Raw genomic sequence first — 114,386 nt, 5'->3', positions numbered from 1 at the left:
CATACAGGAAGGATGTCGATGGAAATGTCATCGTGACCTTCAATTATGAGCAAGGCAACAAGTCTTTTATCATTCTTAACAGCCCATACTATGATTTCAAAGTCGAGCTTGATTTCAGTCAGAAGATAGAGGTCGCTCTGCCATTCATCTCGTACGAGAATCAAACGCTTGGACCGGATTCCTCATACTACTTGACATATGATAAATTCAGCGGCCAGAAAACACTCTTTGCCATAACTTCTATGCAGGGAAGCTTCAAGTTCCAGAGGTATGTGGCGGAGAGCGGTAGAGGTCTTCTCGAATCATTTGCCGGTCCAATGAGGTTGATACACATTAAACAGGCTCTTCCTCAACAATACGATGCAATAGTCAAGGATCTTCAGGATTTTGGGGGAGTGACCTTCTTCTCCTGGATCTATCACGGGATAGTATACTTCCTATTCTGGCTATATCAGTGGTCTGGGAATTTTGGTTGGGCGCTGATTCTCTTCACAATTGTGACGAGATTCATTCTCTATCCTCTCTATCATATCCAGACCAAATCTATGCTTATGATGAGGATGCTCCAGCCGGAAGTGGATAGAATCAAGAAGAAGTACAAGGATCCCAAAAAGCAGCAGGAAGCAATGATGGCTCTCTACAAGGAAAAGGGTTACAATCCTGCCTCGGGATGTCTTCCAATACTTCTTCAATTACCCGTCCTTATCCTTCTGTACAATGCAATAAGGTATTTCAGTGAAGTGATGGCATATACGCCGGGCTTTCTCATATGGAAGGATCTTTCCGTTGGAAACTTCGTGCAGAACATACCGTTCATTATTATCACGGTGGTCGTAGGAATATTCAGTTCGTTACTCACGGCTCAGGATGCCAGATCGGCAAGATCAGGAGTCATTATGCAGGTCATATTCCCGATACTGTTTGCCACATTCCCCTCTGGTCTCCTGCTGTACTGGACCACTCAGAGTGTACTTCAGCTCTTGATAAGCTGGGTAGTCTACAAACGACATGGAATAAAGGGGCTGACTTTGAGGCAGATGCTCGGTTTGCCGGAGAAACCTGCGAAGTAGATGGAGATACGCTCAGGAGGTGTTAGTCGAAATGAAGCCAGTTGAATACAGGGCCGAGACAGTCGAGGAAGCAATCAGATCAGCTCAGGCAGATCTCGGCGCTTATGATGATGAAATTGAAGTTTCGGTCAAAGAGAAAGGCTCTAAAGGCTTTCTCGGTATCTTTGGATCGAAAGAATCGGTTATTGAAGTAACCTTGCTTGATAAACACTGGGAGAGAAAACTTCACGATTTCCTGAAGGGAATCCTGAAAAGCTTCGACGAAGAGACTTTCTCCGAAGTCAAGCTTGTCGGAAGAACTTACAGAGTGAAAATCGAAGGCGAGGAAGTCGCAAGACTCATAGGGAAACATGGAAAAACAGTTGCCGCGCTGCAGCATATACTGAACATCTATGCAAACAGAATGGCTCCGACAAAAGTCAATGTCACCGTGGACATAGGCGATTACAGACTTGAAAGAAAGAGGCTGGTTGAAGAGATAGCCCACAGAACGGCGAAGTCCGCTCTAACTAAGAAGATCAAGATAGTTATGGAACCCATGTTTGCCTTCGAGCGCCGGCTGGTTCACGAGGTAGTCTCTCAGTACGAGGATTTGAAGAGCTATTCCGTTGGTTTTGAGCCTTACAGAAAGGTCGTGGTCGAATATAGCGAGAGAAAGTTCTCTTACGACAGAAGATCAGATTCAAAGAGGAGGCGCTATGACAATGTCAGACAAAATTCTGATAGGCAAAGCGCTTGAAGTCGAACCACAGCTCTTCGACAATGAAAAGGTGAAGAGCGTTGCCAAGCGCGTATTGATAGGAAAGGCACAAGGTGCCTCTAATTTCGTGATGAGGTTGTTTACAGTCGGAGAGGGCGGATACAGCCCTCACCACAGCCATCCATGGGAACACGAGGTATTCATTCTAGCCGGTGAAGCAGGAGTCGTAACTGACCAGGGCGAGGTAGAAGCTCCGGCTGGGAGTTACGTTTTCGTTCCCTCTGGAGTGAAGCATCAGTTCAAGAACAGGGGAAAGGGGAACCTCGAATTTATCTGTGTGATTCCATCTTCGGCAGATGAGGAATAGAATAGATACAGTTGATAAATAGAATTTGATGCGAAGGAGGAACCGACATGCCGTTTTACAGATATAAGTGTGAAGACTGTGGAGAAGAAACCGAAGCCTTCCAGAAAATGTCCGATGAACCCCTAACGGTTTGCCCAGCCTGCGGTGGCCATCTGAAGAAACTGCTGAACAGCGTGGGAGTTGTTTTTAAGGGTGGGGGCTACTACAGCACAGATTCAAAAAAATCTTCGACAGCTGATAGCAGCAAGAAGCCTTCAACTTCTAATAGCAAATCAGAATAATTAAAAGACATCTAAGCCAAGGTAAGGAACTGCGTTTGTTGAGAGAGGGGAAAACAGCCCCCTCTTTGCTTTTTCGTAAGCAACCATGGCAATCATGGCAGCGTTGTCCGTGCAAAGATCGACAGGAGGAAAGTAGGCCCATATTCCCGTCTCTTCAGACAGCTTCTCTGCTCTATCTCGCAAGAGAGAGTTAGATGCGACTCCACCTGCAAAGGCAATCTCTTTAAGACCTGAGTCGCCAGCAGCATCAAAGGCCTTCGTAACAAGTGAATCGACTATCGCTTCCTGAGCCGATGCTGCGACATCGTAGACAGATGCAGAGGGATTCTTCCTCAAGAAATAGAGAACGGAAGTCTTGAGACCGCTGAATGAGAAGTCGAAATTACCCTTTTCTTGAAGTGGCCTGGGAAAGTGATATAACACCTTTCCCTTCTTTGCGGCCTCCTGTATCGCCGGACCTCCTGGATAACCCAGTTCAAGCAACCTTGCAATCTTGTCAAATGCTTCGCCGGCCGCGTCATCTCTGGTCTTGCCTATCAACTCGATTCTGTCCCAGTCCCTCAAGACAAGGATCTCAGTATGCCCGCCCGATACCAGAAGCACCATGAAAGGAGGCCTGAGAAAGGGATACTTCAGGAAGTTCGCGTACACATGTCCATAGAGATGGTTTATCCCGATGAAGGGTCTGTTCGTCGAGAGAGCCAGCGCCTTAGCGAAGGAAAGACCTACAAGCAACGACCCGACAAGTCCGGGGCCCATTGTGGAAGCGAAGACATCGATGTCATCTAGTGTCAGATGGGCTTCTTCAAGAGAACTTCCAACGATTTTGTCGATGATCTCGAGATGATTTCTCGCCGCGATTTCCGGCACTACTCCTCCAAATCTGCTGTGGATATCTATTTGAGAGGAGACTACAGAAGAGAGAAGGTGGCCATCATCAATGATGGCCACCGCTGTTTCATCGCACGAACTCTCGAGAGCCAGAACTTTCATCAGGCAGATTCTCTCGAGATTATCTCCGGAGAAGAGTTATGGACTATGACGTCTTCGTTGATAACGACCTTCTCCACATTGTTCATAGTAGGAATGTCATACATTATATCAAGCATCACCTGCTCCATCACGCTCTTCAGAGCCCTGGCTCCAGTTCCTCTCTTCATAGCTCTTTCGGCGATCGCAGTCAATGCCTCTTCGGAGAATTCGAGCTCGACGCCATCGAGTCCGAGCAACTTCTCGTACTGCTTCAGAATGGCGTTTCTCGGCTCGCTCATTATTCGCTTCAGATCCTCTACGTCGAGATCGTTCAGAGCAGCCAGTACTGGAAATCTACCCACGAATTCTGGAATCAGTCCGTACTGAATGAGGTCATCGGGTACTACCTGCTGAAGAACCTCACCAAGTCTTAGCTGGTTCTTTCCTTTGACCTTCGCGCCAAATCCCATGGAAGAATCAAGAACTCTCTGCTTTATAATGCTGTCCAGTCCGCCAAAAGCTCCACCAACAATGAACAGAATGTTGCTGGTGTCCACTTTGATGAACTCCTGATAAGGATGCTTCCTTCCGCCTTGAGGAGGAACATTCGCGACGGTACCCTCTACAATCTTCAACAGCGCTTGCTGCACTCCCTCTCCAGATACGTCTCTCGTAATGGAGGGATTGGGCGATTTTCTTGCTATCTTATCGATCTCATCGATGTAAATTATCCCTAGCTGGGCCTTTTCGACATCGTAGTTTGAAGACTGAAGAAGCCTTAGAACGATATTCTCGACGTCCTCACCAACGTACCCCGCTTCTGTAAGCGGTGTTGCATCTGCAATAGCGAACGGAACATCGAGAATGCGAGCAAGGATTCTGGCGATAAGCGTCTTTCCTGAACCGGTAGGTCCAACCAGCATAATATTTGATTTCTCAATCTCAACGTCGTCCACATCGTTGAAGACCCTCTTGTAATGGTTATAGACTGAGACAGAGATAGTCTTTTTCGCGTTTTCCTGACCGATTACGTACCGGTCAAGCTCCTTCTTGATATCGGCAGGAGTCGGAAGCTTCTTTCCTGGCTCTTTCCTTGCTTTCTGATCCTGCTGAATAATGTCGTAAAAAAGGTCTACACATTCATTGCAAATGTATCCTTCAGTTCCAGATATTAGCTTTTTAACCTGAGCGGCTGGTCTTCCGCAAAACGAACAGTGTCTTTCAAAAGGCAAAACTTTCCCTCCCATTAATTGCTGTTTTTATTATACACTGGAATAAGATAGCTCGCACGCGGAGGTAATGGATGAATGCTCTTATTATAGACGGATACACCGATGAGCCGGCGGCCTTCGGAGTACCACCGTACATCTCGCCTAGAATACGTGCAATTGCCGGTGCCTTTCTGCTTAAAGGCTGCGAAATCGACTACCTTACTATTGACACAGTCAGGAGAAATGACCTTTGGCAAAAAGGAAACGACTATGACTACCTGATAATCTACGGAGGAGTCACTACTTCAGGAAGATACATAGGCGGAACGCCTATTGCCAGCTCGGAGATCTCGAAGCTTCTACAATCCAATTCCGATACCTTAAGGATAGTTAGCGGTCCCGTAGTATCGGTAGGCTACACTCTTAGAGGAGGAACAACAGCCTTCACTCCCGACTTTCGAGGAGCCGATCATCTTCTGAGAGATGAGTTCGAAGTCGCAGCTTTTCTTGGGATCACATCGAACGAGTCGAGATATTCTCTTCTGAACAGACTATATGTGGAAGGAGCCGAAATTATCGCTTTGCATCCCTCCTACCCGGAAGTGGTAATCGAAATCGACATATCCTCAGGTTGTGAGAGAAGCGACGGCTATTGCTCGTTCTGTACTGAATCCCTTCTCTACGGCTCTTTCGAATGGAGAAGCATCGAAGGAATAGTCCAGGAGTTCGAGAAGCTCAGAAGCATAGGCGTAAAGGCTATTAGATTCGGAAGAAGCTCAAACGTAGTTGCTTATGGATATGACAGGAGCAGAGGCAGACTTGATCCTGCGCTCCCCGAAGAGCTGTTCAAGTCAGCCAGAACGATACTTGAGCCTGAGGTGCTTCACGTAGACAACGGGAATCCGATTTTCATTGCCGCTCACCCCCGCGAATCGAGAGCAGTCATCGAATCGATTGTGAAATACGACACCGCAGGCGATACAATTTCCTTCGGTGTGGAGAGCTTCGACAAAGAAACCCGAAAAAGAAACAACCTTGGTGGCAGTGTCGAAGATATAATATTCTCGATAGAGCTGGTAAATGAAATCGGGAAGAAAAGAGTTGATGGGATACCCAAGCTACTACCGGGAATAAACCTGCTTTATGGTCTTCCCGGACAGAACCGCAACAGCTTCCAGACGGATTATGAACATCTTGCAAGCATTCAGCGGAAGGATCTTCTTCTGAGAAGAATCAACATAAGACAGGTCATGGTCTTTCCCAACGCAAGAATATCGAGAATGGCAAGGCCGAAAGTAGATCACAGGTTGTTCGAAAAACACAAGCGGCGAATAAGAAGGGAAATTGATGCCGAAATGCTAAAGAAAGTCTTTCCGGTAGGAGCGGTTGTCCGGGGAGTAATTCCTGAATTCAGCGAAGGTCTGATTCACTTCGGCAGACCGCTAGGAACATATCCGATTCTCCTCGGTACACCGGTCGCCTTTGAAAGTAAGACTGATTTTGCAGTTATTGATCACGGTATGAGATCGATAACGGGTATACCGGTTGGAACAGAGCTCAATGATCTGGGGGAGAGAGAGCTGAAATTCCTCCCCGGAATCGGAAGAGACAGGGCGAGAACTCTAGTCATCAAGAGACCGAAGGCGGTGGGAGAGCTTTTGCCGATTGTCGGCCCAGAGGTATTAAAGACGTTATCTTTGATCAAGACAAAACTAGGAGGAAAATGGCTGTGAAACAGAGAGTCGTTATAGTTACAACGGGAGGCACAATTGCCATGGTAACCGATCCCGTTACAGGAGCTTCAGTTCCAGCTCAGGGTATGAGCAAACATGTGGCTGACGTTGACGGACTGGAAGAGGTCGCCTGCGCCGAGCACCACGAGTTCTCGAACATCCCCAGTCCATACATCAACCCCGAGACGATGTGGAGACTCTCGAAAACGGTACAGAGGCTTCTAGATAGAGAAGAGGTGTGTGGCGCCGTAATTACACACGGGACGGACACGCTTGAAGAAACGGCCTATTTTCTTGACCTTACTGTCAGAAGCGAGAAGCCGATAATCTGCACCGCTGCAATGAGAAATATCGATGAGATGGGAACCGACGGCCCCAGAAATGTTCTCTCTTCAGTAAGAGTTGCCGTCAACCCTCTTGCAGTCGGAATGGGAACTATGGTCTGTTTGAACGACGAGATTCATGCCGCCAGAGAGGTCACCAAGACCTACACAAGCAACGTTGCCACTTTTGACTCCCCTGGCCATGGACCCCTGGGAATTGTCGATGAAGACTCAGTGATTTTCTTCAGAAAACCATTGCTCAGAGCAGTGTTCAACGTCGACAACATCGAATCGAAAGTAGCCCTTGTCAAGACCTTCACCGGCGATGACGGTTCAATCCTTAGAAGCCTGCCCGAGCTGGGCTTCAAAGGGGTAGTTCTTGAGACTTTCGGAAGGGGTAATGTGCCGGTAGAAGTGTATCACGTAGTAAAATACCTAATAGAAGAGAAAAGCGTTCCTGTAATTATTACTTCAAGGTGCTTTAAAGGCCGTGTCCTTGGAGTTTATGGATATGTTGGAGGAGGAAAGAGTCTGGCCGACTTAGGTGCAATTTTCGCACAGGAGTTGTCCCCGATCAAAGCTAGAATCAAGTTGATGGTCATAATGGGAATCACAAATGATATGGCGGAGATTGAGAGGCTCTTCAAACTCCCTTTGAAGGGGGCATAATGTGAGTCGAGAGATTTTAAAGAAACCTCGTTTTCAAGCTGCGCTGTTCACGCTGTTCTACCTGGCTATCTGTTTCGCTGTGTTCTCCGTTTCACTGAGGACTGCCGTGATTCTCTTTGCGACGTTCACCGTGGTTATGGTACTTGAGCCGTGGGCTAGATTTGCGCAGCGATATTTGAAAATCAAGCGTTCGATCTCGCTTGGCATAGGATTAACGGTAATTTTTGCAGGTTTAGTACTGCTTATCGTCTTTCTTACGACTCCTGTGGCAAAAGAAGCATCCAAATTCTACAATATTGTAAGAGATTTCTTCCCTTCCGTTCAGGAGGCTGAAATTACCTCTTTCGAAGTGAATGCGAACATCGACAGGTTTCTTTCCGATGAAGATCTGCTGGAAAAGCTTTCCGCCGAAGAGATCGAATCTCTTGATCTGGTCTCTAAAGATTTGAAAGACTACTACTCGGATCTGTTGAAACCGCTGCCGTCCAATGCGGGAAACCTGGAAAAGGATCTCTCCTTGCTTGAGGAAAGCCTGAAGGAGAGAAGCGACTATCTTGTGATTATAAGCAGCAGTAATCGAAGACAGCCCCTTTTCGATGAGATAGTCGGGATTGTATCGAAATATCTGAATCCCGAAGCGACGGAATCGCTTTCAACTAACGTCATGGACAATGCAATGCTGGTTCAGTCGCAAGAACTGTGGAAGGATGTAGTTGAATACTTCATGCCGAAGAACATCGATCCGGCAAGGAGGAGGGCAACTTACGAAAGCGTAAGAAATTTCCTCATTCAGGTGCAGAACAGCCTTATGAAATTCCTTCCGGGGATACTGGAAAAGGTGCCCAGTTTCGTAACGAGTACGGGGCTGGTATTATTCTTCACAATAGTGGGTGCAATCTATCTAAGCTACTACTTCCTCTCGGTCAAGGAGTTCACGCCGAAGTTCTACCCGAAAAGAGTACGCGGCACCGCATTGAGTTTCCTGTCCGATACTTACAAGAATCTCGAAAGGTATGTGATTTCGGTAGTCGTGATTGCCCTGATTGTCGGCGTGGTGGTCGGCATAGTGGTCCGGTCAATGGGTCTGAAGTACAGTCTCTTGATGGGCCTGTGGGCCGCCTTTACCAATCTTATACCCATCGTGGGAGTCCCGCTTGAATTCATTCCACTCTTCCTGTTGGCCGTTTCCACTCAGAATCTCGTTCTCGTTCTCGTGCTTCTGATAATCCTGGTGATTGTTCACGCGGCGGCCTTCATCCTTTTCCTTGTATTCATGAAAGGCTACAATAGAATCAACCCGGTAATAATCATCTTGATGATCGTTGTGGCAGGACAGCTGCTGGGACTTTTTGGAGCGATTGTGGCCGTACCGTTTGCAATAATCCTGAAAATGATGTGGATCCACTTTTTCTCACCGATGCTTGAAGAAGAAGATTGATTCAGCGGGTTTCCGGGTAAAGCGATATTCCGTGCCGACGATTTGTTGAAAAGGCCCCTCATTTCAAAGAGTCACCTACAATAGGAGACAGGCATCGCCGAAGGAGAAGAATCTGTATCTCCTTGAAATGGCTTCTCTATATGCCGAGAGAATCAACTCTCTTCCGGCAAATGCCGAAACCAACATCAGTAGAGTCGATTTCGGAAGGTGAAAGTTTGTGACAAGAGAATCGATAATCTTGAAATCATAAGGGGGATAGATAAATATATTTGTCTGGCCGCTATCACTCACTACTGAGCCGTGGCGAGCGAATATGCTTTCCAGAGTCCTTACGGTCGTAGTACCGACGGCAATAATTCTTCTCTTATCGGCCTTGGCCTCGTTGATCGTCGCTGCGGCTTCAGGAGATACCGTGTAGTATTCTCCATGCATTTTGTGTTCTTCTATAAGCTCCGATTTCACCGGTCTGAAAGTTCCGATACCGACATGAAGCGTGATGAACTCAACCGCGACCCCCTTGCCGGCGAGCGTCTCAAGCAGGCTCTCAGTGAAGTGAAGACCTGCGGTAGGGGCCGCTACTGAACCTTCCGGCCGCGAGTAGACCGTCTGGTAAGATTCTGGATTCTCCGGGTAAGTCTGAATATACGGGGGAATCGCAAGCAAGCCAGATTCTTTGATCTCTTCATCGCTGGCCCCATGGAAATCGAGAATCCTGCCTGAATCTTCGCAGCGTTCAACAACTCTGCATGAAATCCCACTGAACAGCAACTCATTTCCAGGCTTAATCTTTGATCCGGGTCTAACTATTGCTTTCCAGAGGCCCCGGCCAACTCTTTCTATCAGCACGGCCTCTACTTTTGCTCCAGTATCCTTCATCCCAAGCAGCCTTGCAGGAATAACGCGGCTGTTGTTTAGCACAACGACATCGCCGGGGCGGAGAAATTCGACGATTTCGGCGAACACTCTGTGTTCCAGAACACCGCTCTTCCTTTCCACAACCATTAGTTTAGAACTGTCTCTCGGAACGGCGGGCTCCTGGGCGATCAGTTCTTCTGGGAGATCGTAATCAAACTCTGAGACTTTCATCTATTTCCTCCGGCCTTATTATCGTTATGTCGGAAACCCCATGATCGAGAAATCTGTCGTAGCTTATCACGGCAGAATTGTTTTCTCTGGCCAGGAAGATAATTCTATCATCGGCTGGCGAGTAAGTCTCCACTTGCGGCAAGGAAAGCAGCCTGTTCAGATTCTCTTGCTGGAAACCGCCCAGAGTAAATCTGATATTTGCATCAAAGATTATCCTGTAAGGAAACAAAGCAATCCTGCACGAAGACATCCTGAGAAAGAGATCGTCTATTCTGTTCAAATCTGCGTGATCACTCATAGAAAAAACTATGTTACTGCCGTCAACAACAACGGTTCTGGAACGACGCGAGAAAATCGCACTCTTCACGTAAGGGTGTGTGAACTTCAGATTGCCAAGTTCTCTTCTCGCCGACTTTGAAAGAGAAGTGACTGCGTTTCGCAGAGTCTCAAGCTCCGAGATATTGGTGTGCAACACTCTACTTATCCTGTCGGCAAGACCGGATCTCCCGGCAACCTCCGGCTTTTCGTAAAGGAGTGCCGCTTCAAGCATTATATAGTCCTGAATTCCGTACTTTCCAATCGATCTTGCATTTGAAAGCCACTTTCTGTAATCGTCTATAGACTTGATCTTCTTTCTGACCCTCCCATTAACAGGCGGATTGTTTCTCGGATCGATCAAGAAGAGCAATTGAGCAATATCGGCAACCGATGCCGCGGAAAGCGAAGATACGTATTGCACTCTCTCTTCCGGTTCTCTGTCTCGCTCTCTCAGTATGTCGATAGAAAACTCGATTTCTTCATAGGATAGGCTTGTGAGGCCGGGGATCATCTTCGTGACCTTCTCGATTATCGCACTGCTAACGGGATTCTTTCGGAGACCACTGGAAAGCCTTCGAAGGCTTTCCTTTCTCTTTCCGTAATAACTGTAGAAGCCCTCCGAAGAAGCAGCTTCTTTCAAATGGTTTTGTATGTCATTAATCATCACTATTCTCCCATCTGTGCTAGCGTTTGCCACAAGTAAGTCTTTGACACGCTTTCCTCTCTATGATATAATGAGTTTTGTGCAAATTACAACAGGAAGAGGTGAAGCCCCGATGAAAAAAGAGATGCACCCAGAGATGAAACTGATTACTGTAAAGTGTACCTGTGGCGCAGAACACAAGTTTTATTCTACCAAGGACACCATAAAGGTTGACCTTTGTTCGAGCTGCCATCCCTACTTCCGTGGAGACGCATCTTCAATGATTCTCGACACTGAAGGAAGAGTTCAGAAGTTCAGAAACAAATACGGAGACAATTACTGAGTTAGCGCTTTGCGCTCCCTCAAGTATATAGTCAATTGGAGGTTAGTCATGTGAGTGTGAAAGTGGGTACCGTTGTTGAGGGTAATGTAACTTCTGTCAAGAAATTCGGAGCGTACGTAAATCTTGAAAGCGGCGAGGAAGGGTTCATTCATATTTCCAAAGTGGCAAGAGAGTACGTGAAGAACATTGAAGACTATCTCAAAGTTGGTCAGAAAGTAGAGGCAAAGGTTCTTGGGACGACAAAGGACGGAAAGTGGGAGCTCTCGATCAAGGATTTGAAGAGCAAAGGCTCTGATGAAGGACCGTCAAGTCAAGACTTCGAAAAGAAACTGGCCAAGTTCATGAGGGATAGCGGCGAAAAGATCTCCGCCTTTAAGAGAAGACTCGACAAGAAAAGAGGTATCCGTAAAAGACCATAAAAATCGAAAGTATCGTGAAATAGAATAGAGGGAGCTGAGCTCCCTTTTTTTGTTAGACGGCGAAAGAGCTAGCAAAGACGAGTGAGAGCATCATAAGAAAGCACAGTAGCGTATGAAAAGGTATAATTGTACATAGATGCCAAAATAGGAGGTTATTCTGATGTACTTCCTCGAAAGAGTCATGGCGGTACCGAGATTGCCAGAGAAGCTGAGCAGACTCGAAGAACTGTCAAAGAACCTATGGTGGAGCTGGAATTACCATGCTCAACAGATGTTCAAATACATAGACCCAGAGATGTGGTATCAGGAAAAGCGAAGCCCCGTAAGGCTTCTCCGCAGGGTACGCCAGACTAGATTGTATGAGCTGGCAGAAGACAAAGAGTTTATCAAGATGTATGAGAACACCGTAAAAGAGTTCGATAAATACATGGGTGGAAAAGACACGTGGATGGAGAGGGAACACCCGGACAGAAAGGAGCAGTGCATTGCTTATTTCTGCGCGGAGTATGGATTTCACGAATCATTTCCAATTTATTCTGGAGGCCTCGGCATTCTGGCCGGAGACCACCTGAAAACGGCCAGCGACATGGGACTTAATTTCGTTGCTGTAGGACTTCTATACAGGAACGGATACTTCGAACAGAGAATCGACGAGTCTGGTTGGCAGCAAAACATTTATCACTCCTACGAGTTTGAGGATTTTCCCGTAGTTCCTGCACTAGATAAGGCCGGAGATGAGGTTTTCGTTAACATAGACTTTCCGGGGAGAAAGGTATGGGCGAAGATCTGGAAGGCCGAAATCGGCAGGACATCTCTTTATCTATTGGACACGGACATTCCTCAAAATGAACCCGAAGACCGAAAGATTACCGGTACGCTCTATGGAGGCGATCGTGAAACCAGGATACAGCAGGAGATTCTTCTCGGCATCGGCGGAGTGAGGGCCCTTAGAATGCTGGGTTACTCGCCAAATGCATGGCATATGAATGAAGGCCATGCGGCTTTCTTGTCCCTCGAGAGAATTAGAGAACTGGTCCAGAAGAATTCGATAGAGTTTTCGACCGCATCGATGATTGTAAAATCCGGCAACGTCTTCACAACACATACGCCGGTGCCTGCCGGTAATGATACGTTTACCCTTGATATGATTGACAAGTACTTCCGCGATTTCTGGAGTAAGATGCACGCCGATAGGGATGAATTCTTGAACCTCGGCATCGAAAAACTCCAGGGCGGCGGGCAGCACTTCAGCATGACGGTCCTTGCGCTCAGGCTTTCTGCTCTTGCTAATGGAGTCAGCCAGCTTCATGGAAGAGTCAGCAGGAATCTTTGGAATCACATCTACCCGGATCTGCCCGCGGTAGAGGTTCCGATAACTCATGTGACAAACGGAGTGCACATCTGGACTTGGCTGAACCCGAACCTGGTCGAGTTGCTGGACAAGTACCTTCCCGAAGGCTGGCATGAGAGAGTCTATGACCCGGAGATCTGGGAAGGGGTCGACAAGATACCGGAGAGCGAGATCTGGGAGCTACACATGTCACTGAAATCCAGAGCAAGAGGCTTTCTGCAGGGAAGGTTAAAGAGACAGAGGATGAGACTGGGCGAGACCATAGAAGACCTTCTGGAGGTCGAGGAAGCCCTGCCTGAAGATGTTCTCACTATTGGATTTGCAAGGAGATTTGCCACATACAAGCGCGCAACGCTGATCTTCAAAGACATTAACAGACTGAAGTCGATAATCGCGAACTCCGAAAGACCGGTTCAATTTGTTTTCGCAGGTAAGGCCCATCCGGCAGACGATCCTGGAAAAGAACTGATAAGGAAATTGTATGAGATCTCCAGAACACCGGAATTCAAAAGCCGGGTGATAATAGTCGAAAATTACGACATGAATATCGCTCGACACTTGGTAAGCGGTGTGGATATCTGGCTAAATACACCTAGAAGACCCCACGAAGCGAGCGGAACGAGCGGTGAAAAAGCCGGAATGAATGGAGTTCTTAACTTCAGCGTCCTCGATGGCTGGTGGGTGGAAGGTTTCAACGGAGAAAACGGCTGGGCTATCGGCGATAACAGAGACTACAGAGACCACGAACTTCAGGACAGGATAGACTCTGTGTCGATCTACAGCACGCTTGAGAAGGAGATAATCCCTCTTTACTACTCGAGAGATGAGGAAGGCGTAGCTAGGGACTGGGCGAAGAAGATGAAGAGCTCCATCAAGGAAATCGGCAGCAGATTCAATACTCACAGGATGATTGCAGAGTATGCCACCGACCTCTATTTCCCCGCCGCCGACCTGTCTGTAGAGGCCGAGAGAGACGGTTACAAACTTGCGAAGAGCGTTGCAGTCTGGAAAGACAAGTTCAGTGCCAGCTGGAATGCTATAAGAATAAAGCCCAATGTGCAGGCCGAGTCTTCTGCAAAATCGATTAAGGTCGGGCAGGAGATCGCACTCTCGGCAAACATCTACCTCGGAACTCTAGACCCATCTGAGGTTCAAGCTGAGATTTTCGTGGCGAAGATGAATGACGAAGGTGAGATGGACAGCTTCAGTCTCTATCCAATGAAGCTGATTAAAGAGGACGTCCACGGCGAATACGTATACGGCGGGAAATTCGTCGTAGCCGAAGAGGGTAATCTGGCGTACACAATCAGAGTGATCCCGAACCCTCAAAAACTGCCTGACAGATACTTCATACCCGTTGCAAAATGGATCGTATAAGAAAAGCCCGCCTTTCAGGCGGGTTTTTTCTAGTTATTGGCTGAGAAATCGGATAGAGTCCTTTCGAAATCCCCAGGAGTGATGTCGCCCCATAGAAGCGATTTGTAAAGACCGGGAACGGTCATGATCGCCTTGAGTTCTTCTTCTAGAAAGACTCTCTTTCTTGGGTTGTAATCGCCATCGAGAATAATCTCCGTCGATTCCGAACCCGATGTGATCATTCCGATCACCGCGTTGTATACTTCAGTAATCTCTACTTCTCTCAATCCAAGCTTCTGCAGCTGCTCGTAAATCTCATGACTCTCGTTTCCCTCGGCTATCATCCTCAGAACCACATTTATGTAATCAGGAAAAGTCATTGTTAATTCAGGCACCTCCTAACAGGTCTTTCAGAAGAAGAGCGTTGTGTACTGCTCTTCCCATGTAGCAATTATTAAAGAAAACAAAGACAGGTAGATCGCGTTTATGAAATTCTAGCACATCGATGGCAAAACTTCTCAAGTCATCTTCCGAGTAATCGTAATTGTATCGTTCACTTCCGTTGCTGTTGAACCAGTCGGGATTTCTTCCGTGAAAGCGGAAGTAAGCACCCCTAAGACCTGCCCTGGGTATATAAGGAAACAAGCCGCCGATAATCGGTTCGTCAACGGTTACAGGTATTCCGCCCGCCTCCTCGACCGCTTCGAAGGCCGCTTCATTTGCCCAGCTATCGTGTCTGAATTCGAAGGCCAGGAGATTACTATCAGGGTCGAAAGATCCGGCGATCTCTTCAATATACTCCCTGTTTCTCTCATTGAATTTGAACGACCACGGGAACTGGAAGAGTACCGGCCCCAGCCTACCCTCCTCCCGCATGGGTTGAAGAGCCTGGTAGAATTCACCGGATACTTTTCTCAACTCTCCGGAATCGCCCTTCCATAGATCATGCGTCGCCTGTCCCGGTGCTTTGACTGCAAATGTCATCTCTCCGGGTATCTTCCTTAGGATGCCAGTGATTGTCTTGATAGATGGCATCCGATAATATGTGAAATTCAGTTCAACAGAGTTGAATCTCCATACTGAATGGTAGTATCTAAGCATCTGGGAAGAGCTGATCCCTGAAGGGTAAGCCGTTCCCACCCAGTCGGGAAATGAGTAGCCGCTCGTCCCAAGATAGACCACTATAACTCCTCAATAATGAATACTGGATCGTTGTTGTTCAGTATTACAGCATTTGCTTCATCCACATCGACATGGAATTCCAGAGCGTAACTCGAGTGCACTCTAACAAGAACGTCGTCGAAGATCACTCTTCGCGTTCCGGCACCCTCGGCGTAAACCATTACTATCTCCTTGTCCTCTACTCCATATACCCTGGCGTCCTCGGGTGTCATGTGAATATGCCTCTTGGCGAGCATCACTCCGGAATCAAGAACGACAGTTCCTTTAGGACCGACAATCGTCAGGCCGGGAGTATCCGTGTGGTCACCGGAATCCTTTATGGGCGGCTTTATTCCCAGGGAAAAAGCGTCGGTTCTCGATACCTCTATCTGAGTGGCCTTTCTCGCGGGACCCAGTACCCTTACTCCCGTGATTGCTCCCTTTGGACCGACAAGAATCACTTTTTCATCACAGGCGTACTGCCCGGGTTGACCGAGATCTTTTATAGGAGTTAGTTTATGACCCTTGCCGAAGAGTCTTTCGATATCTTCCGCACTCAAATGAAGATGGCGGTTTGAAACGCCTGCCTTGATTGCCGGTTGCTTAAGCTTCACAAAATACACCTCCAGTTATCTTCACTTCTTGAATTTTTTCGGACCGACTAGTCCCTTTCTCACTTTCAGGGTTACGCTTTCCGGAGTAGTAAGAACAAGTGTTATCGGACCTTTAGCGACGTTTATCCAGCCAAGGCCGCAAATGTGAAGCTCCTGACCGGTTCTCAGTCTGAATTTCTCACTCTTCCACTTATACTCACTCCTTGCGGAACTAGAAAAAGGAGGTTTCAAAATTCCTCCAAACCATCTATCCCATTCCTCGACCCCGGTATTCGAGTTAGTCTCATGGACTGAAACACTCTCCGGAACAAAGGTATGTAATATCCCCACTGGATCGGTCTCATTCTTCGCATCTATTCGCACAAACCCACTCAGAAAAACGGTTCGGGCTTCGTGGAATTGAAAGGTCGATCTGACCAGCTTCTTGCGGGGAAGAAATCTACTCTGATCTTCAACGCTCAGAAGATCGGTCAATCTGTCTTCCGTGAATATTCCCGGAGTATCGTAAATGGTAACCGAAGAGTTGTACAGTGTCCTCGATGTCACCTCTACCGTTGTTCCGGGAAAACGACTGACTGTTATCTTTTCGGAACGCATCAAACCATTAAGGAGTGAGGACTTCCCAACGTTGGTAACTCCTACCGAAACGTACTCACACGCACTGGATTTTAGATAGGCGAAAAGCGAGTTCAGTCCGTATTGTCCCAAAACCGAGACAGGCCTAACTCTGCTCACCGGCGCCTTGAGAATGCCCGAGGCCCAGTCTCTCATTTCATCCACTTTAACCTCTCTGGGAAGCAGATCGATTTTGTTCAGAATGTAGTGAACGGAATGATCTTTCAGGAGGTCCGTGATGTCCCTCCTGAAGGTCCCGTCAAAGTCTGAGATATCAATTACATAGATTACATCGTGAGCGAGACGGAGATACTCCTTCATATTCTCAAGCGAATGAGCAACCATATTACCCTCTGGCAGCGAACTATAATGCTTCATAAGGAAACATCTTCGACACAGGATCTCCTTTCCTGAATTGAACCTTGATTCCATAACCGACTCGGATATGTATCCCAAACCGGCCGGGTCCTCATGCTGCAGCTCAACACCGCACCCATTACATTTCATTTGTCAAGCGCCTCCACTTCGGGATGCTTCCTCATTTTGCTTAAGAGAATCCGCTCTACTCTCCTGACCAGCTTCGTCCAGAAGAACTCCTTTTCAGAGATCGGTTCGACTTTAACCGTGTATGCTCCGAGAAGGTTTCCCATGATAATATCCGTAAAGAGCTGGTCGCCGACAACTACTGTCTTGTACGGAGGTACTCCATAGTCCTTCAAAACTCGTTTCGATTTGAATGTCAACGGTTTCCTTGCCCGGCTAATAACCTTAATTGTATCGAGTTCCTCGTCTATTTTGCCGAGCCTGTCGGCCTTCCCGTTAGAAATCAGAAGTATGTTCAGACCAAGTCGTTCAACTCTGTTCAGGAGCAACCGCTTCTCTTTTGAGACGGTACTTGCCCCCCAGCTCTCTAGAGTGTTGTCGAAATCGAATATGACGAGTCTGTGACCGGACTCCTTCAGAGAATCGAAATCTATATCCATTACACTATTGGCAAAGAGATGTGGGGTGGCCAGCCTTCCCAATCTGAAGACCCAGCCAATTGTGAAGAAGAATACAAGATATGCGGCAATGGTGATCTTCCCCAACAACCTCTTGTACCACTTCTGGCTTATATCGACCAGCGGCGCCACAAGGATCGAATACATACCCATTCTATTTCCGGCAATAATGTCTGTGAAAAAGAGATCTCCAATTATGACCGTCTTTTCGGGTCTCGATTTCATGTCGCTAAGAACCTTCCTCAGTTCCTTCGTGCCCGGCTTTCTCATCGAGTGGTATACCTTCAGCTCTTCCCCAAAGAGATCCTTGAGATTCTTAACTCTCGATTGGGGCCCGTTGGTTACAACGCCGACCTTCATACCTGAAGAGATTAGGTTATCGATTACGGGTTTGTTCCGCATATCGAAAGGCTCTCTCCAAACTGCAATGGTATTGTCGTAATCAAAGAGAATTGTATTGTACCCGAGCTTCTGGAGTCTTTCATAGTCCACTTCTCTGACATTTTCCGCCTTGTCGTTTGGTACTGCGCTATCAAGTATGTCCAGGATTCGCACGAATCTCCACCACTTCCAGATCGATACGGTTTCTAATGCTCTTCAGAAAGCTCTTCACTTCATCAAGAAGATCTGCGGGAACGATAATTTTGAGAAGGCCCTCATCTGTGACATGCCTGATGTTCATTAGATTGTCTTCGGCTTCGGCAATGTAGCAGAGCACATGAATATCTTCGGGCCTTATTCTGACAAAGAGATCGTACTCCACTGTTTTATTCATATTAGGACCTCACAGCAGTTCGGCCGCTAGGCTGGCAAGTTCTGAACGCTCACCCTTAGTCAGGGTTATATGGCCCGCCAGTGATTTGTCTGTCAACCTCGAAGCAGCATATGTAAGTCCGTTGCTGTATGCATCGAGGTAGGAATTGTCAATCTGATAGGGGTCTCCTATAATGACTATCTTAGTGTTTTCCCCCACTCTGGTAATTATCGTCTTGATCTCATGGGGTGAGAGGTTCTGAGCCTCGTCGATTATGAAATACTGGTTCGGTATGGACCTTCCCCTTATGTAGCTGAGAACTTCCACCTGAAGTTGCTCACCCTTCTTCAGGAATACTTCCAGATCCGTATGGCGGTTGTTGAACAGCATATAGAGGTTGTCGTAAATTGGGGTCATCCAGGGATCAATCTTCTCTTCCATGGAGCCGGGAAGATAACCAATATCCTGTCCCATAGGGATGATCGGCCTGGCAACCATAAGCCTTTCATACTTTTTCTCGTCAACAACCTTTCTCAATCCGCAGGCAAGAGAGATCAGCGTCTTGCCAGTTCCAGCCATACCGGGAATGAAGACTACCCTCACGTCGTCGTCAAGCAACAGCTCCATTGCCATCATCTGTTCGTTGTTCCGGGGCATTATCCCCCAACTACTTGTTTCCATAGTAATTTCAAGCGGGACAACTCTCTCGCCGTCGGGAGAAACCCTTCCAAAGATCTCTCTGCCAAAGTCCACGAATTCATTTGCTCCGACAGGTTCGGGAAGTTCGTCTGCCGATAGTTCGTCCCGGTCGATGAACTTATCCCTGAGGGAGGGATTGTCTACGATGTTTATTCCCGACAGCTTATCGTCGATTTCCACTTTGTCGTGAAGGTAATCATCGGCCTTAAGACCCATAATATCGGCCTTCACACGCATGTTTATGTCTTTGCTGACCAGAATGACGGGCAGTTTGTCCATGTGACTGAGCTCCATCATGTACAGCAGGATTGCATTGTCTTTGTAATTGTTTGCGGCAAACGGAGGAAGCTTGCTCTTGAATTCATCAAATACCGCAATTCGAAGCGTACCTCCAGACTCCAATCTTACGCCTTCTGTCAGCCTGCCTTTCGATCTAAGCGAATCAAGAAATCTATTTACTTTTCTGGCATTCTGGCCAACGGATCCGGAGTTCTTTTTCAGTTTGTCTATTTCCTCAAGAACGGGAAAAGGGATAATTATGTTGTTGTCTTCGAAATTTTCGAAACAATAAGGATCATGAACAAGAACGTTGGTATCGAGTATAAAGTTCTTTATCAAACCTAACCCCTCCACTTCTTCTCGTATTTGATCATCTCGGAAATACCTCCAAGCCGTCTCGCGAGTGCCAGGAAAACCTTTGCAGTCACTCTGGCATCGTCCATCGCCCTGTGAGTGGGTACATCTCTAATCTTCAGCCTGCCGGCTATACTCTTCAGGCTGTACGGTCCCTCTGAAAAAACCTCGTGTGCTATGCTAATAGTATCAATATAGTTGTTGGTCAGCGGAAGCACTCCGGTTTCCTTTGAAGCGATATCGAAGAAGGTCATGTCGTTTACGATATTATGACCCACGATAGTCGCTCCACCAACGTAGTCACGAAATCTCGGAAAAACCTCGGCCATCGTCGGTTCTTCAGAGACATCTTCATTCTTCAGTCCATGTATCCCGGTAATCTGCGCCGGAATCAGGACTAGCGGGTTCACAAGAGATTGGAACGACAAATTTTGCAAGATCTTATTCCCATATATTGGAATCGCCGCTATTTCGAGTATTCTGTCTCCTCCAAGTGGACTCGATCCCGTGGTCTCTGTGTCAATGACTAAGTAGATCTTTTTCATTTCAAACCCTCCGTAAAAATTCTACCATGAGAAGGCCTTGCACTCCTGACTACTTCTTTACTATACAATTGAGTGAGGTGATAGATTTGAAAGAGCTTACGGTGATTGTCAGCCACGGCCTCGGAAGCGATCGCGCCAAAAGTAGGCTGGTGGAAAAAATCGAAGAACTACAAAAGGAGTTCAAAGGGAAGTTCACCCTCGACTCTCTCTGGGAAGACGACTCCCTGAGATTCCAGCTGAAAGCGGCCGGCATGAAGACAGACGGTTGCTTGAAGGTCTCCGACAATAGTGTATCAATCGTCGGAACGCTCCCGTTCACATTGACGGCCTTCAGGGGGAAGATCGAGACTACACTGAAGGCAGAGCTTACGAAGATCCTTGAAGAAGGTGATTGAGGGGTGCCCGTAGATCTTCACAATCACAGCTCTTTTTCACCCGACAGTCGTACACCTATGGAGGAGATTGTTGAGGAAGCTTGCATCAAAGGTCTGAAGGTGGTGGGGATCTCGGATCACGATGATCTAGACACCTCCTTTCCATACAGTTATCGACTTAGAGATCTCGAAGGCTATTTGAAGAATCTCTCCCGGCTGAAGGAGAACTCGAGTGTGAAGATTCTCTCAGGACTTGAAGTAGGTCTGCAGTCGTGTGCCAGGATACCTCCAGAAGGAGATTTCGACTATTTCATATACTCTGTGCACGGAATACCGGGAACAAGAGATCTAGATATCGGAAATGTTTGGACACTGTATCTAGAAGAGTCAATTGAGGCGATTTCCGAGATTAAAGGACCCGGCTTCTTCGGCCACATCGATTTCCTTCGAAGATACATTCCTGAACACAGACCTCTAGACAACGAGACTCTCCTGAACGAGTTATTGAATAGGCTTATAAGGAACGGCATCGGGATTGAGATTAACACTTCCGGCTGGCGCCATCCATATAGAGAGCCGAGTCCTCAGAAATGGATAATCGAGAGATACCTCTCACTTGGAGGCAGACTGATCACGATCGGTTCAGATTCTCATCGAAGAGAAGACGTCGGCAGTTACATAGGAGATGCCGTCTTACTGCTGAGAGAAATCGGAATCAAAGAGATCTTCTACTGTGAAAAGATGAATTATACGCCATTTCGAATTGACAACTGCTAAAGACCTCTCTTGTTCTTGCCAAGCAAATCCTTTAGCTTGAACAGGTTTCCCAGGCCGAGGGCTCTGGCGAGTAGAAAGTACACCCCTATTCCCGATACGAGTGTGATCAGAGTCGAAATATATCCGGTTCCGAAGAAGACTCTGCCCAGGAGCATCAGAGCTGACATCACTAAAGATGCAAGAATCACCTTCACTATTTCAATAAGGTTCTCTTTTTCGTATCCCGTCCATTTTAGAAGTGCAGCAGAGACTATTACGGTCCCCGCTATCCCGGCAGCGCTGGTAGCCAGAGCCACGCCCAGAGGTCCTATTGTGAAGCCCAGCACGATGTCAAGAACAACGTTCACGCTTACCATAATCGCCGAGATTATTGTGGGAGTCTTCGGACTCTTTCTGGCATAATATGCTCTCGAGAGAACACCATAGGATCCATAGAAAGGCAGTCCCACAGTATAACCGTAAAGAAGCGATGTAGTCAGTGCAGTATCGCCTGGGGTGAATGAACCCCTTTCAAAGAGAAGACGCACTATGCCTTCACCCAGAACAAGCAGTCCAAGAGTAGAAGGAATTATCAGGAAGGCGAGCACCGTCAGAGAATCCCACAGAGATTTCCTGAACCTATCCTTCGAATCTGCGGAAGTCAGCTTAGAGAGTTTAGGAAGTGCCACAGTTGCCACAGCAATGGCAAAGACACCAAGCGGAAGCTGATAGAGCCGCTGAGCGTACCCGAGGCTGGAAACTGCTCCTCTTCCCAATTCGGTTGAGACTCGAATATCCACAAAAGAATTGATCTCGTTTATTGCCGGAGATATAGCCGAGAACAGGAAGAGAATAAGGAATTCCTTTACATCGCTCTTGTTATATCCCGGCTTGAAGACGAAGCCTTTTGATCGCGCCGCCAGAACTACAACAAGGAGCTGTAACGCTCCTCCAGCCAGAAAGCCGATAGTGGGGCCAACGATCGGAGGAGAAAACCTTGCTGAAAGCAGAATTCCAGCAATCGTAGAGAGGTTGATGAACATGGGAGTTATCGCCGCGATGAAAAACGCATCGAGACTGTTCAGGACTCCGCAGTAAACTGCCCACAGAGAAACAAGGACAATGAAGGGAAAGGAGATTCTGATAAGTCTTGATGTCAGCTCAAGAGAAGCCTGATCGAAGCCGCCGGCGAAGATTGAGGCAACCCCTTCGGAGAAAACCATCCCACCGGCCGAAATCGATCCGGAGACGATCAAAACGAAGACCATAACAGTTGAGGCAAATATGAAAGCCCTCTTACCGGAGTTCTTCAGCTTTTCGTTGAAAAGAGGAACGAAAGCCATCGTCATGGCACCGTCGGCAAAGATCTTCCTTAGAAAGAAGGGAATCATGATTGCAACAAGATAGGCATCATACTGAGCCGACGTACCGAAGTAGTTTGCAAACAGAGAGTCTCTGGCGAGACCCGTTATCCTTGATAACATGGTTGCTATTGCAAAGAGAGCCGTGCTTCTTGCTGTGCTTGCCGTCATAGAGACCTCCACAAAAGATTATAATACACGGAGGATGCGATAGAAAGGCGATCTTTGTCGAGATCTCTTCAAATAAGTAGAAGAGAGAACTATGATATACTGAAATGGCTCTTACGAATGTTTTAAGGGAGGAAGGCCTGAAGGCTGATGAAGATGAAAAAGGTAGCTTTAATTTTCGGGACCAGACCCGAAGCTGTGAAGATGGCTCCGGTCTACCTCGCCCTCAAGAATTCACCTCTAAAGCCTGTCGTTATTGCTACTGCGCAGCACAGAGAGATGCTTGATCAGATTCTTTCTCTCTTCGGTATTGAACCGGATTTCGATCTGAACATCATGCGTCAGAGACAGTCTCTGGCGAACCTTACTTCCAGGTTGATCGACAAGCTTGATGAGATCTATTCGGAGAATGATTTCCATACGACTCTTGTTCAGGGCGACACAACATCTACATTCGCAGGCGCACTGGTTTCTTTCTACCACAAAGTTCCGGTCGGTCACGTAGAGGCCGGACTCAGAACCGAAAACGTTTATGATCCCTTCCCCGAAGAAATAAACCGAAGGCTGAACGGAGTGATCTCTACCTATCACTATCCTCCGACGGAAACTGCAAAGAGGAATTTGATGAGGGAGGGCATTCGAGAAGACCGATTGGTCGTGACAGGCAACACTGTGATCGACGCATTGCTGTGGGTGACTAATAACAAGTCCAAATTGACTTCCGGCTACCGGGAGACCATAGGCGTAGAGGGAGATGAGTACATTCTCGTAACGATGCACAGAAGGGAGAATTGGGGCGAGCCGATGCGAGAGGTTATGAAAGCCATTAAGGACATCCTTGCCGAATTCCCGAATTTGAAGGTCGTCTTTCCCGTTCATCTCAACCCCGTCGTTAGAGAGATTGTATTTCCAGAGCTGGAGAAACACGACCGGATCGTTTTGACCGACCCGCTCGACTATCTGCCATTCGTATCGCTTATGGAGAAATCAAGGCTGATACTTACCGATTCTGGCGGAATACAAGAAGAGGCCCCCGCTCTTGGAAAGCCTACCCTTGTTCTCAGGCGCACTACTGAAAGGCCCGAAGCAATCCAGGCAGGGACTGCAAAACTCGTAGGAACCGACAGAAAAGCAGTGTTCAGCGAGACAGCCAGACTTCTGAGCGACTTGGAGGAATACTCCCGGATGGCGAGGGCGACAAATCCCTTCGGGGACGGTAAGGCCTCACAGAGAATCGTCAAGCATCTATGTGATAATCTCTAGATCCGATTGTCTAAGGCAAGTCTTCGCTTTTTCTCATCTTCAGCTCCCAGAAGTATTCATATAACTCTGAAAGCGAGGAGAACGCGATCTTCAGATGCTCCGCAAGTGCCGAAGAAAGCAGGACTTCATCGGCCTGGCGATTGGCAGCTATATAGAAATCTCTATACTGGAACCACTCGAGCAACTCTTCGGGAACATCGTCTCTCTTTCTTTTTCTCTTATACTTATCTCCGAACACTGAAAAGTCGCTCTCTCTAAGGATTCTGGTTTTGTCGATGAATCTGTCGGGATTCTTCGAGATCTCTTCATGAAGCTTGGCCATCGTCTCGCGCGAAGGTAGGTAGAAACCCATTCCGTATCTGTACCAGTCGGGAAAGAGTTCAAAGAAGAAGCCAGGAGAGTCCTTCCAGTCCTGAACTGGAACCCTGAAGGTAAACCACATATTGGTTCTGTATGGAGGCTTTCCCTTGTTCCGCCTCGCGTCCCTGCTGATTCTGCTTATAGTTTTCCCAACTTGAGGGCTGATCTCGATAAATGGATCGAGATCCTCCATAAAAGGACCGAAGCTTTTTACGAGGTTCCTGAATGGTTCAAGCAATACCCGGCGATACCGATCCCTGTTCCTTTCCATCCATGCGCGGTTGTTATTCATTCCCAGATCAATCAAGAATGAAAGCGTCTCGCTGGTAAACCCTGAAAACTCTTCTTCAGTCATTCTTCCTCCAGAATTCTGAATGGTACGTAACTGCCGTTCTCGCAATAGAAGACCTCTTTCACTCCAATTCCCCTGAGCAATGAAACGGCCTGAACGCTGTATTTCCCGACCTGCAACGCTCTGTGAGAGTCAGATCCTATTGTCAGTAGATTGCCGCCCAGTTCGAGATACCTCTCGATTACCCACGACTGAGGTGACGGATCTCCAAGTCCATACATCCAGCCCGAAGTGTTCACTTCTAGCCCAACATGATTCGAAACCAACTTCATGAGAAGACGATCTATCAGCGGTCCGGGTTTCGGCGGTCTACCAAATGGTATGTGCCTCCTCAGAAAATCCAGGTGTCCAAAAAAACCGGGCCTATCTATGAGATCGACTGCGAGAATCGCTTCTTTAAGGTAGATCTCCCACGGATCTTCCAGACTCTTCAGATCCGGCCTGCCAGGGACAGTGTGAACAGAGTAGATGTAGTAATCCATCTCCTCTCCGGGCCAGAGAATCCCTTCAGACTGCAGCCCGAGTTCCAGACCGGCAAGGACTTTTATGGGAAGTTCTCCATCGAAACTTCTTATTTCCTTCAGATAACCGTTGATCTCTTCCGGCTGGAGGCAGACTTCCTGACAGACATAAGGATCGAAATGATCTGAAAGACCTATGACCTGAAGCCCTGCTTCTACTGCTGACTGTATTACCTGCTCCACAGTATTCCTTCCGTCTGAAAAAGTTGTGTGATTGTGTATATCAATCATTCAAAATCTCCGCAATTTATACTTGTACATCAATCTGATAACAATTGTACAGCTGCTCGTTTCTCTCTATCAGTTATATGCAAGTAGATACTTGTAGTAGCCAAATTTGCATGTCCCAATAATTCTTGTACAGTCTTTATACTTGCTCCCTTTTGTAAAAGTTGTGTCGCAAAACTATGCCGGAATAAATGCGGATGAATCCGTTTATCCGGATATACTAATTGTACTTGTGTATTTAGTACTTTGGGAATTACGTTTCTTGCCATCGGCTCTCCACGAGTTCCAACGAAGACGTGATCTTCGTACTCATCAATGGGAAAGTCCTTTCTTATGGAGAGATAATCCTTCAGGATAGCAAGAACATGGTTGTTCATGGGGACTTCTCTATCTCTGTTTCCCTTTCCGCTCATAACCCTGACAGCGGGAGAGCTTCCCAGACGCAGATCGCCGAGTCTGAGCTTACAAACTTCACTGACCCTCAATCCGCAGAAATACATCACTGCAACAATGGCCCTGTTCCTCTTACCGAGATTCGTTTCCTTGAATGAGGAGAGAATCTCCATGACCTCATCGTGACTTATATAGTCTGGAATTCTGCGCCGGGTCTTGGGATTCTTTATGAGTTCGGTTGGGACCTTGCCCACCATTCCGCTAATGTACAGGAACGTGTAAAAAGATCTGATTGTTGAAAGATTTCTCGCTACGGTTGTTGCCGAAGGCCTCTTTTTGGAATACTTCCCCTGCGAATACTCTTTCACGAAGAGCTCGATGTCTCTTCTCTTCACTGTAGTGTAGTCGATGTCGTGATCAGTGAGGAAGCATTCGAAATGACGGAGATCGGAAAGATATGCTCCAATAGTGTTGGAAGACATATTCCTGACAAATTCCATGTTCTCCTTGAACCTCTCAACGGATTCGTTGAAATTCATAATCAACCCCCAGATTATTGTAAATATGAGTCATAATAGTCATTATGACTCATATCTCGTATTATAACACAGTCTACTTTTGAACACGAGTTCTGTAAACCCCATTTAATAAGGGTTTCGAAAACAGACTTCGTAAATTGCCCTGTATTGCATTTTTTCTACATGGGATAACTAATTACATTCTCACGGCAAGAAACGACCGCTATGAGCCGTTTATCGAGTTACTGCCTGTCGGGCGCTTTCAAAGCCCATTTTGATTTCCGAGATCAAAGGTCTGTATTTTTCTGCCAGTCTGTACCTCTTTCCCTCTCTCAATACAAGCTCTTCTTTGATCCCAGAGTAGTGTTTTGAGAGAGCACCCATAATTGCCCCAAGTGCCATCGGTCCTTTCACGAGTTCGCTATCATTTTCCTTAAGGAATTCGTTAATATTCTCAACAAGATCTTCTCCTGCCAAGGGAGAATCGAGCAAGGAAAAAAGCATTCCTATGGTGGGAAGCTTCAGCCGCTCCATAATGAACTCCTGCAGTTCCTCTTTGGTCCATTCCTTTTGAAGAGACATCTGAGGTTTTCGAGCGAGTTCCTTCTTGAAGGCAAGAAACATGAGCTCCATGAAAGAAGATATCCTCTTGTCGTAATTATCTTCTGTAACGAGGATCGAGGCTATCGAACTTACCGGAAGCTCTATCTGTTCAATCATTGAGAATAGCATTCCAAGGCGCTCAACAGTGACAAAAGGCCTCCCGAGATCAATTGCCTCAGGCAGAATCAGCAGGGCGTTTCTCGCGACACCCTTGGCCTCCTCGAAACTTGTGCAGATAATCGCCGCGACTCTAATCTGAACGTCGTTTCCAACCTTCCAGATTCCCGTGATCTTTTCTCTTCCAGAGTACTTCACGTAATCAACCGAGAAGCCTGAAATCTCTGCAAGTCTGTTGACTAGATCGGCAAAGGCCCTCGCAAGACTCTCCGAATCGCCTTCAAAAGTGGGATATGCGTCGAGAAGCCCTTCGATGTCATTAATTATTGACTCCGGGGATTTGTACTTCGAGAGGTACTCCTTTATAAACCTGTTTCTGCTCGACTGTTGGCCACCGTCGTCACTGAGCTTTCCCAGTATTCTAACAACATCAACGGATGCAATCTGTGCTGGCATGATATCACCTCTGCAAATATACTATCATATAAGCAGACTCCTTCGCAAGTAATTCATTTTACTATTTGTAATTTGTATAGCCTAGTATATCACTTTAGTCATAGTATGGTGACTGTCACTTGTATAATGGCCCGTATATATACGTAATCGCTCTTTACTGCGCACGAGCGTACTATTGTACTGAGGGCAATTGTACCTTGTATATACTAGCTATACGTTGTACGTCATTGTATAAGAAGACCGGACTTGCTCCCGGTCTCGATACCACGAGAGCTGCGAGCAGATTTCCTATTTGCAGGCAATTGCTCACTTTTCTATCTGCGAGATAGCCGTGCAAGAAGCCTGCGTTGAAGGCGTCTCCCGCTCCCGTCGTATCGAGTACCTTCACTTCAAAAGCATCGACGAGTGGACCGTTTTCAATTCTGGCCCCTTCTGCCCCCAGCGTTACAACAATCAACGGTTTTACAGTCATCAACCTCTCGAGATGGCGCCATTCGCTCTCATTCACAAAGAGGATTTCGCTCCGCGCGGCGATTTCGGCCACCTGTGGGCCTCTCTCGAAAGTCACGATTCCTCCGGGATTGTAAGAGAATCTTGGCTTTCGGAGATTCTTGAACAGTCTTTCAATCTGATCGGGCCTTATTCCCCCGAAGTGGTAGAAGTCTGATGATTCATCGATCGAATAGTCCGATTCGTTCACACCTCTGTATGTGAAGAGATGCCTCTGTCCATCGGCAGAGACGGCGGAAAAACAGAAGCCCGTCTTTCCTTCAAGCCTGGAGAGATGCTCTGTGTTGACACCTTCTCTCTTTAGAGCTTCAATTGCCATCTCTCCGAATTGATCTTTCCCAACCGCCCCCTGTAGATAGACGTTCTTTCTCAGTCTGTTAAGCATAATCGCCGTATTTGCTGCACTTCCACCGATCGAAAACATCATCTCTCTGATTCTATTTTCTTCACTGTTGCCGCTTTCACTTATGAAAGCGCTGAGATCAACATTTACGTTGCCTACCACAGAAATTTCCATCTCTTCTACCTCAACTTTTCGCTCATTTTGGCTTTACTTCCTTTCATGATTATAATTGGGAAGAGCGAACAAAAAACAAACTCGGGAGGGTTCGAATATGCTTTCATTTCCAGACGGTTTTATTTGGGGCGTTGCAACGGCCGGTCATCAGATAGAAGGCAACAATGTCTTCTCCGACTGGTACACCTGGGAACACCAGGGAAAGGTCAAGAACGGTGATACTTCCGATATCGCCTGCGGTAGCTGGGAGAATCTGGATCGAGACATTGAGGCCGTTAAGTCTCTCGGCGTAAAGGCATACAGATTCTCGGTTGAATGGGCAAGAATCGAGCCGAAGGCCAACAGATTCGAAGAGAGCGCCCTCGAAAGATACGGAAATTTCTGTAAAGCTCTCATAGAAAATGGAATACAGCCTATATTGACTCTCAATCACTTCGTGCTCCCTCAATGGTTTTCAGATATGGGAGGCTGGGAGAACCGGGAGAACCTTCGATATTTCCGGCGTTTCGTCTCAAAGATAGTCCAATATATGGGACGATTCATTCACTATTGGGTTAGCGTGAACGAACCGAACGTTTATGCGGTTATGTCCTACCTCATGGGAGAATGGCCTCCCGAAATCAAAGACATGAGCAGGGCGATGAAGGTTCTTTCCAACCTGCTGTTCGCTCATGGCGAGGCTTATGATGCAATAAAAGAGTTCTTCCCTACGTCAATGGTCGGCGCGGCAATAAACATGATGCCCTTCTTCCCCCTGAGAAAGCTTCATCCCGGCGACAGATTAGTCTCGAACTACCTGGAAAGGGTCTACAACTACAGTTACTTGGATAGCTTGCTAAAGGGAAAACTGGTCAAACCCTTAGGAAATGGAGAGGCAGCACCGGAGATTTCATCGAAGCTTGATTTTATCGGAATCAACTACTATACCCGGATTTTTGTCAAGTATTCGGAACCACTTCCCGAAATCGCTGTGGGAAATGAGTTCGAAAAAACAGAGATGGGATACGAGTTCTTCCCCCAGGGGATTGAAGACGTTATCCTGAAAGCGTATAAGCGTTATCAATTACCGATAATCATAACGGAAAACGGAATCGCCGATGCTTCAGACACCAGAAGGTGGGAGTACATAGAGAAGGCTCTTACAGGGGTAAGGAATGCAATGGAAAAGGGCGCGCGTGTTTTCGGGTATATGTATTGGTCATTGATGGATAATTTCGAATGGAAGGAAGGCTACTCGATGAAATTCGGCCTCTACGAGACCGTTCAAAAGACTCTGGAATTGAAACCGCGAGGAAGCGTAGCGAAATTCAGGGATTTCATAAGCAAGAGCCTCACTTAGGGCTCGCGATATACTCTGACGAGAACATCGTCAGGTATGAGATTCTCAATTCGCCATCCGGCATTGGCTTATCGATCTGCGACATCCTTCAACGGAATTTCGCCTTAGTTGAAGTGTGGATACCGGTTCGATAAGTAGCAAAGGGCGAAGCTGCGGCCTCGGATTGCAGTGGTTTGGGAGCAATTGGGGATTTTCTGCTTCCGCGTTAGAAACAGAGAATCTGCCTTTGCGTAAGTGCCAAAACTCCAATGCAAGGATCACTACGAATGGGAGTCTGGCTCCCTAATCAATGAAACACTCTGTATGCCCGAAAAACTGAAGAAGGACCAATACAATGAATAGCATTGGTCCTTCAAACATAAGCAGAACTCTGTTACTGCAAAAGAGTCTTGAGCAGCTCCTCTATACCTTGGCGATTCTCTGCGGATACGGAAAAGACCGGTGGTCTCCCCCATACGGAGACTTCTTCGCTTATTGATTTCTTTGATTGCTGTTGACGGCTCTTTGAAAGTTTGTCTGCCTTTGTCAGAACCAGAACATATGGAATGGCGTAGTACGTAACCCAGTCAAGCATCTGTTTGTCGGCCGGCTGCAGCGGATGTCTTATGTCAACAAGCAGAACCACCAGAGAAAGCCCTTCCCTCGATTCGAAATAGTCTGTTATAAGCCTCTGCCACTTCTCTCTTTCTGACATTGAAGCTTTTGCGTAGCCGTAACCAGGCAGGTCAACGAAAAAGATCTCTCCGTTAACCACATAGAAATTGATCGACCTCGTCTTGCCCGGAGTTGAGCTTGTCTTTGCAAGCCTCCTTCCAAACAGCGAATTCAGCAGTGAAGACTTCCCAACATTCGACCTACCCGCGAAAGCGATTTCCCTTTTTATTGGCGACGGATACTCGCCTTTCGCGAAGACAGTCTTTACTAATTCAGCACTCTTTACCGTCACCGGGAATCAGAGCCTCCTCAAGTACTTCATTTATCTCCTCGACAAAGACGAATTCCAGTTTCGACTTTATCTCCTCGGGAACTTTATCGAGATCTCTCTTGTTTGCAAGAGGAATCAGAACCTTCTTCATTCTGGCACGGTAAGCTGCCATCAGCTTTTCTTTCAAACCACCGATGGGCAGTACCTTCCCTCTTAGGGTTATCTCCCCAGTCATTGCAATGTCGTTTCTCACTTTTCTTCCGGTGACGGCCGAGACAATCGCCGTCGTTAGAGTAATCCCGGCACTGGGTCCATCCTTGGGAACGGCTCCTTCGGGAACGTGGATATGGAAATCCTTCTTCTCGAAGACCTCGGTAAACTTCTCGTCTCCACAAAGCTTTCTGGCGAGCGACGCCGCGATCTGTGCCGATTCCTTCATAACATCTCCCAGCTGACCTGTTATGATAGTCTTTCCTTTCCCGGAGACGGGCAGGACTTCGATGTACATGATTTCTCCACCAACAGATGTCCAGGCCAGGCCAGTCACCACACCAACCTCTGGATGCTTCCTGAAATCACTCTCTTTGAATAGAGGTGCTCCAAGATACTCTCCCAGTTCATTGACACCGACAGAGATTGAATCGCCACCCTCGGCCATTTTTAGAGTGGCCTTTCTGATGATCTTGGCCAGATTCCTATCGAGTTCCCTAACTCCGGCTTCTCTTGTGTAGTCTCTAATTACGTCCCTGGTGGCGGCCGGTGTTATTTTCAGCTTGCTATCCTTCATGTTGTATTCATCAAGAAGCTTCGGCAGTATATGGTCCCTGGCTATGTGATACTTCTCAGACTCCGTATACCCTGGAATCTCGATAATCTCCATCCTGTCTTTCAAAGCTGCAGGGATCGAATAAAGAACGTTTGCCGTAGTAATGAACAGGACTCTGGAAAGGTCAAAAGGCACTTCCAGAAAATGATCGGTAAAACTGTTGTTCTGCTCGGGATCAAGAACCTCTAGAAGAGCAGAAGCGGGATCTCCTTGAAAACTGATTCCCATTTTGTCGACTTCGTCCAGCACAATTACCGGATTCCTGGTCTTCAGCTTTCTGATCATCTGCATTATTCTGCCCGGAAGCGCTCCCACATAAGTACGTCTGTGACCCCTTATTTCTGCTTCGTCTCTCATGCCGCCCAACGAGATTCTGCCGAACTTCCTTCCCATAGCTTCTGAAACAGACCGACCAAGTGAAGTCTTCCCAACACCTGGAGGCCCAACGAGGCAGAGAATCGGAGCGCGAAGGTTCTTCGAGAACCTCCTGGCCGCCAGGAATTCAAGTATCCTCTCCTTCACATCGTCAAGCCCGTAGTGATTGTTATCGAGAGTCTTCCTAACGTCTTTAATCACTATCTCATCATCCGTCTCTTCCTGCCAGGGAAGGTTCAACAGCCAATCGAGATAGGTTCTCACGACCGTCGCTTCCGGAGAGTATGGAGACATTTTCTCCAGTCTCGAAATCTCCTGCTCTGCCTTCTCCTTAACCTCCTGCGGAAGCTCGCCGGACTCCGCCATCTCTTTAAGCTCTTTGATTTCCTCGTCTTCTTCGCCCTCGAGCTCCTCCTGGATCGCTCTCATCTTCTCTCTCAGATAATACTCCTTCTGCCCCTGCTCAATCTTCTCTTTAACCCTCTTGTCGAGTTCTTCCTCCAAAGACAGAATCTCTATTTCTCTTGTAAGTAACTCCATAAGCGTATTGAGACGATCCTTCGCTTCTATTTCCTCGAGAAGATGCTGTTTCTCCTCTAAAGAAAATGGCACCATTGAAGAAACGAAATCTGCAAACTTATCTGCATCGGAAGTGTCTTCCAGCGCCATTATCGCTTCATCGGGGAAACGTCTGCTCATCGATACATACCTCAGCGCAAGTTCCTTCACCCTTCTAACCAGCGCCTGAAGCATCTTGCTCTTCCTGCCCTTGGACTTGAGCTTCTCTGCAACGACAATAAACGTGTTTTCTCCTTCCTCGACTGAAGAGAGCCTCGCTCTTGTCAAACCTTCAACAAGAATCTTGTAGTTCCCATCGGGCATTTTCATCAGCTGGACTATTCTCGCTATCGTCCCTATCTCGAATAAATCTTCGATCTCGGGCTCCTCTTTAGTAATGTCCCTTTGAGAAACGAGAAATACCATCTGATTGAATTTGCCAATTGACTCTTCCAGTGCCGCCAGCGACTTCTCGCGTCCGACATACAACGGCATCACCGCGGAAGGATATACTAACATGTTTGTTCTCGTCGGTATAACCGGCAGTTTATCGGGTATCTCTATCTTCCGTTCGCTTCCTACTGCTGCTTTTTCCAGCAACTCAAACTTCTGAGCCATCTATTCACCTTCCTTCATTCTTATCTCGATCTATTCTAATAGTCAGACGGTCCAGAATGTTCTTCATTCTGCACCCGAATGGCTTCAATTTCACTGTTCGTTTCATCTCGTCGAAATGCTCCAGTTCAACGATGAGATATGGCTCACAAACAAACTTAAGGTAAAGCTCCGGCCACTCTATCGCTAGAACCGTATCGCAATTCATGAGATCGTGGAGAGCGAGATCCAGAACCTCTTCTTCACCGGTAATCCTGTATAAATCAACGTGAACAAGAGCGGGATGCACTCTCGACGCTCCGGCATCTTCGCTTGTGCCGGTCGATAATCGGCCGGGATAGAAGTTGACAATGTTGAAAGTCGGACTTCTCACATCATTCTGATCGATGCCCAGCCCACTGGCTAGCGCTTTTACAAACGTTGTCTTGCCGCTGCCCAGATCACCGAATAGGAGGACCGTCTCTCCTCCTTCAAGCGCCTCTCCAAGTTCTTGCGCAAGGGCCTCGAAATCCTTCAGCTCAAGTTTGCCCAGTTCATAGATCTCTTCAACGCCTCTTTCCACCTCTTGAACTCTTCCTCCATTCTATTTCCCGACGGTTCAAAGACAACTTCGCTTATCCTCTTGTTCTTCAAGCTCTCCTGATCCCAGAGGTCAGTAGATATTCCTGCAAGCATTGCAGCACCAAGCGCCGTCGTTTCCTTTATAAGAGATCTGTCAACCGGGATATTCAGGATATTTGCCTGCATCTCCATCAGGAAGTTGTTTCGGGTAACTCCTCCGTCAACAAGCAGCTTGTTTAGCTTGATTCCCGTTTCCTTTTCCATCAGCTCAAGAATCTCTCTTGTTCTGAAAGCGATGTACTCGAGAACGGCTCTCACGATATGTGCTTTACTCGTTCCCCTTGTTAGACCGATCATCATGCCTCTCGCCGAGGAGTTCCAGTAAGGAGCTCCCAGACCTGTCAGAGCGCCGGAGAAAAAGACCCCTCCATTGTCATTGACTTCTCTGGCAAGCGGCTCAGTATCGGAAGGACTGTTTATTATTCCCAGTCCATCTTTCAACCAGCCTATCAAAGCTCCGGTGGCAAAAATCGAACCTTCCACAGCGTAGACTGTCTCTTCACTTGACTTCCAGCCTATTGTCGTAAGCAAGCCATGATCGGAAATCTTTGGTTCGTTTCCAATGTTCATCAGTATAAATGAACCCGTCCCATAAGTGCATTTCGCGTCACCGGTTTGAAAGGCCGTCTGACCGAACAGCGAGGCCTGTTGATCTCCGGCTATTCCCCCGATTTTTGGGCCGTAGATCGAAGGACCGAGAAGCTTACATGATTCCACCACTTTGGGGAGAAACTCCTTCTCCACTCCAAAGAGATTGAGGAGGTCACGATCCCATTCAAGTCTCTCGATGTTGAACAACATCGTTCTCGACGCGTTCGAGAAATCACACACATGGAGGTTCTCTCTAGTCAGATTCCAGATTAACCAGGAGTCAATCGTACCGAATCTCAATCTCCCTTTTCTTGCAGCTTCTTGAACTTCCGGTACATTCTCCAGCAGCCATTCCATCTTCGTCGCTGAGAAGTAAGGATCCGGCTTTAGGCCGGTTCTGCGCCTTATCAATTCTCCATGAGATTCTTCGATCTCCCTACATCTGTACGCAGTTCTTCTATCCTGCCACACTATTGCGTTGTAGAGCGGCTGATCAGTCACCGAATCCCAGGCAACGACCGTTTCTCTTTGGTTTGTGATACCTATTGCCGCAATCTCCCTGAATGAGATTCTGGCTTCCGAGACGACTTTCTCAATTGAACCCATAGTGCTTAAGATGATATCTCTAGGATCGTGCTCAACCCATCCGGGTTTGGGATAGATCTGCGTAAACTCCTCCTGAGCAACGGCAACTTGATAAAGTTCTTCATCAAAAAGAACGGCTTTGCTGCTGCTCGTTCCCTGATCGATAGCGAGAATATAGCTCATCTAACCCCTCCTATATATGAATGCGTCTTCTGAAGACGATAGCATTTTCCGGACAAAGTTCATGACACACGTAGCATGCTATGCACTTACCGTAATCGATAGCGAACCTGCTTATATCTATTGCTCCAACCGGACAGGCCCTCTCGCAAACGCGGCAGCTCACACACTTCTTCTTATCTACTTTTGGAAACTTTGTCACTAATCTCCTCAAAAGGGCCGCACCGTAAACCCCGATTAAATTCGTCTCGGGGAGAGCAAGGTTTTTCGGCTCGACTTCATCCCCAACAACCTCGTAATCGCCTACTAGTCCTTTTTCTCTTGCCAAACGAAGAATCGGAACCTTTGAATGTGCTACTCCAAAGAGTTCTGCGATGGCATCGTCAAGTGCGAAAACATCTCTCGAAATACCAATTATTCCCGGTTTTATGATCCGTCCGTTCGACGGACCGTTGCCATCCATGCCTTCTACGCCGTCGATTATCGTCAAGGACGGTCTCAGATAGCCGGCCAAATCAAGAAGCATGGCCGAGAACTCCTTCATGTTTCTCACTCTGAAATGCCAACCCTGCTTCTTCACCCCGGGAACACAGCCAAAAAGATTCTTGACCCCAAATGTGACCTGAGTGAGTGAATGTGTCTTGAGCTTCGGAAGATTCACCAGAAGGTCTGTTTCAAGAACCGGTCTGGCAATCTCAAAGCTCCTGTACGTACCCTCCTCCAGGACTACAGGAACGGGATCATCAAAATCGACAAGAGGAACTCCGAGATCTTCACAGACTTCGGTAATTCCTGCGGCATAAGCTGCAATCTCAACGCGAACGCTCGCGGGAGAGTCTCCTATGCTGACTGTCGCTCCCTTACCGAGAAAGACCTCTGCGACAGCCCGAACAAAGGCTGGATTAGTGGTGACACAACTATCCGGTAGCCTTGCCGATAGAAGATTCACTTTCAGAAGAACTTTCTTTCCCTGCAGAGTTTCGTTGAACTCGATCAGGTCCAGCCCTTCGCTAATCTTCTCCCTGCACCTTGCGTATTCTGGGCTGCTTAGGACCGCCACTTTTTTCATTAGATTCCCGTTTTCCATAAATGATCCTCTTCTTCTTCCTTCTATCGTCGACTATGCAGGATACCCCTTCGGGCAGCTTCAACTCGGAAGAAGCAAGAGTCTCTACAATGACCTCTTCAGGAATTGAGGTGACAGCCCAGAGATCTGTAAGATACAATCTCTCTCCAGATCTGATCGGAGCTTTTTGAACTGCTGATTCAAGAGCCTTTCTATAGCGTTCCCTTATTTCCTCTTCGGAATGATTTACCTTGTCATCCATCGTGGTTCACCTCATAAAAATTATACTCTATGCAATGGCTTTAGATTGGAAAAGCGGCTTAACAGATTTGCCCAATTCTTCACAAACATAATCTCTGACTCTTTCCGAAGAAACTTCTTTCATTGTAGAATGAAATGGGAGGGGAGTCTTTTGGAATTTGTCGTTCTTGACACGGAGACAACGGGAATGAGCCCTCAACGCGGGGCGAGACTGATCGAGGTCGCGGGAGTGCGTGTACGCGACTGGAAAGTCTGCAGGAACGATTACTACGATTCACTTATAGATCCAGCATGTATTATTCCAATCACAATAACTGCCCTGACGGGAATCAGCAATTTGACTGTTAAGGGGAAGCCTGAGGTAAAAGATGTTCTCAAAGACTTTTTTTCCTTCGTTGGAGACGCAACTCTCGTAATTCACAACGCTCCGTTCGATCTCTCCTTTCTCGACTATTACGCCCAACAGTCCGGACTGGGCAGGCTTCAGAACTCATATATAGATACCGTAGAAATGTCGAAAGCTGTGTTCAGATATGGTAGAAACAATCTTGACATACTGCTTGCAAGATTGGGGATAGTCCCAGAATCTCGCCATAGAGCTCTTGGGGACGCATTGGCAACGGCCGAAGCATTCGTAGCAATGTTAAATAGAATCGGTACAAATAATGTAACAAGATTTATAAGAAGCTCTCGAAGGTAAACTTTATGATATTCAAGTAAGTGCTACGTTTTTCGCTCTCTTGTAAGTACTTCCGAAAAGGATTCTGGAGGTTGCTTTCCTCCTCTTCTGTACTGTTGGGAGAAGTCTTTCTGATCGGGTTATGAAACAGCAGTTTTCTTTGGAATTATCAATATATTGTGCTACAATCATCATTGTCCACTATTTATTGAGGCTATTCATGGAGGTAATGAGATGTTGAATGTTAGGAAAAGAAACGGAGCCATAGTCGAATTCGAACTGGAGAAGATAATCAACGCCATGAAAAAAGCATTTGAGGCAACCGAAACCCACTATAACGAAGACATACTTGAGAGGGTCGCACTGAGAGTCGTGGCGGATTTTCAGCCAAAAACGGCTGACAATCTCGTAGACATAGAGGATATTCAGGACTCTGTAGAAAGAACGCTTGAAAACCTTGCATTTGCCGATGCTGCCAAGGCATATATACTCTATAGAAGACACAGGGAGAAACTCAGAGAACTTGATTCCTCCATGCTCGACTTCTCAAAGACAGTTAACAGCTATCTCGACATGCTTGACTGGCGGGTACATGAGAACTCTACAGTCACATACTCAATCGGAGGGCTGATTCTTCACAACAGCGGTACGGTAACCGCCAATTACTGGCTAAGGGAGGTCTACGACCCACAGATAGGCAACGCCCACCGAGAGGGTGACATCCATATTCATGATCTCTCAATGCTTTCGGGATACTGTGCAGGCTGGAGCCTCAAACAGCTTATTGAGGAAGGTCTCGGAGGAGTGACGGGAAAGGTGTCGTCATCGCCGGCAAAACACCTTTCTACACTTGTGAATCAGATGGTGAACTTCCTTGGAATACTCCAGAATGAATGGGCAGGTGCTCAGGCTTTTTCTTCATTCGATACCTATCTCGCGCCCTTCGTGAAGATCGACAACCTTTCGCTCAAAGAAGTCAAACAGAACATTCAATCTTTTGTCTTCGGAGTAAATACGCCTTCTAGATGGGGTACACAGGCCCCATTCACTAATATTACCCTCGACTGGGTTGTCCCGGCAAAATTGAAGAATGAGCCGGCAATAGTTGGAGGGGAAGCGATGGACTTCACTTATGGGGAATGTCAGGAAGAAATGAAGATGATAAACCGCGCCTTCCTTGAGATTCTCGACGAGGGAGATGCAAATGGTCGAGGCTTCCAGTATCCAATACCGACCTACAATATCACCAAGGATTTTGACTGGGAGAATCAGGATGCAGAGCTTCTCTTTGAGATAACAAGCAAATATGGCACTCCCTACTTCCAGAACTTCATAAACTCCGACCTAGATCCTGACGATGTGAGGAGTATGTGTTGCAGGTTGCAACTTGACAAACGCGAATTGAAAAGGAGAGGTGGGGGACTCTTCGGTTCAGATGAGTTCACGGGTTCCATAGGCGTCGTTACAATAAACCTTCCTAGAATTGCATACCTCAGCAAGAGTGAAGAAGAGTTTTTCGAAAGGCTTTCGAAAATGATGGATCTGTCGAGCCGAAGTCTTGAAATCAAGAGATCGGTAGTAGAGAAACTGAATAGTGAAGGCCTATATCCATACACAAAGAGATATCTGAAGAACTTCGACAACCATTTTTCTACTATTGGCTTGATAGGAATGAATGAAGCAAGTATGAATGCCCGCTGGATAAAAAAGACCATAGCCGAAGAAGAGGGCTACCAGTTTGCATTGAGAGTGCTGAACTTCATGAGAAACAAGATAATCGGTTATCAGGAGACAACCGACCATCTCTATAACCTAGAGGCGACACCGGCCGAATCAACGGCTTACAGACTCGCCAAGATGGACAGAAGAAAATTCCCTCAAATACTTACTGCGGGAAAAGAGAACCCTTATTACACAAACTCTTCACATCTGCCTGTGGACTACACGAAGGACATTTTCAGTGCTCTAGACCTTCAGGAGGAACTACAGCAGAAATATACCGGAGGCACAGTATTCCACTCCTTCCTTGGAGAGAGAATATCTGACTGGAAAACGACCAGGCAGCTCGTGAGAAAGATCGCCGAGAATTACAGGATTCCTTACTTCACGATTTCACCCACCTACTCGGTCTGTCAGAACCACGGATATATAAGAGGAGAGCAGTTCACTTGTCCCGAATGCGGAAAGCCAACCGAGGTGTATTCAAGGATTACAGGCTACTACAGACCAGTACAGAACTGGAACACTGGAAAACAGGAAGAATTCAAAACGAGAGAGACTTACAGAGTTGGGAGAGAGAAAGTAGATGAATTTCGCAGGAATGGAGAGGGTCAGTCTAGTGGACTATCCGGGCAAAGTAGCCCTGACACTGTTTACCTCAAGCTGTAATTTCGACTGTTCTTATTGCCACAATCCCGAACTAAAAGAAATGGTTGAGGAGAAAGTCGGTGAATCGGAGGTCTTCGAATACCTTGACAAAAGGGCAGCTCTCATAGATGCGGTTGTTATTACCGGGGGAGAGCCGACACTAAGGGCAGACGATCTGATCCCTTTTGTTGAAAGTCTGAAAGCCCAATTTCCGGCTGTACTGGTTAAACTCGACACCAATGGATGGAATTCAGATATTCTCAGGGAGTTCCTAGACATCATCGACTATGTCGCTGTCGATCTCAAGTCTTTGGACTATGAGCAGTTCTCTACTGTAAATCTGAAGCAAATTCAGAAAAGCATTGAGTTGGTAAAAACTTTCTCCACTCATGAGATAAGGATCACAATGTTTCCACCTTACGTTCCTGAAAAGGATTTCGAAGAGCTTGCGAGAATGTGCAGCGGAGCGTCGTTGGTTTCAGTTCAGCAGTATAGACCGGTAGCCGGGTTTTGCGAATCGCCACCTTATTCGGATTCAGTGTTAGGACAATTCGCCGACTTGATCTCTGGATATGTGCAGAACGTTTCCGTTAGAAAGTAGAAAGACTCTAAGGTGGCAAAAGAACCGGCCGTTTCGCGGCCGGTTCTCTCGTTTTGTGCCAGCAAAGAAGAACGATTGATCTTCTTGTCAAGCTACCCAAGAAGTCACCTGAGTTCGAAGTAGAACTTGAACCCGTTTCCCCCGAAAAACACCTGAGGCTCCACTCCAACTCCCAGAGGTGTTCTCCACTCGAAACCTATTCCTATCGACAGACCGAGAGTGGCGTTGTCACCGGCAGCCGCCATCAAGTAAAGCTTGGGAATGAAGGTGCTCATATCATCGGAAGGAGCAACAGCGAAGCTCTCAGTGAGAGGGACTCCTGCCTGAAGTATCTCCAGCGCATAGAATCTGGGATTAAATGCATAGGGGTTCCAGCCCTTGAGATCGGTACTTCCTCCCAGGTAGAAACGCCTGGTCACCGGCGCATCTCCGAAATAAGTCACGCCTCCTCTTGTCTCACTCTCAATGTAAATTCTTCCAATGATCCTGTACCAATAATTAACAGACGCCTTCTGTTGCAGATAATTTATTCCGTCACCAAATCCGTAGGAGAGAGACGTCTTTCCGTATAAGTTCCCTCGACTCTCCTGGTAGTTATCCTCATCTCCAAACGAAAAGGCTCCAGTGAGTATCGAAACCGAGTAGTCATTTGCAGGCGTGGCCTCAAACGACGCATTTTCGTACGTATAGGAAATTCCGGCAACATACTCTCCAAAGGGATGGGTTCCACCCAGCTCTACAGAATTCAGAGAAAGCATAATATCGTCTTGCCACGGAACCTCTTTAAAGAGAGTCACCTCAATGAAGGGATTTATTTCTGTTCCAAAGGCGCTAAAGGTGCTCGCGCCAAATCTCAATCCACCCCAGAAAAACTCGGGTTGGGGAAGAAAGCCAAGTAATTTCTTATCGGTGAACCTCAGAAAGCGGATTCCCCCATAAACGTTCACCCCAGAACCCAGAAGGTTTCGATCTCCCACTCCCAATGTTAGATACTCGCCAAAATACGGGTAGAAAGAAGAACTTTCTTGAACAGAAATCACCAGCTTGTAATCACCACCGACATCCCCAAGCTGAAGATATACATCTGTAAAGAGACCGCACTCTTCCAGATTTCTCTTCGCCCTGTAAACTCTCTCGATACTTAGCTCTTCACCGATCTTGAGCCCGGAAATATTTATCACCACTTGCGGAAGTGTCTTTTCAATACCCGTTACTTCGATTTCAACGATTTTGTTAGCAAAAACCGTCAAAGAAAAGAAAATGAACATTACCGACAGAAGTATTCGCTTCATCTAATCACCTCACTCGAGCAACTCGTCGACTTTCGTCACTGCATCATCGAAAGCCGGTTTTGGCTCTGAAACCCCTTTTCTTACCTGCTCAACAGCGTTGTAAAGAATGTTCCTGATCTCAATGATATTTGTGTGAACCGGTCTGGCTCTGGCAAATTCTATCGAGTCTATAGGAGCCTTTAACTGCGGGAAGCGCTGCCAGATCAGCTGTATCTCAAGAGAACTCATTGCAGACTTCAGAACCGGCATGTATCCCGTTCCCTCGTACCAGAACAATGTGTTCTTCTCTGAAACCATCCATTTGATGAAGGTCCAGGCTGCCTGAAGCTTCTCTTCTGAGAGTCCGGCCATGATGGCAAGAGATCCTCCTCCAAGCGTTGTGGCCTTCTGTCTGCCTTCAGGTAGAGGAGCCACCCCTAGACTCCAGGGTATGTTCTCGAGAGCGTAACGAATTCCTCCACTCGTCATGGGGCCCATCGAGATTCTCCCCATTGTGAAGGACTGTATTCCTTCATCAATAGTTAGATCAGCAGGAGAAAGGCCTTCACTAAACCATCTCCGCCACGTTTCCAGAGCCTCAATTCCCTCAGAAGAATTGATAATACACTCGGTCATTTGCTCATTGAAGATCTCTCCGCAATTCTGCCAGACCAGTGGTTCAAACTGGTAGAACATTGCGTCAACACCCCACAAGAGACCATACTGTGAAGGCCTTGAATCACCAGGCTTTCTGACTGTCAGCTTTCGCGCATATTCCTCCAACTCCTCCCAGTTCCGAGGTGGTCTTTCAGGATCTAGTCCGGCCGCCTTGAAGTGATCTTTGTTGTAATACAGCATCAGTGCACTTATGTTAAATGGAAGAGCGTAAGGGTTGCCGTCACGAATTATCGTCTGCCAGAAACTATCGACAAAGTCCTCTGGACTCAAAGAAGAGTCGCCGCCGATCAGATCAGTAAGATTCTGTAAAGAACCATCTTTGGAAAAGATCTGAATATGCTCTATGTTGACCTGAGCAACATCCGGTCCCTTCCCGGTGAGAAGAGCCGTCTTTAGCTTTGTAACAGTATCATCGTAGGATCCCTGAAACATTGCCCTTACCGTGATGTCTTTGTGAGCCTTGTTGAAATCCGCAACAAGCTTGTCGATGATCGGCTTCTGATAATCCGACATCGAATGCCAGAATGTGAGAGTTACGGACCCGAGGCCAGCAACTGCTAGTATTAACAGCAAAAGCACCGTAGTCATTCTTTTCATTTTTTCCTCCTTCTCTCTATCCTTTTAGTCCCGTAAGGGTTATCCCTTTGACAAACTGTTTCTGGGCAATGAAATAAGCAATCATAATCGGTAAGGTGGCTACTACTGTCGCAGCCATAAACTCTCCCCACTGGATTCCTCCCTCTGACTTGAACATCGCCAACCCCAACTGGACGGTTCTCATTTCCGGTTCACTTATGATAAGCAAAGGCCAGAAGTAGTTATTCCACGACCACATAAAAGAGAAAACGGCTATGGTAGCTATAGCTGGCTTAGTCAAGGGAAGAAATACATTGAACAGAGTCCTGAGGGGGCCGCAACCATCAATCGTGGCAGCATCCTCAAGATCTCTCGGGATAGTCAAGAAGAACTGCCTGAGAAAGAAGATCGAAATTGCGGTAGCCGCGTGAGGCATAATCAACCCAAAATATGAATTGTCCATGTTGAGCCTCATTACTACCAGATACTGAGGAATCATTACAACTTGCTGGGGAATCATCATAGTCACAAGAAAGATATAGAATATCACTTCTCTGCCCCTGAATCTCATCCTGGCAAATGCGAAGGCTGCCAGAGAAGCCGTCACAAGCTGCAAAAAAGTAGTAGCCAGCGCTACAATTGTGCTATTCAAAAGGTATCTGGCAAATGGAACCTTCGTGAATACATTGACATAATTCTTCAGAGTAAACTCCCTGGGAATAAGAGAAAAGGGATCTCTGAGAATCTCTCTCAAATCCTTGAAAGATGTCATGAAAGACCAGAAGAACGGGAAGATCATTACAACTGCACCGGCTATAAGTATCGCGTACTTGAAAACTCTCCCGATCCTTTTAGTCATAATGTACAGTCCTCTCGATAGTTTTCACCTGAAAGGCAGTAAGAGATACCACGAATAAGAATAAAACAAAGGCCATTGCTGCTGCATAACCAAACCTGTAATATGAGAAAGCCTCTCGATAGAGCCTAAAGACAACGACCGAGGTTGTGTTGAGCGGCCCTCCGTCGGGAGTCATGACCATTATTGGACCAAAGACCTGAAAGGAGCTTATGCTGAACATTATCAGTAGAAAGAAAGTGGTGGGCGAAAGAAGCGGTACAGTGATCTTTCTCAACATCTGAAACTTGTTTGCCCCACTCAGGGCCGCAGCTTCATAGTAAGTCGCCGGGATATTCTGAAGGCCTGCAAGATAGACGACCATTGCGTATCCAATATTCTGCCAGATACCCATCAATATTATCACGAACAGCGCCACGCTAGGACCCTGCAAGATCCTCGGAAGCTGAATTCCAGTCCAGTTGAAAAGGATTTGAAAGATCCCATCTGGGTTGGTCAACCAGTTCACATACTCCCCTCCGAAAGACCCGATTATGTGATTAATATACCCTAATTCAGTACTGAAAAGAAAGCTGAAGCCCATACCAGCAGCAATAGGCGATGTTACTACCGGAAGGAAATAGATCATTCTGAAGAACCCTATTCCCTTCATTGTCGAATCGTTCAGAAGATTGGCAAAAAGAAAACCGATAAGTAGTGAAAAAGGGAGAACACCGAGAATGTAATAAGCGGTGTATAACATTGAGTCCCAGAATTCGCTCGATGATAGAATCTGTGCGTAGTTCCCCAAACCCACGAAAGTCATTGTCGGAGAAAGATCCCACTCAAAAAAGCTGATGGCAAATGAGTATATCAATGGATATAACAGAAAGAAACCAATTATTGCACCTGCAGGTGCAATAAATATGTAAGGAATAACTCTCTTCACCTGTAGACCCCCAGAATGCTATTGTTCAAATACCGAAACACCAGCCCTTCCTTGAACGCCTGCTAAATTTTCAGTCCCGAAGACTCAACTAACTCTAAAGTCTAGTCGCACCGACATAGATACCACCCCGTAGTGGATGAAAGCCTAACGTCTCTTACAACGGGAAAATTCTCTTTGAGCTCTTCTAAGGCTTTCGGTACGAAGCTTCTGTAATCGCTTCTCTCGAAGAACTCGACAACATAGACTACGGGATTTCTATTCGGAAAGAAATCGTGAATCAGAATCTCTTTCCTGCATATTCTACGACTCTCTCTATAAAACTTCTCCCTGCCCTCAACCTTATGACCGTGTACGACATAAGACGCGACGAGAAGATCAAAACTATTGTCTTCAAAGGGAAGCTTCTCAAAAAAGTCGCCTTGAACAACTTTGACTCTGCTTTCTTTAAGATTATGCCTCGCTATCGCTACCATGGAAGTCGAAGCATCTACAGCAGTCACTCGGTATCCCAGTTCATCGAATGCTTTGGCAAGAGCACCGGTTCCGCAACCGATATCGAGAACACTCTCGATATCGTCGCCAATTAGAGAACGATGTTCTTTCAAAAGGCTTCGATAATTCTTCAGCTGCGACTTGAAAGCAACGTTATAAAACGGAGCTATTAGTGAAAACAGCAAAACATGCGCTTTGTTTCCCATCTATCCTCCTCATTTAGATACTATCAGAAATTCCCAGAATTCGGTGAAATCAGATCTGTCTTGACATTGACAATCTCAGTCAGTATAATATATATGATTAGTGCATATATAGGAGGTGACTATATGCCATTTGGATCTGGTCCTTTGAGGTTTAGAGACGGTTCCTGCAGATTCTACGGCTACGGCCCCGGATATGGAGCAGGATCCGGAAGAGGAATGGGATATGGTAGGGGATATGGGCCAGGAAGAGGTTTCGGTTATTATGGGCCATACGCCTACGATCAGGAAATTTCCCCCGAAATGGAAAGTCAGGAACTAAAGGAGTATCGAGCAATGCTTAAGAGAGAGCTCGAAATGATCGGCGAAGAGATCAAGGAAATTGAAAAGAGACTGGAAACGCTTGAAAACAAAAACAGTACCGAAGAAGAGGAGTGAGAATATGCCGTGGAGAGATGGAACTGGACCCAACGGTTCTGGACCAATGACTGGCTGGGGCATGGGCAACTGTGCTCCCGATGATCAAGTATCGAGACAAACGCCGGCAAGGAACTACTCCTACCGATTATTTCCGAGGAGAAGACTGTTCCTCGGAAGAAGGATGGGATTTGGGGGAGGATTTGGCGTCGGAAGAGGCATGGGCTTTCGTTTCAGGAGATGGTGGTAGGCCTTGGTTATTGCCGTACTAAGTGGCAAGGGAGGCACAGGAAAGACCACCCTTGCCACAAACCTCGCTAGCGCCATATCTGACGATTTTGATGTTCAACTTCTGGACGCAGACGCTGAAGAACCTGATGTACATCTGTTTTTTGACCCAGAGATTGAGCATGAAGAGGAAATTGAGCTGATGCTTCCAGCAATAGATAAGGAGAAGTGCACTCGTTGTGGCAAATGCGCCGAAGCCTGCCAGTTTGGAGCGCTTTCCGTTTTCGATACTGGTGTAATGGTCTTCGAATCCTTGTGTCATGGCTGCGGTTTGTGCACTTTTGTCTGTCCCGAGAAGGCAATCACCGAGAGACCAAAAGTCATTGGAGAAGTTAAAACAGGCAGAATAAACGACAAGATTGATTTTGGAATGGGGATACTGGAAATTGGAGAACCGTCCCCTGTAAGGGTTATCAGAAAACTTAAAGGGAATATTGATCGAAACAAGGTAGTCATTATCGATTCTCCCCCGGGAACGTCCTGTTCTGTGGTAGAGACACTAAGAAAGGTAGATTTCGCGATACTGGTAACCGAACCCACTCCATTTGGTCTTCATGATTTGAAACTTGCAGTTAAAATTGTGAGAGAGATGGAGATTCCTTTCGGTGTAGTAGTCAACAGAGATACGGGTTCCTACACAATGATAGATGAATATGCCAGTGAAGAAACCATTGTTGTCCTCGAAAGAATACCCTTTGATCGCAGCATAGCCGAAGCCTATTCTGAAGGCAAGCTCTTCACTGAAACTTCGCCATCATGGAAGATACGGTTCAAGGAACTGGCTGAGAAGATCTTCTCTTCATCGGGGGTGTCATGATGTTTCAACTTGCCATTGTAAGCGGAAAGGGCGGAACGGGAAAGACAACACTTGCCGGATCGCTTTCCTCTCTCTTTGACTCAATAGTGATGGCCGATTGCGATGTGGACGCACCAAACCTTCACCTAATTCTCGAGAATAAGCTGATCGAGAAATTCGAATATTATGGTGGTAAAAAGGCAGAAATCTCTGATCAATGCATATCATGCGGACTCTGCGAGAAATTCTGCAGATTCGATGCGATTATCAGGGGAGGTCCTTACTCAATCGATCCTTACGCATGCGAGGGATGCGGCATGTGTGTGGCAGTCTGTCCGGCGAACGCAATTTCGCTCAAAGACAATAAGTCCGGAGATTACTTCTTATCTCAGTCGAATGAAATCCCTCTTGTTCACGCCTTATTGACTCCAGGAGAAGAGACTTCTGGAGGGTTGGTGGCCGAAGTCAGAAAACTGGCAATTAATGTCGCAGAGAGGGAAAGAAAGGAACTAATCGTGATCGATGGTGCTCCGGGAATTGGGTGCCCCGCAACTTCATCAATTACCGGGGCAACTTACGTGCTTGCAGTTGCCGAACCGACTGTATCGGGAAACCACGATCTTGCAAGAATAGTGGAGACTATAAGACATTTCAAGAGAGATTTCGGAATAGTTATAAACAAGTGGGATTTGAATACTTCAAAAAGCGCTTTCATAGAGTCCTGGTGTGGAGCTAACGGAATAGAGCTCCTGGGCAAAATTCCCTTTGACGAGCAGGTGGAGAAAGCGACCATTATGGGAAAACCGGTTGTTGCAATGGAAGACTCAAAGGCGGCGCAAGCAATAAGGCGAATTGCCCTGAGGCTGAAACGGAGAATTTCCGGAGGTGTAGAAGAATAATGAAAATAGCTATCCCAGTTAAAGAAAAGACTATAAACAGTATTCCAGACGATAGATTTGCCAGAGCGAAGTTCTTTCTGATCTATGACCCGGATACGGGAAGTGAACAATATATAGAACCAGACAACAGCGTGGCGCACGGTGCCGGACCCATGGCAGTAAACATGCTCACAAAGCAAGGGATAGACACAATAATAGCTTTCCATCTTGGGGGCAACGCCGTTCAAGCGATAGAAGCTGCGGGCATGGCCTTTTATGAAGCCTTTGTCGGCACAGCCAAGGAGAACATTGAAGCTGTCCTCAGCAGAAGGAAGAAATAAATCTGCAGGACTATCCTCTGATATCCCGATCTCTAGTTCACTCGCAGAGGTTTTTGGTCTGGCCGGATTGTTTTGGACAGATAGACGCATTTCTCTTGGAGCGAGAGAGAATTCATAGTATTTGATTTCTTTGCCGCCTCTCAACGGTGTAAAATACACTGAGAGGTGATACCGGTGAGAAAAGAGGAACTGGCAATGCAGTTTGACTTGCTCTCAAGGCTTCTCAAGGTCATCAGGGACAATCCATTCAAGGCAAGAACCTATGAATTTGCAGCAAGAGTCATCAGATCTAATTTACCTTCGGGTCGGCTTACAAGTGACGATGTTGCTGGCATTTCATCGATCAAGGGCATAGGGAAGGCTGTAAAAGAGAAGGCCCTCGAGTTTTTGGAGAGTGGCGAAATGAAGAAGACTTCGGAATTGAAGAACATGATGCCATCTGCTGTCTATTTGCTTGCTTTTCACGATCTTATCGACCCCGAGGTAATTTCCTTCATATGGAAGGACATGGGTCTTGAAAAGCCATTAGAAATCGTAAACTTCCTGGCAAATAGAAAGGAGAGTCTGAAACTCTCTCAAGACAGACTCTCCAAAATCGAGGCCATTCTTCTGGAAGATCAAACTGGATGACGACTATATCTGGTATATGTTAGAGTACTTCTCCTTGACATATTTCAGGAAATATGAGGGATCCAGCTCTTTTCCGGTGGCTGCTTTCAGAAGTTTCTCGGGCTCGTACCGCCTTCCCATGCTATGAATGTTCTTTCTTAACCAGTCGACAAGAGACAAGACATCTCCCATTTCTATCCTCTTGTCAAGGCCTGGAATCTCCTGCCTTGCTTTCGAATACATCTGTGCAGCATATAGGTTTCCCAACATATACGATGGGAAATACCCGATCATTCCGGATGGCCAGTGGATATCCTGGAGCACTCCGTCGCTGTCAGTATCAGGCACAATTCCGAGATACTCTTTCATCTTTGCATTCCAAGCCTTCGGGAGATCCGAAACTCGAAGGTCTCCTTTGATAAGAGCTTCTTCAAGCTCAAACCTAATCATGATATGAAGGTTGTATGTTACTTCATCGGCCTCTATTCTAATTAGAGACGGCTTTACGTTATTTACTGATCTATAAAATTCATCCAGTGGAACGTTCTTGAAATTCGATGGATAAGCCTTCTGTATCTGTGGATAGAAGAACGACAGAAATTCCCTGCTTCTACCGACCATGTTCTCCATCATTCTCGATTGAGATTCGTGAATACCTAGAGAGCACGCACCGTAAAGAGGTGTCTCTTTGAGTGAAATAGGCAACCCCTGCTCATAGATCGCATGACCCCCCTCATGGATCGATCCAAAAAGAGAAGGGGTGAATTCGCATGATGTGTATTTAGTCGTTACCCTGACATCGTTTACCCCTATACCTATTGTGAAGGGATGGACCGTTTCGTCAAGCCTGCCGGCATCGAAGTCGTAACCTATTAGTTTGAGAACCTTTCTACTCAGTTTCTCCTGAGCTCTTCTGTTGAATCTCCCCTCAAGAAGAGAGGCATCGGCTAATTCGCCCTCCTCCACAATCTTCTTTATAAAAGGTATGAGATCCGATTTCAACGGCTCAATAATTTTCCGCAGTTTTCTGGCTGTCATACCTTCTTCAAAGCCTTCGAGAAGGGCATCGTACGGATTATCCTCAAATCCGTACAATCGGGCCATTTCCCTGGACAGTTCGACGATTTCCTCCAGATATGGCTCCAAACTGTTGAAATCATTTTCTTTCCGAGCTTTTTCCCACACTTTTTCACTATTCGATGTTAGGACTGAGTACTTCTGATGAAGCTCAGGGGGAATTGCCCTTGCTCTCTTATAGGACTTCGATGCCACCCTAACCATTGCCTTCTCGTCTTCAGTCAGTTCCTCCTGGACTTTGTTCTCATTGAGCTGGCCAAGCAAAGCTCCTACTTCTTCAGAAACCGACTTTCTGAATGCGAGAGTCGAAATATATCCAAGAGCCTCCGCCCTCATCTCTGCCCCCTTCAAGGGAATGCATGTTCTCATGTCCCATGCCATGAGGGCTGCAGCGCTATGAAGATAAGAGATCTCGGAGTATTTAGACTTAAGCTGATCTATAAGTTTCAAAGTCACACCTCCAATTCGATGAATTATATCACGCATTTGCTTTCCTAATCCAGAAGCCTTTTCTTGCTGTTTCCACTGTGAGAAAGTGCAAGAATTGCGAAAGAAACGAAGTAAGGTAGCGAAAGTAACAACTTCGGAGAGACTTCCGTAGCAACCTGTAGAAAGATAGATAGCTCGGTGACAAAGCCCAGCATAATTGCCGATAAAAATACTAGCGTCGGCTTCTTCCTTCCCATGATGACTGCCACAAGTGCCAGCCAACCTCTTCCACCAGACATATTCGAAACGAAAGCTCCAAGCGGTAGAGACAGCGCAGAGCCAGCAAGTCCCGCAAAGACCCCGCTCCCAATGTAAGCCACGAATCTAATCTGATTGACCTTCACGCCGCTGTAGAAAGCACTTTCATCATCATACCCACAAGCTCTTAGCTTCACACCGAAAACCGTCTTCTTGAAGATGTAAGCAAAGAGGAATGGAGTAACGATGGCAACTAGATCAAATAGGCCAAGTCCATTCAGCCAACCAAGTGATGTATTATTGAGAGAATCGATTGAAATAACCCCTGGCCTTGGTGAATTGCTGAAGACTACGGTACCTTTGCTCTTGAACCATAAATCTGTCAACGCAACGGTTAGGCCCATCGATAGGAGATTCACAGCTATCCCAACAACGTAAAGATTTGCCTTCAGAAATTTTACGGTTAAAAAGACAATCGTTGAAAGAATCACCGATACAAGAACGGAAGCCAAAGTACCCAGAAGTATGCTCCTCGTTGCCGATGAGACAACAACAGCAAAGAAAGCACCGGAAAGAATACTACCTTCTAAGCCGATGTTCAGCCAGCCAGAAACTTCTGTAAGCAGGCCACCAGTGGCCGCAAGAATAATCGGCGTGGAGTTCTTCACTGTATCTCGAATTATCGCTTCAAACATACCTTTTTCTCCAGAAAGCTCTAGGGATTAGAGCTTCCGCCGTCACCAGAAAAAAGATAACGGCCTGAACGATCTTGGCAACTTCAGGCGTAACATTCGCCTCAAGAGAAGCGATTTGCGCTCCGCTTTCCAGATATGCGAAGAACAGAGCAGCAGGAACCACCATCAGCGGATGATTTCTTGCAATAAGGGCAATCGCAATTCCATTCCAGCCATACCCACTCGAAAAACCCCTCATCACTCTGCCGTGGATACCTATGACATCAATGATTCCTGCAGTAGATGCGAGTCCTCCACTGAGGAAGAGCGACCAGAAAATAACTTTCTTTGTATCGACACCAGAATAATAGGCGAACCTCCGATTTTTTCCAGTGATTCTCATTTTGAATCCCTCTCTCGTTCTGAATAAGAAAAACCAGAGAATTACAGCTGCAGTGATGGAAAAGATGATTCCTGAATGGAGATACGAAGGCGACATCAATCCTCCGAATCTGAACTCATCGGGCAGAGTAACCGTAGCTGCAAGGCCGGAAGGACGATCATTGAGAGGACCCTCAATGAAGTAATCAACTATAATCACCAGTCCATTACTCAGTAAGAGCGAAGAGATCAGCTCATTCACACCTAACCGGGTCTTTAGCAACGCAGAGATACCTGCAGCTGTCGCGCCGAAAAGAAAGCTGACAATAATCATCGTGAAGATTCCTAAAGCCCCAGATACTTTTCCGGCAAGAAGAATACCTGCTGCCGTTCCGCCTAGAGCTCCAAGATATACCTGCCCTTCCATTCCGAGATTGAAGCATGAGGAGGTGAAGGCTATAGATGCAGCCAGTCCAGTAAGCATTAGCGGGATTGAGTAGGCAAGAAGATTGCCGAAATAGAAGCGATTCGAAAAGGGGGATAGAAAGAACGCTCTAGTTGCATTAAAGGGCTCTTCACTCATAAGAAACACTAATACGAGACCGGCAGCCAAAGCAAGCGCCATGACAAGAAATGATCTTCCATTCATCGCAGATCGTCTAGTCACTGCCTCTCTCCCGTTGCCTTCAGTATGAGTTTACCGATCATATGTTTACTCAATCCTGGTCTATTGACGGCATTAAAGACGATCCTTCCTTCAGACATGACTATGATCCTGTCACCAACTTTCAGGGCTTCTTCAAGATCTGCCGTAAAAACGACAACCGCCATCTCTTCTTTTATCCTTGCCAAAACTGTGCGCAGTATGTGAAGATGCTTAACATCCAGACCTCTAGAGGGTTCTCCCAGCAGGAGGGCCCTGGGTTCAGAACTGATCTCTCTTGAAAGCAGCAGCTTCTGGAGATTACCTCCAGATAGAGAGGAGGCAGGATCGAAGATACTGCCATACAAAACGCCATAATCGCTTAGAAGACTTCTGGCAAAGGCGTCTAGCCCCCTATCATCAACAATCCATCCGCCGTCAGCGACTTTGTGGATGACGAGATTATCCTTTATTGTTGCGTTTTTACAGCTTGCCGCGCCGTCTCTGTCCGAAGGTAAAGCTGCCAACCCCAGCTTTCTGAGATTGCGGGGAGGAACGTTGGTAACATCCTTTCCATCGAGAAGAACCCTTCCCGAAAGAATCTTTCTCATCCCGAATATTCCCTCCAGGAGCTCTTCCTGACCATTTCCGGGTACACCCGAAATCGCGAGAAGCTCGCCTCTTCTCACTTCGAAGGATGTTTCCTTTACAGCTTCTTCCCCCTCTACAGAACCTTCGATACCCAGTTCCTCGACTCGTAAAACTACTTCTCCGGCAGACGACAGTTGAACCCTATCTGGACGAGTCTCTTCTCCAGAAACTAGATCGTGAAGCTCCTCTACCGAAGTCTCATCTCTTTTGTAGCGGCCAATGATTACTCCCGACCGAATAACGTATATTCGATCTGAAACAGAGTAGGCTTCGTACAGCTTGTGAGTGATAAACAAAACTGTCTTTCCTTCGGCCTTAAACCTTCTGAAAGTCTCGAAAAGCTCACCTTTATCGGTTTCAGAGATAAGAGTTGTAGGTTCATCGAAAATGATTATCCCCGGAGAATTCTGGAGTATTCTCAGCACTTCCAGCTTTTGCCGCTGTCCCGTTGATAGCAGTTCAACCTTCATATCTAAGGGGAGCTGAAGGCGATAACGCTGCATAACCTCTTCGATTTTTTCTTTGAAGTGCTTAATTGTCCTTCCTGGCCAATTACTTCTGAACCCCAGCAACAAATTCTCAAATACGGTTAGCTGAGAAATCACTTTCAGGCTCTGAGGGACCATTCCTATACCCTTCTCCAACGCGGAATAGGGGCCCAAAGGGATGTACTTCTCACCTTGTAATAGCATTGAACCACTGTCCGGCTTTTCAATTCCAACAATGGCTTTCATAAGCGTAGTCTTGCCCGCTCCATTTTCTCCAAGAAGAGAGGCGATCTCTCCTGAGTAAAAAGCGAGAGTCGCTCCGTCAAGGGCTCTCGTTCCGCTTATACTGTACGTCTTCTTAAGATCCGTTATTTCCAAAACCGGCTTCGACAACTTTGCCCCCAGATGATAGAGTATCTGTCCCATATAATGTTACCATTCCAAAAGAAAAGCGGAAAGCGCAGCACGCTTTCCGCCATTGCTAACAGTTCCGCGCTTAGATCAGGCTAGCTCCTCTTCCTTAAACTGTGAGGGTATGGCAGCCTCTTCAACTTGCAGATTGGCATACATATCAAGACCAGTTCCTGCGGGTATTAACTGGCCTACGATTACGTTTTCTTTCAGTCCGAGCAGGAAGTCTGACTTCCCTGCAACAGATGCTTCGGTAAGGATCTGTGGCGTCTGCTGGAACGAAGCGGCCGACAACCAGCCTTCACTCTCAAGAGAGGCCTTGGTAATTCGGAGAAGCTTTCGCTTGAACTTTATCGGATCCTTCGGCATTATCTGGATCTTCTTCTCGGGAATTACCGTATCGGGATTGAAGTCATCAACAAGCTTCTGATAATGGTCCTCATCGACGTCATATATCAGTATTTGCTTTATACCGACTTTGAGAATCTTCTCAAGAAGCTCTTCACTTATTGGTTCGCCCTCAGCCGCAATCTTCTGTATCTTTCCATCTTCATCTTCGCCAAGGACTCTCCTTGCCAATCTCTTATCGATTACATACTCTCTGTTCTCTCCAACTCTGCTGTTTGCTTCATCTATTGTCTTGTTTATTTTTCTGATTTCGACAATGTCAAGAAGGTCTCCCGGCAAGAAGTCGGTGTCTCCAGGATCCGTGACTTCAACTTTAGAAAGCATCTGTCTGATTATCAGCTCAAAGTGCTTATCGTGAATCTCAACACCCTGTTCTGCATAGACGCGTTTGATCTCGGTGAGAAGATAAAGTGCTGTTTGAACCAGACCTAGCTTTTCCATCAGTTTCCTTGGCCTTACGGTTCCCGTTGTTATTGCCTGTCCTTCAGTGACCTTGTCACCGATCTCGATCTTGGGTTTGATGCTAGAGGAGAGATCGTATTCACTGATACCTCCGGTCTTAGTTTCAATGTAAACCTTTCTTCTTCCCTTGTCGTCAGAAACGAGATCCTTCACGAAACCACTATCACCTTTCTCAATAAAGAGCGCTTCAGGATCCTTGAGTTTCTTTCGGGCCTCGAACAGTTCTTCTGCCCTTGGAAGACCTCTGGTTATGTCCTGTCCGGTGGCTATACCTCCAGTGTGGAACGTCCTCATCGTCAGCTGTGTGCCTGGTTCACCGATCGATTGGGCGGCGACTACACCAACGGATTCTCCGACGTTGACAATCTCGTGATTTGAAAGATCCATTCCGTAACACATTGCGCAGACTCCGCTATCGGATTCGCAAGTTAGTACAGATCTGACCTTTATTGTCGGTCGAACGTAGACTTTGTCGATTTCGTTTTTCTGCAGCTTCTTCGCCGTAAGCTCGTCTATCTTCTCCTGATACTTCACAAGCATTTCTTTACTGCCATTCTTTACGGGATCGCCTGCAAAGATCTGACCCACGCATGGGAAGGTAATCACCTTCACTTCCTCAACTTCGGAATTCTTTAGCTGGTGAAGAAGATCGCTCCCGATATGGGTGCCTACTTTGTATTCCTTGTCATTGAGAGTGATACTCTCGTCCAGTTCGGTATAGTTTATGAGTCTTGTCACCTTTGGAATACTCAAAATCTCTTCGCGGGCAACTTCAACACTGGCTCTGTAGTTTGAAAGGAATGCGGCGTCTTCATCTCTAATCATCGTATCGCGGAAGTATTCCTTTCCAGTCTTCTCGTTTTTCAAGACCTTCCCTGTCAGAGGGTTGATAACATCGGACGCAAGAACCCTCCCAAAAAGGAACTCCTCGAGCTTCTCAATTGTTACACCGTCAGCCATCAGTTCAACGGCCTCGATACCTTCATGAGTGCCGCAGTTTGGTGTAGTTACGGTTATTGTCTGGGAGACATCGACTAGCCTTCTGGTGAGGTAACCGGCGAACGACGTTCGAAGAGCCGTATCGGCCGAACCCTTTCTTGCACCATGGGTAGATGTGAAGAACTCAAGCTCCGTTAGTCCATCTCTGAAATTTGATTTTATCGGTACTTCGATCGTCTTCCCCGATGGATCGGCCATCAAACCTCGCATACCAGCGAGTTGCTTCAGCTGGTCTATGTTACCTCTAGCTCCGGAATCGACCATCATGTAAATTGGATTGAACGGATACTTTTCGAACTCCGTGTACGTCTTTTCCATTATCTCCTGAGTCGTATCGGACCAGATTCTAATTATCTCCTGTGTTCTACCATCTTCAGTCAAGAATCCCGACTTATACAGGTTCTCGATCTGGTCTACCCTTTCCTGAGCGGCATCGATAACCTTGTCCTTCTGCGGATAAACAACGATATCATTTATCGATATTGTCAGGCCCGAAGCAGTTGCATAGTGGAAACCAAGAGACATCATATCGTCCAGAAGATCTGCCGTCCTATCGATTCCGTATTCATGGAAGCAGTCGTAGATCAACTTTTTTATAGCTTTCTTGTTGAACTTCTTCATGTGGTCTTTGAGCTTTTCTGGGACTATTGTGTTGAATATTATCCTTCCTACCGTTGTCAGTGTGAGCTCGCCGGATGAGGAATCCAGCTGAACAAGAATAGGATCGTGAAGTGATATATATTCCATGTCGTAAGCAAGAAGCGCTTCTCCTGGAGAAGAGAACTTCCAATCGACCCATTCAAGAGCCTTTTCCCTGACCATTCTCCTCGCTTCAACATCGGAAATCTTCTCATCTTTGAGGAGGGTCGAGTAGTAATCCATGACTTCTTTTTCCTTCTTCTCATACTCGTGGTCAACGGTCGTAAGATAGTAAACACCAACGATTATGTCCTTACCGGGCATCGAAATAGGCTTCCCGCTCGCAGGGGAAATCACGTTGTATCTGCTGAGCATGAGGAACTTTGCCTCTGCCTGGGCAGCTGCGGATAAGGGAACGTGTACAGCCATCTGGTCACCGTCAAAGTCTGCGTTGAATGGTGCACAGACAAGCGGATGAAGCTGAATCGCGTTTCCTTCTACCAACCTGGGTATGAAAGCCTGAATGGATATCCTGTGAAGCGTCGGTGCTCTATTGAGGAGAACCGGATGTCCCTTGATCACATCTTCGAGGACTTCCCAGGCCTCGGGCATTTCCTTCTCTATTATCGTTTTCTTGAGCTTTCTCGCTGTCTTGCTCGATTCACTTCCGTGAAGAAGCCTAGAGAGAACAAACGGCTTGAATAGCTCCATAGCTACTCTCTTAGGGATTCCGCATTCATGAATCTTCAGATCGGGTCCAACGACGATAACTGCTCTACCTGAGTAATCTACTCGCTTTCCAAGCAGATTTCTTCTGAATCTCCCCTTCTTGCCCTTTACCAGGTCTGTAAGAGACTTCAAGGGCCTGCCAGATTTGTCTGATACGGCCTTTCCAACTCTCCCGTTGTATATGAGGGAGTCAACAGCCTCCTGAAGCATCCTCTTTTCATTTCTGATTATTATGTCGGGAGCTCCGATCTGAAGGAGTTTCGCGAGCCGATTATTCCTGTTTATTACTCTCCTGTAAAGGTCGTTCAGATCCGTTGTTGCAAATCTTCCACCTTCTATTTGAATCATAGGCCGCAGGTCCGGAGGGATTACCGGCACTACGTCCATAACCATCCATTCCGGCCTGTTGTCAGAGGCAATGAAGTCCTTTACGTACTTCAACCTTCTAAGAAGTTTAAGAGCCCTCGCACTGCTCTTCGGAATAGACTTCAGTTCCAGTTCAATGGCAACCTGTAGTTCTTCCAGATCCATTCCATGCAGCAGCTTCTTAATTGCGGCCGCTCCGTAATCACAGGTTACCTTTCCAGGATAGAGTTCTTTGTAAGCCTCGTACTCATTTTCTATCAAGACTTCTCCGACAATCCTGCCCGTCTCTTCGGATACTTCGGGATCAATTTCCGTTATTATAACTATCGGCCTGTCGCTTTCGGTATCTGTCTCAACTTCGAATTTTCCTGGATAGTATTCGTCAAAGATCTTATACTCTGTAGCGGAAAGAACTTCATCCTCGAAGAGGAATCTGTCGGCAAGGGTGTCACCCTTATGAACCTCGTCTTCGTTCTGAACATATATAAGGGCACCTTCGAAAACCGGGTACTTCTTCTCTATCCCAGTCTCATCCTTGACGATTACCCAGTTAAGTTCTCTCTCGGTACTGCTATCGATTCTCTCGATAGTGACTTTACCGTCAATGTCTGTTGTAACCGGTCCGTGAGGTGCCTTCACCTTGTAGCCCTGCTCCACTTCGAAGCCGAGCTTCTTCGTGTAGATCTCATATTCAGTCTGGTACATCGTCATTCCTGGAAAGAAATCCGTCTCCTTCGGATCGGTAACTACATACAGTCTTTCAATGACTCTCTTCGATCCGTAGTAGATTATGTTCTCGAGATCTTTCGCAGGAATGTTGAGTAGTGATGACAGAACACTTGGCGCGCTCTTCAAATACCAAACGTGTGTGACAGGAGCGGCCAGTTCGATGTGACCCATCCTTCTTCTGCGAGCTTCTTTAGATTCGACACGCACACCACAGCGCTCACATACGGTTCCCTCGTACTTCTTTCCCTTGTACTTGCCGCATGTACACTCGTAATCTTTGGTCGGTCCGAAGATCTTCTCACAGAAAAGTCCGTCTCTTTCCGGTTTGAACGTACGATAATTGATCGTCTCGGGCTTCTTCACTTCCCCGCTTGACCAGCCCTTGATTCTGTCCGGTGAGGCAATATCGATTTCCAGCTTACTGACCTTTCTCTTGTATGTGCTTACTGGCATCTGCTTCCCTCCTTGAGGGGTAGCTCCCTTCTATTGATTCTCATAATTTATCCACATCCAGCTCGACATTATTCTGATCAAAAACCTTAACGTCGAGAGAGAGTCCCTGAAGCTCTTTTATCAGAACCTTGAAACTCTCCGGTATACCTGGTTCTGGTATGTTAATTCCCTTCAGTATTGCCTTATAGACATCGTTCCTTCCTTTGATGTCATCAGATTTTATCGTCAGCATCTCATTCAAAGTGTGCGCCGCTCCATAGGCTTCGAGCGCCCAAACTTCCATCTCTCCAAATCTCTGGCCACCAAAGTGAGCCTTTCCGCCGAGAGGCTGCTGATGAATGAGCGAGTAAGGACCTGTGGATCTTGCATGAATCTTATCCTTTGCTATATGAACGAGTTTAAGCATGTACATTATTCCCACAACAATCGGGAAGTCAAAAGGACCACCGGTGCGTCCATCTCTCAAGGTCACTTTGCCGGTCTTCAGCTCTTGACTATCTCCGTCTTCGAGACCAAACTCTTTCCTGGCCTCATAAAGCTCTGTCATGATTTCTTCTTCCGTGGCTCCATCAAAGATGGGGGTCGCAAAATAGCGATTTGTAAGCTTTCCCAGCCATCCAAGATGTGTCTCAAGTACCTGCCCAACGTTCATTCTCGACGGAACGCCTAGAGGAGAAAGCACAAGTTGGATTGGAGTACCGTCAGGAAGAAAAGGCATGTCTTCCTTCGGTATAATATTCGAAACAACGCCTTTGTTACCGTGCCTTCCAGCAAGCTTGTCACCAACATCCAAAGGCTTTCTGATTCCGACGAATACTTTGACAAGCTTGTTGATGCCAGATCCAAGCTCAGATACTTCTTCCTTTTCGAAGACCTTGACATCGATTACTCTTCCCTCAACGCCATGAGGAAGCTTCAGCGATGAATCCTTCACATCTCTTCCCCTATCTCCGAAAACAGACCTGATTATCTTCTCTTCAGGAGTTGTCTCGGATTCGCCTTTGGGTGTAACCTTTCCAACAAGAATGTCTTGTGAAGTAACATAAGCACCTACTCTGACTATTCCGCTCTCGTCAAGATTTTTGAGCGATTCCTTCGACACGTTAGGAATATCGGCCGTGATCTCTTCCGGACCTAGCTGAGTATCCCTAGCGATCGTCTCATACATCTCAACGTGGATAGTCGTGAAAGTGTCATCTTCTAGAAGTTCCTGGTTGACTAATATTGCATCTTCGAAGTTGTACCCTTCCCAGGGCATGAAAGCTACCAGCACGTTCTTCCCAAGGGCAAGCTCTCCCATTTCCGTTGAGGGACCGTCCGCGATCGGAGCTCCTTTTTCTACTTCCTCACCAACTGATACTATCGGTCTCTGGTTTACCGCGGTGTCCTGGTTTGTCCTCACGAACTTGAACAGAGTATAAACATCTTCGACTGACTTTCCTTTTTCATCAAGTTCAGGCTTACCTTTATCATCAAGCCTCTGCACGATTATTCTTCGGCCGTCAACACTGATTACCTTGCCCCTGTGCTTTGCAAGCACAACATATCCTGAATCTCTGGCAGCAACACCTTCGACACCGGTTCCAACAATTGGAGCTTCGGATTTTATAACGGGTACGGCCTGTCTTTGCATGTTTGATCCCATTAATGCTCTGTTGGCATCGTCGTTTTCCAGAAATGGTATCAAAGAGGTCGAGATTGATACTATCTGTTTGGGAGAAACCGACATGTAGTCAACGTCTTCCCTATTGACATACCTTACCTCACCTGCATAACGGATTTCGACGTTTTCATCAAGAATACGACCGTTTCCGTCCATAGCGATAGTAGAGTGAGCTATGTTGTAACGCTCTTCTTCATCTGCGGCAAGATATACTATATCGTCACTAGCTACTCCCTTCTGAACCTTTCTGTAAGGAGTCAGTAGAAACCCGAACTTGTCTATCTTCGCAAAGGTAGCCATTGAAGTCATCAGTCCAATATTGGCGCCTTCAGGGGTCTCTATGGGACACATTCTACCGTAGTGAGAATGGTGAACGTCACGAACCTCGAATCTTGCGTGTTCTCTCTTCAAACCACCCGGTCCAATGGCAGACAGTCTCCTTTTGTTCGTTAACTCTGCAAGCGGATTTACCTGGTCCATGAACTGAGAAAGCTGACTAGTCGCAAAGAATTGATGCAGCGTGGTCATCAGTGTTCTTACATTTACTAGACTCTGCACTGCAATTTTGTCAAAGGAAGTATAGATGGTTAGTTTCTCTTCGAGGAGCTTATGTATTTTGATGAATGCCTTCTCAAATTCAGTTTCCATGAGTTCGCCTACCGTTCTTACTCGTTTGTTTCCAAGGTGATCCTTCGTATCTAGAAGTTCCGGACGGCTTTCAATTTCTGTTAGATGTCTTGCCGCAAGGACCACATCAAGAACCGTAAGAACACTGGACTCTTCCGCATAATCAGTGTCCTTTGAGACTTTCCTTCCTTCAAACTCCTTCAGATAGTCTTGATAGACCTTCTTAAGCCGGCTGTTTACCTTGTATCTCCCGACATCGGAAAAGTCAAAACGGTCGGGACTGAAGTATAGATTGGTTATGTAGCTCTTCGCAGCATTTATTCGAGGAATCTCACCGGGTCTGAGCTTTCTGAAAAGTTCAATATAAGCATCATCTTCGGTCATTCCTTCTCCATATGTCTTCTGCAAGGCAATAAAAGTCTTCATTGCAATGGGAAGCGGCAGCTTTATGGTCTTCACGTCTGCCTCGATCACTCTTGCGATAATATCTTCAGTCAGTAACGTTCCCTTTTCTGCTATAAGATCTCCGCCCGGAGTCTTGATATCTTCAAGAATAATGCTTCCAACATTTGCGAGCAATTCATCTTCGTCTGACCCATCGTATCCACTTTCGAAAAGTCTGAGCAAATCGAGATCGTTCTCGTAGCCCAGAGCCTTAAGAAAGACAAAGAAATTGAGTTTTCTTCTTCTGTCGATTCTAGCCTGCATTATCTGCTTGTTTGGATTAAGGAGAATCTCGAACCAGGCTCCTTTTACAGGCAGAAAATGCGCAACATAAATGGGAAGAGAACCCGATACCGCCTTCGTAGGTTCATCAACAAAATAGACACCTGGAGATCTAACGAGCTGATTGACTATTACTCTTTCCGCTCCGTTGATTATGAAGGAGGCGTTATCAGTCATGTAAGGCAAGTATCCAAAAAAGGCCTCTTCCTCCTTGATCTCTCCGGTATAAAGGTCGGTGATTCTTACAGTCACATAAAGCGGAACCGAATACGTGAGGCCTTTGTCTTTGCACTCCTGAATGGAGTGTTTCGCCTCGCCTATTCTGGTCGATACAAAATCCAGAGAGAAGCCTTTCTCGCCCTTCTTGAGATCCGAACGCTGGATCTGCGACTTGATGGGGGAATACTTCTTCAGAACACTCAGAAGACCTTCATCTATGAACCACTCGAAGGAACGAGTCTGGATCTCAATGAGATTCGGGATTTCAAGAGGTTCATACACTCTTCCAAATACCCACCGCTCTCGTTTGCCAAAATTGGCCTTTCTCATCAGATCACCTCTCGTATGTTTTAGCACACCAAACCCACATCAGAGGATTTCCCTGATGTGGGTGTCTTTATTATACAGAAAATATGTAACCAGACAATTGCCCAATTACTTCAGTTCGACTTCGGCGCCAGCTTCTTCAAGCTGCTTCTTCAGTTCTTCTGCCTCCGCTTTCGGAAGGGTCTCTTTGACGACGCCCTCCGGTGTGCCAGCCTTTTCAACTAGATCCTTGGCTTCCTTTAGTCCGAGTCCGGTTATAGTTCTTACGACCTTAATGACATCGATCTTCTTCGCTCCGAAAGACTTCAAAACAACCTTGAATTCAGACTGCTCTTCTTCTTCCTCGGCTGCTGCACCGCCTGCTGCAGGCGCCGCTGCTACAGCCATAGGAGCTGCCGCGCTGACACCGAATTCCTCTTCTAAGGCCTTCACAAGTTCAGAAAGCTCTGCTACTGTCATTTCTTTTATTGCACCTATTAGTTCTTCCTTAGTCATCTTACCACACCTCCACATGAATCATTCAGCTTTTTTATCCTTAATTGCATTTAGAGCATACAGGAACTTCGTTAGCACTCCGTTCAGAGTATAGACAAGACCGGTTATCGGAGCAGCAAATCCGCCGACAACCATAGCAATCAATTGATCTCTCGAAGGCAGTTTTGCAAGTTCTGCGGACTGGTCCCCGGTAAAGTATTTCCCTTCAAGAAATCCGGCTTTTATAACTGGCAATGTCCTGTTGTTCTTGTTGAAATCAGTGATTATCTTCAGCGCTGAGATCGGATCCTCATCATCCACAGTCAGCACTGCCGTCGTACCGGTAATTGAGTCTTTCCATTCGCTTTCGTCAAAACCGGCATTGTTTAGAGCAAGCCTGACCAGCGTGTTCTTCTTTATCGTGAACTGGGCCCTGTCTTCGTACTTTTCATAAAGTCTGTCTCTGAAAGTAGTTATTCCAGCGACCTTCATACCCTTATAGTCCGCGAAGAGTATTAGTGAAGACTTCTTGTAGGCCTCTGATAGACTCTCAACGATTTCTTCTTTTCTTTCTCTGGTTAGCACTTCTCGCACCTCCTTTCAGAAAAGCGGCCCCATAATCGAGGCCGCAGAAGGCTAGATCTTCTACATACCTCGGTAGGCGGCTTACGCTCTTAATTACCTACTGTCTCTGGCAACGAATCTATATCTTATTCTTACTTGACTACTTCTCTGTCTCTTTAACGAAATCTACCTTTATTCCAGCACCCATCGTCGTTGTAAGGAAGACTCTCTGAACGAATCTACCTTTTGAACCAGATGGCTTCATTCTCGTAATCTGATTGAGAGCCGAGACGAAGTTCTCACGCAGATTCTCACTTTCAAACGACTTCTTTCCGACAGGCAGATGAAGATTCCCTGTCTTATCGTTCTTGACTTCGATTCTTCCAGCTTTGAATCCCTTAACTGCATCTTCGACATCGGTAGTCACAGTTCCGGCCTTAGGAGACGGCATCAGGCCGCGCGGCCCAAGAACCTTACCGAGTCTACCTATATCTCTCATCATATCAGGAGTAGCGATTGCGACATCAAAACCTGTCCAGCCGCCTTGAATCTGCTGAACAAGATCGTCCGAGCCCACAAAGTCCGCTCCTGCCTGTCTGGCAACATCTGCCTGCTCTCCTTTGGCAAACACCAGAACCCGTACATCCTTTCCAGTTCCATGAGGAAGGGAAATTGTTCCTCTAACCTGCTGATCAGACTTTGAAGGATCGATGCCCAGTTTTATGTGCATCTCAACCGTCTCATCAAACTTGGTTGGTGGAAAACTCTTTAGCAGGTCTATAGACTCTTCTACAGAGTAGACCCTGACTCTGTCGACGGACTTCCTAGCTTGAATGTATCTCTTTGATCTAACTGGCATTCAGACCCCTCCTCAACCTACGATTTCGATGCCCATGTTGCGAGCAGTTCCAGCAATGATCTTCGCAGCGGCATCGACTGTTCTGGCATTGAGATCGGGCATTTTGACTTTCGCGATTTCCTCTAGTTGTGCCCTGGTAACCTTGCCAACCTTGTCACGATTAGGAACTCCGGAGCCCTTCTGGATTCCGGCAGCTTTAAGCAACAGGAAGCTGGCGGGCGGAGTTTTGAGGATGAAGCTGAAGGATCTGTCTGCATATACCGAAATAACTACCGGCAACACCATACCGGCTTTGTCAGAAGTCTCTGCATTGAACTGCTTGCAGAACCCCATGATATTCACTCCGTGCTGACCGAGAGCCGGTCCTACTGGAGGCGCTGGCGTTGCCTTTCCCGCTTCAAGCTGTAGCTTGATTTGGGCAATGACCTTCTTAGACATATTTTCTTACCTCCTTGTGGTTAACGGGCTTAGCCCTCCCACTTTTCCGTAGATCAGACTATTTTCTCAACCTCAGACAAACTGAGGATAACTGGTGTCTCTCTTCCAAAGATACTAACTACGACTTTCAATTCCTGTCTTTCAGGATCTAGACCTGTCACCTTTCCAATAAAGTCTTCAAATGGACCTGTATTAATTCTTACGACCTCGCCGATCTCAAAGTCAACTTCTATCTTGACTGGACCGCCTGAATGTTCTTCATACTCTTCAATTCCTACCAACCTCAACAAGGCCTTTATCTCTTTCTCCTTGAGCTGTACAGGCTGACCACCTACCGAAACGAAGTTGACAACATTCGGAGTATTCTTGACAACATTCCACGTCTCTTCGTTCATTATCATTTCGATGAAGACATAACCGGGATACAGCCTGGTTCTGATGATCTTGAAAATCTTTATCTCTTTCCTTCCCGGAAGATCTGAGATTTCCACTCTTCCTTCGGTTTTAGAGAAAATCTTTCTTGTCTCACCAAACAGCTGTCCGCGCTTTACGAGATTCCCTTTCTTCGCAGTCCTTGAATCATAACTATCCGGATGTACCAGATATACGTCTTCATCGCCGTTTTCCTTTTCAACAACGATTCGCTTCATCTTCTGTGTATAGACAATCTTTCCGTCCAGTTCACAGAAATATTCCCCCTGCTTTGCAAGAGGCATTCCCTGCCTAATCCTGGCTCCAGTCTTAATGCCTGTCTCAATCTTTGCACTTTCGGGAATGTAATAGGTTTTGGTATAGCGTCTGTCAGCAGTCTCAATGAAGATTACTCTGTAGTTCTTGATTTCTGCGACTGTACCATCATTCTTAACCTTGATTTCTACTTCTTCAGCTACAGGATCTCCTTTGGCTACGTCTTGATTGTCCTTAACTAGAAGCTTTGCGTTGGCAGGAACGATATACTTTTCCGCGGCAACGTTAGTTCTGTCTAGCTTAGTTTCCTCTGGAACAAGAATCTTTCCAAACATGTGCGAAAAACCGAAAGACTCTATCTTGATCTGAATTGCCTCTTTGATAGAGTTTTCCAGGCCTGAATAAGTTTGAATTATGAACCATCTTTTCCGCACAACTAATCACCAACGCATAACAGCATTAAACAGCGCCTGTCAAGAAATTCAAAAGCGACCCAATTGCATTCGTAAAGATAACATCGAGAAGCGCAAGAAACGCTCCCGCTGCAATTAGAATGACGAGTACTGCTCCAGTAGACGAGATCATCTGCTCCCTGTTAGGCCACGTCACCTTCTTAACTTCACTCTTTACTTCGGAAAGAAACTTCCAAAACTTTGCCTTGGCCATGGGATTCCTCCTGACTCAGTTGAGACGACTCAACCTTACTTGGATTCTTTGTGCTCGGTATGCTTTCTGCACTTCGGGCAGTACTTACTCGAGTCAAGCTTATACTTCTTCTGGCGGTTCTTGAATCTGTAATAGTTTCTCGTACCGCATTCCGAACACTTCAAAGTTACAAGAACCTTATTTCCCTTTGTTTTCTTTGCCATTGCATGCACCTCAACAGTAGCAAAATTAATGGTGGTAAGGGGTGGGTTTGAACCACCGAAGGCGTTCCGCCAGCGGATTTACAGTCCGCCCCCTTTGACCACTCGGGCACCTTACCACCGATAGTTAACCTTGGAGCCAACGAAGGGACTTGAACCCCCAACCTGCTGATTACAAATCAGCCGCTCTTCCGATTGAGCTACGTTGGCCCGACGCACGATACTTATTATATCTAATGACCTTATCCCTGTCAACAAGGCAAATTAAGAAATTTCCTCATCTGAGTTCAGGGAAGCAAAAACCGTTACTTCACTTTCGGGACCAGAATCATCAGCATCTCTTCATTTCTAATCCTGATGTAACCCTCTTCCAACTCCTTCAAAGCAACCGTGATCTTATCGCCGGCCGCCTTAACTGTCGCTGGATCCAGTTTCGGACGTCCAAAATCCTCTAGATCTTCGGCTCTCTTGGCGGCAGCCACCGGAATTGCATACTTGTGTCTAATTCTCTTCAAAAGCAAATCATAATTGATAATCATCTAGTATTCTCCTCAAACAGGAATCTTTCTCCCTTTTCATTCACAATTCTATCAACTCGCAGCCTTTCGGCGGTAATGATCGCCTCAAATTGACTTACCGAGTGGTTTAAGTTATCGTTAACAACAAGATACTGAAAGTGCTTTACCTGTTCCAATTCCCACTTCGCATCTTCCAACCTCATTCTCAGCGATTCAATATTTTCCGTTCCCCTGGACTCGAGGCGTCGAATCAGCTCTCCGTAAGATGGTGGAGCAACAAAGATATAAACTGCGTCCTTCAATGCTTTCATTACTGACATCGCTCCCTGAATATCCACGTCTAGCAGTATGTCTGTACCGGAGTCCACGCTCTTTTTCACTTGATTTTTCGATGTTCCATAATAGTTCCCATGAACCTTTGCCCATTCAAGAAATTCATTCTCTTCCAAGAGTTTGCCGAATTCAGCTTCGGTAACGAATATGTAGTCTTTACCATCAATCTCAGCCGGACGTCTCTCTCTTGTGGCATAGGACACGGAGAAATCAAGATTCTTATTGCACTTAAGTACTTCTTTGAGTATCGAGGTCTTTCCGGCCCCCGAAGGACCACTCATCACAAAGACTATACCTTTCATTCTTCAAAATTCTGTCCAGATACCCTGATATCTTCCAGGAGCTTCTCAATGTCGCTGAATGTCTGCATGAATCTAGAGGCGATAGTCTCAGGCTGAATTGCAGATAGGATAATATGGTTACTGTCAGTGATAACTATTGCTCTCGTCTTTCTGCCATAAGTGGCATCGATTAGCTTTCCTTCGTCCTTGGCCACTTCCTTCAACCTTTTCAGCGGAGCGGATTCGGGATTAACAATTGCAATAACTCGATCACCGATAATAACATTTCCGAACCCGACGTTAATGAGTCCGTACAAATGAAACACCTCCTACTCTATGTTCTGAACTTGTTCCCTGAGTTTATTTACCAGCGTTCTTCCCTCGACAGAGAGGTTAGTAATCACCAGTTTTTTCGATTTCGATGCAATTGTTGACAGTTCGCGGTGCAACTCCTGACAAATGAAATCAAGCTGTACACCACTCTCTCTGTCAGATTGCATAACACCTCTAAAGGATTCGATGTGCGAAACCAGTCTGACTATTTCCTCCGAAATATCTGCCTTTTCCGCTAGAAGCGCTACTTCCTGTTCCAGTCTATTTTCATCGAGCTGGCTGTCGGTAATCTGCTCTAGTTTCTTCTTCAGGAAATCTCGATAGTACAGAACCATTTCCTCAGAATTGATCTGGAGCTCTTCCGCAATGGTCTCGAGTCTATCGAGATACTCGTTCAAAGCGAGAGACATGTTCTGTCCTTCCCTTTCCCTGTCAATGTTCAGTCGATGCACAGCTTCAATCAGCAGCCCTTCCACTACATTCCATATCTTCTCCCCAAGGTCCTCAGATGGTCTGCTCTTGAATATCTCCTTGAATCTGGCCATTGAATCTACTGAGACTTCTCCGGCAAGTCCGTAACGATCTCTTATCGATCTGAGAGAATTGTAGATTGAGGAGGCTATACCAAAATCAGGTTGAAGAAGGTCATCACTGTCCACCAGAGAAATATCAATCCTGGCCTTTACAGTTCCACGCTTGAGATTTTCCTTTAATAACCTGTTGACATTCATTTCAAGCTCAGAGAAAGCATCCCCGATATTGACATCAACGTTCAAGTACTTCGAATTCACCGTTTTCAACTCTACAAAAGCATTTACTCCACGAAGCGTCCTTTCGGCCCTCGCATATCCGGTCATACTTCTGAGCAACTATTATCACCTCAAAGGCGGTTAAATCTAATTACAGTCAATTATAACCGTTTGTGGCTAAAATTTCAAAAGAGGAACTGTTTTCTTCAGTTTTTCTATTAGAATCGCCACATCTTCCTCCGTGGTGAATCTTGACATGCTTATTCTGATAGAGCAAGAGGCAAGTGAAGGATCAACTCCCATTTCATCAAGAACGTACTGACCTCCATCGCTTCTGGAAGAACACGCCGAAGAAGTCCCCAAATATACACCTTCTTCAGAGAGAGCGTTAACCAGAACCTCCGACCTAATACCTGCAAAAGATGCATTAACTGTGTTAGAGATTGAATCCTCTGGAGTATTCACAGCTCCGCCAAGAGCCTTAACGCTCTCAACAATCTCTTTCTGGAGATATCTAAGTCTCCTGGATGAAGTCTCCATATCTTCGATCGCTCTCTGCATTGCTATCGAAGTCACCAGAGCACCCGGTACGTTCTGAGTTCCCGCACGCATACCCCTCTCCTGTCCTCCACCAGTAATCAAGGGCCTAATTGGCGATCTTCGTTTTACGAATGCTATTCCGACTCCCTTCGGACCATGAAACTTATGGGCAGAGAATGAAGCATAGTCACAGAAGCCCTTCTGTAGATCGAAGGGAATTTTGCCTATCGTCTGGACTGCATCTATATGGTAGAGAACTCCTCTTTCTCTCAATGTCCTACCAATCTCCTCATAGGGCTGAATTGCACCAGTTACGTTGTTTGCAGCCATAACGGAGACAAGAAAGGTCTCATCATCAACCTCATTGAGGAGCTTATCGACGCTCACAATGCCATCGTTTTCCGGTGAAACCGCGCGATACTCAATGTTCGAGACCGTCTTCAGATCTCTAAGCGTATTCAAAACTGCCTTATGTTCAATTGAAGTTGTAACAATCTTCTTCCTCTTGCCCCTGAAGAAAATGCCGGACCTGAGAATCCAGTTTATCGCCTCAGTCGCACATGAAGTAAAGAATATCTCTCTGGGATCGACCGAGAGACAGCGGGCCACTCTCTCCCTGGCTTCTTCAAGGCGACGAGCTTGCTTCACGCCAAAAGAATGCATGGAGTTAGGATTTGCATATTCTTCCTCGCACAAACTTGCCATCAGTGCGGCAAGTTCTCCTTCCATCTGGGTAGTGGCATTGTTGTCGAAATAGCGGATCAAGACTTAACCATCTCCTCGAACTCCCTTTCACCAATTATCTTTATTCCGAGCGAACGGGCCTTTCCCTCTTTTGAACCGGGATTCTCTCCCACAAGAATGTAATCGGTATTCTTCGAAACACTCGAAACAAGCTCTCCCCCAAGTTCCATTATCTTTTCCTGTATTTCCTTTCTGGAATAGCTGGGAAGTGTTCCGGTGACCACAAACTTCAATCCTCTTAGAGGTTTGACTCCGCCCACGCTTTCCTCTTGTGTATTCACATAATTCATGAGTTCCTCAATCTCTTCCCTTACACCTGATGCATTCAAGTAGTTTCTTATGTCTGAAGCCAGCTGTTCACCGATACCGGAGACTTCCTTCAATTCCTTCTCACTTGCAGAGATTACTGCCTGAAGACTCCCGAAGTAGTTTGAAAGGTCTCTTGCAAGCTTCGAACCCACGCCTGGAATTCCGAGTCCAGTGATGAGCTTGAAAAGAGGATTCTTCCTGCTCTTCTCGATAGCTTCGATAAGTTTAGCTGCCGTCTTTTCACCAATTCCCTCTCCCAGTTCGAGAAGATCACCTTCACTTAGCTTGTAGAGATCGGAAGGCCTCTTCACAAGACCGGCTTCAACGATCCGCCCCACAAGTTTTTCTCCCAGTCCCTCAATGTCCATTCCATCTCTGGAACAGAAAAACTGTATCCTTCTGCTAAGCTTCGCGGGGCAGGCGGGATTCAGACATTTCAGCGCCACGTCTTCCTCTCTCTCTTTCCCAACCTGTCCGCCGCAAACCGGGCATTGCGAAGGAGGATCGATTCGTTGCTCCTCGCCAGTTCTCTTATCGGAGATACTTCTCACTATCTGCGGAATGATTTCGCCCGCCTTTTCTACAACGACTGTATCAAAGATTCTTATATCCTTTTCACGGACGAAGTCGAAATTATGCATACTTGCTCTTTTAACGGTGGTCCCGGCCAGCTGAACCGGGTCGAGTTCGGCTACAGGCGTTATTGTGCCTAGCCTTCCTACTCCCAGAGTCACACCCGTAAGCTTCGTCGTAGCCTGCTCGGCCGGGAACTTAAAGGCTATGGCCCATCTAGGTGCCTTCGTAGTGTAACCCAGCTCTTGCTGCGAGTGAAAGTCTTCTACTTTCACGACCGTTCCGTCAACCGCATAATTCAAACTGGTTTTCAATCCGGACCACTTTTTCCAGAATTTGATCACGTCTTCTTTACCGTCTGCTACCTCGTAATTTGGCTCAACTTTCAGCCCGATTGTCTTTAGAAAACCAAGCTGTTCGCTTTGGCTTTTAAGTCCATACCTTTCAGGTTCAACAATCTGGTAGAAAAACGCACTCAGCTTTCGTTTGGATACTTCCCTGGGGTCGAGCTGCCTGAGTGTTCCTGCGGCAGCGTTTCGAGGATTTGCAAACAACTGAAGATCACTCTCTGCACGAATCTTGTTGAGCTCGTTGAAGACATCCTTTGGTAAATACACCTCACCCCTCACTTCTATCGAAAGGTTTTCTCTCAGTCTGAGGGGAATAGATTTGATAGCTTTGATATTCTCGGTAACGTCTTCTCCGACGAAACCGTTTCCTCTCGTTGCTCCTCTCAGAAACAAACCATCTTCGTACTTCAAAGAGATAGAAAGTCCATCGATTTTGAGTTCACAGACATACTGTACCAAATTGATGTTTAGTGTCTCTCTGATCCTTTTGTCGAACTGCGTTACCTCCTCCGCCGAGTAAGTGTTGTCCAGGGAGAACAGTCTGTACTCATGAACTACCTCTTTGAAGGAATCAATTGGCCTCAAACCAACTCGTACTGTTGGTGAATCGGGAGTCTTCAGCTCAGGGTATTTATCTTCTAGTTCAGTAAGCTCCTCCATTAGACGATCGTATTCAACATCAGATATCTCCGGATCATCGAGAACGTAGTATTTATGAGCATGGTGATCAATCTCTTTTCTCAGCTCTTTGATTCTCTTCTTTGCCTCTTCAAATGGAATCACATTAACCCCTCCCGAAGAGGATCACGACTGCTACGGCATATTCTCGCTCGTGAGAAATGCTGACCGTCAGATCGACGTTATTCAATAACCGATTCAGTTCTTCAGAGGGAATCGGCCTTCCCTCGTCGTCGGCCAAAAACTGAATCTTCGAATACTCAATGTCCTTACGCCCCGATGCCTTTACAAATGCCTCTTTGGCTGCGAAACGGCCGGCAGCAAACTCCATCCTTCTGTGTTCATTCCCTAAACCGTTAAAGATCTCCCTTTCTTCCTTCCCGAGAATTCTCTTTGCAACGGATTCCGTCATACGCGAAATATCGATAATGTCTATCCCAGTACGCATAATCCTCTCAGACCTCCACAACGGTGACGCCGCTTCCGCCTTCCGAAGGCGTTCCTATTCTGAAGCTCTTAACACCTCTTGTACGCCTCAAGTAGCTCCATACCCCTTCAGCAAGCTTACCAGTACCCTTTCCATGAATAATGTAACCCTGCTTCTTGCCATTTGTCTTCAGCATTTGAAGGAAGTCGTCGATAATTATCGGAACATCCTCGGTGATACTTCCTCTAATATCTATTTCCTGACTTGTACTCTGGTTCTCTAATTCGAGAGATGACATACCGGATTCAGCAACGACTTTTCCAATAACCTGGACCCGCGATAACGGAACCTTCAATGTGATTTTCCCCGAGTCAATAATCACCCTGGTGCCATCAAATTCACGAACCGTACCTTCTGCACCGCTGTCTATTAGCTTTACCGAGTCACCAATAGCTGGAATTGCCGAATCTCCCTTATCGGGAGCAACACTTCCGAAGAGTTCGACTTCCCTCTTCAATTCGTTCAGACGCTTGACTGCAGCAACTTTGTCTCTTTCACTTGATGACCTCGACAGGCTTATCGCTCTTTCTATATCTTTGATAATGGAACCCAGTCTTTCCTCAAGTTCATCGATTTCTCTGCTGACCTCGCGGTATCGTTTCTCTTTGATCATTGAAAGCTTTTCGTCAAACGCCTGAGCCTTCTCTTCAAGCCCCTTTCTCGTCTTGAGAAGACCCCTTCTTTCTTCTTCCAGTGACGATCTTTCTCTGTGAAGTTTGCCAATTACGGCCTCCAGGTCTCTGGCTTCACTATCCATGTATGAACGGGCTCTCTCTATTATTTCCAGCGGCAGTCCCAGCCTTTTCGAAACTTCGATGGCATTTGACGAGCCGGGAATACCCATTAGCAGCCTGTAAGTTGGCCTGAGACTCGCAACGTCAAACTCGACACTTGCATTCTCTACGTCTGAGCGCTCCATAGCATAGAGCTTAATTGGAGTCAAGTGAGTCGTAAGAATCAGTCTGGACTTCTCCAGCAGCCTTTCTATTATCGCAACCGACAGCGCAGATCCCTCAACAGGATCGGTTCCTGCGCCCAATTCATCAAGCAATACAAGAGAGTCACCTTCAACGCTTCCGATTATTCTTATTATCCTGGATATGTGAGACGAGAAAGTGCTTAGACTCTGCTCGATTGACTGCTCGTCCCCAATGTCCGCAAACAGCCTTCTGAAGAAGGGGATCTCCGATGATTGGTCCGCAAGTATGGGAAGACCGCAAAGCATGAGAAGCACCGCTAGGCCTATCGTCTTCATTGCAACCGTCTTTCCACCTGTATTGGGACCTGTAATGAATACGCCTCTTATCCCTTCTTCCATTGTGAACGTGATCGGGACCACCTTTTCATCATTGATAAGAGGGTGCCTGGCATCTTTGAGATAAAAACGGCTTGAAGGTGACGGTCCAATGAAGACACCATTTCTCTTCTTTGCATATCTACAGGCAGCGTAAAGCGCATCCAGAATCCCGAGGGCCTCCAGTGATGGCTCAAGTCTTTCAAATGTGCTAAAGAAAAGGGTTGTAAGTTCTCTCAATATTCTTCTGACTTCCTCTTCTTCTCTAGATTGAAGAATTCTCATCGAGTCGTTTAGAGCAATAAGCTCCTGAGGCTCAAAATAGACTGTCGCACCGCTGCCCGAAGAACCGTGAATGACACCCTGATACTCATTCTTCTTGCCTGCCGAGAGTGGTAAAACGTATCTTCCTTCCCTGCTGAGTATCAGACTATCTGTCAGACTGTCCTTATACCTATTCATTATCGAGTCAAGCCTTCCCCTGAGGTTCCTGGCAAGACTCTTGAGTTCATTTCTAATCTCCTTCAATACAGGAGAAGCATTGTCCTTAATCTGCCCGTCCTCTGAGATCTTCTTTCTGACATCGCCTATAAATCCGCGTTCGCAGCCAAGAAGCGCTACTATCTCGGTCACTGCCGGAAAGTCCTGAGAAACACGATCGAAGAACTCCTTCAAACGGCAAATATTTTCCATCGTCATGGCGCTCCTGAAAAGCTCTTCCCCGCCGAGACTGAATCCCCTCTTAACCTTGCCTATATAATCGTTGAGATCATGAAAGACCGTAAAGGGTGGCTCTCCTTCCCTCATCACAATCATGTTGAACTCGCTAACTCTTCTGTAGAGAATAGAGCTATCCTCAGCCAGAGGTTTAAGAGTCTTTATTCTCTCTTTTCCGTAACTGGAAATTGCCTTCTGAGAAATATCGCCTAGGACTGTGTCAAATTCCAGCAATCGAAGAGCATCTTCATCGAACAATGAATCCATCCGGCAGCTCCACCTTCCTGATAATCTTCGGCATGAGTTTCTCTCTGTTCTTTCTGTCATAGACTGCAATTAGAGTATAGACCACCACTATGGAAGCAAAGGCAACTCCGAGGGCAAGTCCCTCGGATCTCAAAATCGTATTCATCACTATGAGTGTAACAAGGAAAACGGCAAGGGGAATCCCGTATACAATCATTGATACTCTGGTTGCACTCAGGTTTCCAGTCTCGATTTCAACTGTATCTCCCGAATGAACCTCCACTCCATTTTTCATCGCTTTTATAGTAACCTTCTTCTCACTTAACGAGACACTGCAACTGTTCTTCGAGCCACAAGTTGAACAGGCCTCGGTACGAGCTTTTTCGAGGAGCACAATATCTCCTTCAAGCTCCTTCACAACAGCCAACTCTCTCATATTCACCTCCGCTAGAAACGGTAAGTAATCTCACCGCCCGCATGAAAAACTGGAAGAGTTTCCATTCCGAAGAACTGCTCAAGTTCAACTCCCAGCGAAACTCCGAAGGAAAGAAAACCTACCCGAATGTAGATAACCGGGGTAATCGAGAAGAAGATCCCAAACTTGTCAAAGTTCGCCGTCACTAGGCCGACTCTGGAAACAACTCTTAGTCCCGCCGCCGATTTTTCGGTCAAATCGTATGCCTGCCCTGCAAATACTTTCAATATCGTGTTGAAATTACCACTCTTGTAGAACTCTTCAGAAGAAGATGGAGATAGAAAGGAGAAGTTTCCTCCAAGTTCGAATGAGTTCTTTCCAATTTGGCTAATGACATATGCCGCATTAATTCCATCGTAAACAAGCTCTCCACTTGCCGAAGCTATGCCGGAATAGTGCATACCATCTATAATCAACGAACTAAAACCAAGAGATCCCGTGATTACTACCATCAGGAACACGACTAAGGTCTTCACATAACACCTCCAGTTCATCGAAATTATAGCATGGGTTTTAGTGACACACCGAAGGCAAAGCGAGTTATGCGCTCCCTTTCCAGATGATGTTATTGCAGCAGAGCTGCGAAGTAACCAACCGTCCTGTACCTGTCTCCTATTACCTCACCGCTCGTCGTATTGCTGAGCACATCCATAGACTCAAAGGACTCCCTAACTGCCACTATAGGACCTAAACCACAGGCAGTTATTCTTCTTTCCCTCGAGACATCGAAGGCCTCTCTATACTTCCTTTCTATCAGAAGACCGACAAGTTCGCTATCTTTTTCCATGGTAATCTCATGGGACTCGTAATGATTCAAATCCGATGACGCAATTATCAGAAGATCCTTCCGTTCACTCGACACTTTCTCCAGAATTTCTGACACCATCAAAGCCGTTTCCAGCCTCTGATCCGTCATGATAATCGGGACGATTTTGAAATCATCGTAAAGGAATTGCAGAAAGGGAAGCTGAACTTCTATGGAGTGTTCATATAGGTGCCCAGCAGTATCGGAGACTATCATCCCATTTGACATGGCTATGATTCTCTCTCCTAGTTCATGGTCTATCTCCACACTACCCAGGGGCGTTTCCCAGGCTTCGTCAAGCCACAATGAGAGTCGTGTTCCCAGGCCGGTATGGTTTGGTCCTACTATCACCACAGTCGCGGGCCTCATAAGCGAAGAGGCCTTCCAGTAGGCCCATGCAGCGACTGGACCGCTCGCCATATAACCGGCATGAGGGACAATCAGGCCGATCGTCCCTTCACGCCTCTCAGAAGTTACAGGAAGGCTTCCAGGTCCCACTGGGTGTAAGAAGCAATTCTTTATCTGGCTTTTAAGATCCTCTCCGTCATCTGCGTAAAATTTCCCGCTGACAACGGGTCTCCTTATCACGGCTCAACCACCTCCGCGGTGATGAAGATAACCAATTCTCTCTTGTCGGATGTTCTGTTCTCCGTAGTGAACAACTTGCCAATGAAGGGTAGATCGCTTAAGAAAGGCATCTTATTGACTGTCACCGTATCCTTATTTGCTACTAGTCCTCCAATTGTCAAAGTGTTCCCATTTGAGATTATTAACCTGCTATTTGCTTCCCGGGTCTTCTCACCATAAAGAGTTCTTGTTCCATCGACATATTTCTCGGGCTCACTAACCTTTATGTAGAGGTCAAGCAGGATCTTTCCGTCATCGTTGACGGTAGGAGTTATTCTCAACTCCACTCCGGTATTAAGGTACTCGATAGTCTCTATCTCCACCGGGTTACCCTCGATGTACTCAATTGTTCGAACGAGATATGGAATTGTATCTCCAATGTGAATCTTTGCCTCTTCGCCACTCATGGAGACAATGGAAGGGCTGGATATGAGATCGGAATCACTGTCTCTATTGCTAAGATCAGCTTCTATCCTTGCTGTCGCAGTATTGACAATATCGTCGATGAGCTGTGTTATATCCAGATAGTCAATGATTCTGAAGTCTAGATCGATCGAGCCGTTTTCTAGCAGAATCTCAGGACTGTTAACGCCTATCGCAGTCTTGAATTCTCTCTGAAGCTCATCCACAAGGGATTTATCGACAAGTCTTGTCTCTATTCTTACCTGCTTCTTCGGCTGCGAGAGAGAAGATCCGATCTCATCGAAGATGTTGTCTACCCTGGACTTCGCAAGCCCTCTCACAACAATGTAGCCGTTCACTGGATCGGAAAGAACCTCGCCTCCGTAGAACTCAATCAATCTTGTTACCTCTTCGACATTGTGATAGACACGGTAAACAAGCTCAACATCGGTAGGCTCTTCTCCGGCCTTCTGTTCCTTCTTCGTGACTGCGTAGATGTCATCGATTTTGCTTATCTCGACAGGCTTTGTAGCATTGATAACCTTCACCAGCCCGTCCCAGGTAAGGCCTTCAACAGACATGGTCACGTTCTCGACAATCTTGTCCACAAAAAGGAGTGAAATACCGAGTTTATCAGCAACTATCCTGAGAAGAGACTCTAGATCCTGGTCGGCCACGTTTATTCTGACCGTGGAACCCGTTACTAAGACTCCTTTCTCCAGGGGATCGACGGCCTTTCTCGAATCCTGAACGTCCTTGACCATCTTCTCCGCCGCATCGAGCAGAGCTGAGCTCTTTGACTTGATCAACAGCATCTGAAGGTCGTCGAAGGTCTGAACAGTTATTCCCTCGATTGATTCTCTAAGAAGATCGGCAAGTTCTTGAGGATTGACAGTCAGATCGGTGATGTATCTTGAGATCTCCTTGTCGGCGGCCGCCTCTTCAACTGTCCTAATGACAATCATAAGTGACTCTGGTTCACCGATTAGCAGCCACTGGCGTTCGAGGTCCACAAACTCAACTTTGAGGTCTAGCTTGGAGATAATCTCTCTGAGTTGCATCTCGGTAACTAGAGTTTTCTCGATTCTTACCGATTCGCGCTTCGAATCTACTGCGAGGATACTGAGCGCGGCTCTCGCGTTTTCAAGTCCGACTTGAGTTCCAATTCCGATGAGTCTGCCCGAGTACTCTATAATCGATCTTAGCTGAATCTCCGCCGCCTCCAGGAACTGTGTTATTTGCTCTATGCTCCAGCCACTGACGGGTGGAAGATCTTCAATCTTTATCTTCTCTTCTATCCCAGAAAGCGACGCCGCTTTATCAAGCTCACTAATCAGCTTCTTAGCTACATCTACATGTGTTTTCTCGCCCACTATCAGAAGTCGGTCATCAAACTTGCCTATGTAAGTAGATACACCAATGCTATCCAAAGAACTATCCAAATCCTCTCTGATTCTTTCATCAACAAGAAAATCGTTGAACTCTTGACTAACAACAACTATCTCGTAATCTAGAAACACTGATTCTCCGACTACAGCATCTGACAGAATACTCTTCATGCTATCAATGTCGTTTAGCTGACCTATCAACAAATACCTTGACTGAGTGATTTGAGTAAACGTTACTTCAAGCATCAGTTCATTAACCATTGCCTGGAGTACTTCAGACGTCAATGTCGAAGGCAAATCTACATATGCGAAGTAAACCTGCTGATTGTCTGCAAGGTAATCAATTACTGCCTGGGCTTCGTCAATGGACTCTCTGGTGCCAATTATAAGGTACCCACCGCTCACATCGAACACTCCGGAAAGCGAAATCTCTTTCGCGAGCAGATAAGTTTCGAGCGTATCTGCATCGATTCCGGAAAGCTTCTTTGCGAATCTGAATTCATTTACTATTCCGGCCTTCTCGCTCACAAGCCCGTTGAGAACCTGCTCGAATTCGCCTATATCCTCCCCCGTACCTATCATGAAGACCCTGTCTCCGACCGGCTCGAATTTCAGTTTAAGCTCCATTAGTCCTGCAATTGTCTCGAACTGGTCAATTTCTGTCCCTTCCGGCTTGCCAAATGTCACGTACGATATCGAACCGTCGGCCGACGTTCCGCTCGCGTCAATTCCAATCCTCAGGGAGGAAACGAGCTCCTGTGCTCTAGCAAGGGAGGACTTTGTTCCGACAATTATCGCGTAATCACCGGCTTCAATTACGCCGACCGGTATCTGAATCGAATCGAAAGCTGTCTCAAGCTGGCCTGGCGTGAGGTTCTTCGGAAGAATCGTTATTGTGTACGACAGAGGTCCTTCATCAACTTGTGCCGTTTTCCCGAGAGAATCGTAGACCTCGAGTGCCATCTCAACATCGGTCTGGCTTCCCACAAATACAAGCGCAGTATCGCCTTCGAGTATCTCTACATCAATTCCAATAAGCCTGAAAAGCTGATTCAGCAACTCGGCAGATACGCCTTCCTTAGGCTCAAGAATCTCAAAGACGTTCTTTTCGCCCGATTCTCCTGTGGAAACCTGCACAAGCTTCTCAACAAGCGCCTGGGCATTTTCGATAGAATCTTTCCTTCCGATCAAGAGTAAGACATTGCCGACGGAATTTAGATCGACTTTGAAGTCAAGTTTATCGAATATTGTCGAGAGAGAATTGAGATCAAATCCCTCTGGCAACGACAGAGTGATAAACTCAATTTCCTCCACTACGGGCTCTTTGTCTTCCGTCTCGAATCTTGAAAAGAGATCGACTGCCTTGCCGTTATTCTCACTAGAACCAATAAAGACCAGGTAATCGGAAACCTCTACGATCTTCACAGGTATGTTGAGAGATGCGAGCAGCTCTCTGAACTGGTCGATCGAGATCTCTTCCACCTTCTCAACGATGGAGTATTCAGGACTCTCAACACTTTCAATTCCAAGAGTTGCTGAGATAGAGCTTACAAGTTCTCTAAAACGATCCACATTGCTTTCAGTACCTATTACTACGATATCTCCTCCCACAGGAAGGATCTCAACACTTAGGGAGAGACTTTCAACGAGGGCGGAGATCTCCGCGAGCGCCAGTCCCTCACCAAGCGGAATTACCGAGTAGATTCTTTGCTCGTCAACGGAAGGATCTTCAGGCGTGAGATATTCAACTATCTCCTTCGCAGTCCTCAGATCGCTGTCGGGACCTATTAGCATAACTTCCCCGTCAACTTGCACCGAGGAGATGTCAAGGGCCATGTCGCTCATGATCTTTTCAAGCTTCTCAAGAGTCAGGTCGACAGGTAATTCTATAAGCCTGTAAGAGACTCCCTTTCCCAATCCGCTTCTGATCACTTCGTCGAGGAGGGCAACAGCCATATTTACATCATCTTCAAGCCCGGAAATCGACATACTCTGTCCCAGTCTCGTATATGAGAAACTGAATCCCGCCGACACCAGAATCTCCCTGAGTTCTTCGAAAGTCATTCCCGATGGAACAGGATACAGAGTAGTCAGTCTCCTTGTTTTAAGTTCAAGACCGTCCATAATATCTGGAACTCTATTAAGCTCATCGGCTGGACCTATCAACAGGTATCCCTGACTGCTCTCATGGAAGACCTCTACTGCGAAGTTCATAGCCCGGAAGAACTCGGCAAGAGTCTCTCCAGTCCAGCCTTCAAGCCTAGGATAGAACTTCGCTGTCAATTCCACTGCTGACGGTTCAGAACCGATCTCCTGCATAAGACTCTCAAACATTTCTATATCGTCCGCACTACCAACCGCCACAATTCTGTCGCCCTCTCCGTAGATCTTCAAAGAAGAGCCCATACTGGAGAGAAGCTGATTTAGAAAATCAGTGCTCTGGTAAATCCCCGTGAAAATCCGCATCTCCTGAGTCTTATCGGAAGGCTCATCGGACGTAAGCCGGGAAAGGATGTCCTTAACCTGTTCGATCTCTCCCTCCTTACCGTACACGACGAAGCTGCCTCGGATTTCGAGAACCGACATTTCTAGTCCCAGCGTACTGATTATCCCGTTGAGTTCTTCTATAGTGACTTCACGAGGCACGATAACGGTCACTTTGTGCTCGCTTATGATGTCGTTTCTTAGCTGTACGAATCTTGCAATTTCCTTTTCGGCACCTATGATCACAAGCTTTCCCGCCACAGAAAGAGGATATGAGTCTATACTGAAAGCCGAGATAACCGACTGTGCTGAGGCGAGATCGAAGCCTTCACGGATCTCCACAACCACATAGCTTTGCTCGCCGTCAGCAACCTGCACCTCTCTGCGAGAGAGAATTGAGGTCATGGTCTCAAGGGCCTTTGAAATACTGTCTTTTTGGCCAACGACTATGACTCCCGTAGGTGTGCTGAGCAGATCGACTCGGATTCCAAGCCTTGCGAAGATTGTTCTGAAGCTTTCCACTTCTTCAGACGGAATTTCTACAAAGTCAAAGACATCGGGTTCGTCGCCCCTGGGAAGGACAATCCCTTCGGCAAGTTCACCAAATACCTTGACAGTCTGAAGGACATCACTTTCCGGTCCGATTACCATCGATCTCCCGTCCACGGTGACAACCGTGACGGCAAGACCCATCTTCTCCAGCATAGCTTGAAGATTCTGGATAGAAGGAACCGTCTCGACTATCTCGTAGTAAGGCTTTTCAAGGCCCGCTAACCTCACCGTCTCTGAATGTATCCTGTTCAGAATTTCTGATGGGCCCACCAATAGATATCCTGACTGGACAGGAGTTGCACTAACCTTCGACCAGTCCTTCTCTCCCAGGAAGCCTCTCAAATACGCAACAAGCTTTCCCTCTTCCCATCCAGCCGGGTTGTTGAAAAATCTCGACTCGACAGTTTCGTCCTGTTCGGCCTTTGAAAGTACTGAACGAATCACTTCATTCGCCTTTGCCGCCTCTTCCTCGGTTCCAACAAGGACGACCCCCGAAGGAGAAGAGAGAAGTTCAACATCAAGTTTAAGGCTGTCAAGTATGGCAGTAAACTCATCAATTCTGTCGTTCGGGATCTCTGTGAACGAGTATTTCAGCTCCTTGTCAGTCGCTAGAATTACCGTTCTTTCATTTATTGAGTTTACGACACTTGCTGCATCTTCAAGATCCTCGCCGTAACCGACAAGTATTACGTTACTCCCGAAACTCAAAGCCGTGGCATCGATCTTCAATTCAGAGAGCACCTGTCGTATTGTCTCGAAACTGCCTTCATTTGCGGGCATTATCAAATAGTCGTATTTTCTCGAGCTTACGGGAGCCTCCACATCACTTCTGAACATCTTAATGAGCTCGACCGTCTTCTCAACACTTTCCTTGATGCCCACTATGAGATACTTGTTCTCTACAGGCAATATCGTGACCCTAAGGCCTAATCTGTCAAGCAGAGTGTCGAGTTGATCGATAGCGGGAAGGGAATCCTCAATAACGAAGAATGGATCCTCTATTTCGGCTAACCTGGAAGCCTCGGCAACCAATCTCGACACTACTTCTTCGGGACCGATCACAATATATCCACTGGTAGAAGGAGTGATAGAGATTCTCGAGAAATCGTCGATACCGAGAAAGTCAGTAAAATAACTGGCATACTTGTCATCGTTCCATCCGGGGACGAGGGCCGCAACGTTTGAGACCCTGTCTGGCTGACCTTCTGATTCGTCAAACAACGCTTCTCTCTCAAGAATAGCATTGACTGTCTTGAGCGCTTCCTGCACCTTGTCTCCGTCGCCGATCATAAGAACTCCAGTGGCCGATTGCAAAAGCTCGACTCCCGAGTTCAGCTTATCAAGAATAGTCTGGTAGCTACTCATGTCTGCACTTGGTATTCCCGTGAAGGCATAAATCGGCTCATACACCTGCTGGGTGGTCCTCCTGCTAAGAATGTCTTCAACCACTGTCGCCGTTCTTGCGACTGCCTGCTGCGACCCGATGGCTATGACCCCGGAGGGGGAGGAAATAAGAGACACATCGATTGCAAGTCGCTCGAAAATTGCGTTGAAGCTACTCATATCGTCAGCAGATATGTCCAGAACGCTGTATTCAATCGCTTCGGGTGCGGTAACATCATAGGTCACCGAATCCAAGAGCTGATCTATTATCCTGCCTGTGCGCTGAACATCATCACCGGAACCAATTACTATTGTGGAACTTCCCATGCTTACCAGATCAACAAGGACTCCAAGTCTGGAAAGCAGCCCTTCAAGATCTTCAACGGGAGGTATTCTCTCAAGCACTGTGAAGGCCGGATCTTCAAACTCTCTGAGCCTTGATATTTCAGTTTCTACCGTGTCCATGAGAGCTCTTGGTATTAAAGCAACGAATCCCGTGGAAGAAGGGACTATAGAAATCCTGTCAAAGTCATCGACTCCAAGAAATAGTCTCAGATACTCGCTTACCCTAACAATGTCCCATCCAGGAATTGCCTTGATATCGAGAGAGATCCTTTCTTCTCTGTCTACTTCCACTGCCTGAAGCTGCATGTATAGAGCCTTGAACTTAAGAAGATCCTCTTCACCGCCGATCGCGATAATTTTATCAGCAACGCTTACTGCAAAGACTCGATAATCTAGCAGTTCAAGCGCCGGTTCCAGAGACTGAACAGTAATTCCCGCAGAAATGGGAAGAAGGAGATAACTCTCGTACTTGTCCTGAAGCGGAACATCTTCAGTCGCTCTCGCGTTAATCGCCTCTATCAACTCTTCTGCTCGATCCAGTTCAGGATCTGAACCTATTGCGACTACACCGGTGGGAGTGTCAAGCAGTTCGATTCCGATGTTCAACCGCTCGATTATGGGCAGAAGTTGCTCTATTGAATCTGATCGAACATCAACAAATCTGTAATTCAGTTCCAGTTCGGCCGTGACACTTTCGGAATGAGCCATTACCGACTCAACCACGTCAAGTGTTTTCAGAAGCTCCTTCTCAGAACCGACTGCAATGACTCCCGTCGAGATCTGAACTAGTTCGGATGTGATTCCGAGCCTCTCCATAACTGTTTCCAGAGGAGCTGCATCTTCGGGTCTTACCGGCAAAAAGATGAACGTTTTCGACACCACTGCATCTTCGACGGGCTTTCCTTCTGGGTATATTGCCTCTATCAATTGGTCGATGATTTGATCTGTCTGAACCACACTTTCTCGATTACCAACAATCAGATACTTATCCTCAACCGGGATTATCTCAACTTTGATGCCCAGTGCTTCGATTAGTGTCTCAAGCTGATCAAGAGGTGGAAGTCCTCTTTGAACAACGAAGTGAGGATCTTGAATCTCTTGAAGACGACTGACCTCGGCCTCAATTGATTGAAGAAGTTCAACGGGACCCGCTACAATGTAGCCGCTTACCGATGGAGATATTGATACTCGGGAATACTGATCCTCATTCAGAAAGTCTCTCAGATAGCTGGAGAACACTTCATCGCTCCATCCCGCGACTCTTCTGACAAAGGTCGAGTCGTTTCTCTTCTCTTCAGTCGTATCGAACTGCTGTTTCTGTTCGGCAATCAACTGCACTACCGATTTTGCTTCTGCTACTTCTTCAGAAGATCCAATCACAATTACACCAGATGGAGAAGATAGCAATTCAGCATTCAGTCCCATCTTTTCAAAAATCAAGGAATAGTCTTGAATTTCATCGGAAGAAACAGGCACAAAATCGAATACGATTTCCGAATCAACGGTTGAAGCGCGCTTCTCAAGAATTGAATCTGCAACTTCAATCGCTCTTGAGACTTCATCGCCGTTTCCAATAATTAGAATACCTGAAGGGGATTCAAGTAATTTCACTTGCATCCCGATACTCGAGAAGATTTCATTAAAAGCAGACATATCTTCACTTGAGATCCTGGAGACCTGAAATGCAGTTTGTTTACTTTCAGATTCGTCACCGATAACCTCTAGAAGCCTTGAAACAAGCTCCTTCGCCTGTTCAACACTTGCGGAAGATCCAACGATTACAAAATAATCATCCACTTTCAGAATGTCTACAATGATTCCCAGTCTCAACAGAAGAGAGTTCATCTCATCGAGTGTGGGCATTCTTCTCTCAATCGAATAAGAAGGGCTCTCAATACTTCGCAGTCTCTCAAATTCGCTTTCAATGCTCTCCAGTATTGACTGAGGGCAGTTGATTATATATCCGCTTGCGGTTTGAACTAGTGAAACACTGGCCGTTTTCTCAACTCCAAGAACGACTCCAAGATAGGAAAGTAGTCGGTCAGAATCCCAACCGGGAACTCCGGAAAGCTCTTTGCTGACAAAGGCCCCTTCGACACTTTCAGAGGTAAGAATCTCGTTGTACAATCCTCTGAAGAGCTGAAGATCATAGCTGTCTCCAACGACGACTATTTTGTCGTAGACAGCAGTTATTACGAGATCGAAACTGAAGACACTGATTACGGAGTTGAGCGAGGCGATCTCTATTTCAGGCTTTGAAGAAATGATCAAGTATGATCGATCCCCATCTCCCTGTTGGGGAAGTGATGATGTCTCCTTCTTCAAGATCTCTTCAACTATGCTCTTGGCTCTAGCTAACTGCGCCTCAACACCGATTCCGATTATTCCTGCCGGGGTCTCCACCAGATCTATTTCGTAGCCCAACCGGGACAGTATTTCACTTAAACTACTTACCATGGCCGGTTCAATATCTATCAGACTGTAACTTCTCGGACCGGTCTCGATTGTCTCGATTCTTGACAGGACAGAGTTTATGACCTCCATTGCCTTCTCAAGTCTCTCTTTCGTAGCTACAACTGCCACACCTGTAGGAGTGTTGACAAATTCAACAGATAAACTGAGCTTGTTTAGAAGTTCACTTATCCCCTCGACTTCTCCATAGGGGAGGTTAATAAATGTGAACTCGTAATCCACCGCAGTGTCCGAAACATCACCCTGAACAGGAAGGCCGCTGCTAAGCTGTCGGACGAGCTTAGAGGCCTCCTCAACATTCTCCTTTGAACCAACTATCATGAACTGGTTCTCCACAGGAACAATTGTCACGGCGATACCCAGTTTTTCCAGAAGAAGCTCGAACTGAGCGAGGGATGGAATTGATGACTCCAGTCTATAAGAGGGATTCTCAAATCCTCTCAGTTTTTCTGCTTCTGTAGAAATCGCTTCCAGTACTGGCTGTGACGCAATTACTATATAGCCGCTGCCAGATGTTGTAAGTGTAATTTCCGAATAAAGATCGGATCCAAGGAAATCGTTCAGATAAGCCCTGAACTTCTCGATATCCCAGCCAGGGATCGCCATTATCTGTAGAGACAACCGGGTTTCCTGACTTGAGATGCGGTTCTCAACCATTTCAGTTATTCTTGGGATTCTCTCTTCGATAACGCTCTCTATCTCCGCAAGTCTGTCCGGGTAAGCTCTAATCACGAGAAGACCTGCTGACTCAATGAAGCTGACCGTCTCGTTTTCGACAAGGATCGTCTGGAGCAACTCACCCAAACCCGAAGAATAGACTTCGGGTGAGATTTCAAGGATAGACTGCCTTGTAATTCTGTATATCTGCTTTTCGTGCTGCTCAAGTTCAATAACCGCTTTCTCCATAATCTCAGAAGGAGCGTACATGAAGACCAATCTGTCTGCGATCTGCTCAACTGTATACTCGTCTTCAACAAGACCCTGAGCAGCGTAGAAAGTTCTAAGGAAAGCGGATACTTCCTCAAAGGAATCATTAGCCTTCAACTCGAGGTATGTACTTGCATAGTTTTCAAAAGCAATCCCTGTGAAAAGCGAAAGGAGATACTCAGCCGTTCCGATTGAGCTCTTAGAACCCTTGATGATGTATCCCTTTCTTTCTCCCAGTGACTCTATTGCTGCCCCGGTAATACGTTGAACCTGCGAAAGTATTGATTCTTCTATAGTTAGGTGATAATTTACAATAGTGTAAGACACATCTGTCGAGATCTCAGAGAACGAATCTGTGACCTTCTGAAGAACCGGAACGAGGTAATTTGGTAATTCGAAAGTTACCTTTCCGATGGGTTCAAAGGTTCTGTCGACTGAGAGATCCTCGTATACCGCATAGCTCTGAAGAATACTGAAAATCGTCCCTACCAGAGTCTTGTCTTCTGTCAAACCAGATCCTGATACGCTACCCAGTTTCAATATATCTTCAATCAGAAAGAAGTTGTCAGGTAGAGTTATCGTCTTTCTCGTCTTACTGGAGTCGAGGTCTTGTGATGTAACGTACTCCTTGTAAAGATCTATATACTCATACAGAGCATCAACTTGAGCAGCATTTCCAGAAAAAATGAGTTTGTTGAACTCTGGAATGCCAGTTACTGTAAGGCTATCAGAGAACAGCGTTGAATTTAGTTTTATAGCCAGTTCATAGTATGCAGTGAGAGGTTCGATGTCAATGTTGGTGATCTCCCATGGAACCGTGTATTCCCTAGTGACTGTGTTTGTCGTGAGAGCGGCAGAAAGTGTCATATGAGTCTGAAGATCTCCAAAAACCATTAGTGAAGCCTCGTTTGGCAGATACTCTATGAAACTGTTAACAGGAAGTGCCTTTCTTAACCTTTCGATCTGTTCAGAAACAGATTCTCCTTCGGCGTTGAACTCCACACCTATGTAAGTCTTCCAGAAGGCGTTTACCAGATCCTGTACTTCTTCAGGGGTCCCCAGATAGAATGTTCCATCGGTGAAATAGGAGTATGCTATCCTATCTCCGAGTGATGTAAGAATGTTTCGAAGAATGTCCTCGGGCATCGCAAGAGAAAAACCGACAATGACCTCCTCGTTTCTGACACTAGGAGATATGACATAAGAAAGATCAAGCATCTCTTCTGAGAAAAGGTACGTCATCGCAGTGGAAACAGTCATACCATATGTTGTGAACTTTTCGATATCCACGTTGATCTTCGATCTGAAGAATCTCAAAGTGACTACATTCCCCATTATCTTGACTTCGGGCTCATCAATTGCTGGAATCAACAACGCAACATTGACAGAAAGTCTCTTCGGATCCTGTCTGGTCCACAGCCCCTCCACGGGACCCATTCGGAGCGGGAGATTCATATCTCTTCCACTAACTCCGTTGAGCGCCAGGGAGTATATAGTCTTGGAAGGATTTGACTGAATGTTGTAATCGGTGACTGTGTCGTTGAAGATCATCGTCACTGTTACAGATTCAGCATCCATAGATGGTATAACAGAATTCAACTGATTAGAGACTCCAATACAGAAGAAACCCAGAACTAAAAATATGACCGCTATTCTTCTCACACGAATCACCCCATATTCACCCTCGAGTTTACGATCTAAAGTACTTCACAACAACAAAGCTGTTCGTGCTCGTGTCGTTAAGCAACACAGCAAATTCCGTAATTCCGTATACGATGTAAGAGGGAGCCACCTGTTCTCCAACTCTTACTGTAATCTGTGACTGTCCTGCTTCAAGAACCGCATAATCAACTTTGTTCAATCTATAGTAAGCTACATATTTGACATCGGCAGCCTCTTCGCCCACTTCCAGCATGGACCTTATAACTTCCAAAGGACTTGCATAAAGAGGAAGAAAGTGATTGCCCAAAGTAACGCTGCTTACCACTCTGGTAGTATCGATAGGATCGATTCTAATTCTGCTCGCCGCAACATCGGCAATTTCCACCGGTTCCAGAAGAAATGTCAGCAGAACCCCACCCGTAACTAACAAAGTTATAGAAACAACGATAATTAGAACAACCTTCTCCATATAATCAACTCCACCTAGAAGTTACTCGTTACCGTGAGATCCGTCTTCAGCTCAAGTGAGAGATTCGACGGAATATTTGATTCCGGAAGAATCGGAAAGCCAAGATTTGATCTAAGTTCAAGCTTTCTGACGAGAATCTTTGGCTCATTAACGATCATCTCCACAAGATCAAGAATATCCCTCGAACCTCCAGTGACGGTTATCCCTTTGTAGTCACCCGGTTTGGTCTCTATCGGAATTTTTTCTTTGAGTTCTTCCAGATAGCTTCTTGTGCTCATCGAGCCAATCGCTTCGTTTCTGACCCTTGAGAGCAACTGCACCTCGAGATAGGCGCTTTCCAGTCCATTCACTTCGTCTATTAGCAGAGATGTGTTCTCAAAAGTATTGTAGGAGTACAAAACCACAAGAAAGAGAAAGCCAATGACAGTCAAGGCTATCAAAGACCAAAACGCAAATTTCGAATTCAAACCCTTTCTATCGAGGAAGCTGAGCTTTCTGTTCAGCCTATTAGCATAGTCTCTGTGAATGAAGCAGCCATCATTACCGTCAAACGACTCTCGAGTGGCAGAGATGTCCATGCTTTCAAAATTGAACTCGTCTTTTTCACTCATGATGACCACCCACCTCAAGATCGACGAGTTGAAGAGAGTAGAGCTCAGCAAAATCCAGATTTCCCCTCACACTCGGATTGGCAAGAAGAGTCGGTGTGCTTTTTGGTGTGGGGAAAGAAACATCCTCGCCTTCAAAAATCAGATAATAGAAGGAATTGCCGACTCCATTCTCAAATTGAATTCTAGAAGCAATTGTCTTCATAGCATTTTCATCTTCGAGATATGTCTCTACAGTTCTGAAAACGTCCATTTCGACTGATTTTGAGCTAACATGCACGCGAAGATCATTTACCTGCTTGCTTAATTTATTTCTCATTACCGTATACTCTTGCTTTTTGTTGTAGATCATTTCGATGTCTGCTTTCAGATTCCCAGTCAGATACGTCCCGGTATTGTCGAAGAGGTAGCCTTTCATCCTTGAAACCTGCCTCAACCTTGTCTCAAATGCCTGGGTAACGAAGAAACGGGACCCCAGAACCAGAAGAACAATTATCAGCAGAACTATTAGAGAATACTTAAGCCTTGAGACCCGCTTCTTCCTTGAATACAAGTTTACGTCGACCAAGCATCTCACCACCTCTCATAAGCAGTCCAACCGAAATATAAGTTATCCCGCTCGTTTCCTTCATTTTCAGAGGCATGCTAACTACCTCTGTTTCGTCTCCGAGAATTCTCTGGAAAGCTCTTGAATAAACGGCTGTAGAAAGGCTTGACTGTCCTGCAACAAAAAACCTGGTGAAGAGAGCCTCATCAGCCGCAGAAGTGTTTGGCGAGTTTGACAACGTGTTGGTAAGATACATCCTTAACTGATAGGAGATCAGTCCCTCGAGTCTTTCCGAAGCTTCTTCAATTAGTGAATCATAATAAGCCTTAGAACCAATCAGAAACTCTCTTTGAATATTCGTGTTTGGAGAGAGCGAATTGTCCTCCTTGAAACCGCTTGCCACCTGATCAAAACCATCGCTTATGTAATTAAGGCCCACAATTTCTTCTCCCCTTAATGTCAGGAGAAGCGAATAGCTTCTATCAACTATGAAAACAATATTGCTGCCTTCAAAGACGCTTGTTTGAGCCATCTTGAAAATAGAGAAGGGCTTAACATCAACGATGTTCGGTTCAGGAAAGCTCTTCGCCGTCAATCTTCCAATGAATTCAAACAAGGCCTTTCTCTTGGTTATAACAAAGGCTGGAACAAGTCCACTTTTTAGTGAGGCTATTGAGTTCAGGCAGGCTACATTTACTTCGTCCGGAGGTAATGAAAACTGAGAAGCAGCCTTGAAGCTCGCGACATTGAGCAAATTCTTCGTCGACTTTACACGGGGAACCTCAAGATGCTGAAAGACAACATCTCTTGGATGAAAGGCAGTAACAAAAATCTCGTCGGCAGGTATTGTATTGTTCTCCCTGAAGACTTTGGTTGATTCTTCAAGTGAGTTTACCCCCATTCTGAGCACAGAAAAGACGGGCTTAAGATACCGACCTTCAACAACAGCTCTCACGATCTCAGTGTAACCCTCGTCTGAATTTACGGCAGTTATCATACTCTGAAACATGTCTACCCCCAAGTCTCAATAAGTGACTTTCCCCGTTACCGGCTGGATAGTCAACACACTGCCATCAGCAAAGCTCAATGTCGTTGACCCGCTGAGAATGGCAATAGATCCATCCCCATTGAAACGAATCCTAAAGTTCTCTCTGTTCCCCCAAAGACAGTCTTCAAAAACTGCCCCTGTTGTCGAAGACACCCTCTTCGACCAATAATCATAGAAAACCTCTACAGGCCTGGAACGAGCAACAGCCTCAAGACGCTGTCTTTCAATGAACGAATCGAAAGCAGTTTTGCTGAGGCGAATTTTCAAGCTACTTATGATTTCAGATGAAAAGAGTACAACTCCGCTAATGCAAAGAGAGACCAAAACCAGACAGCACAAAAGCTCGGTTAAACTCATCCAATACTTTGCTCCATCGCAAAAACAGCACCGTATATGGTTATTGCCAGAAAACCAATGAACCCACCAATAAATAATATCATTATTGGCTCAACAAGCGAAACAAGTTTCTTGAGTGCGTTTTGAACCTGCATGTGATAGAAGTCGGCAACTTTGAACATGACTTCGTCCAGTTTGCCGGTCTCCTCTCCCGTGGCCACCATACTAACGACTATCGGTGGGAAGACCTTCTGATGCTCAAGAGAAGCACTGATGCTCTCTCCTCCCTTTATGCTGACTATTGCATTCGTTACAGCCTTCATAACCCGAGGACTTTGCGAGACTTCGCCCGCAAGCTCCAGAACTGTTGGAAGATCAACTCCACTTGCTACTAGAACGGCCGTTGTTCTAGTGAATCTCTCCATAGCCGTCATGTTTCTCAGGGTTCTTATTGGAGGAATTAGCTTTCCAATACTTTCCTTAACGATGTTACCGTATTTGCTCTTGAAGAAGAAGAACCCTCCAATCAGCAATCCGAAAAGCAAAACCAGAAGCAGGGGCCACTGGTTTTTCAAAATATCATTCATCTTTAGAAGAATGGCCATTGTTCCCTCAGGTTTAAAGTTTCCTCCAAAAGCGCTGATCAAATTTGGAAGAATGAAGAAGGAAATCATCCCCACTATTCCAACTGCAAAAACCATCATGAAAAGAGGATAGGCCATAGCCGATTTAACCTGGTTCTGAAGCTCAACCATTCCCTCATAGAAGTCCGCAACTCTTTCAAGCGATTCATCAAGCACCCCGCCTGCCTCACCGGCCTTAACAAGATTGGTAAACAGCGGTTCAAAAACACCTGATCTCTCAAGAGATTCGCTGAAACTCATTCCACCCTCAATATCTAAAACAACTCGGGCTATGATCTTTCTGAATCTTCTAGAAAACAGGACCTGAGTCGAAAGAACCTGAAGTGCCTCTCTTATCCTGACGCCGGATGAAACCATCGTGGCCAACTGTCTCGAAAAGATGCTGACTTCCTTCTGTGAGGCGGGAAACAAAGAGGCCTTAGTCGAGCTGCGCGAATATGACGACTGCTTAATTGAACTGACAATATAGCCTCTGCTCGAGAGGATCTGGAGTGCCTCCAGTTTGGAATTCGCAGCAAGCTTGCCTTTCTCGGGCTTTCCTTTGATGTTGATTACTTCATAGCGAAAATCGGGCATCTCTTACTCCACCTCTCTCAAAAGACAGACTGCATGAGCGTGAACAAAATCTGGGCTGCTGCCGTTCCCCGACTTTGGTTTGATGTTCACGAGCTCGCTTCCTACCCCAAGAGCTTCAGCGACATTTTCGGTCATTGATCTAACAAAGCCAGCCAACCTGACGCTTTCTATGACTATGACCGTATCGACATTCAGCAGTTGCCAACGTCCCTTTATTGCTTCTGATATCTCAGATAAAAACTCCAAACTTCTTCTATCTCTATTCAAGTGATCTTCTGGAAACTCATTACCAATATTACCTAAAGATGCTGCACCTAGAATTGCGTCCACAATCGCGTGACAAAGCGCATCTCCGTCAGAGTGACCAGAAAGATAGAGAGAATCAGATACTTTCACACCTCCAAGGAATAGTCCTTTGCTCCCAACGAAAACTGGATGAACATCGTAACCGATTCCTACCCTGATATTCATATAAGCCTTATCGGCATTATGATATAGGTGTATCCCTGCACATCTACGGGATTCATCTGCAGCGGGCTGTTCGAGTCGACAAAGTTCAGCTCCAAAGAGTCGGAATCAATCTTCTTAGCAGATTCGGAAAGGAATCTGGGATTGAATGCGATTACGATGTTGTCGCCTTCTTTGTTAGCTCCAATAACTTCAACCGACTCTCCGTGATCAGGACTTCTTGCAATAATCTTGAACTGCTCATCGTCTATCTCAAACTTGACCGAGTCGGATCCAAGTCTTGCGGCAATCGATGCTCTTCTGACAGCATCGGAAAAAGTCTCTGTCGGAATCACCACTCTTGCTTTGAATGATTTCGGAAGAACTTTTCTATAGTCAGGAAACTCCGCATCAACTACTTTCGTCACGATTTCTGTTCCGTCAAAGGAGAACTGAACGCGCGAACCATCGTAAGTTATTTTCAGAACATCAGACATTGCTGCTTTCAGGCTGTTTTGAAGATCCCTCATACTCTTCAGCGTGAGCAAAAAGTGATCATCGATGTTCAGATCGATTCTCTCCTCAGAAAGGGCCATTCTGAAACCATCCGCAGCCACAAGCCGAAGATATCCGTCATCAAATTCCCAATAAACACTGTTCAAATTCCTCATGAACTCGTCTCTTGCTGCACAAAAGATTACCCTTTCCACCATGAGCTCAACTGAAGATACGGAAACTGTGAAATCAAGTCCCCCAGTTGCTGGCTCGATATCGGGGAAGTCATCAGGGTCCATTGTTGGGAGAGTGAAACGTGCGCTCCCCATCCGGATAACGATGTTGTTTTCTTCCGTCTCAAAGATAACTTCTCCTTCAGGCAGATTTCTGACTATTTCAAGAACCAAACGGGCATCGATAACAAAATTGCAGCTTCCATCCACATGTTTTGGTTTCAGCTCGGTAGTGATCGCCGTCTCTAAATCGGTAGCTACAAGCTTAATTGTCGACTCATCCTTCATTGAGAAATATATGCCCGAAAGAATTGGCTTGACATTTTTTGGAGCGACTGCCCCAGAAACCGACTCTAATCTCGTGAGGATTTCGGAACGAGCTGCGACAAATTTCATCATACACCTCCACTTGATGAGCTTTTCATAAATTATAACATCTATATGGCATAATCATTATAGGAAGCGACGATGACAGATTCCTTCTGTCGAGGAGTAATCATTTATGAACACAGAGAATATTCACAGTTGGACGATGGAACCAATTCAGGCTATCGATTTGCAGACAAGGCTTAGGGAACGACTCGTATTCGAAGATTACACAGGTGAGCCCGAACTGATAGCCGGGGTCGATGTTTCCTTCCCTTCGAGAGAGATTGCTCTCGCCGTCGTCGTGATCATGGAATTTCGCTCGCTACGTGTAATTGAGTACTACTACTCGGTTGAGAAAATCAATACACCTTACATTCCGGGCCTTCTATCTTTCAGAGAGGGTCCGACAATATTGAAGGCTCTTTCGAAATCACCCGAAGTCGACTTGATCTTCTTTGATGGGCATGGAATAGCTCACCCAAGGGGTGTTGGCATAGCTTCACACATTGGTCTTTTCGTCAAGAAGCCAACCATTGGAATCGCCAAAAGCCTTCTGTATGGTGAACTGAAAGACTGTCCCGAAGAGAAGGGGGAGATGAGCCCAATCCTTGCTCCCGATGGACGACTGCTAGGATATGCCGTTCGCACCAGGATGGGCGTGAAACCGATTTTCGTTTCCCCAGGGAATCGAATTACTCCAGAATCTGCAGTTGATCTGGTCTTAAGAACTACAGGCAAGTACAGAATACCTGAACCGACCAGGCAGGCTCACATCCTAACTCAAGAGCTGAAGGGTCAACTAATCCTGTAGAAAACAATTGAAGCAGCTCCCTTTATTCCTGCGTTCTCCACCAGTTTGCTCAAAGTTATACTGTAGGTTCCGTTGAAAGAAGGCATTACGTATTCCGGCATCTTTTTCTGGATGCCGTCAATAAGCAAGTCACCCGCCTTACTAATTCCACCACCAATTATTATGTGTTCGGGATTGAATACGTGTATGTAATTACCTATTGCCGTTGCCAGAGCCCTTGTTGCTCTTTCAACAACAATCGTTGCTGCAAGGTCTCCTTTTCGCGCGGAATCGAAGACAACTTTGGCAGTTATCTCGGGCGAGGCAAAAATCGAAGACTCGGGAAATCTCTTAGAAAACTCCCTGGCCATGTTGACAATAGCGGTAGCTGACGCAAGCGATTCAAGACACCCATGAGAACCGCAGCCGCAAAGCGGACCCCCGGGTTCGACAACTGTGTGTCCGAGTTCACCGCCATAACCCATGCTTCCTGTCATTAGCATACCATGAGTAATTACTCCTCCTCCTACACCAGTCCCAAGAGTAAGCCCCAACATATGCTGGCTTCCTTTGAACTCACCGAATGCCCACTCTCCAAGGATAAAGGAATTTGCATCGTTTTCAACGAAGGTATTGATTCGAGTAATCTTCTCCAACATCTCAGCCAGTCCGAATCCCGACCAGTCTGGAAGATTCGGTGAGAACAAGACGGTGCCGGTTTCGTGGTCAATCGATCCCGGAGATCCGACACCAATTCCAATAACATCGGAGGAGTTCATTCCAGATTCGAGAAGAAGTTCTTCAATTGCTTTGCCAATTCTTGTCACAACGGCGATTCTTCCATCGAGCACCTTCGTCGGAATCATCTTCTTTTCGATAATCATTCCATCTTCTTGTACGATTCCAATCTTGGTCTCGGTACCGCCCAGATCGATTCCGATCACGTGCTTAGCCATTCACATCTCCCGTCTAGTACGACTTTTTCTCCATCTCTATCAAGTCCAGGAACTCCTCATTAGTAGCCGTTCCACGCAATTTATCCATGATGAGTCTCAGACCCTCTTCTTCCGACATTGATGAAAGCATTCTTCTAAGAACCCAGACCTTCCGCAGAATATCTGAAGGAAGAAGAAGCTCTTCTCTCCTTGTACCGGAGAGGGTAAGATTTATCGATGGGAACATCCTCTTATTGGCAAGCTGCCTCGAAAGGATCAATTCCATGTTTCCTGTACCCTTGAATTCCTCGAATATTACTTCATCCATCTTGCTTCCCGTTTCAACAAGAGCCGTTGCGATAATTGTAAGGCTTCCGCCTTCTTCAATATTCCTTGCTGCACCGAAAAAGTACTTCGGCTTATACAAAGCTGAGGGGTCCACTCCTCCAGACAGAAGCTTCCCACTTGGCGGAACGTAGAGATTGTAGGCCCTTGCCAGCCTCGTGATGCTGTCAAGGAGGATCACCACATCGTAGTTGAACTCCACTAATCGCTTAGCCATCTCAATTGTCATTTCGGCAACCCTGATCTGTTTCTCGGGATGCATGTCGAATGGAGCAGCGATCACATGTGCATTTGAACTCCTCCTGAGATCTGTGACCTCTTCCGGTCTTTCATCGATCAGCAGAATTATCCTGACTGTATCGGGATGGTTTTCAGCGATTCCATTTGCAAGCTCCTTCAGCAATATCGTCTTCCCGGCCTTAGGAGGAGAGACTATTAGACCTCTCTGCCCCTTTCCTATCGGGGAAAAGAGATCGACCATTCTCGTACTCATAATATGCGATTCTGTTTCCGTTATAAGCTTATCCTCGGGGTGAATAGGCGTTAAGTTCTGAAAAGTGATTCTCTCAGCAGCGAAGTTGATCGCCTTGTGATTAATAGCTTCTATTCTCAGGAGCGCGAAATACTTCTCGCCTTCTTTCGGCGGTCTCACCTGCCCCGCGACTGTATCACCGCTGGTGAGATTAAATCTTCTGATCTGTGACTGGCTAACGTAAATATCGTTTGAGCTTGGGAGGAGATTGTTATCGAGAGTTCTCAGAAAACCATACCCCCCATCTGTGATCTCCAGCACACCCTGATCGAAAAAGTAACCATATGATTCAGTCTGAGCCTTGAGAACGGCAAAAATCAAATCCTTCTTGGCCATCTGGGTATAACCCTGCACGTCATACTTCCTTGCAAGCTTATAAACCTCCCTTATAGGCATTGTTTGGAGTTGGGAAATATCGATTTCTACTTCCCTGATGTTGTCCTTGTCCTTGTCTTTGTCTTTATCCTTTTCTCTTTCTTTCCTTGGTATCTCTCTGACATCGCTCGGGATGCTTTCTTTTCCAGGCTCCTTGGTCACAGAATTCTCCGCTTTGGAGTCCCCGGGGTCTTCTTTAGATAAAATTTCAACTGCATCTTTCTCCTCAGCCATCTGTCTAGAAGGAGTCTTCACGGCCTCCTGATTCTCTTCGGGTTTCTTCGATTCAGTCTTCTTTCTAGTCGTTCTCTTTCTTGTTGTCTTTTTTTCAGCAACCGCTTTTTCCTCAAGTTCACTAGGTGTTTCTTCAGTTTTCTTTTTTCTTGGGCTCAAATTTGACGGTACATTCAGTCCGCCGTAGGAAGAATGCACCTACCCTCCTTCCATGTCTTAGGAATTGCCAAAATTGTGAAGCTAACAGTATTTGTAAGAAAGCTTGGGAGACCCGTCTCCGGTGAGGTACCAGTTCTTTCAGGAATAATATACCACTAAAGAAGCAAAATTCAAAGCTTACTGACCTTGCTGTTTCTTATAGCGCTTCCAGTCCTCTGTGAATCTCTCTATTCCGATATCAGTAAGCGGATGACCAAATAGCTTCAGAAGCACATCAAAAGGTATAGTTACGATATCTGCGCCCATCAAAGCTGCTTCAAGTACGTGCATTGGATGCCTAACGCTTGCGACGATTATTTCCGTGTCGTAACCGTAATTAGCGAATATTTCGATAATCTCCTCAACAACCCCCATGCCATCGCTTGCTATGTCGTCTAGCCTTCCGACAAACGGGCTAACATAGGTTGCACCGGCTTTTGCTGCAAGCGTTGCCTGGAGAGAATTGAATATTAGGGTGACATTTGTCTTGATTCCTTCTCCACTCAGGGTCTTGACGGCGCGCATTCCATCCCTTGTCATTGGAATCTTCACAACAACGTAGTCACTTAGAGAAGCTAACTCACGTGCCTGCGCGATCATGTTTTCATAATCTGTCGCAGTAACTTCAGCAGACACCGGTCCCTTTACTGTCTCACAGATTTCGACTACACGATCTTCGAACTTGACATTTTCTCTTGAAACCAGAGTGGGGTTAGTGGTGACTCCATCAACGAGTCCGAGCTTCATTCCCTCCCTGATGTCTTCAATATTTGCGGTATCAAGAAATATCTTCATCGTCAAACCTCCGAAGAATGGCTACCTTGCGGTAGCCATCATTTTTTCTCATGTTTCTTTTCTTTCTTTTCGCTTCTCTTCTCGGGCTTCTTGTTCTGCCTTTCTTCGTTGTCAATCAACTGAAGAACAGCCATTTCACTTGCGTCGCCCCTTCGCATACCTAATTTCACAATCCTCGTGTATCCACCGTTTCTTTCGCGGTACTTGACTGCCACTTCATCACATATCTTCCTGACCAGTTTTCGGTCATTGAAGTTTCTGTTAATCTCACGTCTTAAAGCAAGATTTCTTGATTTTAGCTCTTGAGTCTCCGCATTATCCGGACCCTTTGAAACAATTTCTGTGGATAGAATCGAAGCCTTTTTTGCCTTAGTTATTATACTTTCGACGAAAGGCCTCACTTCCTTAGCTCTGGTTATAGTTGTTACAATCGTTCCATGTTCAAAAAGCTCCCTCGCCAGATTCCTCATCAAAGCGACTCTCTGGCTGTGGGGCATATTCAATTTGCTTCCACTAACTCTATGACGCATGGCTAATAGGCCTCCTCACAATCATTCTTTCTTGAGTACGATGTTGAACTTGTCTCTCAGCTTTTTCACAACCTCAAGCATAGACTTCTCGCCAAAATTTCGGATCTTAAGCAGATCTGCCTCACTTTTGTCAAGAAGATCGCCTATCGTGTTTATTTTATCGCGTTTAAGACAGTTAAGAGATCTCACGGAAAGATCAAGCTCTTCAACCTTTTTGGCTGCAAGGGAGTTCGAATCCTGTTCTTCAGCCTGTGGCGTTTCCGCGCTCACTTCGGTCTCTTCGACGATCGTCTCGTCTTCTTCCGGTTCTATTGTCGAACCCGTAAGTCCTAGAGACGGCTGACCAAGACCACTGGAGACTACTTCGAAGTGCCTCATCAGAATGTCCGTAGCTCTCATCAAGGCATCTGAGGGAGTTATCGACTTTTTTGTCCAAACTTCAAGAACCAACTTGTCATAGTCTGTTCTTTTGCCTACACGAACGTTTTCTGTCTGGAAATTCACTTTCATTACTGGACTGAAGATCCCATCGATATATATCATTTCCACGTCATGCTCGATCTCCATTTCCGACACGGGGACGAACCCTCTTCCGATCTCTGCAAAAAGCTCGATGTAGACAACTGAATCCGAGTTTAGAGTAGCAATGTACTGCGATGGATTAACCACCTCAACACCGGTAGGAGTCTTAATATCTCCGGCAGTGATGACGCCTGGCCCAGCCTTTTCAAGTGTCAGCTTGACCGCATCAGAAAACTCTAGAGCGGGCTTGAGTTGGACTTTCTTGAAATTGAGGATGATTTCGAGAATATCTTCCTTGACTCCATCGATAACATCATATTCGTGGTATTTCCCAGGTATTTTCAATCTGGTGATCGCCATGCTCGGTATCGATGAGAGAAGAACCCTCCTAAGCGAGTTTCCGATAGTAGTGGCGTATCCTCTTTCCATAGGAGAAAGGATGAACCTTGTGAAATAACTGTTCTCATCCTCTCTTTCCTCTTCAATTCGCAAGTTCTTGGGCATTATTGATGTCAACATTATTTCGCCCAGAATTCGGGCACACACCTCCTTCCAAGAAGGTAAGAATCGGGTTTACTTGGAGTAGAGCTCAATAATCGACTGCAGATCAACTGGAATCTCTACTTCTTCAGTTACTGGATATCTAAGGTAGGTCCCTCTGAACGTCTCGTAATCTACCTCAACCCATGGATAGGCTGTTCTCTCTTTTGCAGCTTCTGCCGCTTCTTTGATCGGTAGAGCGGTTCGGCTCTTCTCTTTGATCTCTACGATGTCACCGACTCTCAGATTGAAGGAGGGTTTATTAACCCTTCTACCGTTTACAAGAACATGTCCGTGGTTAACGAGCTGTCTAGCTTGTCTTCTGCTAGAAGCAAATCCCATCCTGAAAACGATGTTATCCAGTCTGGATTCCAAGATCCTAACCAGGGCACTTCCTGTCTCTTCACTCTTTCTCAAAGCTGCTTCAAAGTATCTTCGAAACTGTCTTTCAAGAACACCGTAAATTCTCTTTACTACTTGCTTGGATCTCAACTGCATTCCGTACTGAGTAAGCTTTCTTGTCGAAGCTCCATGCTGTCCCGGTGCTACAGGCCTCTTGACTTGAGCACATCTCGGGGAAAAGCATCTTTCACCCTTCAGATAAAGCTTGAACCCTTCGCGACGACAAAGCTTACAAACTGGTCCTGTATATCTGGCCATTCAACTCCCTCCTAAATCAGACTCTTCTTCTTCTTCTCGGTCTGCAACCGTTATGAGGCAGTGGCGTAATATCTTTGAGCGTCTCAACTGTGAGACCCGCCGCTTGAATAGTTCTGATTGCAGCTTCACGTCCCGAACCTGGGCCCTTCACTTCTATACCTACTCTGGTTATTCCTAACTTGATAGCCTCTTTTGCAATCCTGTCAGCACCCAGTTGCGCCGCATAAGGTGTTGATTTCTTTGATCCGGAATAACCGGCAGTTCCGCCCGACGTCCACATAAGCGTATTCCCTTCGGGATCTGTCAGGGTAATTATCGTGTTGTTGAAAGAGGACTTTATGTGCACAACGCCTCGATCAGTAGATAACTTCTTTCTTTTCTTGGCTGCTGGTCTCTTTGCCATTCACTCTTACCTCCCGTTTTAGCTCTTCTTGCGAATCTTACTGGCTCTAGAACCCTTCCTGGTCCTCCCATTGGAATGCGTCTTCTGACCGCGAACCGGAAGCCCGTTTCTATGCCTGTAACCTCTATAACTTCCAATCTCAATTAGCCTCTTTATTGACCTGTCAACTTCAGTTCTGAGCTCACCTTCAACTTTGTAATGCTCGTTGATGAACTTTGCTATCTTACTTACTTCTTCATCCGTAAGGTCCTTTGCCCTCTTGTCGCGGTCAATCTCGGTTCCACTAAGAATCTCATTGGCTCTTGTATAACCTATACCATAGATATAGGTCAGGGCAACGAAAGTCTTCTTGTTATTAGGAAGCTCAACACCAAGGATACGTGCCATCTATATCCCTCCTTAACCCTGACGCTGGTTGTGCTTTGGATTTTTTTCGCAGACAACTCTTATTCGCCCATTGCGGCGTATTACTTTGCAATGTTCACATCTCTTCTTTACCGAAGCGCGGACTTTCAATTCGTTTCTCCTCCTTTGTCTATCCTTTTTCGATAAACAATTCTTCCTTTGGTCAGGTCATATATTGAAACCTCCACCACGACCTTATCGCCGGGGATCAACCTGATGAAGTTCTTGCGCATTTTTCCAGAGATGTGAGCTAGAACAGAGTGGCCGTTCTCCAATTCGACCTTGAAGGTAGCATTGGGCATCGATTCCACAACTATTCCATCCATCTTAATGATATCGCTCTTATCCGACACCGGTGATCCTCCTCACAATCTGGAAAGAATCCTCGGACCGTCTTCCAGTATCGCAATATCGTGCTCGAAATGAGCAGCACGCGACCTATCAGCAGTTACTGCGGTCCAACCATCTTCCAGAATCTCCAAGCTGTAATGTCCACTCGCAACCATCGGTTCGATCGCAAGAGTCATTCCGGTTCTCAAAAGCATTCCGCTGTTTTGCCTTCCATAGTTAGGAACCTGAGGGTCCTCGTGGAGGCTCAGGCCAACGCCATGTCCGACGTAGTCTCTTATCACAGAAAACCCGGCGCTTTCCACCCAGCTCTGGATTGCAAATCCAATATCGCCAAGTCGGTTTCCAGCACAGGCAATCTCTATGCCCTTAAGAAGCGACTCTTCAGTCCGCTGTAAAAGCAACCGGTCCTTTTCGCATGAGTAAGTTCCTACAACAAAAGACTTTGCGGCGTCTCCCACGAATCCATCCTTAACTACCCCACAATCCACGGAGACGATATCGCCGTCGGCGAAGACTTTCTCTTTCAAGGGGAAACCGTGAATTACCTCCTCATTTACCGATACGCAGAGAGTGTACGGATATCCACTATAACCCTTGAATGCGGGAATGCCACCTCTTTTTTTAATCAATTCTTCCGCGGCACTTTCCATATCATAGGCAGAGGCCCCTTCGACTGCATAGGACTCTACCTCAGCCAGAACCTCTGCAACAATCTTCGCAGCAATTTCGATTTTACAGATTTCCTCTGGAGATTTCAACCTAACCATGCTTTGCATTCTCCAGATGATTGACGATTTCGGCAGTGACGGTATCGATTTCTCCCGACCCATCCACCTTAACAAGTTTGCCTTTTTCGCCGGAATAGTATCTAATCACAGGCTCGGTCTTCTCCGAGTAAACACGGTACCTCGCCCTAACAGTATCAGGCCTGTCATCGTCTCGCTGAATCAACCTGCTACCGTCTCTGTCGCAGTGACCTTCAACCTCGGGTTTTATCGTCAGGAGATTGTAAACTTTCCCACATTCCGGACAAACTCTCCTGCTCGAAATACGTTTTACAACTTCCTGTTCATCAGCATCAACAAGCAAAGCAACGTCAATCTCCTTATTAAGTTCGTCAAGCATCTTGTCTAGTGCAATTGCCTGTTCGACCGTTCTTGGAAAGCCATCAAGTATGAAGCCATTCCTGGTGTCCTCTCTAGCCAATCTCTCTCTGACAAGATCTATCATCAGATCATCGGGGACAAGAAGCCCTTCATCCATTATTTCTTTGACCTTCAGCCCAAGGTCAGTGCCAGCAGCCACGGCTTCCCTTAGCATATCACCAGTAGATATGTGAGGAATGTCCAGTTTACGGGCTATTCGCTTTGCCTGTGTCCCCTTCCCTGCTCCGGGAGGACCCATTAGAACTACATTCATACTTACCTCCTTCCCCGTAACTTGCCTTTCTTGACAAAACCCTCGTAATGCCTGACCATGAGGTGAGTTTCCATCTGCTGCAAAATATCGATGGCAACACCTACGGCAATTAGAGTCGAGGTACCTCCTATTGCAAGTCCGCCAATACTGAAGATTCCTCCAACTACCAGCGGAAGCAAGGCAATAACTACTAGGAATACGGCACCCATAAAGACCACACGATTCAGCACTCTCTGAATGTACTGCTGAGTCGAGAAGCCAGGCCTGATTCCAGGGATGTATCCTCCGTAATTACGTATATTATCCGATACTTCTCTCACATCAAAAACCAGTGAACTGTAAAAGAATGTGAAGAAGAAGACCATTCCACCATAAAGCAAGATGTACACAGGAGAGGTCTGAGCAAATAGAGTTTGCATGACATTCCTGCCACCGCTTCCTTCGGGGAATGCAGTTGCGATGAACTGGGGCAGCATCATTATTGCTGAACTGAATATTATCGGTATAACTCCGCCCTGATTAACCTTTATGGGAATGTGAGTGGAGACTCCCCCATACACTCTTCTGCCAGTTACTCTTCTGGCATACTGAACTTCAATCCTTCTCTCTCCCATCTGGACATAGATAACTGCAACAACCGTGAAAAGAGCAATTGCTAACAGTATAGCCCACTGTATAGGAGACAATGCGACAACTACCTGCATTATGGAAGCCGGGTATCTTGCAACAATTCCTCCGAAAATCAGAACAGATATGCCGTTTCCTATACCCTTCTCGGTTATTCTCTCTCCTAGCCATAGCAGGAACATCGTTCCTCCAATTAGAGTCGCTGTTGCAAGGAGGACAAAGAGAATCCTGCTTGGGATGGCCATTATTGTGGTGTTTGAAGAGAGGCCGAATGATATCAGAAATCCTTGAAGACCCGCAAGTCCAACTGTAAGCATTCTTGTGTATCGAGCGTACTTCTTCTTTCCCTCTTCGCCTTCTTTAAGCATTTCTTTCAGACTTGGAACAACGGCAGTAAGTAACTGAAGCATGATTTGCGCGTTAATGTAAGGAGTAACGCTCATCAAGAATATCGAAAACTGCTCTACGGCTCCACCTGTGAAGACATCAAAAAAGCCTATGAAGCCTCCGGCTCCACCTTCTGAGAGAGTACCGAAATAAGCTGACCAAGCCTGAATGTTTATTCCCGGGATCGGTATGTAGACACCTAGTCTGAAGATTGCCAGCGCGAGAAACGTGAAGAGAATTCTGTCTCTTAACTCAGGTATCTTGAACGCGTTCTTCAGGGCATTCCACATTATCAGATCACCTCTGCCTTTCCACCAGCAGCTTCGATCTTCTCCTTGGCAGTCGCGCTGAAAGCATTTGCCTTGACCGTAAGAGACTTCGTCAATTCACCTCTTGCCAGGATCTTCACTCCATCCTTGAGATCTTTCAATATGTTCTTCTGAACGAGAATCTCAGGCGAAATCTCACTACCACTCTCGAATCTCTCCTCAAGAGTACAGATATTGACAGTGGCATACTCTATTGAGCCTCGGTTCTTGAACCCTTTTATTGGTGTTCTCCTGAATAGGGGTGTCTGTCCGCCCTCAAATCGTGCAGCCACCTTACCGGTTGCTCTTCCCTGTCCTTTATGGCCTCTTGTGGCGGTCTTACCCATTCCCGAACCAATACCGCGTCCTATTCTCTTCTCTCTCTTTCTCGAACCGGGCGTCGGACTTAGATCTTCAACTTTAAAAGCCATCTTCCTACCCCCTTCAGTCATCAAGTTCTTCGACAGCAAGAAGATGTCTTATGGCATTAACCATTCCCCTGATCTGTGGAGAATCCGGTTGGACAACTTCACTGTCCAACTTACCAAGACCCAGCGCCCTTACTGTCTTCAGCTGTCTTCTGTTAAAGCCGATCGGACTCTTTATCAATCGTATTCTCAAACTCCTTGCCATTACTGACCTGCCTCCTCGCTAATTCCGTGGAAGACCCTCTTCAATGAAATGTCTCTGAGCTTCGCAAAATCCTGCGGGGATCTCAGACTAATCAGACCATTCAGAGCCGCCCTGGCCATGTTAAGTGTATTTGATGATCCCAGAGACTTAGTTAGGATATTCTTAACTCCTGCAAGCTCTACAACTGCTCTGACGGGAGAATTGGCAATGATACCCGTGCCTGGACCAGCAGGTTTCAACATTATCCTTGCAGAATCCTGTCGACCAACTGTCTCATGTGGTACGGTCTCGTTTCTTACCGCAACTTCTGTAACATTCTTTTTGGCTTCTAGAACTGCCTTTCTTATTGCAGTAGGGACTTCTCTGGCACTGCCGATTCCAAGACCAACCTTTCCATCTCGGTTGCCCACAACGGCAACTACTCTAAAGGATAGATTTTTTCCCCCGGCAACAACCTTCGTAACCCTTCTTATTTCAATTATTCTTTCTTCAAATTCGTTGTCTTCTACCTGCTTTTCTACAGGAGCGTTTCTGGAAGCTCTGGGGTTTCTTCTTCCTTCACGTGAAGATTTCGAATTACGATCATTCTTCATCTCTTCAGCCATCTTCCTCACCTCCTCAGAACTGTAGACCGCCTGCTCGAGCTCCCTCTGCAAGCGACTTTACTCTTCCATGGAACTTGAATCCCCCACGGTCGAAAACCACGTTGGTGATTCCCTTGTCTTTCGCCTTCTTTGCGAGGAGCTCCCCGACCTTCTTCGCAGCATCTATATTCCATGACTTATCGATGGAACCCTTGACATCTTTGTCTACCGTCGATGCCGAAACAAGGGTAACTCCCTTGGAATCATCGATCAGCTGAGCATAAATGTGCTTCTCGCTTCTGAAGACTGCCAGTCTAGGTCTTTCCGGTGTACCAGAAATTGCAGACCTGACGCGAAGATGTCTCTTTCGCCTTTGTTCCTTCTTGTCTTTATGTTTGAACACTCCAGCCGCCTCCTTGATTAGACCTTCTTACCGACTTTGGTTCTAATTGCTTCTCCCTTGTAACGTATACCCTTTCCGGAATAGACAATCGGTATTCTCCATCGTTTGATGTTCGCAGCAACCTGGCCAACTAAATACTTGTCAATTCCCTTGACAACTATAGCCTGCGGCGCCGGTACTTCAAACTCTATTCCAGCAGGAGGATCAATCTCAACGGGATGAGCGTAACCGAGATTCATTACAAGTTTCTTTCCCTGAAGCTGAGCTCTGTATCCTACTCCAACGATTTCAAGTTCCTTGACGAACCCTTGAGTAACGCCCACCACCATGTTGTTTATCAGCGACCAAAAAGTGCCGGCATATTTTGCCAATCTTTTATAATCACTCTTTCTGATCACAACATCTTCATTTGATTTTACCCAGAGCTCTTTTTCGTCGGCTTCGATCTTCACAAGAGGAAGGAGTTCCTGTTTCAGCTCGCCTTTAGGTCCCTTCACAGTGATCAAGTTTCCTTCGATTTTGTATGATACACCAGCAGGGATTTTTATGGAATGCTTAAGTAGTCTAGACATCAGAATTCCCTCCCTACCACACGTAGCAGATGACTTCTCCGCCGACGCCTTGGGAACGGGCCTGCTTGTCTGTCATCACTCCGCTGGAAGTACTTACAATTGCTATTCCCATACCTGACTTCACCTTAGGAAGCTTGTCCTTGTTTACGTACATCCTTTTGCCAGGTTTAGAAATTCTCACAATTCCAGAGATGACGTTGATCTTGTGCCTCCTGTCTCCCTTGTATTTCAGAAAGACTTTGAGAACACCCTGTTTGCCATCCTCTATATATTTATAATCGTCTATATAGCCTTCCGCCTTCAAAATATCCAGAAGCTTCTTCTTCAGGTTAGAAGACGGTATGTCCACGCTCTCCTTGAAGGCAGCGTTGGCATTTCTTATTCTAGTGAGCATGTCGGCTATGGGATCACTCCACATTACATTTCCCTCCTCACCAGCTTGCTTTCTTCACACCGGGGAGTTTTCCCTCGGAAGCCAGCTGTCTAAAGCACACTCTGCAAAGACCGAACTCTCTGTATACTGATCTAGGTCTGCCACAAAGATTGCATCTGTTATATTTCCTTACTTTGAACTTGGGTTCTCGTTTCCACTTTTCGATTAATGATTTCTTCGCCATGCACCTACCTCCTTAGACCATAACTCTCTTGAAAGGAAGTCCAAGAAGGGCTAACAATCTTCTTGCTTCCTCATCAGTCCTGGCCGTTGTAACAACTATTATGTCCATTCCCTGAACTCGTTTTATCTGATCCGGTACAATTTCGGGAAAGACTAGCTGTTCGGGAAGCCCCATTGCATAATTACCTCTACCATCGAATGAGTCGGGATCAACGCCTCTGAAGTCTCTCAGCTTAGGAAGCACAACATTTATAAGCTTGTAAAGGAAGTTGTACATCCTGGGTCCTCTTAGGGTAACCTTCAATCCCACCGGCATTCCATCACGAAGTTTGAAGTTCGCTATGCTCTTCTTGGCTTTCGTCACCACTGGCTTCTGCCCGGCAATTGTCATCAGCTCTTTGCCATGTAGATCGAGAAGGTCAGCATTTCTTGAACCTTCGCCAATCCCCATATTGACAACTATCTTAGATACCCTGGGGACCTCTAGCTTATTCTTGTAGCCAAATTCCTTCGTCATGGTAGGGACTACTTCACTTTCAAATTTATCTTTCAAAGGGACGTATTCGTATGTCATCAACAATTCCTCCCCATCAGACCTTATCGATTATCTCGCCGCACTTCTTGCAAGATCTGACCTTTTCACCATTTTCAAGAATTTTGTGGGCGACTCTCGTAGGCTTATTACAGTTGGGGCAGACAACCATTACTTTGGAAACGTATATTGGCGATTCCCTTTCAATGATTCCGCCTTCACGGTATTGGTTAGTTGGTCTCTGATGTTTTTTCGTGAAGTTGACACCCTCGACTATTATCTTCTTTTCCGAGGGAATTGTCTTAAGAACTTTGCCTTTCTTGCCCCTGTCTTTGCCTGATATTACCATTACTGTATCTTCTCTTTTCACTCTACTCATTTTGCTCACTCCTCACCAGACTTCCTGGGCTAGAGAAGCTATCTTGGAGAATCCCTTATCCCTTATTTCTCTAGCAACAGGTCCAAAGACACGTGTCCCTCTGGGCTGGTTCTGCTTGTCGATAATAACCGCAGCATTGTCATCGAAGCGAATGTAGGTGCCGTCTGGTCTGCGAATCTCCTTCGCCGTTCTAACAAGAACGGCCCTAACTATATCACCCTTTTTGAAATCTGTGTTTGGCGCCACATCACGCACTGCTGCAACAACTATGTCACCTACGCTTCCTGATCTCTTTCTGTACCCGCCGGTGACCTGTATCACCTTGATCATCCTCGCACCGGAGTTGTCTGCGATTTTCAGGTATGATTCAGACTGGATCATTTCTGGTCACCTCCGGAACCTTCAACGGTCTCGGGAGTTTCGGGAATTTCTCCCGTGTAAATATCCTTCTTGAGAACCTTCACGAGTTTGAACTTCTTCATCTTGCTGAGGGGCCTGCACTCTTCAATTTCAACTGTATCGCCCATTCCAGCAAGACCTTCTGGATCATCTGCATGATACTTCTTAGTAGTCTTCATGGTCTTCCCATAGAAGGGATGTATGTGCGTCCTTGTAACACTCACCACTATCGTTTTTTCCATCTTGTCACTTACTACCGTTCCTACTAGTGTCTTTCTTGGCATGGCGGACTACCTCCTTATCCCCAGTTCACGACCGCGAAGGATGGTCTTTATCCTTGCTATGTCGCGCTTTACAACAGTTATCTGGGAATGGTTCTTCAACCTGTTCATTTCCAGCTGGAACCTGAGGTCCATCAGCTTTCTCTTTGAATCCTCGAGCATCTGAGTGAGTTCTTCGTCGGTGAACTTTTGGAGTTCAACTGCTTTCATCAGAGCTCACCTCCTATCTGATACCTCGGTACTATCTTTGTTCTGATAGGTAGTTTTGAAGCCGCTTTTTCAAGAGCTTCTTTCGCAAGCTGGTCAGGTACTCCGCCTATTTCGAACATGATCTTCCCGGGCTTGACAACAGCTACCCAGCCTTCGACATCTCCCTTTCCCTTCCCCATTCTCACACCGATTCCTTTTGAGGTAATAGGTTTGTCAGGGAAGATTCGAATCCAGAGATTACCATTCCTCTTAAGTGTTCTCGTAATTGCAATTCGGCAGGACTCGATCTGCTGAGCAGATATCCAATGTGGTTCGAGGGCCTTTATTCCCCACTCTCCAAAGTGAACAATGGTCCCGCCTTTTGCCTTACCGTTCATCTTACCTCTTTGTTGCTTCCTGTATTTTACCCTTTTGGGCATTAACATTATGAACTACCTCCCCTCTTGCAATTACACCTGTACGTCGCCTTTGTAGATCCATACCTTCACACCGATTATTCCCATCTTTGTGAAGGCTGTGGTGTAACCGTAGTCCAGATCAGCTCTGAGGGTCTGGAGAGGAAGTCTTCCTTCCAGGTACCACTCTGTCCTGGCAATATCAGCTCCGTTCAGCCTTCCTGAAACCATTATCTTTATCCCTTTAGCTCCCTTTCTCATTGCAGTGAATATCGCTCTCTTCATTGCTCTCTTATAGGAAGCTCGCTTCTCAATTCTTGACGCGATGTCCTCAGCAACAAGGATCGCATCGGTCTCGGGTGTTTTAACTTCTTCAATATTCAGCTGGAACTGCCTGGTTATAAGCTTCTCCAGCCGCTGCCTTAGCAGCTTGACTTCACTACCCTTCTTTCCAATCATCACACCAGGTCTGGCGCATTTGATGGTAATAACCACCTTACCTGGCTCCGGTCTCTCGATGTAAATGTCGGAAACTCCGGCAGCCAAGTAATTCTTCTTAAGAAAGTCCCTTATCTTGAGATCCTCGAGAAGATATTCTTTGTAATTCTTCTCGTTTATCCAACGGGCTTTCCAATCTTTACTGACACCAAGCCTGAATCCATAAGGATGTACCTTCTGACCCACTTATGTCACCTCACTCCTGAGGATTGCTAATCTCTTCGCGGTTTGCTACAACAACGGTTATGTGGCTAAATCGTTTCTGCTGAATATCAGCTCTTCCTCTTCCTCGCGGCCACAGTCGCTTCATTCTGGGGCCATCATCGACAACAGCTTTTTCAACATAAAGACTATCGATATTAAGGCCAAAATTATTCTCTGCATTTGCTACTGCAGAGCGCAACACTTTGTAAACCAAACGGGAGGCCTTCTTAGGTGAGAACTCAAGAATCTGAAACGCCTCGCCAACTTCCCTATTTCTTATTGCATTTACAACAGATCTCGCCTTTCTAGGGGAGATTCTTACAAACTTTGCAACTGCCTTTGCCTGAGTGACAGGAGTTGCTGCTTTTTCCTCTTTGCGCTTCTTATGGAGAACTGAACGCTTGTCTCTCTGTGACGTCTGCGCCATCTCAGCATCCCCCTTCATCTGACTTCGCCTTTCTTGCTCTTCTTATCTGCATGCCCACCGAACCTCCTGGTGGGAGAGAACTCACCCAGTCTGTGCCCAATCATATTCTCTGAAATGTAAACCGGTATATGCTTCATTCCGTTGTAGACAGCTATTGTGTGTCCAATCATTTCAGGAAGAATCATGGATGCTCTGCTCCAAGTCTTAATGGGTTTCTTTTCTCCCTTTTCATTCAGCTCTCTAATCTTTTTCAAGAGACTCGGGTGTACGTATGGGCCTTTCTTCTTAGATCTAGACATCTTCAACTACACCCCCTGATCAATTCTGATTCCTGCGCTTGACTATTAGGTTATCTGATGGCTTCTTGTTCTTCCTTGTCTTGTAACCTCTGGCCGGCTGCCCCCAGGGACTCTGAGGAAGGTGACCCTTAGAACGTCCTTCTCCACCACCCATCGGGTGATCGACTGGATTCATGGTCATGCCCCTGACCGACGGGCGAACTCCAAGCCATCTCTTTCTTCCTGCTTTTCCATGTATCTCATTCGAATGTTCCTCATTTCCAACCATGCCGATCGTTGCCATGCATTTCACTACAACTCTTCTCAGTTCGCCAGAAGGCATTCTAAGAAGTGCATATCTTCCCTCTTTAGCCATCAGCTGGGCATAGGTCCCCGCTGCTCTCGCAATCTGACCGCCTTTACCGGGTAAGAACTCAATGTTGTGGACGATCGTACCCACAGGAATTCTCTCTAGTGGCATGGAGTTGCCAACAGATATTTCGGCCTGGTCGCCGTTCTGAATACCATCTCCGACCTTCAGACCCTTCGGAGCCAGCATATATCTCTTCTCACCATCGATGTACTGGAGAAGAGCAATCCTAGCCGTTCTGTTCGGGTCATACTCAATCGATATGACTTTCGCAGGAATACCTATCTTGTCTCTCTTGAAATCGATAACTCTGTAACGCCTTTTTGTCCCTCCACCCTGATGCCTGACTGTTATTCTTCCATGATGGTTTCTACCGGCGTTATTTTTAATTGGCTCCAGAAGAGACTTTTCCGGTTCAGTCTTCGTAACTTCCTTGAAGTCCGGAAGAAGCATAGACCTTCTGCTTTTGGTGACGGGATTAAACTTTCTCAATGCCATGTCATCTCACCTCACCTTAGTGTTGGCCTTCGAGTTCTTTAATCCTGTATCCAGTCACAAGAGTAACGATTGCTTTCTTCCAGGACCTCGACTTGCCAATAAAGACACCACGTTTCTTTGGTTTTCCCTTCATGTTCATGATATTTACCTGTTCAACCTTAACATTGAAAAGCTTCTCCACGGCGGCTTTGACCGTATACTTATTGGCATCTCTATGTACCTCAAAAATGTACTTGTTCATTTCACCAGAAGCAACTGTCTTTTCAGTGATCAGCGGTCTGAGGAGAACGTCTCCGTAATACTTCTGTTCAGTCATTAACCGAGCACCTCCTCGATCTTACGAACAAGATCAGTCGTGATCACAAGCTTTTCGTGATTTATAATGTCATAAACGTTAAGTCCGTCGATATTTGTCTTGCTGGTGACGGCCGTATTTCCAGGATTATCCGCTATTATTACCTTCACGCCATAAATGTTTTTCCCGGAGAGTCTAACGTTCTGATACTCGTCTTTCTGCCATGGCAGAACGAAGAGTGTCTTCTGCGACTTATCGAGTCCAAGATTACTCAAGACCTCTCTGAGCTGCTTTGTCTTTGGATTGTCGAACTTGAGATCATCCAAGACTATTAGATTGCCTTCATTGAGTCTGAGACTTAGAGCAGATCGTAGCGCAACCTTCTTCATTTTCTTGGTCATGTTGAACGACCAGTCTTTTGGCTTCGGTCCATGAATTACTCCACCGTGTCTCCAAAGCGGACTTCTCGTTGAACCTACTCTTGCTCTTCCAGTGTGTTTCTGGGCCCAGGGTTTTCTTCCCCCGCCCCTAACCTCTGATCTTGTCTTGGCCGAAGCCAGTCCGGCACGTCTCCCTGAAAGTTGCATATTAACGTATCTGAACATCAGATCTTTGTTCGGTTCAACGTTAAAGACGCTTTCTATCAATTCGACTGTGCCAACTTTCTGGCCGGCCATATTCACAACGTCGGCTTGAGCCATTGTTGCGTCCTCCTTCCAACACATTTTCGGGGCTATCTGTTTGCGCTCTTAATTACTAAGAGGCCGCCCCTCGCTCCTGGAACTGCACCATAAATGGCTAAGAGTCCATTCTCTGCATCGACTTTTACTATGGTTAGATTCTTTACAGTCTTCTTTTCGTTACCGTACTGACCGGGCATCTTCTTACCCTTCCAGATCTTCGCAGGATCAGTGTGATTACCCACAGAACCCAGTTCTCTATGAAATTTCGAACCATGAGAAGCTTCTCCACCTCTGAAGTTCCATCTCTTCATCGCGCCGGAAAAACCTCTACCCTTAGAAAATCCAGTTACGTCTACCTTTTCGCCTTCAGAAAAGACACCAGCTTCTATGATATCACCAACATTGAAGTCATTGATGTTACCAACCTTGAACTCTTTGAGAACTCTATGTGGTTTGACCTTTACCGCTTCAAACTTCTTCACCAGAGGCTTTGTCAGTATTTTTTTTGCTCTTTCCGGTGTAAGCTCTTCGAATCCAACTTGAATGGCGTCGTATTCGCCGCCTTCACTCGTCTTTTTCTGTACTACTGTACACGGACCGGCTTTCACTACGGTAACTCCGAAGGCTTTTCCATCTTTGTATATAGTTGTCATACCGAGTTTTCTACCCAATATACCTTTCATCTATCACACCTCCGAAGTCTCTTTACAGTTTAATCTCCACGTCTACACCTGCGGGGAGGTCGACTTTCATAAGAGAATCTATAGTCTTTGGCGTAGGATCTAGTATCTCAATCAACCTCTTATGAACAAGCTTCTCAAACTGCTCTCTTGCATCCTTAAACTTGTGTGGCGAAGTTAGAACAGTGTAGAGCGTCCTCTCCGTTGGCAATGGCACCGGACCCGATACCTTGGCATTGGTGAGCTTTACAGCTTCGACAATCTTCTTGGCCGACAAGTCAAGCAGTTTATGATCGTAAGCCTTCAAGCGAATCCTGATTTTTTGCTTGGCCATGCCTAAATGTTCCCTCCTTCTGTTAACAGGGAAGGGAGATTACTCCCCCTTCTCCTGGAAAGACCCTTAATCACTCAACTATTGAGCTGACAACTCCGGCGCCAACTGTCCTGCCACCCTCACGAATTGCAAATCTCAAACCCTTCTCAATCGCAACGGGGTAGATAAGCTGGATAGTCATATCAACGTTATCGCCAGGAATAACCATTTCAACACCCTCGGGAAGATCTGCGATTTCCCCGGTAACATCTGCAGTCTTAATGAAGAACTGCGGCCTGTATCCCTTTGTGAACGGAGAGTGGCGGCCTCCCTCTTCCTTCTTCAAAACATAGACGTTTGCCGTGAATTTCCTGTGAGGTGTTATTGATCCTGGTTTTGCAAGCACCTGACCTCTCTTGACTTCTTCCTTTGCTACGCCTCTCAGAAGTGCTCCGATATTGTCACCGGCCTGCCCTTCGTCAAGGAGTTTTCTGAACATTTCCACACCGGTACATACTGTCTTCTTTGTCTCATAAGAAAGACCAATTATCTCAACTTCATCGCCGACATGAACAGCTCCACGCTCAATTCTTCCAGTAACTACCGTTCCTCTTCCTGTAATTGTGAAGATATCCTCCACCGGCATAAGGAAAGGCTTATCAGTTTCTCTGACAGGGTCCGGGAAGTAATCGTCGCAGGCCTTCATAAGTTCGTATATGCTCTCTGTCCACTCATTTGGACTGTCAGCTTCCAGTGCCTTCAGTGCAGAGCCCTTGATCACGGGGAGCTCGTCGCCCGGGAATTCTTGAGCGGAAAGTAGTTCTCTTACCTCTTCCTCTACGAGTTCGACAAGTTCTTCATCATCAACTGCATCCACTTTGTTTATGTAGACAACCATTGCGGGAACGTTGACCTGTCTCGCAAGAAGAACGTGCTCCCTCGTCTGAGGCATAACACCGTCAGTAGCAGCGACAACAAGAATAGCTCCATCCATCTGAGCGGCTCCGGTGATCATATTCTTGATATAGTCAGCGTGACCTGGACAGTCGATGTGGGCGTAATGTCTTTTTTCAGTCTGGTACTCGATATGAGAAACGTTGATTGTGATTCCTCTTGCTTTTTCCTCCGGTGCCTTGTCAATTGAGTCAAACGGGGAGAAGTCAGCAAGACCCTTGAATCCCAGACTCTTTGTAATTGCCGCGGTAAGAGTAGTCTTACCGTGGTCAATGTGTCCAATCGTACCGATGTTAAGATGTGGTTTTGAACGTTCAAATTTTTCCTTAGCCATGGTTTCCCTCCTCCAAATACTTTTTTGGGATCTCTATCTTCCAAGAATCTTATCTGCAATTTTCACTGGAACTTCCGA

Annotated in this window: 122 protein-coding genes, 2 tRNA genes and 1 other annotated feature (2 of these 125 running past the window's edge); of the genes, 24 read left to right on the top strand and 100 right to left on the bottom strand. The window is 46.3% G+C overall.

Features of this window, described 5'->3' with window-relative positions:
* The 4 genes in view from yidC to Y697_RS03380 are tightly spaced (at most 47 nt apart) and all read left to right on the top strand, a layout consistent with a single transcriptional unit that may run on beyond the window.
* Positions 1-1,070, top strand: partial view of a membrane protein insertase YidC gene (yidC, locus tag Y697_RS03395; RefSeq protein ID WP_121550270.1) — the 3' portion only. Its footprint begins 277 nt before the window's first position; 1,070 of the gene's 1,347 nt are visible here — the last part of the coding sequence; its start codon lies beyond the left edge, outside the window; its stop codon occupies positions 1,068-1,070.
* A gap of 31 nt (positions 1,071-1,101) precedes the next feature.
* Positions 1,102-1,809: an RNA-binding cell elongation regulator Jag/EloR gene (gene jag, locus Y697_RS03390; RefSeq protein WP_121550269.1), complete on the top strand. Its 708-nt coding sequence runs from the start codon at positions 1,102-1,104 to the stop codon at positions 1,807-1,809.
* Positions 1,775-2,137, top strand: coding sequence for a cupin domain-containing protein (locus tag Y697_RS03385; RefSeq protein WP_121550268.1), 363 nt, complete (start codon positions 1,775-1,777; stop codon positions 2,135-2,137). The genes jag and Y697_RS03385 overlap by 35 nt, the downstream gene beginning before the upstream one ends.
* Positions 2,138-2,184: 47 nt before the next feature.
* Positions 2,185-2,418, top strand: a complete 234-nt coding sequence (locus Y697_RS03380; protein ID WP_121550267.1) for an FmdB family zinc ribbon protein — start codon at positions 2,185-2,187, stop codon at positions 2,416-2,418.
* Here Y697_RS03380 and tsaD read toward each other — a convergent pair whose 3' ends face one another.
* Both tsaD and clpX read right to left on the bottom strand, forming a co-directional pair.
* Positions 2,419-3,411 (bottom strand): tRNA (adenosine(37)-N6)-threonylcarbamoyltransferase complex transferase subunit TsaD, encoded by a 993-nt coding sequence (tsaD, locus tag Y697_RS03375; RefSeq protein WP_121550266.1) that lies wholly within the window; start codon positions 3,409-3,411, stop codon positions 2,419-2,421.
* On the bottom strand, positions 3,411-4,637 hold the full coding sequence (gene clpX, locus Y697_RS03370; RefSeq protein ID WP_183083686.1) for an ATP-dependent Clp protease ATP-binding subunit ClpX: 1,227 nt from the start codon (positions 4,635-4,637) through the stop codon (positions 3,411-3,413). Before clpX ends, tsaD begins: the two co-directional genes overlap by 1 nt.
* Positions 4,638-4,693: 56 nt before the next feature.
* Between clpX and Y697_RS03365 the strand changes: the two genes are divergently transcribed.
* The 3 genes from Y697_RS03365 to Y697_RS03355 are packed head-to-tail and all read left to right on the top strand — an operon-like array spanning position 4,694 to position 8,764.
* Positions 4,694-6,334 carry a radical SAM protein gene (locus Y697_RS03365; RefSeq protein ID WP_121550264.1) on the top strand — a complete coding sequence of 547 codons (1,641 nt, stop codon included), beginning with the start codon at positions 4,694-4,696 and terminating at the stop codon, positions 6,332-6,334.
* Positions 6,331-7,326: an asparaginase gene (locus tag Y697_RS03360; protein WP_121550263.1), complete on the top strand. Its 996-nt coding sequence runs from the start codon at positions 6,331-6,333 to the stop codon at positions 7,324-7,326. The genes Y697_RS03365 and Y697_RS03360 overlap by 4 nt, the downstream gene beginning before the upstream one ends.
* Position 7,327: 1 nt before the next feature.
* Complete coding sequence (locus Y697_RS03355; RefSeq protein WP_121550262.1) at positions 7,328-8,764, top strand: AI-2E family transporter; 1,437 nt, start codon at positions 7,328-7,330, stop codon at positions 8,762-8,764.
* Positions 8,765-8,839: 75 nt separating this feature from the next.
* On the opposite strand, the gene queA is transcribed toward Y697_RS03355, so the two are convergent.
* Complete coding sequence (queA, locus tag Y697_RS03350; RefSeq protein WP_121550261.1) at positions 8,840-9,850, bottom strand: tRNA preQ1(34) S-adenosylmethionine ribosyltransferase-isomerase QueA; 1,011 nt, start codon at positions 9,848-9,850, stop codon at positions 8,840-8,842.
* On the bottom strand, positions 9,831-10,832 hold the full coding sequence (locus Y697_RS03345; RefSeq protein ID WP_259462285.1) for a ribonuclease: 1,002 nt from the start codon (positions 10,830-10,832) through the stop codon (positions 9,831-9,833). The genes queA and Y697_RS03345 overlap by 20 nt, the downstream gene beginning before the upstream one ends.
* Positions 10,833-10,944: 112 nt before the next feature.
* Between Y697_RS03345 and rpmE the strand changes: the two genes are divergently transcribed.
* The 3 genes from rpmE (at position 10,945) to glgP (ending at position 14,301) form a co-directional block, all read left to right on the top strand.
* On the top strand, positions 10,945-11,154 hold the full coding sequence (gene rpmE / locus Y697_RS03340) for a 50S ribosomal protein L31 (protein ID WP_121550260.1): 210 nt from the start codon (positions 10,945-10,947) through the stop codon (positions 11,152-11,154).
* Between the two features lie 50 nt (positions 11,155-11,204).
* A complete protein-coding gene (locus Y697_RS03335; protein WP_121550259.1) occupies positions 11,205-11,573 on the top strand; it encodes a S1 RNA-binding domain-containing protein in 369 nt (122 codons plus the stop codon).
* A gap of 160 nt (positions 11,574-11,733) precedes the next feature.
* Positions 11,734-14,301, top strand: coding sequence for an alpha-glucan family phosphorylase (gene glgP / locus Y697_RS03330; protein ID WP_121550258.1), 2,568 nt, complete (start codon positions 11,734-11,736; stop codon positions 14,299-14,301).
* A gap of 29 nt (positions 14,302-14,330) precedes the next feature.
* On the opposite strand, the gene Y697_RS03325 is transcribed toward glgP, so the two are convergent.
* The 8 genes from Y697_RS03325 to Y697_RS03290 are packed head-to-tail and all read right to left on the bottom strand — an operon-like array spanning position 14,331 to position 20,302.
* Positions 14,331-14,660 carry a hypothetical protein gene (locus Y697_RS03325; protein WP_121550257.1) on the bottom strand — a complete coding sequence of 110 codons (330 nt, stop codon included), beginning with the start codon at positions 14,658-14,660 and terminating at the stop codon, positions 14,331-14,333.
* Between the two features lie 7 nt (positions 14,661-14,667).
* The gene (locus tag Y697_RS03320; protein WP_121550256.1) at positions 14,668-15,462 is read right to left on the bottom strand and encodes a DUF72 domain-containing protein; all 795 of its coding nucleotides are present in this window, start codon (positions 15,460-15,462) and stop codon (positions 14,668-14,670) included.
* Positions 15,462-16,055, bottom strand: a complete 594-nt coding sequence (pduL, locus tag Y697_RS03315) for a phosphate propanoyltransferase (protein ID WP_121550255.1) — start codon at positions 16,053-16,055, stop codon at positions 15,462-15,464. The genes Y697_RS03320 and pduL overlap by 1 nt, the downstream gene beginning before the upstream one ends.
* 21 nt (positions 16,056-16,076) lie before the next feature.
* Positions 16,077-17,177, bottom strand: a complete 1,101-nt coding sequence (locus Y697_RS03310) for a GTPase (RefSeq protein WP_121550254.1) — start codon at positions 17,175-17,177, stop codon at positions 16,077-16,079.
* A complete protein-coding gene (locus Y697_RS03305; protein ID WP_121550253.1) occupies positions 17,174-18,226 on the bottom strand; it encodes a YqeG family HAD IIIA-type phosphatase in 1,053 nt (350 codons plus the stop codon). The genes Y697_RS03310 and Y697_RS03305 overlap by 4 nt, the downstream gene beginning before the upstream one ends.
* Positions 18,204-18,446 (bottom strand): DUF4911 domain-containing protein, encoded by a 243-nt coding sequence (locus Y697_RS03300; protein WP_121550252.1) that lies wholly within the window; start codon positions 18,444-18,446, stop codon positions 18,204-18,206. Before Y697_RS03300 ends, Y697_RS03305 begins: the two co-directional genes overlap by 23 nt.
* Positions 18,447-18,455: 9 nt before the next feature.
* A complete protein-coding gene (locus tag Y697_RS03295) occupies positions 18,456-19,742 on the bottom strand; it encodes a PhoH family protein (protein WP_121550251.1) in 1,287 nt (428 codons plus the stop codon).
* A 2-nt stretch (positions 19,743-19,744) separates the two neighbouring features.
* Positions 19,745-20,302, bottom strand: a complete 558-nt coding sequence (locus Y697_RS03290) for a PolC-type DNA polymerase III (protein WP_121550250.1) — start codon at positions 20,300-20,302, stop codon at positions 19,745-19,747.
* Between the two features lie 77 nt (positions 20,303-20,379).
* On the opposite strand from Y697_RS03290, the gene Y697_RS03285 reads away from it, so the two are divergent.
* Positions 20,380-20,697 (top strand): polyhydroxyalkanoic acid system family protein, encoded by a 318-nt coding sequence (locus Y697_RS03285; RefSeq protein WP_259462299.1) that lies wholly within the window; start codon positions 20,380-20,382, stop codon positions 20,695-20,697.
* A gap of 3 nt (positions 20,698-20,700) precedes the next feature.
* On the top strand, positions 20,701-21,453 hold the full coding sequence (locus Y697_RS03280; protein ID WP_121550248.1) for a histidinol-phosphatase HisJ family protein: 753 nt from the start codon (positions 20,701-20,703) through the stop codon (positions 21,451-21,453).
* On the opposite strand, the gene murJ is transcribed toward Y697_RS03280, so the two are convergent.
* Positions 21,450-22,964, bottom strand: a complete 1,515-nt coding sequence (gene murJ, locus Y697_RS03275; RefSeq protein WP_121550247.1) for a murein biosynthesis integral membrane protein MurJ — start codon at positions 22,962-22,964, stop codon at positions 21,450-21,452. The genes Y697_RS03280 and murJ overlap by 4 nt on opposite strands.
* 147 nt (positions 22,965-23,111) lie before the next feature.
* Between murJ and wecB the strand changes: the two genes are divergently transcribed.
* A complete protein-coding gene (wecB, locus tag Y697_RS03270; protein ID WP_121550246.1) occupies positions 23,112-24,224 on the top strand; it encodes a non-hydrolyzing UDP-N-acetylglucosamine 2-epimerase in 1,113 nt (370 codons plus the stop codon).
* Between the two features lie 10 nt (positions 24,225-24,234).
* On the opposite strand, the gene Y697_RS03265 is transcribed toward wecB, so the two are convergent.
* From Y697_RS03265 to Y697_RS03245, 5 genes are all read right to left on the bottom strand, one after another.
* Complete coding sequence (locus Y697_RS03265; RefSeq protein WP_121550245.1) at positions 24,235-24,939, bottom strand: DUF2461 domain-containing protein; 705 nt, start codon at positions 24,937-24,939, stop codon at positions 24,235-24,237.
* A complete protein-coding gene (locus Y697_RS03260; RefSeq protein ID WP_121550244.1) occupies positions 24,936-25,688 on the bottom strand; it encodes a PHP domain-containing protein in 753 nt (250 codons plus the stop codon). Before Y697_RS03260 ends, Y697_RS03265 begins: the two co-directional genes overlap by 4 nt.
* Positions 25,689-25,717: 29 nt before the next feature.
* The gene (locus Y697_RS03255; RefSeq protein ID WP_121550243.1) at positions 25,718-26,617 is read right to left on the bottom strand and encodes a tyrosine-type recombinase/integrase; all 900 of its coding nucleotides are present in this window, start codon (positions 26,615-26,617) and stop codon (positions 25,718-25,720) included.
* Positions 26,618-26,830: 213 nt separating this feature from the next.
* Entirely contained in the window at positions 26,831-27,772 is a 942-nt protein-coding gene (locus Y697_RS03250) for a hypothetical protein (protein ID WP_121550242.1), read from the bottom strand.
* 172 nt (positions 27,773-27,944) lie between these two features.
* Complete coding sequence (locus tag Y697_RS03245) at positions 27,945-28,799, bottom strand: carbohydrate kinase family protein (RefSeq protein ID WP_121550241.1); 855 nt, start codon at positions 28,797-28,799, stop codon at positions 27,945-27,947.
* A 97-nt stretch (positions 28,800-28,896) separates the two neighbouring features.
* On the opposite strand from Y697_RS03245, the gene Y697_RS03240 reads away from it, so the two are divergent.
* Positions 28,897-30,138 carry a glycoside hydrolase family 1 protein gene (locus Y697_RS03240; RefSeq protein ID WP_121550240.1) on the top strand — a complete coding sequence of 414 codons (1,242 nt, stop codon included), beginning with the start codon at positions 28,897-28,899 and terminating at the stop codon, positions 30,136-30,138.
* Between the two features lie 373 nt (positions 30,139-30,511).
* Here the strand turns inward: Y697_RS03240 and yihA are convergent, their stop codons facing one another.
* From yihA to Y697_RS03210, 6 genes are read right to left on the bottom strand one after another with little or no spacing between them, the layout of a single operon-like run.
* Positions 30,512-31,084: a ribosome biogenesis GTP-binding protein YihA/YsxC gene (gene yihA, locus Y697_RS03235; RefSeq protein WP_121550239.1), complete on the bottom strand. Its 573-nt coding sequence runs from the start codon at positions 31,082-31,084 to the stop codon at positions 30,512-30,514.
* Positions 31,065-33,440 carry an endopeptidase La gene (gene lon / locus Y697_RS03230; RefSeq protein WP_121550238.1) on the bottom strand — a complete coding sequence of 792 codons (2,376 nt, stop codon included), beginning with the start codon at positions 33,438-33,440 and terminating at the stop codon, positions 31,065-31,067. The genes yihA and lon overlap by 20 nt, the downstream gene beginning before the upstream one ends.
* Positions 33,441-33,444: 4 nt before the next feature.
* Positions 33,445-33,999, bottom strand: a complete 555-nt coding sequence (gene tsaE, locus Y697_RS03225) for a tRNA (adenosine(37)-N6)-threonylcarbamoyltransferase complex ATPase subunit type 1 TsaE (RefSeq protein ID WP_121550237.1) — start codon at positions 33,997-33,999, stop codon at positions 33,445-33,447.
* Entirely contained in the window at positions 33,951-35,417 is a 1,467-nt protein-coding gene (gene glpK, locus Y697_RS03220) for a glycerol kinase GlpK (RefSeq protein ID WP_121550236.1), read from the bottom strand. Before glpK ends, tsaE begins: the two co-directional genes overlap by 49 nt.
* Positions 35,418-35,427: 10 nt before the next feature.
* Complete coding sequence (locus Y697_RS03215) at positions 35,428-36,501, bottom strand: DUF362 domain-containing protein (RefSeq protein WP_121550235.1); 1,074 nt, start codon at positions 36,499-36,501, stop codon at positions 35,428-35,430.
* Positions 36,425-36,742: a hypothetical protein gene (locus Y697_RS03210; protein ID WP_121550234.1), complete on the bottom strand. Its 318-nt coding sequence runs from the start codon at positions 36,740-36,742 to the stop codon at positions 36,425-36,427. The genes Y697_RS03215 and Y697_RS03210 overlap by 77 nt, the downstream gene beginning before the upstream one ends.
* A 150-nt stretch (positions 36,743-36,892) precedes the next feature.
* Here Y697_RS03210 and Y697_RS03205 point away from each other — a divergent pair, with 150 nt between their 5' ends.
* The 3 genes from Y697_RS03205 to Y697_RS03195 all read left to right on the top strand — a co-directional run bounded on the left by Y697_RS03205 (position 36,893) and on the right by Y697_RS03195 (position 40,388).
* A complete protein-coding gene (locus Y697_RS03205) occupies positions 36,893-37,441 on the top strand; it encodes a PolC-type DNA polymerase III (RefSeq protein WP_121550233.1) in 549 nt (182 codons plus the stop codon).
* 213 nt (positions 37,442-37,654) lie between these two features.
* Positions 37,655-39,808: a ribonucleoside triphosphate reductase gene (locus Y697_RS03200; RefSeq protein ID WP_121550232.1), complete on the top strand. Its 2,154-nt coding sequence runs from the start codon at positions 37,655-37,657 to the stop codon at positions 39,806-39,808.
* Entirely contained in the window at positions 39,726-40,388 is a 663-nt protein-coding gene (locus tag Y697_RS03195) for an anaerobic ribonucleoside-triphosphate reductase activating protein (protein ID WP_121550231.1), read from the top strand. Before Y697_RS03200 ends, Y697_RS03195 begins: the two co-directional genes overlap by 83 nt.
* 104 nt (positions 40,389-40,492) lie before the next feature.
* On the opposite strand, the gene Y697_RS03190 is transcribed toward Y697_RS03195, so the two are convergent.
* From Y697_RS03190 to Y697_RS03170, 5 genes are all read right to left on the bottom strand, one after another.
* Entirely contained in the window at positions 40,493-41,680 is a 1,188-nt protein-coding gene (locus tag Y697_RS03190; protein WP_121550230.1) for a hypothetical protein, read from the bottom strand.
* 9 nt (positions 41,681-41,689) lie between these two features.
* Entirely contained in the window at positions 41,690-42,934 is a 1,245-nt protein-coding gene (locus Y697_RS03185) for an ABC transporter substrate-binding protein (protein ID WP_121550229.1), read from the bottom strand.
* Between the two features lie 16 nt (positions 42,935-42,950).
* Positions 42,951-43,772 (bottom strand): carbohydrate ABC transporter permease, encoded by an 822-nt coding sequence (locus Y697_RS03180; protein WP_121550228.1) that lies wholly within the window; start codon positions 43,770-43,772, stop codon positions 42,951-42,953.
* Positions 43,765-44,697: a carbohydrate ABC transporter permease gene (locus Y697_RS03175; protein WP_121550227.1), complete on the bottom strand. Its 933-nt coding sequence runs from the start codon at positions 44,695-44,697 to the stop codon at positions 43,765-43,767. The genes Y697_RS03180 and Y697_RS03175 overlap by 8 nt, the downstream gene beginning before the upstream one ends.
* Before the next feature lie 101 nt (positions 44,698-44,798).
* Complete coding sequence (locus Y697_RS03170; RefSeq protein WP_121550226.1) at positions 44,799-45,395, bottom strand: class I SAM-dependent methyltransferase; 597 nt, start codon at positions 45,393-45,395, stop codon at positions 44,799-44,801.
* 123 nt (positions 45,396-45,518) lie between these two features.
* On the opposite strand from Y697_RS03170, the gene Y697_RS03165 reads away from it, so the two are divergent.
* From Y697_RS03165 to Y697_RS03140, 6 genes are all read left to right on the top strand, one after another.
* Positions 45,519-45,830, top strand: a complete 312-nt coding sequence (locus Y697_RS03165) for a DUF5320 domain-containing protein (RefSeq protein WP_121550225.1) — start codon at positions 45,519-45,521, stop codon at positions 45,828-45,830.
* Between the two features lie 4 nt (positions 45,831-45,834).
* On the top strand, positions 45,835-46,059 hold the full coding sequence (locus Y697_RS03160; RefSeq protein WP_121550224.1) for a DUF5320 domain-containing protein: 225 nt from the start codon (positions 45,835-45,837) through the stop codon (positions 46,057-46,059).
* Positions 46,060-46,062: 3 nt separating this feature from the next.
* On the top strand, positions 46,063-46,914 hold the full coding sequence (locus Y697_RS03155) for an ATP-binding protein (RefSeq protein WP_121550223.1): 852 nt from the start codon (positions 46,063-46,065) through the stop codon (positions 46,912-46,914).
* Positions 46,914-47,792, top strand: a complete 879-nt coding sequence (locus Y697_RS03150; RefSeq protein WP_121550222.1) for an ATP-binding protein — start codon at positions 46,914-46,916, stop codon at positions 47,790-47,792. The genes Y697_RS03155 and Y697_RS03150 overlap by 1 nt, the downstream gene beginning before the upstream one ends.
* Positions 47,792-48,112, top strand: coding sequence for a NifB/NifX family molybdenum-iron cluster-binding protein (locus Y697_RS03145; protein WP_121550221.1), 321 nt, complete (start codon positions 47,792-47,794; stop codon positions 48,110-48,112). The genes Y697_RS03150 and Y697_RS03145 overlap by 1 nt, the downstream gene beginning before the upstream one ends.
* A 174-nt stretch (positions 48,113-48,286) precedes the next feature.
* A complete protein-coding gene (locus Y697_RS03140; RefSeq protein WP_121550220.1) occupies positions 48,287-48,742 on the top strand; it encodes a DNA polymerase IV (family X)-like protein in 456 nt (151 codons plus the stop codon).
* Between the two features lie 3 nt (positions 48,743-48,745).
* On the opposite strand, the gene Y697_RS03135 is transcribed toward Y697_RS03140, so the two are convergent.
* The 35 genes from Y697_RS03135 to dnaN form a co-directional block, all read right to left on the bottom strand.
* Complete coding sequence (locus Y697_RS03135) at positions 48,746-50,254, bottom strand: carboxypeptidase M32 (protein ID WP_259462283.1); 1,509 nt, start codon at positions 50,252-50,254, stop codon at positions 48,746-48,748.
* Positions 50,255-50,292: 38 nt separating this feature from the next.
* On the bottom strand, positions 50,293-51,180 hold the full coding sequence (locus Y697_RS03130) for an ABC transporter permease (protein ID WP_121550218.1): 888 nt from the start codon (positions 51,178-51,180) through the stop codon (positions 50,293-50,295).
* The gene (locus Y697_RS03125) at positions 51,173-52,207 is read right to left on the bottom strand and encodes an ABC transporter permease (RefSeq protein WP_259462282.1); all 1,035 of its coding nucleotides are present in this window, start codon (positions 52,205-52,207) and stop codon (positions 51,173-51,175) included. The genes Y697_RS03130 and Y697_RS03125 overlap by 8 nt, the downstream gene beginning before the upstream one ends.
* Positions 52,204-53,748 (bottom strand): ABC transporter ATP-binding protein, encoded by a 1,545-nt coding sequence (locus tag Y697_RS03120; protein ID WP_259462281.1) that lies wholly within the window; start codon positions 53,746-53,748, stop codon positions 52,204-52,206. The genes Y697_RS03125 and Y697_RS03120 overlap by 4 nt, the downstream gene beginning before the upstream one ends.
* A 75-nt stretch (positions 53,749-53,823) precedes the next feature.
* Complete coding sequence (locus tag Y697_RS03115) at positions 53,824-58,518, bottom strand: DNA-directed RNA polymerase subunit beta' (protein WP_121550216.1); 4,695 nt, start codon at positions 58,516-58,518, stop codon at positions 53,824-53,826.
* A gap of 40 nt (positions 58,519-58,558) precedes the next feature.
* The gene (locus tag Y697_RS03110; RefSeq protein WP_121550215.1) at positions 58,559-62,083 is read right to left on the bottom strand and encodes a DNA-directed RNA polymerase subunit beta; all 3,525 of its coding nucleotides are present in this window, start codon (positions 62,081-62,083) and stop codon (positions 58,559-58,561) included.
* Between the two features lie 105 nt (positions 62,084-62,188).
* Positions 62,189-62,575, bottom strand: coding sequence for a 50S ribosomal protein L7/L12 (gene rplL, locus Y697_RS03105; protein WP_121550214.1), 387 nt, complete (start codon positions 62,573-62,575; stop codon positions 62,189-62,191).
* A gap of 21 nt (positions 62,576-62,596) precedes the next feature.
* Positions 62,597-63,139 carry a 50S ribosomal protein L10 gene (gene rplJ, locus Y697_RS03100; RefSeq protein WP_121550213.1) on the bottom strand — a complete coding sequence of 181 codons (543 nt, stop codon included), beginning with the start codon at positions 63,137-63,139 and terminating at the stop codon, positions 62,597-62,599.
* 8 nt (positions 63,140-63,147) lie between these two features.
* Positions 63,148-63,267 (bottom strand) — a sequence feature (ribosomal protein L10 leader region).
* An 11-nt stretch (positions 63,268-63,278) separates the two neighbouring features.
* Entirely contained in the window at positions 63,279-63,977 is a 699-nt protein-coding gene (gene rplA / locus Y697_RS03095) for a 50S ribosomal protein L1 (protein WP_121550212.1), read from the bottom strand.
* A gap of 12 nt (positions 63,978-63,989) precedes the next feature.
* Positions 63,990-64,415 (bottom strand): 50S ribosomal protein L11, encoded by a 426-nt coding sequence (rplK, locus tag Y697_RS03090; protein WP_121550211.1) that lies wholly within the window; start codon positions 64,413-64,415, stop codon positions 63,990-63,992.
* Between the two features lie 53 nt (positions 64,416-64,468).
* Positions 64,469-65,536 (bottom strand): transcription termination/antitermination protein NusG, encoded by a 1,068-nt coding sequence (gene nusG, locus Y697_RS03085; protein WP_121550210.1) that lies wholly within the window; start codon positions 65,534-65,536, stop codon positions 64,469-64,471.
* Between the two features lie 25 nt (positions 65,537-65,561).
* Positions 65,562-65,768 carry a preprotein translocase subunit SecE gene (gene secE / locus Y697_RS03080; protein WP_121550209.1) on the bottom strand — a complete coding sequence of 69 codons (207 nt, stop codon included), beginning with the start codon at positions 65,766-65,768 and terminating at the stop codon, positions 65,562-65,564.
* Between the two features lie 35 nt (positions 65,769-65,803).
* Positions 65,804-65,971, bottom strand: a complete 168-nt coding sequence (gene rpmG, locus Y697_RS03075) for a 50S ribosomal protein L33 (protein ID WP_014730505.1) — start codon at positions 65,969-65,971, stop codon at positions 65,804-65,806.
* A 29-nt stretch (positions 65,972-66,000) separates the two neighbouring features.
* A tRNA-Tyr gene (locus Y697_RS03070) sits at positions 66,001-66,087 on the bottom strand.
* Positions 66,088-66,102: 15 nt separating this feature from the next.
* A tRNA-Thr gene (locus Y697_RS03065) sits at positions 66,103-66,178 on the bottom strand.
* A gap of 95 nt (positions 66,179-66,273) precedes the next feature.
* The gene (locus Y697_RS03060) at positions 66,274-66,507 is read right to left on the bottom strand and encodes a DNA-directed RNA polymerase subunit omega (protein WP_121550208.1); all 234 of its coding nucleotides are present in this window, start codon (positions 66,505-66,507) and stop codon (positions 66,274-66,276) included.
* A complete protein-coding gene (gene gmk / locus Y697_RS03055; protein WP_121550207.1) occupies positions 66,504-67,121 on the bottom strand; it encodes a guanylate kinase in 618 nt (205 codons plus the stop codon). The genes Y697_RS03060 and gmk overlap by 4 nt, the downstream gene beginning before the upstream one ends.
* Positions 67,118-67,417, bottom strand: a complete 300-nt coding sequence (locus Y697_RS03050; RefSeq protein ID WP_014730503.1) for a DUF370 domain-containing protein — start codon at positions 67,415-67,417, stop codon at positions 67,118-67,120. Before Y697_RS03050 ends, gmk begins: the two co-directional genes overlap by 4 nt.
* Before the next feature lie 12 nt (positions 67,418-67,429).
* Complete coding sequence (locus Y697_RS03045; RefSeq protein ID WP_121550206.1) at positions 67,430-68,302, bottom strand: YicC/YloC family endoribonuclease; 873 nt, start codon at positions 68,300-68,302, stop codon at positions 67,430-67,432.
* 57 nt (positions 68,303-68,359) lie between these two features.
* Positions 68,360-69,487, bottom strand: coding sequence for a cysteine desulfurase family protein (locus Y697_RS03040; protein ID WP_259462280.1), 1,128 nt, complete (start codon positions 69,485-69,487; stop codon positions 68,360-68,362).
* Positions 69,484-71,481 carry an NAD-dependent DNA ligase LigA gene (gene ligA, locus Y697_RS03035; RefSeq protein ID WP_121550205.1) on the bottom strand — a complete coding sequence of 666 codons (1,998 nt, stop codon included), beginning with the start codon at positions 71,479-71,481 and terminating at the stop codon, positions 69,484-69,486. The genes Y697_RS03040 and ligA overlap by 4 nt, the downstream gene beginning before the upstream one ends.
* 1 nt (position 71,482) lies before the next feature.
* Complete coding sequence (acpS, locus tag Y697_RS03030) at positions 71,483-71,824, bottom strand: holo-ACP synthase (RefSeq protein ID WP_121550204.1); 342 nt, start codon at positions 71,822-71,824, stop codon at positions 71,483-71,485.
* Positions 71,825-71,831: 7 nt separating this feature from the next.
* Positions 71,832-74,141 carry an endonuclease MutS2 gene (locus Y697_RS03025; protein WP_121550203.1) on the bottom strand — a complete coding sequence of 770 codons (2,310 nt, stop codon included), beginning with the start codon at positions 74,139-74,141 and terminating at the stop codon, positions 71,832-71,834.
* Positions 74,122-74,556, bottom strand: a complete 435-nt coding sequence (locus Y697_RS03020; protein ID WP_121550202.1) for a SoxR reducing system RseC family protein — start codon at positions 74,554-74,556, stop codon at positions 74,122-74,124. The genes Y697_RS03025 and Y697_RS03020 overlap by 20 nt, the downstream gene beginning before the upstream one ends.
* An 11-nt stretch (positions 74,557-74,567) precedes the next feature.
* A complete protein-coding gene (locus tag Y697_RS03015) occupies positions 74,568-75,071 on the bottom strand; it encodes a hypothetical protein (RefSeq protein ID WP_121550201.1) in 504 nt (167 codons plus the stop codon).
* An 89-nt stretch (positions 75,072-75,160) separates the two neighbouring features.
* Positions 75,161-75,988, bottom strand: a complete 828-nt coding sequence (amrB, locus tag Y697_RS03010; protein WP_121550200.1) for an AmmeMemoRadiSam system protein B — start codon at positions 75,986-75,988, stop codon at positions 75,161-75,163.
* Positions 75,985-87,642 (bottom strand): type II secretion system protein GspD, encoded by an 11,658-nt coding sequence (locus Y697_RS03005; protein ID WP_259462279.1) that lies wholly within the window; start codon positions 87,640-87,642, stop codon positions 75,985-75,987. Before Y697_RS03005 ends, amrB begins: the two co-directional genes overlap by 4 nt.
* A 28-nt stretch (positions 87,643-87,670) precedes the next feature.
* Positions 87,671-88,111, bottom strand: a complete 441-nt coding sequence (locus tag Y697_RS03000; RefSeq protein ID WP_121550198.1) for an alpha/beta hydrolase — start codon at positions 88,109-88,111, stop codon at positions 87,671-87,673.
* 14 nt (positions 88,112-88,125) lie between these two features.
* Positions 88,126-88,722, bottom strand: a complete 597-nt coding sequence (locus Y697_RS02995) for a hypothetical protein (RefSeq protein ID WP_121550197.1) — start codon at positions 88,720-88,722, stop codon at positions 88,126-88,128.
* Positions 88,715-89,296 (bottom strand): hypothetical protein, encoded by a 582-nt coding sequence (locus Y697_RS02990; RefSeq protein WP_259462278.1) that lies wholly within the window; start codon positions 89,294-89,296, stop codon positions 88,715-88,717. Before Y697_RS02990 ends, Y697_RS02995 begins: the two co-directional genes overlap by 8 nt.
* Entirely contained in the window at positions 89,238-90,275 is a 1,038-nt protein-coding gene (locus tag Y697_RS02985) for a hypothetical protein (RefSeq protein ID WP_121550195.1), read from the bottom strand. Before Y697_RS02985 ends, Y697_RS02990 begins: the two co-directional genes overlap by 59 nt.
* 15 nt (positions 90,276-90,290) lie before the next feature.
* Positions 90,291-90,671 (bottom strand): hypothetical protein, encoded by a 381-nt coding sequence (locus Y697_RS02980; protein WP_121550194.1) that lies wholly within the window; start codon positions 90,669-90,671, stop codon positions 90,291-90,293.
* Positions 90,668-91,870, bottom strand: a complete 1,203-nt coding sequence (locus tag Y697_RS02975) for a type II secretion system F family protein (RefSeq protein WP_121550193.1) — start codon at positions 91,868-91,870, stop codon at positions 90,668-90,670. Before Y697_RS02975 ends, Y697_RS02980 begins: the two co-directional genes overlap by 4 nt.
* A 3-nt stretch (positions 91,871-91,873) precedes the next feature.
* Entirely contained in the window at positions 91,874-92,341 is a 468-nt protein-coding gene (locus tag Y697_RS02970; protein WP_121550192.1) for a 2-C-methyl-D-erythritol 2,4-cyclodiphosphate synthase, read from the bottom strand.
* The gene (dnaN, locus tag Y697_RS02965) at positions 92,338-93,441 is read right to left on the bottom strand and encodes a DNA polymerase III subunit beta (protein ID WP_121550191.1); all 1,104 of its coding nucleotides are present in this window, start codon (positions 93,439-93,441) and stop codon (positions 92,338-92,340) included. The genes Y697_RS02970 and dnaN overlap by 4 nt, the downstream gene beginning before the upstream one ends.
* Positions 93,442-93,547: 106 nt before the next feature.
* Between dnaN and Y697_RS02960 the strand changes: the two genes are divergently transcribed.
* Complete coding sequence (locus Y697_RS02960; RefSeq protein WP_121550190.1) at positions 93,548-94,225, top strand: endonuclease V; 678 nt, start codon at positions 93,548-93,550, stop codon at positions 94,223-94,225.
* Here Y697_RS02960 and Y697_RS02955 read toward each other — a convergent pair.
* The 36 genes from Y697_RS02955 to fusA form a co-directional block, all read right to left on the bottom strand.
* A complete protein-coding gene (locus tag Y697_RS02955) occupies positions 94,210-95,160 on the bottom strand; it encodes an ROK family protein (protein WP_121550189.1) in 951 nt (316 codons plus the stop codon). The two genes, Y697_RS02960 and Y697_RS02955, sit on opposite strands and share 16 nt — an antisense overlap.
* Positions 95,161-95,173: 13 nt before the next feature.
* Entirely contained in the window at positions 95,174-96,451 is a 1,278-nt protein-coding gene (gene rho / locus Y697_RS02950; protein ID WP_366945959.1) for a transcription termination factor Rho, read from the bottom strand.
* Between the two features lie 510 nt (positions 96,452-96,961).
* Positions 96,962-97,618 (bottom strand): fructose-6-phosphate aldolase, encoded by a 657-nt coding sequence (gene fsa / locus Y697_RS02945; RefSeq protein ID WP_121550188.1) that lies wholly within the window; start codon positions 97,616-97,618, stop codon positions 96,962-96,964.
* Positions 97,619-97,656: 38 nt separating this feature from the next.
* Positions 97,657-98,148, bottom strand: a complete 492-nt coding sequence (gene rplQ, locus Y697_RS02940) for a 50S ribosomal protein L17 (RefSeq protein ID WP_121550187.1) — start codon at positions 98,146-98,148, stop codon at positions 97,657-97,659.
* Positions 98,149-98,169: 21 nt separating this feature from the next.
* Positions 98,170-99,189, bottom strand: coding sequence for a DNA-directed RNA polymerase subunit alpha (locus tag Y697_RS02935; RefSeq protein ID WP_183083685.1), 1,020 nt, complete (start codon positions 99,187-99,189; stop codon positions 98,170-98,172).
* A gap of 54 nt (positions 99,190-99,243) precedes the next feature.
* The gene (rpsD, locus tag Y697_RS02930; RefSeq protein WP_110990077.1) at positions 99,244-99,870 is read right to left on the bottom strand and encodes a 30S ribosomal protein S4; all 627 of its coding nucleotides are present in this window, start codon (positions 99,868-99,870) and stop codon (positions 99,244-99,246) included.
* 16 nt (positions 99,871-99,886) lie between these two features.
* The gene (gene rpsK / locus Y697_RS02925; protein ID WP_110990076.1) at positions 99,887-100,273 is read right to left on the bottom strand and encodes a 30S ribosomal protein S11; all 387 of its coding nucleotides are present in this window, start codon (positions 100,271-100,273) and stop codon (positions 99,887-99,889) included.
* 18 nt (positions 100,274-100,291) lie between these two features.
* Complete coding sequence (gene rpsM / locus Y697_RS02920) at positions 100,292-100,660, bottom strand: 30S ribosomal protein S13 (protein ID WP_110990075.1); 369 nt, start codon at positions 100,658-100,660, stop codon at positions 100,292-100,294.
* Positions 100,661-100,672: 12 nt separating this feature from the next.
* Entirely contained in the window at positions 100,673-100,789 is a 117-nt protein-coding gene (rpmJ, locus tag Y697_RS02915; RefSeq protein WP_099828927.1) for a 50S ribosomal protein L36, read from the bottom strand.
* Positions 100,786-101,031, bottom strand: coding sequence for a translation initiation factor IF-1 (gene infA / locus Y697_RS02910; RefSeq protein ID WP_099828926.1), 246 nt, complete (start codon positions 101,029-101,031; stop codon positions 100,786-100,788). The genes rpmJ and infA overlap by 4 nt, the downstream gene beginning before the upstream one ends.
* 12 nt (positions 101,032-101,043) lie before the next feature.
* Positions 101,044-101,796 (bottom strand): type I methionyl aminopeptidase, encoded by a 753-nt coding sequence (gene map / locus Y697_RS02905; protein WP_121550185.1) that lies wholly within the window; start codon positions 101,794-101,796, stop codon positions 101,044-101,046.
* On the bottom strand, positions 101,789-102,448 hold the full coding sequence (locus tag Y697_RS02900) for an adenylate kinase (protein WP_121550184.1): 660 nt from the start codon (positions 102,446-102,448) through the stop codon (positions 101,789-101,791). Before Y697_RS02900 ends, map begins: the two co-directional genes overlap by 8 nt.
* A 2-nt stretch (positions 102,449-102,450) precedes the next feature.
* Positions 102,451-103,752: a preprotein translocase subunit SecY gene (gene secY / locus Y697_RS02895; RefSeq protein WP_121550183.1), complete on the bottom strand. Its 1,302-nt coding sequence runs from the start codon at positions 103,750-103,752 to the stop codon at positions 102,451-102,453.
* 2 nt (positions 103,753-103,754) lie between these two features.
* On the bottom strand, positions 103,755-104,201 hold the full coding sequence (gene rplO, locus Y697_RS02890) for a 50S ribosomal protein L15 (RefSeq protein ID WP_121550182.1): 447 nt from the start codon (positions 104,199-104,201) through the stop codon (positions 103,755-103,757).
* Between the two features lie 13 nt (positions 104,202-104,214).
* The gene (gene rpmD, locus Y697_RS02885; RefSeq protein ID WP_110990052.1) at positions 104,215-104,403 is read right to left on the bottom strand and encodes a 50S ribosomal protein L30; all 189 of its coding nucleotides are present in this window, start codon (positions 104,401-104,403) and stop codon (positions 104,215-104,217) included.
* Positions 104,403-105,008, bottom strand: a complete 606-nt coding sequence (gene rpsE / locus Y697_RS02880) for a 30S ribosomal protein S5 (RefSeq protein WP_110990053.1) — start codon at positions 105,006-105,008, stop codon at positions 104,403-104,405. Before rpsE ends, rpmD begins: the two co-directional genes overlap by 1 nt.
* Before the next feature lie 13 nt (positions 105,009-105,021).
* Positions 105,022-105,390, bottom strand: a complete 369-nt coding sequence (gene rplR / locus Y697_RS02875; protein WP_121550181.1) for a 50S ribosomal protein L18 — start codon at positions 105,388-105,390, stop codon at positions 105,022-105,024.
* 17 nt (positions 105,391-105,407) lie between these two features.
* Complete coding sequence (rplF, locus tag Y697_RS02870; RefSeq protein ID WP_110990055.1) at positions 105,408-105,962, bottom strand: 50S ribosomal protein L6; 555 nt, start codon at positions 105,960-105,962, stop codon at positions 105,408-105,410.
* Between the two features lie 13 nt (positions 105,963-105,975).
* Positions 105,976-106,380: a 30S ribosomal protein S8 gene (rpsH, locus tag Y697_RS02865; protein ID WP_121550180.1), complete on the bottom strand. Its 405-nt coding sequence runs from the start codon at positions 106,378-106,380 to the stop codon at positions 105,976-105,978.
* A gap of 13 nt (positions 106,381-106,393) precedes the next feature.
* Positions 106,394-106,579 carry a type Z 30S ribosomal protein S14 gene (locus Y697_RS02860; protein WP_121550179.1) on the bottom strand — a complete coding sequence of 62 codons (186 nt, stop codon included), beginning with the start codon at positions 106,577-106,579 and terminating at the stop codon, positions 106,394-106,396.
* 12 nt (positions 106,580-106,591) lie between these two features.
* Positions 106,592-107,152 (bottom strand): 50S ribosomal protein L5, encoded by a 561-nt coding sequence (gene rplE / locus Y697_RS02855; protein WP_121550178.1) that lies wholly within the window; start codon positions 107,150-107,152, stop codon positions 106,592-106,594.
* A gap of 16 nt (positions 107,153-107,168) precedes the next feature.
* Complete coding sequence (rplX, locus tag Y697_RS02850) at positions 107,169-107,489, bottom strand: 50S ribosomal protein L24 (RefSeq protein ID WP_110990058.1); 321 nt, start codon at positions 107,487-107,489, stop codon at positions 107,169-107,171.
* A gap of 12 nt (positions 107,490-107,501) precedes the next feature.
* Positions 107,502-107,870: a 50S ribosomal protein L14 gene (gene rplN / locus Y697_RS02845; RefSeq protein WP_121550177.1), complete on the bottom strand. Its 369-nt coding sequence runs from the start codon at positions 107,868-107,870 to the stop codon at positions 107,502-107,504.
* Complete coding sequence (gene rpsQ / locus Y697_RS02840; RefSeq protein ID WP_121550176.1) at positions 107,867-108,172, bottom strand: 30S ribosomal protein S17; 306 nt, start codon at positions 108,170-108,172, stop codon at positions 107,867-107,869. The genes rplN and rpsQ overlap by 4 nt, the downstream gene beginning before the upstream one ends.
* A 6-nt stretch (positions 108,173-108,178) precedes the next feature.
* The gene (gene rpmC / locus Y697_RS02835; RefSeq protein ID WP_099772028.1) at positions 108,179-108,379 is read right to left on the bottom strand and encodes a 50S ribosomal protein L29; all 201 of its coding nucleotides are present in this window, start codon (positions 108,377-108,379) and stop codon (positions 108,179-108,181) included.
* The gene (gene rplP, locus Y697_RS02830; RefSeq protein WP_121550175.1) at positions 108,379-108,804 is read right to left on the bottom strand and encodes a 50S ribosomal protein L16; all 426 of its coding nucleotides are present in this window, start codon (positions 108,802-108,804) and stop codon (positions 108,379-108,381) included. The genes rpmC and rplP overlap by 1 nt, the downstream gene beginning before the upstream one ends.
* Before the next feature lie 24 nt (positions 108,805-108,828).
* The gene (gene rpsC, locus Y697_RS02825; protein WP_121550174.1) at positions 108,829-109,458 is read right to left on the bottom strand and encodes a 30S ribosomal protein S3; all 630 of its coding nucleotides are present in this window, start codon (positions 109,456-109,458) and stop codon (positions 108,829-108,831) included.
* A 10-nt stretch (positions 109,459-109,468) separates the two neighbouring features.
* A complete protein-coding gene (rplV, locus tag Y697_RS02820; RefSeq protein ID WP_121550173.1) occupies positions 109,469-109,903 on the bottom strand; it encodes a 50S ribosomal protein L22 in 435 nt (144 codons plus the stop codon).
* Positions 109,904-109,917: 14 nt separating this feature from the next.
* Positions 109,918-110,202 carry a 30S ribosomal protein S19 gene (rpsS, locus tag Y697_RS02815; RefSeq protein WP_039882973.1) on the bottom strand — a complete coding sequence of 95 codons (285 nt, stop codon included), beginning with the start codon at positions 110,200-110,202 and terminating at the stop codon, positions 109,918-109,920.
* Between the two features lie 19 nt (positions 110,203-110,221).
* Positions 110,222-111,049 carry a 50S ribosomal protein L2 gene (gene rplB / locus Y697_RS02810; protein ID WP_121550172.1) on the bottom strand — a complete coding sequence of 276 codons (828 nt, stop codon included), beginning with the start codon at positions 111,047-111,049 and terminating at the stop codon, positions 110,222-110,224.
* Between the two features lie 16 nt (positions 111,050-111,065).
* Entirely contained in the window at positions 111,066-111,365 is a 300-nt protein-coding gene (rplW, locus tag Y697_RS02805; RefSeq protein ID WP_121550171.1) for a 50S ribosomal protein L23, read from the bottom strand.
* The gene (rplD, locus tag Y697_RS02800) at positions 111,365-112,045 is read right to left on the bottom strand and encodes a 50S ribosomal protein L4 (RefSeq protein ID WP_099772021.1); all 681 of its coding nucleotides are present in this window, start codon (positions 112,043-112,045) and stop codon (positions 111,365-111,367) included. The genes rplW and rplD overlap by 1 nt, the downstream gene beginning before the upstream one ends.
* A 32-nt stretch (positions 112,046-112,077) precedes the next feature.
* Positions 112,078-112,710: a 50S ribosomal protein L3 gene (rplC, locus tag Y697_RS02795; RefSeq protein WP_121550170.1), complete on the bottom strand. Its 633-nt coding sequence runs from the start codon at positions 112,708-112,710 to the stop codon at positions 112,078-112,080.
* Positions 112,711-112,732: 22 nt separating this feature from the next.
* Entirely contained in the window at positions 112,733-113,041 is a 309-nt protein-coding gene (rpsJ, locus tag Y697_RS02790) for a 30S ribosomal protein S10 (protein WP_006492343.1), read from the bottom strand.
* Positions 113,042-113,111: 70 nt separating this feature from the next.
* Positions 113,112-114,308 (bottom strand): elongation factor Tu, encoded by a 1,197-nt coding sequence (gene tuf / locus Y697_RS02785; protein WP_121550169.1) that lies wholly within the window; start codon positions 114,306-114,308, stop codon positions 113,112-113,114.
* A 33-nt stretch (positions 114,309-114,341) separates the two neighbouring features.
* Positions 114,342-114,386 carry the 3' end of an elongation factor G gene (fusA, locus tag Y697_RS02780; RefSeq protein WP_372963658.1) on the bottom strand. The gene runs 1,980 nt beyond the window's last position, so 45 of the gene's 2,025 nt are visible here — the last part of the coding sequence; its start codon lies beyond the right edge, outside the window; its stop codon occupies positions 114,342-114,344.

Origin of the sequence: Mesotoga sp. BH458_6_3_2_1 (genome assembly GCF_003664995.1) — a bacterium.
GTDB lineage: Bacteria > Thermotogota > Thermotogae > Petrotogales > Kosmotogaceae > Mesotoga.
This window is presented reverse-complemented; position numbering and strand designations above follow the sequence as displayed.

Excerpts from the sequence above, each read along its gene's own strand:
- jag (WP_121550269.1), top strand. The coding sequence starts at position 1,102 with ATGAAGCCAGTTGAATACAGGGCCGAGACAGTCGAGGAAGCAATCAGA.
- Y697_RS03385 (WP_121550268.1), top strand. The coding sequence starts at position 1,775 with ATGTCAGACAAAATTCTGATAGGCAAAGCGCTTGAAGTCGAACCACAG.
- Y697_RS03380 (WP_121550267.1), top strand. The coding sequence starts at position 2,185 with ATGCCGTTTTACAGATATAAGTGTGAAGACTGTGGAGAAGAAACCGAA.
- tsaD (WP_121550266.1), bottom strand. The coding sequence starts at position 3,411 with ATGAAAGTTCTGGCTCTCGAGAGTTCGTGCGATGAAACAGCGGTGGCC.
- clpX (WP_183083686.1), bottom strand. The coding sequence starts at position 4,637 with ATGGGAGGGAAAGTTTTGCCTTTTGAAAGACACTGTTCGTTTTGCGGA.
- Y697_RS03365 (WP_121550264.1), top strand. The coding sequence starts at position 4,694 with ATGAATGCTCTTATTATAGACGGATACACCGATGAGCCGGCGGCCTTC.
- queA (WP_121550261.1), bottom strand. The coding sequence starts at position 9,850 with ATGAAAGTCTCAGAGTTTGATTACGATCTCCCAGAAGAACTGATCGCC.
- Y697_RS03345 (WP_259462285.1), bottom strand. The coding sequence starts at position 10,832 with ATGATTAATGACATACAAAACCATTTGAAAGAAGCTGCTTCTTCGGAG.
- rpmE (WP_121550260.1), top strand. The coding sequence starts at position 10,945 with ATGAAAAAAGAGATGCACCCAGAGATGAAACTGATTACTGTAAAGTGT.
- glgP (WP_121550258.1), top strand. The coding sequence starts at position 11,734 with ATGTACTTCCTCGAAAGAGTCATGGCGGTACCGAGATTGCCAGAGAAG.
- Y697_RS03325 (WP_121550257.1), bottom strand. The coding sequence starts at position 14,660 with ATGACTTTTCCTGATTACATAAATGTGGTTCTGAGGATGATAGCCGAG.
- Y697_RS03310 (WP_121550254.1), bottom strand. The coding sequence starts at position 17,177 with ATGAAATGTAATGGGTGCGGTGTTGAGCTGCAGCATGAGGACCCGGCC.
- Y697_RS03300 (WP_121550252.1), bottom strand. The coding sequence starts at position 18,446 with ATGAATAAAACAGTGGAGTACGATCTCTTTGTCAGAATAAGGCCCGAA.
- Y697_RS03290 (WP_121550250.1), bottom strand. The coding sequence starts at position 20,302 with ATGAAAAAGATCTACTTAGTCATTGACACAGAGACCACGGGATCGAGT.
- murJ (WP_121550247.1), bottom strand. The coding sequence starts at position 22,964 with ATGACGGCAAGCACAGCAAGAAGCACGGCTCTCTTTGCAATAGCAACC.
- wecB (WP_121550246.1), top strand. The coding sequence starts at position 23,112 with ATGAAGATGAAAAAGGTAGCTTTAATTTTCGGGACCAGACCCGAAGCT.
- Y697_RS03265 (WP_121550245.1), bottom strand. The coding sequence starts at position 24,939 with ATGACTGAAGAAGAGTTTTCAGGGTTTACCAGCGAGACGCTTTCATTC.
- Y697_RS03260 (WP_121550244.1), bottom strand. The coding sequence starts at position 25,688 with ATGATTGATATACACAATCACACAACTTTTTCAGACGGAAGGAATACT.
- Y697_RS03255 (WP_121550243.1), bottom strand. The coding sequence starts at position 26,617 with ATGAATTTCAACGAATCCGTTGAGAGGTTCAAGGAGAACATGGAATTT.
- Y697_RS03250 (WP_121550242.1), bottom strand. The coding sequence starts at position 27,772 with ATGCCAGCACAGATTGCATCCGTTGATGTTGTTAGAATACTGGGAAAG.
- Y697_RS03245 (WP_121550241.1), bottom strand. The coding sequence starts at position 28,799 with ATGGAAATTTCTGTGGTAGGCAACGTAAATGTTGATCTCAGCGCTTTC.
- Y697_RS03240 (WP_121550240.1), top strand. The coding sequence starts at position 28,897 with ATGCTTTCATTTCCAGACGGTTTTATTTGGGGCGTTGCAACGGCCGGT.
- lon (WP_121550238.1), bottom strand. The coding sequence starts at position 33,440 with ATGGCTCAGAAGTTTGAGTTGCTGGAAAAAGCAGCAGTAGGAAGCGAA.
- glpK (WP_121550236.1), bottom strand. The coding sequence starts at position 35,417 with ATGAGCTATATTCTCGCTATCGATCAGGGAACGAGCAGCAGCAAAGCC.
- Y697_RS03215 (WP_121550235.1), bottom strand. The coding sequence starts at position 36,501 with ATGGAAAACGGGAATCTAATGAAAAAAGTGGCGGTCCTAAGCAGCCCA.
- Y697_RS03210 (WP_121550234.1), bottom strand. The coding sequence starts at position 36,742 with ATGGATGACAAGGTAAATCATTCCGAAGAGGAAATAAGGGAACGCTAT.
- Y697_RS03200 (WP_121550232.1), top strand. The coding sequence starts at position 37,655 with ATGTTGAATGTTAGGAAAAGAAACGGAGCCATAGTCGAATTCGAACTG.
- Y697_RS03195 (WP_121550231.1), top strand. The coding sequence starts at position 39,726 with ATGAATTTCGCAGGAATGGAGAGGGTCAGTCTAGTGGACTATCCGGGC.
- Y697_RS03190 (WP_121550230.1), bottom strand. The coding sequence starts at position 41,680 with ATGAAGCGAATACTTCTGTCGGTAATGTTCATTTTCTTTTCTTTGACG.
- Y697_RS03185 (WP_121550229.1), bottom strand. The coding sequence starts at position 42,934 with ATGAAAAGAATGACTACGGTGCTTTTGCTGTTAATACTAGCAGTTGCT.
- Y697_RS03180 (WP_121550228.1), bottom strand. The coding sequence starts at position 43,772 with ATGACTAAAAGGATCGGGAGAGTTTTCAAGTACGCGATACTTATAGCC.
- Y697_RS03170 (WP_121550226.1), bottom strand. The coding sequence starts at position 45,395 with ATGGGAAACAAAGCGCATGTTTTGCTGTTTTCACTAATAGCTCCGTTT.
- Y697_RS03165 (WP_121550225.1), top strand. The coding sequence starts at position 45,519 with ATGCCATTTGGATCTGGTCCTTTGAGGTTTAGAGACGGTTCCTGCAGA.
- Y697_RS03160 (WP_121550224.1), top strand. The coding sequence starts at position 45,835 with ATGCCGTGGAGAGATGGAACTGGACCCAACGGTTCTGGACCAATGACT.
- Y697_RS03150 (WP_121550222.1), top strand. The coding sequence starts at position 46,914 with ATGTTTCAACTTGCCATTGTAAGCGGAAAGGGCGGAACGGGAAAGACA.
- Y697_RS03145 (WP_121550221.1), top strand. The coding sequence starts at position 47,792 with ATGAAAATAGCTATCCCAGTTAAAGAAAAGACTATAAACAGTATTCCA.
- Y697_RS03130 (WP_121550218.1), bottom strand. The coding sequence starts at position 51,180 with ATGTTTGAAGCGATAATTCGAGATACAGTGAAGAACTCCACGCCGATT.
- Y697_RS03120 (WP_259462281.1), bottom strand. The coding sequence starts at position 53,748 with ATGGGACAGATACTCTATCATCTGGGGGCAAAGTTGTCGAAGCCGGTT.
- Y697_RS03115 (WP_121550216.1), bottom strand. The coding sequence starts at position 58,518 with ATGCCAGTAAGCACATACAAGAGAAAGGTCAGTAAGCTGGAAATCGAT.
- Y697_RS03110 (WP_121550215.1), bottom strand. The coding sequence starts at position 62,083 with ATGAGAAAGGCCAATTTTGGCAAACGAGAGCGGTGGGTATTTGGAAGA.
- rplL (WP_121550214.1), bottom strand. The coding sequence starts at position 62,575 with ATGACTAAGGAAGAACTAATAGGTGCAATAAAAGAAATGACAGTAGCA.
- rplA (WP_121550212.1), bottom strand. The coding sequence starts at position 63,977 with ATGCCAGTTAGATCAAAGAGATACATTCAAGCTAGGAAGTCCGTCGAC.
- rplK (WP_121550211.1), bottom strand. The coding sequence starts at position 64,415 with ATGTCTAAGAAGGTCATTGCCCAAATCAAGCTACAGCTTGAAGCGGGA.
- secE (WP_121550209.1), bottom strand. The coding sequence starts at position 65,768 with ATGGCCAAGGCAAAGTTTTGGAAGTTTCTTTCCGAAGTAAAGAGTGAA.
- rpmG (WP_014730505.1), bottom strand. The coding sequence starts at position 65,971 with ATGGCAAAGAAAACAAAGGGAAATAAGGTTCTTGTAACTTTGAAGTGT.
- Y697_RS03060 (WP_121550208.1), bottom strand. The coding sequence starts at position 66,507 with ATGATTATCAATTATGATTTGCTTTTGAAGAGAATTAGACACAAGTAT.
- gmk (WP_121550207.1), bottom strand. The coding sequence starts at position 67,121 with ATGAAAGGTATAGTCTTTGTGATGAGTGGTCCTTCGGGGGCCGGAAAG.
- acpS (WP_121550204.1), bottom strand. The coding sequence starts at position 71,824 with ATGCGTACTGGGATAGACATTATCGATATTTCGCGTATGACGGAATCC.
- Y697_RS03025 (WP_121550203.1), bottom strand. The coding sequence starts at position 74,141 with ATGGATTCATTGTTCGATGAAGATGCTCTTCGATTGCTGGAATTTGAC.
- Y697_RS03020 (WP_121550202.1), bottom strand. The coding sequence starts at position 74,556 with ATGAGAGAGTTGGCTGTTGTGAAGGAGCTTGAAGGAGATATTGTGCTC.
- Y697_RS03000 (WP_121550198.1), bottom strand. The coding sequence starts at position 88,111 with ATGGAGAAGGTTGTTCTAATTATCGTTGTTTCTATAACTTTGTTAGTT.
- Y697_RS02995 (WP_121550197.1), bottom strand. The coding sequence starts at position 88,722 with ATGAGTGAAAAAGACGAGTTCAATTTTGAAAGCATGGACATCTCTGCC.
- Y697_RS02985 (WP_121550195.1), bottom strand. The coding sequence starts at position 90,275 with ATGTTTCAGAGTATGATAACTGCCGTAAATTCAGACGAGGGTTACACT.
- Y697_RS02980 (WP_121550194.1), bottom strand. The coding sequence starts at position 90,671 with ATGAGTTTAACCGAGCTTTTGTGCTGTCTGGTTTTGGTCTCTCTTTGC.
- Y697_RS02975 (WP_121550193.1), bottom strand. The coding sequence starts at position 91,870 with ATGCCCGATTTTCGCTATGAAGTAATCAACATCAAAGGAAAGCCCGAG.
- Y697_RS02970 (WP_121550192.1), bottom strand. The coding sequence starts at position 92,341 with ATGAATATCAGGGTAGGAATCGGTTACGATGTTCATCCAGTTTTCGTT.
- dnaN (WP_121550191.1), bottom strand. The coding sequence starts at position 93,441 with ATGAAATTTGTCGCAGCTCGTTCCGAAATCCTCACGAGATTAGAGTCG.
- Y697_RS02960 (WP_121550190.1), top strand. The coding sequence starts at position 93,548 with ATGAACACAGAGAATATTCACAGTTGGACGATGGAACCAATTCAGGCT.
- Y697_RS02955 (WP_121550189.1), bottom strand. The coding sequence starts at position 95,160 with ATGGCTAAGCACGTGATCGGAATCGATCTGGGCGGTACCGAGACCAAG.
- fsa (WP_121550188.1), bottom strand. The coding sequence starts at position 97,618 with ATGAAGATATTTCTTGATACCGCAAATATTGAAGACATCAGGGAGGGA.
- rplQ (WP_121550187.1), bottom strand. The coding sequence starts at position 98,148 with ATGCGTCATAGAGTTAGTGGAAGCAAATTGAATATGCCCCACAGCCAG.
- Y697_RS02935 (WP_183083685.1), bottom strand. The coding sequence starts at position 99,189 with ATGTTGACATCAATAATGCCCAAGAACTTGCGAATTGAAGAGGAAAGA.
- rpsD (WP_110990077.1), bottom strand. The coding sequence starts at position 99,870 with ATGGCCAGATATACAGGACCAGTTTGTAAGCTTTGTCGTCGCGAAGGG.
- rpsK (WP_110990076.1), bottom strand. The coding sequence starts at position 100,273 with ATGGCAAAGAGACCAGCAGCCAAGAAAAGAAAGAAGTTATCTACTGAT.
- rpsM (WP_110990075.1), bottom strand. The coding sequence starts at position 100,660 with ATGGCACGTATCCTTGGTGTTGAGCTTCCTAATAACAAGAAGACTTTC.
- map (WP_121550185.1), bottom strand. The coding sequence starts at position 101,796 with ATGGTTAGGTTGAAATCTCCAGAGGAAATCTGTAAAATCGAAATTGCT.
- Y697_RS02900 (WP_121550184.1), bottom strand. The coding sequence starts at position 102,448 with ATGAATGTAGTTCTAATGGGTCCTCCCGGAGCAGGGAAGGGGACACAG.
- secY (WP_121550183.1), bottom strand. The coding sequence starts at position 103,752 with ATGTGGAATGCCCTGAAGAACGCGTTCAAGATACCTGAGTTAAGAGAC.
- rplO (WP_121550182.1), bottom strand. The coding sequence starts at position 104,201 with ATGGCTTTTAAAGTTGAAGATCTAAGTCCGACGCCCGGTTCGAGAAAG.
- rpmD (WP_110990052.1), bottom strand. The coding sequence starts at position 104,403 with ATGGCAAGGAGTTTGAGAATACGATTGATAAAGAGTCCGATCGGCTTT.
- rpsE (WP_110990053.1), bottom strand. The coding sequence starts at position 105,008 with ATGGCTGAAGAGATGAAGAATGATCGTAATTCGAAATCTTCACGTGAA.
- rplF (WP_110990055.1), bottom strand. The coding sequence starts at position 105,962 with ATGTCTAGACTACTTAAGCATTCCATAAAAATCCCTGCTGGTGTATCA.
- rpsH (WP_121550180.1), bottom strand. The coding sequence starts at position 106,380 with ATGTGGAGTGATCCCATAGCCGACATGCTCACTAGAATAAGAAATGCC.
- Y697_RS02860 (WP_121550179.1), bottom strand. The coding sequence starts at position 106,579 with ATGGCGAAGAAATCATTAATCGAAAAGTGGAAACGAGAACCCAAGTTC.
- rplE (WP_121550178.1), bottom strand. The coding sequence starts at position 107,152 with ATGACATACGAATACGTCCCTTTGAAAGATAAATTTGAAAGTGAAGTA.
- rplX (WP_110990058.1), bottom strand. The coding sequence starts at position 107,489 with ATGAGTAGAGTGAAAAGAGAAGATACAGTAATGGTAATATCAGGCAAA.
- rplN (WP_121550177.1), bottom strand. The coding sequence starts at position 107,870 with ATGATCCAGTCTGAATCATACCTGAAAATCGCAGACAACTCCGGTGCG.
- rpsQ (WP_121550176.1), bottom strand. The coding sequence starts at position 108,172 with ATGCCAAGAAAGACACTAGTAGGAACGGTAGTAAGTGACAAGATGGAA.
- rpmC (WP_099772028.1), bottom strand. The coding sequence starts at position 108,379 with ATGAAAGCAGTTGAACTCCAAAAGTTCACCGACGAAGAACTCACTCAG.
- rplP (WP_121550175.1), bottom strand. The coding sequence starts at position 108,804 with ATGTTAATGCCCAAAAGGGTAAAATACAGGAAGCAACAAAGAGGTAAG.
- rplV (WP_121550173.1), bottom strand. The coding sequence starts at position 109,903 with ATGGCGCAGACGTCACAGAGAGACAAGCGTTCAGTTCTCCATAAGAAG.
- rpsS (WP_039882973.1), bottom strand. The coding sequence starts at position 110,202 with ATGTCTAGATCTAAGAAGAAAGGCCCATACGTACACCCGAGTCTCTTG.
- rplB (WP_121550172.1), bottom strand. The coding sequence starts at position 111,049 with ATGGCATTGAGAAAGTTTAATCCCGTCACCAAAAGCAGAAGGTCTATG.
- rplW (WP_121550171.1), bottom strand. The coding sequence starts at position 111,365 with ATGACTGAACAGAAGTATTACGGAGACGTTCTCCTCAGACCGCTGATC.
- rplD (WP_099772021.1), bottom strand. The coding sequence starts at position 112,045 with ATGGCTCAAGCCGACGTTGTGAATATGGCCGGCCAGAAAGTTGGCACA.
- rplC (WP_121550170.1), bottom strand. The coding sequence starts at position 112,710 with ATGAAAGGTATATTGGGTAGAAAACTCGGTATGACAACTATATACAAA.
- rpsJ (WP_006492343.1), bottom strand. The coding sequence starts at position 113,041 with ATGGCCAAGCAAAAAATCAGGATTCGCTTGAAGGCTTACGATCATAAA.
- tuf (WP_121550169.1), bottom strand. The coding sequence starts at position 114,308 with ATGGCTAAGGAAAAATTTGAACGTTCAAAACCACATCTTAACATCGGT.